The organism is Mesorhizobium sp. M0598 (assembly GCF_040320865.1).
In the GTDB taxonomy this organism is placed as follows: domain Bacteria; phylum Pseudomonadota; class Alphaproteobacteria; order Rhizobiales; family Rhizobiaceae; genus Mesorhizobium.
Window position 1 is genome coordinate 1 of record NZ_JAMYQL010000007.1, and the last position, 112,119, is coordinate 112,119.

Annotated in this window: 119 protein-coding genes, 2 tRNA genes, 5 pseudogenes and 1 riboswitch (1 of these 127 only partly in view); of the genes and pseudogenes, 96 read left to right on the forward strand and 30 right to left on the reverse strand. The window is 61.1% G+C overall.

Features of this window, described 5'->3' with window-relative positions; all coding sequences use genetic code 11:
- From NKI59_RS11435 to NKI59_RS11455, 5 genes and pseudogenes are all read left to right on the forward strand, one after another.
- A pseudogene (locus tag NKI59_RS11435) lies at nt 1–125 on the forward strand (S-(hydroxymethyl)glutathione synthase); the annotation flags it as partial.
- 66 nt (nt 126–191) lie between these two features.
- Nucleotides 192–659, forward strand: coding sequence for a YaiI/YqxD family protein (locus NKI59_RS11440; protein WP_352454435.1), 468 nt, complete (start codon nt 192–194; stop codon nt 657–659).
- 5 nt (nt 660–664) lie between these two features.
- Entirely contained in the window at nt 665–1,342 is a 678-nt protein-coding gene (locus tag NKI59_RS11445; protein WP_352614058.1) for a DUF1345 domain-containing protein, read from the forward strand.
- 104 nt (nt 1,343–1,446) lie between these two features.
- The gene (locus NKI59_RS11450) at nt 1,447–2,328 is read left to right on the forward strand and encodes a cytochrome b/b6 domain-containing protein (RefSeq protein ID WP_352704278.1); all 882 of its coding nucleotides are present in this window, start codon (nt 1,447–1,449) and stop codon (nt 2,326–2,328) included.
- 1 nt (nt 2,329) lies between these two features.
- The gene (locus tag NKI59_RS11455) at nt 2,330–3,139 is read left to right on the forward strand and encodes a molybdopterin-binding protein (protein WP_352704280.1); all 810 of its coding nucleotides are present in this window, start codon (nt 2,330–2,332) and stop codon (nt 3,137–3,139) included.
- Between the two features lie 23 nt (nt 3,140–3,162).
- On the opposite strand, the gene NKI59_RS11460 is transcribed toward NKI59_RS11455, so the two are convergent.
- On the reverse strand, nt 3,163–3,765 hold the full coding sequence (locus tag NKI59_RS11460; RefSeq protein WP_023678860.1) for a DUF3011 domain-containing protein: 603 nt from the start codon (nt 3,763–3,765) through the stop codon (nt 3,163–3,165).
- An 86-nt stretch (nt 3,766–3,851) separates the two neighbouring features.
- Between NKI59_RS11460 and NKI59_RS11465 the strand changes: the two genes are divergently transcribed.
- Together NKI59_RS11465 and NKI59_RS11470 are read left to right on the forward strand one after the other, a co-directional pair.
- On the forward strand, nt 3,852–4,682 hold the full coding sequence (locus NKI59_RS11465; RefSeq protein WP_352704282.1) for a transporter substrate-binding domain-containing protein: 831 nt from the start codon (nt 3,852–3,854) through the stop codon (nt 4,680–4,682).
- 358 nt (nt 4,683–5,040) lie between these two features.
- A complete protein-coding gene (locus NKI59_RS11470; protein WP_352704284.1) occupies nt 5,041–5,616 on the forward strand; it encodes a Fic/DOC family protein in 576 nt (191 codons plus the stop codon).
- A gap of 170 nt (nt 5,617–5,786) precedes the next feature.
- Here NKI59_RS11470 and NKI59_RS11475 read toward each other — a convergent pair whose 3' ends face one another.
- A complete protein-coding gene (locus tag NKI59_RS11475; protein ID WP_352704286.1) occupies nt 5,787–6,785 on the reverse strand; it encodes a hypothetical protein in 999 nt (332 codons plus the stop codon).
- 203 nt (nt 6,786–6,988) lie between these two features.
- A riboswitch (glycine riboswitch) is annotated at nt 6,989–7,075 on the forward strand.
- Nucleotides 7,076–7,223: 148 nt separating this feature from the next.
- On the opposite strand from NKI59_RS11475, the gene gcvT reads away from it, so the two are divergent.
- From gcvT to gcvP, 3 genes are read left to right on the forward strand one after another with little or no spacing between them, the layout of a single operon-like run.
- Complete coding sequence (gcvT, locus tag NKI59_RS11480) at nt 7,224–8,342, forward strand: glycine cleavage system aminomethyltransferase GcvT (protein WP_352704287.1); 1,119 nt, start codon at nt 7,224–7,226, stop codon at nt 8,340–8,342.
- Between the two features lie 5 nt (nt 8,343–8,347).
- Nucleotides 8,348–8,716: a glycine cleavage system protein GcvH gene (gene gcvH / locus NKI59_RS11485; RefSeq protein WP_352704288.1), complete on the forward strand. Its 369-nt coding sequence runs from the start codon at nt 8,348–8,350 to the stop codon at nt 8,714–8,716.
- Between the two features lie 16 nt (nt 8,717–8,732).
- The gene (gene gcvP / locus NKI59_RS11490) at nt 8,733–11,543 is read left to right on the forward strand and encodes an aminomethyl-transferring glycine dehydrogenase (protein WP_352704290.1); all 2,811 of its coding nucleotides are present in this window, start codon (nt 8,733–8,735) and stop codon (nt 11,541–11,543) included.
- A 72-nt stretch (nt 11,544–11,615) separates the two neighbouring features.
- On the opposite strand, the gene NKI59_RS11495 is transcribed toward gcvP, so the two are convergent.
- Nucleotides 11,616–12,785: a GGDEF domain-containing protein gene (locus NKI59_RS11495; protein ID WP_352620530.1), complete on the reverse strand. Its 1,170-nt coding sequence runs from the start codon at nt 12,783–12,785 to the stop codon at nt 11,616–11,618.
- Between the two features lie 274 nt (nt 12,786–13,059).
- Between NKI59_RS11495 and parE the strand changes: the two genes are divergently transcribed.
- Both parE and NKI59_RS11505 read left to right on the forward strand, forming a co-directional pair.
- The gene (parE, locus tag NKI59_RS11500; RefSeq protein ID WP_352704292.1) at nt 13,060–15,111 is read left to right on the forward strand and encodes a DNA topoisomerase IV subunit B; all 2,052 of its coding nucleotides are present in this window, start codon (nt 13,060–13,062) and stop codon (nt 15,109–15,111) included.
- A 42-nt stretch (nt 15,112–15,153) separates the two neighbouring features.
- Nucleotides 15,154–17,220 (forward strand): FUSC family protein, encoded by a 2,067-nt coding sequence (locus NKI59_RS11505; RefSeq protein ID WP_352704294.1) that lies wholly within the window; start codon nt 15,154–15,156, stop codon nt 17,218–17,220.
- Here the strand turns inward: NKI59_RS11505 and NKI59_RS11510 are convergent.
- Entirely contained in the window at nt 17,217–18,338 is a 1,122-nt protein-coding gene (locus NKI59_RS11510) for a DUF2336 domain-containing protein (protein ID WP_352704296.1), read from the reverse strand. The two genes, NKI59_RS11505 and NKI59_RS11510, sit on opposite strands and share 4 nt — an antisense overlap.
- A gap of 110 nt (nt 18,339–18,448) precedes the next feature.
- On the opposite strand from NKI59_RS11510, the gene NKI59_RS11515 reads away from it, so the two are divergent.
- Nucleotides 18,449–18,940: a MaoC family dehydratase gene (locus tag NKI59_RS11515; RefSeq protein WP_502901046.1), complete on the forward strand. Its 492-nt coding sequence runs from the start codon at nt 18,449–18,451 to the stop codon at nt 18,938–18,940.
- A gap of 3 nt (nt 18,941–18,943) precedes the next feature.
- On the forward strand, nt 18,944–19,825 hold the full coding sequence (locus NKI59_RS11520) for an HpcH/HpaI aldolase/citrate lyase family protein (protein WP_352704298.1): 882 nt from the start codon (nt 18,944–18,946) through the stop codon (nt 19,823–19,825).
- Nucleotides 19,826–19,845: 20 nt separating this feature from the next.
- On the opposite strand, the gene NKI59_RS11525 is transcribed toward NKI59_RS11520, so the two are convergent.
- On the reverse strand, nt 19,846–20,430 hold the full coding sequence (locus NKI59_RS11525) for a nitroreductase family protein (protein WP_352473905.1): 585 nt from the start codon (nt 20,428–20,430) through the stop codon (nt 19,846–19,848).
- 156 nt (nt 20,431–20,586) lie between these two features.
- Between NKI59_RS11525 and NKI59_RS11530 the strand changes: the two genes are divergently transcribed.
- Complete coding sequence (locus tag NKI59_RS11530) at nt 20,587–21,552, forward strand: RgsD C-terminal domain-containing protein (RefSeq protein WP_352704586.1); 966 nt, start codon at nt 20,587–20,589, stop codon at nt 21,550–21,552.
- Nucleotides 21,553–21,710: 158 nt separating this feature from the next.
- On the opposite strand, the gene thrS is transcribed toward NKI59_RS11530, so the two are convergent.
- The 4 genes and pseudogenes from thrS to NKI59_RS11550 form a co-directional block, all read right to left on the reverse strand.
- Nucleotides 21,711–23,684 carry a threonine--tRNA ligase gene (thrS, locus tag NKI59_RS11535; RefSeq protein WP_352704300.1) on the reverse strand — a complete coding sequence of 658 codons (1,974 nt, stop codon included), beginning with the start codon at nt 23,682–23,684 and terminating at the stop codon, nt 21,711–21,713.
- Between the two features lie 167 nt (nt 23,685–23,851).
- Nucleotides 23,852–24,666: pseudogene (gene blaOXA / locus NKI59_RS11540) on the reverse strand (class D beta-lactamase).
- Nucleotides 24,667–24,812: 146 nt separating this feature from the next.
- Nucleotides 24,813–25,187: a membrane protein insertion efficiency factor YidD gene (gene yidD / locus NKI59_RS11545; RefSeq protein ID WP_031212323.1), complete on the reverse strand. Its 375-nt coding sequence runs from the start codon at nt 25,185–25,187 to the stop codon at nt 24,813–24,815.
- 79 nt (nt 25,188–25,266) lie between these two features.
- Nucleotides 25,267–25,434, reverse strand: coding sequence for a hypothetical protein (locus tag NKI59_RS11550; RefSeq protein WP_352704302.1), 168 nt, complete (start codon nt 25,432–25,434; stop codon nt 25,267–25,269).
- An 89-nt stretch (nt 25,435–25,523) separates the two neighbouring features.
- Between NKI59_RS11550 and NKI59_RS11555 the strand changes: the two are divergent.
- Nucleotides 25,524–26,434, forward strand: a pseudogene (locus tag NKI59_RS11555) (LysR substrate-binding domain-containing protein).
- Here NKI59_RS11555 and NKI59_RS11560 read toward each other — a convergent pair.
- On the reverse strand, nt 26,431–26,877 hold the full coding sequence (locus NKI59_RS11560; RefSeq protein ID WP_023678879.1) for an iron-sulfur cluster assembly scaffold protein: 447 nt from the start codon (nt 26,875–26,877) through the stop codon (nt 26,431–26,433). The pseudogene NKI59_RS11555 and the gene NKI59_RS11560 sit on opposite strands and share 4 nt — an antisense overlap.
- A gap of 240 nt (nt 26,878–27,117) precedes the next feature.
- On the opposite strand from NKI59_RS11560, the gene folE reads away from it, so the two are divergent.
- The 3 genes from folE (at nt 27,118) to NKI59_RS11575 (ending at nt 29,317) form a co-directional block, all read left to right on the forward strand.
- Nucleotides 27,118–27,780, forward strand: a complete 663-nt coding sequence (gene folE, locus NKI59_RS11565) for a GTP cyclohydrolase I FolE (protein WP_023678880.1) — start codon at nt 27,118–27,120, stop codon at nt 27,778–27,780.
- A gap of 10 nt (nt 27,781–27,790) precedes the next feature.
- On the forward strand, nt 27,791–28,261 hold the full coding sequence (gene hisI, locus NKI59_RS11570) for a phosphoribosyl-AMP cyclohydrolase (RefSeq protein WP_352704304.1): 471 nt from the start codon (nt 27,791–27,793) through the stop codon (nt 28,259–28,261).
- Between the two features lie 84 nt (nt 28,262–28,345).
- Nucleotides 28,346–29,317, forward strand: coding sequence for a patatin family protein (locus NKI59_RS11575; RefSeq protein WP_352704306.1), 972 nt, complete (start codon nt 28,346–28,348; stop codon nt 29,315–29,317).
- Nucleotides 29,318–29,336: 19 nt separating this feature from the next.
- Here the strand turns inward: NKI59_RS11575 and recJ are convergent, their stop codons facing one another.
- The 5 genes from recJ to NKI59_RS11600 form a co-directional block, all read right to left on the reverse strand.
- Nucleotides 29,337–31,121, reverse strand: coding sequence for a single-stranded-DNA-specific exonuclease RecJ (gene recJ / locus NKI59_RS11580; RefSeq protein WP_352704308.1), 1,785 nt, complete (start codon nt 31,119–31,121; stop codon nt 29,337–29,339).
- Nucleotides 31,122–31,181: 60 nt separating this feature from the next.
- Nucleotides 31,182–32,165, reverse strand: coding sequence for a class II fructose-bisphosphatase (gene glpX, locus NKI59_RS11585; RefSeq protein ID WP_352704310.1), 984 nt, complete (start codon nt 32,163–32,165; stop codon nt 31,182–31,184).
- A gap of 202 nt (nt 32,166–32,367) precedes the next feature.
- Nucleotides 32,368–33,681 carry a homoserine dehydrogenase gene (locus NKI59_RS11590; RefSeq protein ID WP_352454459.1) on the reverse strand — a complete coding sequence of 438 codons (1,314 nt, stop codon included), beginning with the start codon at nt 33,679–33,681 and terminating at the stop codon, nt 32,368–32,370.
- A 40-nt stretch (nt 33,682–33,721) separates the two neighbouring features.
- Entirely contained in the window at nt 33,722–34,939 is a 1,218-nt protein-coding gene (locus tag NKI59_RS11595) for an LL-diaminopimelate aminotransferase (protein ID WP_023678886.1), read from the reverse strand.
- A 40-nt stretch (nt 34,940–34,979) separates the two neighbouring features.
- Nucleotides 34,980–35,366 carry a hypothetical protein gene (locus NKI59_RS11600; RefSeq protein WP_023678887.1) on the reverse strand — a complete coding sequence of 129 codons (387 nt, stop codon included), beginning with the start codon at nt 35,364–35,366 and terminating at the stop codon, nt 34,980–34,982.
- A gap of 97 nt (nt 35,367–35,463) precedes the next feature.
- Between NKI59_RS11600 and phaC the strand changes: the two genes are divergently transcribed.
- The 3 genes from phaC (at nt 35,464) to NKI59_RS11615 (ending at nt 38,994) form a co-directional block, all read left to right on the forward strand.
- Nucleotides 35,464–37,299, forward strand: coding sequence for a class I poly(R)-hydroxyalkanoic acid synthase (phaC, locus tag NKI59_RS11605; protein ID WP_352704312.1), 1,836 nt, complete (start codon nt 35,464–35,466; stop codon nt 37,297–37,299).
- 270 nt (nt 37,300–37,569) lie between these two features.
- Nucleotides 37,570–38,745, forward strand: coding sequence for a YcbK family protein (locus NKI59_RS11610; protein ID WP_352704314.1), 1,176 nt, complete (start codon nt 37,570–37,572; stop codon nt 38,743–38,745).
- 174 nt (nt 38,746–38,919) lie between these two features.
- Nucleotides 38,920–38,994, forward strand: a tRNA-Glu gene (locus NKI59_RS11615).
- Nucleotides 38,995–39,119: 125 nt separating this feature from the next.
- On the opposite strand, the gene NKI59_RS11620 is transcribed toward NKI59_RS11615, so the two are convergent.
- On the reverse strand, nt 39,120–39,416 hold the full coding sequence (locus NKI59_RS11620; protein WP_023678889.1) for a DUF982 domain-containing protein: 297 nt from the start codon (nt 39,414–39,416) through the stop codon (nt 39,120–39,122).
- 295 nt (nt 39,417–39,711) lie between these two features.
- Between NKI59_RS11620 and map the strand changes: the two genes are divergently transcribed.
- Nucleotides 39,712–40,539, forward strand: coding sequence for a type I methionyl aminopeptidase (gene map / locus NKI59_RS11625; protein WP_352454462.1), 828 nt, complete (start codon nt 39,712–39,714; stop codon nt 40,537–40,539).
- A gap of 52 nt (nt 40,540–40,591) precedes the next feature.
- Nucleotides 40,592–41,338 (forward strand): RadC family protein, encoded by a 747-nt coding sequence (gene radC, locus NKI59_RS11630; protein WP_023678891.1) that lies wholly within the window; start codon nt 40,592–40,594, stop codon nt 41,336–41,338.
- An 89-nt stretch (nt 41,339–41,427) separates the two neighbouring features.
- Here the strand turns inward: radC and NKI59_RS11635 are convergent, their stop codons facing one another.
- The 3 genes from NKI59_RS11635 to NKI59_RS11645 all read right to left on the reverse strand — a co-directional run bounded on the left by NKI59_RS11635 (nt 41,428) and on the right by NKI59_RS11645 (nt 46,556).
- Nucleotides 41,428–44,007, reverse strand: a complete 2,580-nt coding sequence (locus NKI59_RS11635; RefSeq protein WP_352704588.1) for a bifunctional diguanylate cyclase/phosphodiesterase — start codon at nt 44,005–44,007, stop codon at nt 41,428–41,430.
- Between the two features lie 350 nt (nt 44,008–44,357).
- Nucleotides 44,358–45,224 (reverse strand): class I SAM-dependent methyltransferase, encoded by an 867-nt coding sequence (locus tag NKI59_RS11640; RefSeq protein WP_023678894.1) that lies wholly within the window; start codon nt 45,222–45,224, stop codon nt 44,358–44,360.
- A gap of 237 nt (nt 45,225–45,461) precedes the next feature.
- Nucleotides 45,462–46,556: a glycosyltransferase family 4 protein gene (locus NKI59_RS11645; protein WP_352451365.1), complete on the reverse strand. Its 1,095-nt coding sequence runs from the start codon at nt 46,554–46,556 to the stop codon at nt 45,462–45,464.
- A gap of 493 nt (nt 46,557–47,049) precedes the next feature.
- Here NKI59_RS11645 and NKI59_RS11650 point away from each other — a divergent pair, with 493 nt between their 5' ends.
- The 10 genes and pseudogenes from NKI59_RS11650 (at nt 47,050) to NKI59_RS11695 (ending at nt 54,836) form a co-directional block, all read left to right on the forward strand.
- Nucleotides 47,050–47,406 (forward strand): SPW repeat protein, encoded by a 357-nt coding sequence (locus NKI59_RS11650; RefSeq protein WP_352451366.1) that lies wholly within the window; start codon nt 47,050–47,052, stop codon nt 47,404–47,406.
- 131 nt (nt 47,407–47,537) lie between these two features.
- Complete coding sequence (locus NKI59_RS11655) at nt 47,538–47,987, forward strand: DUF2231 domain-containing protein (RefSeq protein ID WP_352704316.1); 450 nt, start codon at nt 47,538–47,540, stop codon at nt 47,985–47,987.
- On the forward strand, nt 47,987–49,333 hold the full coding sequence (locus tag NKI59_RS11660; RefSeq protein ID WP_352635477.1) for a PQQ-dependent sugar dehydrogenase: 1,347 nt from the start codon (nt 47,987–47,989) through the stop codon (nt 49,331–49,333). Before NKI59_RS11655 ends, NKI59_RS11660 begins: the two co-directional genes overlap by 1 nt.
- Nucleotides 49,334–49,339: 6 nt before the next feature.
- Nucleotides 49,340–49,532, forward strand: a pseudogene (locus NKI59_RS11665) (efflux RND transporter permease subunit); the annotation flags it as partial.
- Nucleotides 49,533–49,689: 157 nt separating this feature from the next.
- Nucleotides 49,690–50,505: a cytochrome c oxidase subunit II gene (gene coxB / locus NKI59_RS11670; protein WP_023678900.1), complete on the forward strand. Its 816-nt coding sequence runs from the start codon at nt 49,690–49,692 to the stop codon at nt 50,503–50,505.
- A gap of 91 nt (nt 50,506–50,596) precedes the next feature.
- Entirely contained in the window at nt 50,597–52,366 is a 1,770-nt protein-coding gene (gene ctaD / locus NKI59_RS11675; protein ID WP_023678901.1) for a cytochrome c oxidase subunit I, read from the forward strand.
- Entirely contained in the window at nt 52,363–53,067 is a 705-nt protein-coding gene (locus tag NKI59_RS11680; protein WP_023678902.1) for a cytochrome c oxidase subunit 3, read from the forward strand. Before ctaD ends, NKI59_RS11680 begins: the two co-directional genes overlap by 4 nt.
- A 13-nt stretch (nt 53,068–53,080) precedes the next feature.
- A complete protein-coding gene (locus NKI59_RS11685) occupies nt 53,081–53,803 on the forward strand; it encodes a heme-copper oxidase subunit III family protein (RefSeq protein WP_023678903.1) in 723 nt (240 codons plus the stop codon).
- Between the two features lie 10 nt (nt 53,804–53,813).
- Nucleotides 53,814–54,218 (forward strand): cytochrome C oxidase subunit IV family protein, encoded by a 405-nt coding sequence (locus NKI59_RS11690; protein ID WP_023678904.1) that lies wholly within the window; start codon nt 53,814–53,816, stop codon nt 54,216–54,218.
- 144 nt (nt 54,219–54,362) lie between these two features.
- Nucleotides 54,363–54,836, forward strand: a complete 474-nt coding sequence (locus NKI59_RS11695) for an aminoacyl-tRNA deacylase (protein ID WP_023678905.1) — start codon at nt 54,363–54,365, stop codon at nt 54,834–54,836.
- A gap of 66 nt (nt 54,837–54,902) precedes the next feature.
- Here the strand turns inward: NKI59_RS11695 and NKI59_RS11700 are convergent, their stop codons facing one another.
- The 5 genes from NKI59_RS11700 to tig all read right to left on the reverse strand — a co-directional run bounded on the left by NKI59_RS11700 (nt 54,903) and on the right by tig (nt 59,834).
- Complete coding sequence (locus NKI59_RS11700; protein WP_023678906.1) at nt 54,903–55,715, reverse strand: DUF2189 domain-containing protein; 813 nt, start codon at nt 55,713–55,715, stop codon at nt 54,903–54,905.
- Between the two features lie 316 nt (nt 55,716–56,031).
- Nucleotides 56,032–56,964: a heme o synthase gene (locus NKI59_RS11705; protein WP_023678907.1), complete on the reverse strand. Its 933-nt coding sequence runs from the start codon at nt 56,962–56,964 to the stop codon at nt 56,032–56,034.
- 146 nt (nt 56,965–57,110) lie between these two features.
- Complete coding sequence (locus NKI59_RS11710; protein ID WP_502894605.1) at nt 57,111–57,464, reverse strand: c-type cytochrome; 354 nt, start codon at nt 57,462–57,464, stop codon at nt 57,111–57,113.
- A 212-nt stretch (nt 57,465–57,676) separates the two neighbouring features.
- A complete protein-coding gene (locus NKI59_RS11715; protein WP_023678909.1) occupies nt 57,677–58,198 on the reverse strand; it encodes a hypothetical protein in 522 nt (173 codons plus the stop codon).
- 160 nt (nt 58,199–58,358) lie between these two features.
- Nucleotides 58,359–59,834 (reverse strand): trigger factor, encoded by a 1,476-nt coding sequence (gene tig, locus NKI59_RS11720; RefSeq protein ID WP_023678910.1) that lies wholly within the window; start codon nt 59,832–59,834, stop codon nt 58,359–58,361.
- 558 nt (nt 59,835–60,392) lie between these two features.
- Here tig and NKI59_RS11725 point away from each other — a divergent pair.
- The 47 genes and pseudogenes from NKI59_RS11725 to terL all read left to right on the forward strand — a co-directional run bounded on the left by NKI59_RS11725 (nt 60,393) and on the right by terL (nt 96,559).
- A complete protein-coding gene (locus tag NKI59_RS11725) occupies nt 60,393–60,713 on the forward strand; it encodes a hypothetical protein (RefSeq protein WP_352704318.1) in 321 nt (106 codons plus the stop codon).
- A gap of 153 nt (nt 60,714–60,866) precedes the next feature.
- A complete protein-coding gene (locus NKI59_RS11730; protein WP_352704320.1) occupies nt 60,867–63,389 on the forward strand; it encodes a DNA-directed RNA polymerase in 2,523 nt (840 codons plus the stop codon).
- Nucleotides 63,390–63,465: 76 nt separating this feature from the next.
- The gene (locus NKI59_RS11735; protein ID WP_352704322.1) at nt 63,466–63,663 is read left to right on the forward strand and encodes a hypothetical protein; all 198 of its coding nucleotides are present in this window, start codon (nt 63,466–63,468) and stop codon (nt 63,661–63,663) included.
- Between the two features lie 69 nt (nt 63,664–63,732).
- Complete coding sequence (locus tag NKI59_RS11740) at nt 63,733–63,999, forward strand: hypothetical protein (RefSeq protein WP_352704324.1); 267 nt, start codon at nt 63,733–63,735, stop codon at nt 63,997–63,999.
- Nucleotides 63,996–64,667, forward strand: a complete 672-nt coding sequence (locus NKI59_RS11745) for a hypothetical protein (RefSeq protein ID WP_352704326.1) — start codon at nt 63,996–63,998, stop codon at nt 64,665–64,667. Before NKI59_RS11740 ends, NKI59_RS11745 begins: the two co-directional genes overlap by 4 nt.
- Before the next feature lie 163 nt (nt 64,668–64,830).
- A complete protein-coding gene (locus tag NKI59_RS11750; protein ID WP_352704328.1) occupies nt 64,831–65,646 on the forward strand; it encodes a hypothetical protein in 816 nt (271 codons plus the stop codon).
- Between the two features lie 30 nt (nt 65,647–65,676).
- Nucleotides 65,677–66,138: a hypothetical protein gene (locus NKI59_RS11755; RefSeq protein ID WP_352704330.1), complete on the forward strand. Its 462-nt coding sequence runs from the start codon at nt 65,677–65,679 to the stop codon at nt 66,136–66,138.
- Nucleotides 66,135–66,368 carry a hypothetical protein gene (locus NKI59_RS11760; protein WP_352704332.1) on the forward strand — a complete coding sequence of 78 codons (234 nt, stop codon included), beginning with the start codon at nt 66,135–66,137 and terminating at the stop codon, nt 66,366–66,368. The genes NKI59_RS11755 and NKI59_RS11760 overlap by 4 nt, the downstream gene beginning before the upstream one ends.
- A 2-nt stretch (nt 66,369–66,370) precedes the next feature.
- A complete protein-coding gene (locus NKI59_RS11765) occupies nt 66,371–66,550 on the forward strand; it encodes a hypothetical protein (RefSeq protein WP_352704334.1) in 180 nt (59 codons plus the stop codon).
- Nucleotides 66,550–66,819, forward strand: a complete 270-nt coding sequence (locus tag NKI59_RS11770) for a hypothetical protein (RefSeq protein WP_352704335.1) — start codon at nt 66,550–66,552, stop codon at nt 66,817–66,819. The genes NKI59_RS11765 and NKI59_RS11770 overlap by 1 nt, the downstream gene beginning before the upstream one ends.
- A gap of 56 nt (nt 66,820–66,875) precedes the next feature.
- Nucleotides 66,876–67,142 (forward strand): hypothetical protein, encoded by a 267-nt coding sequence (locus NKI59_RS11775; RefSeq protein WP_352704337.1) that lies wholly within the window; start codon nt 66,876–66,878, stop codon nt 67,140–67,142.
- Nucleotides 67,142–67,387, forward strand: coding sequence for a hypothetical protein (locus NKI59_RS11780; protein ID WP_352704339.1), 246 nt, complete (start codon nt 67,142–67,144; stop codon nt 67,385–67,387). Before NKI59_RS11775 ends, NKI59_RS11780 begins: the two co-directional genes overlap by 1 nt.
- Nucleotides 67,384–67,533 carry a hypothetical protein gene (locus tag NKI59_RS11785; protein WP_352704341.1) on the forward strand — a complete coding sequence of 50 codons (150 nt, stop codon included), beginning with the start codon at nt 67,384–67,386 and terminating at the stop codon, nt 67,531–67,533. Before NKI59_RS11780 ends, NKI59_RS11785 begins: the two co-directional genes overlap by 4 nt.
- A gap of 9 nt (nt 67,534–67,542) precedes the next feature.
- A complete protein-coding gene (locus NKI59_RS11790) occupies nt 67,543–67,917 on the forward strand; it encodes a DUF7448 domain-containing protein (protein WP_352704343.1) in 375 nt (124 codons plus the stop codon).
- Between the two features lie 134 nt (nt 67,918–68,051).
- The gene (locus tag NKI59_RS11795) at nt 68,052–69,563 is read left to right on the forward strand and encodes a toprim domain-containing protein (RefSeq protein ID WP_352704345.1); all 1,512 of its coding nucleotides are present in this window, start codon (nt 68,052–68,054) and stop codon (nt 69,561–69,563) included.
- A gap of 147 nt (nt 69,564–69,710) precedes the next feature.
- Entirely contained in the window at nt 69,711–69,932 is a 222-nt protein-coding gene (locus NKI59_RS11800; RefSeq protein WP_352704347.1) for a hypothetical protein, read from the forward strand.
- Nucleotides 69,932–70,543 carry a ribonuclease H-like domain-containing protein gene (locus tag NKI59_RS11805; RefSeq protein ID WP_352704349.1) on the forward strand — a complete coding sequence of 204 codons (612 nt, stop codon included), beginning with the start codon at nt 69,932–69,934 and terminating at the stop codon, nt 70,541–70,543. The genes NKI59_RS11800 and NKI59_RS11805 overlap by 1 nt, the downstream gene beginning before the upstream one ends.
- A 328-nt stretch (nt 70,544–70,871) precedes the next feature.
- Nucleotides 70,872–71,708 carry a DNA polymerase gene (locus tag NKI59_RS11810; protein WP_352704590.1) on the forward strand — a complete coding sequence of 279 codons (837 nt, stop codon included), beginning with the start codon at nt 70,872–70,874 and terminating at the stop codon, nt 71,706–71,708.
- Nucleotides 71,705–71,947, forward strand: a complete 243-nt coding sequence (locus NKI59_RS11815; RefSeq protein WP_352704351.1) for a hypothetical protein — start codon at nt 71,705–71,707, stop codon at nt 71,945–71,947. The genes NKI59_RS11810 and NKI59_RS11815 overlap by 4 nt, the downstream gene beginning before the upstream one ends.
- Nucleotides 71,874–72,155: pseudogene (locus NKI59_RS11820) on the forward strand (GIY-YIG nuclease family protein); the annotation flags it as partial. The gene NKI59_RS11815 and the pseudogene NKI59_RS11820, both read left to right, overlap by 74 nt.
- Nucleotides 72,151–72,306: a hypothetical protein gene (locus NKI59_RS11825; RefSeq protein ID WP_352704603.1), complete on the forward strand. Its 156-nt coding sequence runs from the start codon at nt 72,151–72,153 to the stop codon at nt 72,304–72,306. The pseudogene NKI59_RS11820 and the gene NKI59_RS11825, both read left to right, overlap by 5 nt.
- Nucleotides 72,303–72,641 (forward strand): MazG-like family protein, encoded by a 339-nt coding sequence (locus NKI59_RS11830; RefSeq protein WP_352704353.1) that lies wholly within the window; start codon nt 72,303–72,305, stop codon nt 72,639–72,641. Before NKI59_RS11825 ends, NKI59_RS11830 begins: the two co-directional genes overlap by 4 nt.
- Entirely contained in the window at nt 72,641–72,859 is a 219-nt protein-coding gene (locus NKI59_RS11835) for a hypothetical protein (RefSeq protein ID WP_352704355.1), read from the forward strand. The genes NKI59_RS11830 and NKI59_RS11835 overlap by 1 nt, the downstream gene beginning before the upstream one ends.
- Nucleotides 72,856–73,662, forward strand: coding sequence for a hypothetical protein (locus tag NKI59_RS11840; RefSeq protein ID WP_352704357.1), 807 nt, complete (start codon nt 72,856–72,858; stop codon nt 73,660–73,662). Before NKI59_RS11835 ends, NKI59_RS11840 begins: the two co-directional genes overlap by 4 nt.
- Nucleotides 73,650–74,144: a hypothetical protein gene (locus tag NKI59_RS11845; RefSeq protein WP_352704359.1), complete on the forward strand. Its 495-nt coding sequence runs from the start codon at nt 73,650–73,652 to the stop codon at nt 74,142–74,144. Before NKI59_RS11840 ends, NKI59_RS11845 begins: the two co-directional genes overlap by 13 nt.
- A complete protein-coding gene (locus NKI59_RS11850; RefSeq protein ID WP_352704361.1) occupies nt 74,144–74,734 on the forward strand; it encodes a deoxynucleotide monophosphate kinase family protein in 591 nt (196 codons plus the stop codon). The genes NKI59_RS11845 and NKI59_RS11850 overlap by 1 nt, the downstream gene beginning before the upstream one ends.
- 416 nt (nt 74,735–75,150) lie before the next feature.
- Entirely contained in the window at nt 75,151–76,728 is a 1,578-nt protein-coding gene (locus tag NKI59_RS11855; protein ID WP_352704363.1) for a portal protein, read from the forward strand.
- Nucleotides 76,721–76,873: a hypothetical protein gene (locus NKI59_RS11860; RefSeq protein ID WP_352704364.1), complete on the forward strand. Its 153-nt coding sequence runs from the start codon at nt 76,721–76,723 to the stop codon at nt 76,871–76,873. The genes NKI59_RS11855 and NKI59_RS11860 overlap by 8 nt, the downstream gene beginning before the upstream one ends.
- Nucleotides 76,873–77,730 (forward strand): capsid assembly protein, encoded by an 858-nt coding sequence (locus tag NKI59_RS11865; protein ID WP_352704366.1) that lies wholly within the window; start codon nt 76,873–76,875, stop codon nt 77,728–77,730. Before NKI59_RS11860 ends, NKI59_RS11865 begins: the two co-directional genes overlap by 1 nt.
- Before the next feature lie 82 nt (nt 77,731–77,812).
- A complete protein-coding gene (locus NKI59_RS11870) occupies nt 77,813–78,196 on the forward strand; it encodes a M15 family metallopeptidase (RefSeq protein WP_352704368.1) in 384 nt (127 codons plus the stop codon).
- A 204-nt stretch (nt 78,197–78,400) separates the two neighbouring features.
- On the forward strand, nt 78,401–78,727 hold the full coding sequence (locus tag NKI59_RS11875; RefSeq protein WP_352704370.1) for a hypothetical protein: 327 nt from the start codon (nt 78,401–78,403) through the stop codon (nt 78,725–78,727).
- An 85-nt stretch (nt 78,728–78,812) separates the two neighbouring features.
- The gene (locus tag NKI59_RS11880) at nt 78,813–78,935 is read left to right on the forward strand and encodes a hypothetical protein (protein WP_352704372.1); all 123 of its coding nucleotides are present in this window, start codon (nt 78,813–78,815) and stop codon (nt 78,933–78,935) included.
- Nucleotides 78,935–79,420, forward strand: coding sequence for a hypothetical protein (locus tag NKI59_RS11885; protein WP_352704374.1), 486 nt, complete (start codon nt 78,935–78,937; stop codon nt 79,418–79,420). Before NKI59_RS11880 ends, NKI59_RS11885 begins: the two co-directional genes overlap by 1 nt.
- Before the next feature lie 240 nt (nt 79,421–79,660).
- On the forward strand, nt 79,661–80,593 hold the full coding sequence (locus NKI59_RS11890) for a major capsid protein (RefSeq protein WP_352704376.1): 933 nt from the start codon (nt 79,661–79,663) through the stop codon (nt 80,591–80,593).
- 87 nt (nt 80,594–80,680) lie between these two features.
- On the forward strand, nt 80,681–81,265 hold the full coding sequence (locus tag NKI59_RS11895; protein WP_352704378.1) for a phage tail tubular protein A: 585 nt from the start codon (nt 80,681–80,683) through the stop codon (nt 81,263–81,265).
- The gene (locus NKI59_RS11900) at nt 81,266–83,749 is read left to right on the forward strand and encodes a phage nozzle protein (RefSeq protein WP_352704380.1); all 2,484 of its coding nucleotides are present in this window, start codon (nt 81,266–81,268) and stop codon (nt 83,747–83,749) included.
- Nucleotides 83,749–84,207 (forward strand): phage protein Gp13 family protein, encoded by a 459-nt coding sequence (locus NKI59_RS11905; protein WP_352704382.1) that lies wholly within the window; start codon nt 83,749–83,751, stop codon nt 84,205–84,207. Before NKI59_RS11900 ends, NKI59_RS11905 begins: the two co-directional genes overlap by 1 nt.
- Before the next feature lie 5 nt (nt 84,208–84,212).
- Nucleotides 84,213–84,728, forward strand: a complete 516-nt coding sequence (locus NKI59_RS11910) for a virion core protein, T7 gp14 family (RefSeq protein ID WP_352704384.1) — start codon at nt 84,213–84,215, stop codon at nt 84,726–84,728.
- Nucleotides 84,729–84,944: 216 nt separating this feature from the next.
- Nucleotides 84,945–86,891, forward strand: a complete 1,947-nt coding sequence (locus NKI59_RS11915) for a hypothetical protein (RefSeq protein WP_352704386.1) — start codon at nt 84,945–84,947, stop codon at nt 86,889–86,891.
- A 54-nt stretch (nt 86,892–86,945) separates the two neighbouring features.
- Nucleotides 86,946–90,647 (forward strand): phage tail tip lysozyme, encoded by a 3,702-nt coding sequence (locus NKI59_RS11920; RefSeq protein ID WP_352704388.1) that lies wholly within the window; start codon nt 86,946–86,948, stop codon nt 90,645–90,647.
- Nucleotides 90,648–90,717: 70 nt separating this feature from the next.
- A complete protein-coding gene (locus tag NKI59_RS11925) occupies nt 90,718–92,076 on the forward strand; it encodes a phage tail fiber domain-containing protein (RefSeq protein ID WP_352704390.1) in 1,359 nt (452 codons plus the stop codon).
- Entirely contained in the window at nt 92,076–92,501 is a 426-nt protein-coding gene (locus NKI59_RS11930; RefSeq protein ID WP_352704392.1) for a hypothetical protein, read from the forward strand. Before NKI59_RS11925 ends, NKI59_RS11930 begins: the two co-directional genes overlap by 1 nt.
- Nucleotides 92,502–92,536: 35 nt before the next feature.
- Complete coding sequence (locus tag NKI59_RS11935) at nt 92,537–92,713, forward strand: hypothetical protein (RefSeq protein WP_352704394.1); 177 nt, start codon at nt 92,537–92,539, stop codon at nt 92,711–92,713.
- Nucleotides 92,710–92,976 carry a DNA packaging protein gene (locus NKI59_RS11940; RefSeq protein WP_352704396.1) on the forward strand — a complete coding sequence of 89 codons (267 nt, stop codon included), beginning with the start codon at nt 92,710–92,712 and terminating at the stop codon, nt 92,974–92,976. The genes NKI59_RS11935 and NKI59_RS11940 overlap by 4 nt, the downstream gene beginning before the upstream one ends.
- Nucleotides 92,977–93,234, forward strand: coding sequence for a hypothetical protein (locus NKI59_RS11945; protein ID WP_352704398.1), 258 nt, complete (start codon nt 92,977–92,979; stop codon nt 93,232–93,234).
- Between the two features lie 14 nt (nt 93,235–93,248).
- Nucleotides 93,249–94,733 carry an SGNH/GDSL hydrolase family protein gene (locus NKI59_RS11950; RefSeq protein ID WP_352704400.1) on the forward strand — a complete coding sequence of 495 codons (1,485 nt, stop codon included), beginning with the start codon at nt 93,249–93,251 and terminating at the stop codon, nt 94,731–94,733.
- Nucleotides 94,734–94,834: 101 nt separating this feature from the next.
- Nucleotides 94,835–96,559 (forward strand): phage terminase large subunit, encoded by a 1,725-nt coding sequence (terL, locus tag NKI59_RS11955; protein ID WP_352704402.1) that lies wholly within the window; start codon nt 94,835–94,837, stop codon nt 96,557–96,559.
- A gap of 217 nt (nt 96,560–96,776) precedes the next feature.
- Here the strand turns inward: terL and NKI59_RS11960 are convergent, their stop codons facing one another.
- Both NKI59_RS11960 and NKI59_RS11965 read right to left on the reverse strand, forming a co-directional pair.
- Nucleotides 96,777–96,995 carry a DUF982 domain-containing protein gene (locus NKI59_RS11960; RefSeq protein WP_352704404.1) on the reverse strand — a complete coding sequence of 73 codons (219 nt, stop codon included), beginning with the start codon at nt 96,993–96,995 and terminating at the stop codon, nt 96,777–96,779.
- Between the two features lie 26 nt (nt 96,996–97,021).
- Nucleotides 97,022–97,462: a hypothetical protein gene (locus tag NKI59_RS11965; RefSeq protein ID WP_352704406.1), complete on the reverse strand. Its 441-nt coding sequence runs from the start codon at nt 97,460–97,462 to the stop codon at nt 97,022–97,024.
- A 1,184-nt stretch (nt 97,463–98,646) separates the two neighbouring features.
- Between NKI59_RS11965 and NKI59_RS11970 the strand changes: the two genes are divergently transcribed.
- The 11 genes from NKI59_RS11970 to NKI59_RS12020 all read left to right on the forward strand — a co-directional run bounded on the left by NKI59_RS11970 (nt 98,647) and on the right by NKI59_RS12020 (nt 103,877).
- Nucleotides 98,647–99,462 carry a GP88 family protein gene (locus tag NKI59_RS11970; protein WP_352704408.1) on the forward strand — a complete coding sequence of 272 codons (816 nt, stop codon included), beginning with the start codon at nt 98,647–98,649 and terminating at the stop codon, nt 99,460–99,462.
- A gap of 125 nt (nt 99,463–99,587) precedes the next feature.
- Nucleotides 99,588–99,791: a hypothetical protein gene (locus NKI59_RS11975; protein ID WP_352704410.1), complete on the forward strand. Its 204-nt coding sequence runs from the start codon at nt 99,588–99,590 to the stop codon at nt 99,789–99,791.
- A complete protein-coding gene (locus NKI59_RS11980; protein WP_352704412.1) occupies nt 99,788–99,958 on the forward strand; it encodes a hypothetical protein in 171 nt (56 codons plus the stop codon). Before NKI59_RS11975 ends, NKI59_RS11980 begins: the two co-directional genes overlap by 4 nt.
- Before the next feature lie 309 nt (nt 99,959–100,267).
- Complete coding sequence (locus NKI59_RS11985; RefSeq protein WP_352704414.1) at nt 100,268–100,504, forward strand: hypothetical protein; 237 nt, start codon at nt 100,268–100,270, stop codon at nt 100,502–100,504.
- On the forward strand, nt 100,501–100,671 hold the full coding sequence (locus tag NKI59_RS11990; protein WP_352704416.1) for a hypothetical protein: 171 nt from the start codon (nt 100,501–100,503) through the stop codon (nt 100,669–100,671). The genes NKI59_RS11985 and NKI59_RS11990 overlap by 4 nt, the downstream gene beginning before the upstream one ends.
- Complete coding sequence (locus NKI59_RS11995; RefSeq protein ID WP_352704418.1) at nt 100,668–100,829, forward strand: hypothetical protein; 162 nt, start codon at nt 100,668–100,670, stop codon at nt 100,827–100,829. Before NKI59_RS11990 ends, NKI59_RS11995 begins: the two co-directional genes overlap by 4 nt.
- A gap of 90 nt (nt 100,830–100,919) precedes the next feature.
- Nucleotides 100,920–101,333, forward strand: a complete 414-nt coding sequence (locus tag NKI59_RS12000; protein ID WP_352704420.1) for a helix-turn-helix domain-containing protein — start codon at nt 100,920–100,922, stop codon at nt 101,331–101,333.
- 93 nt (nt 101,334–101,426) lie between these two features.
- The gene (locus tag NKI59_RS12005) at nt 101,427–101,834 is read left to right on the forward strand and encodes a helix-turn-helix domain-containing protein (protein ID WP_352704422.1); all 408 of its coding nucleotides are present in this window, start codon (nt 101,427–101,429) and stop codon (nt 101,832–101,834) included.
- A 57-nt stretch (nt 101,835–101,891) separates the two neighbouring features.
- On the forward strand, nt 101,892–102,278 hold the full coding sequence (locus tag NKI59_RS12010; RefSeq protein WP_352704424.1) for a hypothetical protein: 387 nt from the start codon (nt 101,892–101,894) through the stop codon (nt 102,276–102,278).
- A 124-nt stretch (nt 102,279–102,402) separates the two neighbouring features.
- Complete coding sequence (locus tag NKI59_RS12015) at nt 102,403–102,801, forward strand: winged helix DNA-binding protein (RefSeq protein ID WP_352704426.1); 399 nt, start codon at nt 102,403–102,405, stop codon at nt 102,799–102,801.
- Nucleotides 102,802–102,803: 2 nt separating this feature from the next.
- Nucleotides 102,804–103,877 carry a tyrosine-type recombinase/integrase gene (locus NKI59_RS12020; protein ID WP_352704428.1) on the forward strand — a complete coding sequence of 358 codons (1,074 nt, stop codon included), beginning with the start codon at nt 102,804–102,806 and terminating at the stop codon, nt 103,875–103,877.
- A 28-nt stretch (nt 103,878–103,905) separates the two neighbouring features.
- Here NKI59_RS12020 and NKI59_RS12025 read toward each other — a convergent pair whose 3' ends face one another.
- Nucleotides 103,906–104,196 carry a hypothetical protein gene (locus tag NKI59_RS12025; RefSeq protein ID WP_352704430.1) on the reverse strand — a complete coding sequence of 97 codons (291 nt, stop codon included), beginning with the start codon at nt 104,194–104,196 and terminating at the stop codon, nt 103,906–103,908.
- A gap of 469 nt (nt 104,197–104,665) precedes the next feature.
- On the opposite strand from NKI59_RS12025, the gene NKI59_RS12030 reads away from it, so the two are divergent.
- A tRNA-Leu gene (locus NKI59_RS12030) sits at nt 104,666–104,750 on the forward strand.
- A gap of 299 nt (nt 104,751–105,049) precedes the next feature.
- Here NKI59_RS12030 and NKI59_RS12035 read toward each other — a convergent pair.
- The 3 genes from NKI59_RS12035 to NKI59_RS12045 all read right to left on the reverse strand — a co-directional run bounded on the left by NKI59_RS12035 (nt 105,050) and on the right by NKI59_RS12045 (nt 110,218).
- Nucleotides 105,050–108,358: a hypothetical protein gene (locus NKI59_RS12035; protein WP_352704432.1), complete on the reverse strand. Its 3,309-nt coding sequence runs from the start codon at nt 108,356–108,358 to the stop codon at nt 105,050–105,052.
- Between the two features lie 160 nt (nt 108,359–108,518).
- Nucleotides 108,519–109,103, reverse strand: coding sequence for a GDYXXLXY domain-containing protein (locus tag NKI59_RS12040; protein WP_352587907.1), 585 nt, complete (start codon nt 109,101–109,103; stop codon nt 108,519–108,521).
- Nucleotides 109,100–110,218, reverse strand: a complete 1,119-nt coding sequence (locus NKI59_RS12045; protein WP_352568847.1) for a DUF2157 domain-containing protein — start codon at nt 110,216–110,218, stop codon at nt 109,100–109,102. The genes NKI59_RS12040 and NKI59_RS12045 overlap by 4 nt, the downstream gene beginning before the upstream one ends.
- A 222-nt stretch (nt 110,219–110,440) precedes the next feature.
- Here NKI59_RS12045 and NKI59_RS12050 point away from each other — a divergent pair, with 222 nt between their 5' ends.
- The 3 genes from NKI59_RS12050 to trmFO all read left to right on the forward strand — a co-directional run.
- Nucleotides 110,441–110,581 carry a DUF1127 domain-containing protein gene (locus NKI59_RS12050; RefSeq protein WP_023678913.1) on the forward strand — a complete coding sequence of 47 codons (141 nt, stop codon included), beginning with the start codon at nt 110,441–110,443 and terminating at the stop codon, nt 110,579–110,581.
- A gap of 48 nt (nt 110,582–110,629) precedes the next feature.
- On the forward strand, nt 110,630–110,770 hold the full coding sequence (locus NKI59_RS12055) for a DUF1127 domain-containing protein (protein ID WP_023678914.1): 141 nt from the start codon (nt 110,630–110,632) through the stop codon (nt 110,768–110,770).
- Between the two features lie 381 nt (nt 110,771–111,151).
- Nucleotides 111,152–112,119: the 5' portion of a methylenetetrahydrofolate--tRNA-(uracil(54)-C(5))-methyltransferase (FADH(2)-oxidizing) TrmFO gene (gene trmFO, locus NKI59_RS12060; protein WP_352704434.1), read on the forward strand. Its footprint extends 442 nt past the window's final position; 968 of the gene's 1,410 nt are visible here — the first part of the coding sequence; its start codon is at nt 111,152–111,154; its stop codon lies off the right edge, out of view.

Sequence of the window (112,119 nt, forward strand, 5' to 3'; positions counted from 1 at the left end):
GCATGGACGGCATAAGGTCACAGCTGAAGTCGATCGGGCTCGAACCTTATGATTGCCTCAATCCAGGACTGATGGACTATATCGCCACCTGGACGGCCAAGAGATCCGGCGCGTTGCCGGCCTAGTAGCCGCTCGACTATCATCGATCGAGCCGGGCGACGCCGCCCGGCTCTTTCACATTTGGAACAACGATGCCCGCACCTGCTATTCTCGTCGATGCCGACGCCTGCCCGGTGAAGGCCGAGGTCGAAAAAGTCGCCGAGCGGCACGGCATCGTCGTCACCTTCGTCTCCAATGGCGGCTTGCGTCCGTCGCGCGATCCGATGATCCGCAATGTCGTCGTCTCCAAGGGCGCCGATGCCGCCGACGACTGGATCGTCGAAAATGCCCGGTCCAACGATATCGTGGTGACCGCCGATATCCCGCTTGCCGCGCGCGCGGTGGCGCTTGGCGCCCACGTACTTGGTCCGACCGGACGCCCGTTTACGCCCGAAACGATCGGCATGGCGGTGGCAATGCGCGATCTCAAGCAGCATCTGCGCGAGACCGGCGAAAGCAAGGGCTACAATTCGAGTTTCGCGCCGCAGGACCGCTCGCGGTTCCTAGGCGAGCTTGACCGCATCTTGCGGCGAGCGCTGAAATCCGCCTCAGCGGACTGAAGGCCATGGCGACTGGTACCCCGACCAAGATGCCCATGCAACGCCACACGCCGTTCGCGGTGTCGGCCTGCATCGGCGCGGCAGCCTTTGGCGCCGCGCTGGTCTGGCGTGCGCCGCTTGCCTATTCGATCGGCGCCAATGTGTTCTTTGCCGCCTATCTCGTCCTTGTCATCGCCCATATGCCGCGGCTTACCGGCAGCTATCTGCGCAAGAATGCAGGCGACACGGACCTGCCGGTACTGGCCATCTTCGCGGTCACGCTGATTGTCGTCGCTATTGCCATCATGTCGTTGTTTCAATTGATCAACAGGGAGAAGAGCGCGGACACCGTCGAGCTTATGGTGGCGCTGCTGTCTATCCCGCTTGGCTGGTTGACCATCCATGCGATGGCGGCACTTCACTACGCGCATATCTACTGGTTGGATGGCGATGCGATGGATGGCGACACAAAAAAGAAAATTCCGGTCGGCGGCCTTGACTTCCCGGGCGGCAAGCGGCCGGAAGGCTCGGATTTCCTCTATTTCGCTACGGTGATCGGCATGACGGCCCAAACCGCCGACACCAACATCACGACCTCGCAAATGCGCCGTGTCGTGCTTGTGCATTCGATCCTGTCGTTCTTCTTCAACACGGTCATCGTGGCAGCCGCGGTCAACCTCGCCGTCAGCCTCGGCAGTCCGTAATAAATCCGTGATCGGGTGAAACATCGCTTAGGCTGGCGACGTATTGGGAGGAGAAGAGATCTGACAGGCCATGCGGAACCGCTTGGCAGGGAGGCACGGAAAACATGGAATCAGTTGCCAGAGGCGAAGCCAGCACCGAGGCAGATAGCGCTGCTTCGACGGATGCGACGCTGATCTATCGCCAGTCGCGCTGGACGCGGCTGACGCATTGGCTGTGGGCGATCGCGCTGGTCTTCATGCTGCTTTCCGGCCTGCAGATCTTCAACGCCCGCCCACAGCTCTACATCGGCAAGGAGTCGGGTTTTGGCTACAACAACACCGTCTTCGCCATTGGCGCCGAGAATACGGCGACTGGCCCGCGCGGCTATACCGAAATCTTCGGCAAGCGCTTCGATACCACTGGCGTGCTCGGCTGGTCGGGTCCGGCCGGCCAGGAGACCTCCCGTGCCTTCCCGTCCTGGGCGACGATCCCTTCCTATTACGATCTCGGCACCGCGCGCGTTGTTCATTTCTTCTTCGCCTGGGTGCTGACCACCACGCTGCTGGTCTGGCTGGTCGCCAGCCTGATCAACGGCCATTTGCGCCGCGATCTTGCCCCGCGCCTCGATGATTTCAGGCGCCTGCCGCGAGACATTGTCGAGCACGCCAAGCTCAGGTTCCACCACACGCGCGACTACAACACGCTGCAGAAGATGGCCTATGGCGGCGTGCTGTTCGTGCTGCTGCCGCTGATGATCATCACCGGCCTTGCCATGTCGCCGAGCATGGATTCGGTGCTGCCGTTCCTGAATGATCTGCTCGGCGGCCGACAGACGGCGCGCACCATTCATTTCACGGTGATGCTGCTGCTCGTCGCCTTCTTCATTATCCACATCCTGATGATCCTGGCCGCCGGTCCAATCAACGAGCTGCGCTCCATCATCACCGGGTGGTACCGAACCGACCCGCCGGCGCATGGCGACAATGCGCCAGAGAGGAGTGCCTGACATGGCGAAATTCGAGATCAGCTCCAAGCTACAGATAAGCCGAAGAAAGTTCCTGACCTCGGCCAGCCTCGGCGTTTCCGGCATCATGCTGTCGGGCTGCGACGCCTTCGACAGCCAGCTGGGCGTCGGCGACAGCCTGCGCAGCTTCCTCGAAAGCGCCAATGGCCTGACCTGGCGGGCGCAGCGACTGCTTGCCGGCGCTGACGCGCTGGCGCCGGAGTTCACCGAGGCCGACATTCGCCAGCCACAGCGGCCGAACGGTGTCACCGCACCGGACGACGATTTCTACAAGGGCCTGCTCGCCAGCGATTTCGCCGACTGGCGGCTGGAGGTTTCAGGCCTCGTCGAAAAACCGCTGTCGCTGAGCCGCGAGCAGCTGATGAACATGCCGAGCCGCACCCAGATCACCCGTCACGACTGCGTCGAAGGCTGGAGCTGCATTGCCAAATGGACCGGCACGCCGCTGTCGCTGGTGCTCGACCAGGCAGTGGTCAAGCCGCAGGCGCGCTACGTCATGTTCCACTGTCTCGACACGATCGACCGCAGCCTGGCCGGCGATATCAAATATTACGGCTCGATCGACCTGGTCGATGCCCGTCATCCGCAGACGATCCTTGCCTATGGCCTCAACGGCAAGCCGTTGCCGGTCGAAAACGGCGCGCCGCTGCGCGTCCGCGTCGAGCGCCAGCTCGGCTACAAGATGCCGAAATACCTCTACAAGATCGAGCTGGTCGACGGCTTCGCCAATCTCGGCGGCGGCAGAGGCGGTTATTGGGAGGACAATGGCTACGACTGGTACGGCGGCATCTGACCGAAACCTGACCCAAGCTTCATCTAACTGTCGTCGTCGCTGTCGTCGCCGTCGCTGCGCAGGGCCGGATTCAGGTCAGGATTATCGTCAGGGGTGACAAGCTTGCCCAGCCCGTGCGGTCCCTGGTAGTTGCCGTGGGTATCGAAGTTGGGGTTGCCCTGATTGTCGAATTGCGGCGTCGGATCGATCGATTGGTCGTAACGGCGCGGGCGCGGCTTCGGATAGTAATTATCGGAATGATGGCGATGCGAATTGCCGTTGTCGAGAATGGCGCCTACCACGCCGCCGACGATAATGGCTGCGGCGACGTCGCCAGCAGAGGGATTGCGGTTGGGGCCGGCGACTGCGAATTCGGCCGAGCAACCATTGTCGACCCAGATGCCGCCGCCGTCATAGCCCCAGCTTCTACCGTATACGCAACGCGCCTTCGAAAGCCTGGAGGTCAACTGCACGCCGCGGCGCGTATCGACCCCGCAATAGGAATAGCGGTAATCGGCGCTGGAGCAGACCACGCGTTTTGCCCCCGCAGCCTGCGCTGCCGCCGGCAGCAGCGAAAGCTTCGCCGGATTGCCCAGGATGCAAACCAGGAACATCATCGAACCGGTAACCGTCATCCGTGTCGACATCGCAACTCTCCATCAGGGTCCGCTATCGACAGAATGGCACCTCTGTGTAAATCTGACAACCGGACGGGCTCAGCGAGGTTATATTAATGCGCGCTAAGATGATTGCCACAACTATACTTGCCCTTTCTGCCTGGTTGGCTTTGTCGCTGCTGCCAGCCCGGGCGGACGACAGCCTCAAGCGCATCATCGACCAGAAGACACTGACGGTCGGCGTGGCGCTCAACCCGCCATGGATCCTCAAGAAGGCCGACGGGAAGTTCGCCGGCTATGATGTCGACCTGACCAGTGCGCTGGCGTCTGATCTCGGCGTCGACCTGAAGCTGGTCGAGGTGCCCTGGAACGACCTCAAGACAAGACTGCTCAAGGGTGATTTCGACATGATCGCGGCGGGCTACGCCAGCACGCCGGAACGCGCACGCGAGGTGGTGTTCTCCAACCAGACCGGTACCGCCGATATCCGTATGGTTGCGACGATCGCCAGCCTTGGGAAAAAGCCGGGAAAGGCAGTGGCGGCGCCGGGATACAAGATCGCCGTGCTGTCCAATTCCACCGATCAAGCCGCCGCGAAGGAAGCTTTTCCCAAGGCGACCATCCTGTCTTTCGACAATACCTCAGATGTTTTCGCCGCGATCATCGGCGGCGACGCACAGGCGATGGTCGCGACGTCGCCGACGCCGCAGATGGCCGCCAGGCTCTATGACGCGAAGTTGACGATGGTGGGCGGCCCGCTGTTGCGGACGCCGGAAGCGTTTGCGATGCGCCCGGACGATGTCCGCCTCATCCAATACGTCAACAACTGGATCGGCGCGCGCACCGCCGACGGCACCATAGGCGGCGTGCGCCGCTACTGGTTCGGCAGCTTCAAATGGATGTCGCGCTTCGACACCAGTGCCAAGCCGGAGCCCGCCAAACAATAGCGTCCCGCGACTGCTTATGCGACCTTGTCGATCAGCGACCGTATTTCAGCGACAGTGGCGCGCTCGCTCCATGATCGTCGGATTCAGCTGTTTCACGGCCGCAAAATTCGCTTTGGTCCCCTTGGCCGGCATGTGCTAGCGTTGCCAGATGAAAAGTCGTTCCCCCAAATTAGATCGCTCGCCAAAGAGCGGACAGTATGTCCTGACGAGCAGTCGAGGCGCCAAAATCAGCGCCGTCGAAGGTATGAAGCTAAGTCCACGCATGGGGCATATCCTTGAGCAAAGCTCGCAGCGTGGGCTGAGCGGTGATGAGCGACGCAAGCTCATCAAAGAACAGGCGCGCAAGAAGTAGCGGACCTTGGTCTATGCCGCCGAATCCGATCCTCTGTGCTATCCGGGCACGACCGTCCTTCGCAACCTCCTCGACATTCATGATCAGTCCGAGCTCGACGAGTTTGAGCTCGCTCTGTTTCTGACCCGGGCCGATGAGGCTTTTCCAGCTGGTGATCTGGATTATCCGCACTATCTGGCACTGCATCGTCACCTGTTTCAGGACGTCTATGCGTGGGCCGGTGAACCGCGCACCATCCGCATCGGCAAGGGCGGTAACTGGTTTTGCTACCCCGAGTACATCGATGCCGAGATGCAGCGGGTTTTCGGAGAACTCTCAGCCGCCGGCCATTATTCCGGCACATCAGCCAAGGTCTTTGCAGCTGGCGCAGCACACGTTCTCGCTGAGATCAATGCGATACACCCCTTCCGAGAAGGCAACGGCCGCACTCAGCTGGCGTTTCTGGCGATATTAGCCGACAACGCCGGCCATGGTTTCGACGATGACGAACTGGATCGCGATCGGGTCATGAAGGCCATGATCTCAAGCTTTTCCGGCGACGAAGCCCCACTCACGCGCCTGATTCAGGACATTGTCGCTTAAGGGCTGTCTACCGATCCTGGCTGATGTTGCCTATCCTCGGAAAGGTTAATGCGCTGCCGTCGGCTGTAATCAGTCGCTAGAGATGCACTTGAGCCTGTCCAGTTAATTGGCTGCCTGTCCGTTCGCATCGCTTCAGGGTTGGCAGTGACGCTCGGTTGCTCGTGAAAGGCTCACGCAACCTTGTCGATCAGCGGCTTCAGCGCCGGGTGGATTTCCGGCGAGGCGTGCTTGATCAGCGTCAGCAGCGCGCGCTCGTTCTCCTGCAGCGGCCGGTCGCCTATGTGTTCAGCGAGCCATTTGGCCTCGCCGGCATCGACCGTCTCGGCGCGGCGGGCCAGTGCCTCGGCTGCCTTGTTCCTCGATTCCCATTCGGCCTCGACGTCGCCCGGTGAGCGATAGGCTTCCATGATGCCGGACAGGCCGCCCGATACCATGCGGCTGAAGAACCCGCCGATCTCCGGATCGGCCTGTTCGAAAAAAGCATCCCGGCGCAGCGCCACGTCGCGCACCGGCGGTTCGTAGCCGGCCGAACACATGACGAAATTGGCGATCGCCTTGACGAACAGATCGTTCCAGGACGGATCGTTGTCGCCCGCCGCTGTCCGCTCGTTGATCTCGAACAACACCTCAGCCTCGGCGCGGCTGATGGCGATGTTGCCATCGCCGCCGTAGGCGTAAAGAATGCGGCGCAACAGCTCGACCTCAGCCTTGGCAATCGACCCAGGGATAAATTTGCCGCCGGTCATCAGCGGCCCCTTGCCGTCCACGACCGCATGAGCGACCTGCTCCAGCGCATAGCTCGAAAGCGTGCTCGGCGATGATTTGGCAACTTCCAGCACATGCACCAGCAGCTCGAGTTCGGTCTGGCTGTCGACCATGCCGTCGCGCGAAATCGTCCGGATCAGCCAGTCGGCATTGTCCTGCGAAACATAGCCCGCCGGCTTTTCCTGGTGGACGATGAAATCGGTGACGGCCTCGACGAAAAACTCGAGCCATTCCGCGCATTTGTCCCTCGCCGTTGCATCCAGCGCAAACAGCGCCTCGGCCTCGCCGCGCGTTACCACGCCGTCGCCGAACACTTCGCCGCGCAGCATGACCACGTCTTCCGCCGTGATCCGATTTTTCGAGGTCAGCCCGGCCACCGGCGCGCTCATGATCAATTCGCCCATTTTCTTCCCCGCCCGCCGCCGGTAATTGCCGGCCCTTATGCGGTATATCGGCAAGGTCTTGAGAAACCGGCAAGCGGCGTGGTTAGCGAAGGCTTGCCTGTAAAGAAGGCCCGCAGAAGACTTGGCGTAAAAATGTCGCCGGCAGGTGACAAGGTGTCGTCCACGGGCTATGGATGACGAGTCGAGGGCTCCTGACCGAGTCCTACCTGTTTGTGGGAGAGAGCAGCGAGAGCTGCCGCCGAAGGGGAAATCGCCCGAAATCTCTCAGGCAAAAGAACCGTAGACGGGAAAGACACTCTGGAAAGTCGGGGCTTGCCCCCGCGCCGAAGGTGTAAGCGCTGCCGACAGAGTTACGGGGCGCGAGTCTCTCAGGCTTCAGACAGAGGGGCACGGACTGGTCGCCATTCGCGGCCGCTTGCGTGCGACTCTGGAGATGACATGACGGGCGACGACACCAAACACCTTCCCTTCGAAGATCTGCACATGGCAGCCGGTGCGCGTTTCGGCGCCTTCGCCGGCTGGTCGATGCCGCTGACCTATCCGGCCGGCGTGATGAAGGAGCACCTGCACAGCCGCGAGCATGCCGGCCTGTTCGACATCTCGCACATGAAGCTGTTCGAAATCAGCGGCCTGGGCGCAGCACCGCTTCTGAACCGCGCCTGCCCGTTCGATGCCGGCGCGCTTGAGATTTCCCAGTCCAAATACACGTTCTTCCTCAATGAGGCGGCCGGCATTCTGGACGATCTGATCGTAACCAGGCTCGGCGCCGAGCGCTTCATGATGGTCGCCAATGCCGGCAACGCCGCCGCCGACGAAAAGCATCTGCGCGCACTGGCCAAAAATTTCGGTGCAGAGGGCGATTTCGATGTAAAAGTGGATGCGCTCGACCGCGTCTTCCTGGCCATACAGGGCCCCGAGGCGTGGGCTGCCCTTTCCCGCGCCGGCATCGAGACCGGTTCGCTGGTGTTCATGCACGGCATCGAACCGCGCGAAAAATGGTTCATGAGCCGGTCCGGCTATACCGGCGAAGACGGCTTCGAGATCGGCCTGCCGGAAGCGGATGCAAGAAACCTCGTCGCCAGGCTGCTCGAGGACGAGCGGGTGATGTGGGTCGGCCTTGCCGCCCGCGACAGCCTGCGGCTCGAAGCCGGACTGTGCCTGCACGGGCTGGACATCACGCCGGAGATCGATCCGGCCAGCGCCGTGCTGATGTGGGCCATCCCCAAGGAGCTTCGCGCCTCTGGCGCCTTCATCGGCGCCGATGCGCTGCGCGCCATCCTGGAGCGTGGTCCGGCGCAAAAACGCGTCGGCCTGAAGCCGGAAGGCCGCCAGCCGGTGCGCGCCGGTGCTGCCCTTTTCGATGCTGACGGCAACCCTGCCGGCCATGTCACCTCAGGCGGCTTCGGCCCCTCGGCCGGACATCCGGTCGCCATGGGCTACGTCCAGACGCCGCTTGCCAAATCCGGCGCAAAACTGTTCGCCGATGTCCGCGGGACGAAAATCCCGGTCGACATCCACCCCTTGCCCTTCACGCCCCATCGCTACCGCAAAGGATGATTTCAATGGCAAAGACCTATTTCACCGAAGACCACGAATGGCTGCGCGTCGAGGGCGGCATCGCCACGGTCGGCATCACCGACTACGCGCAGCAGCAGCTCGGCGACCTCGTCTTCGTCGAGCTGCCGGAATTGGGCAGAAAACTGGCCAAGGGCGACACCGCCGTGGTGGTCGAATCGGTCAAGGCCGCATCGGATGTCTACGCGCCGGTCGACGGCGAGATCACCGAGGCCAACACCGCGCTGTCATCGGATCCTTCACTCGTCAATTCGGCGGCAACCGGCGACGGCTGGCTATGGAAGATGAAGCTGGCCAATGAGAGCCAGCTCGACGGCCTCCTCGATGAAACCGCTTACAAAGCCCATATTGGTTGATAGCAGGACCAGGAAGATGACCGCAGCACCCTACCCCTTCTCGGCTCGCCATATCGGCCCGGGCCTCCATGACGTCAGAGCCATGCTGGCGACGATCGGCGTTCCTTCGGTCGAGACCCTGATCAGCCAGGCAGTGCCGAAGTCGATCCGGCTCGACCGGCCGCTGGCCCTGCCCGGGCCCGCAAGCGAAGCGGAAGCGCTGGCCGAGCTCGCGGCGACGATGGCAAAGAACACGGTGCTGAAGAGCTTCATCGGTGCCGGCTATCATGGCGTCCACGTGCCGCCGGTGATCCAGCGCAACCTGTTCGAGAACCCGGCCTGGTATACGGCTTACACGCCTTACCAAGCCGAGATCAGTCAGGGCCGGCTGGAAATGCTGTTCAACTTCCAGACGCTGGTGACGGAACTGACCGGCCTGCCGGTGGCATCGGCCTCGCTGCTCGACGAGGCGACGGCGGCGGCCGAAGCGGTTGGCATCGCGCTGCGCCATCATCGCGACAAGCGCACCAAGGTGGCACTGGCCGGCACGCCGCACCCGCAGACGCTGGACGTCGTGCGCACGCGCGCCGAGCCGCTTGGCATCGAGGTCGACGGCGAGGTGATCGACGACAACACCGCCGCCCTGCTGGTTTCCTGGCCCGATACGTTCGGCGTCTACGGCAATCACAAGGCAGCAATCGACAAGGCCCGCGCGGCCGGCGCGCTGGTCGTCTTCATCGCCGACCCGCTTGGCCTGACGCTGACCGATGCGCCGGCCAGGCTTGGCGCCGACATCGCCGTCGGCCCGATGCAGCGTTTTGGCGTGCCGATGGGCTTTGGCGGGCCGCACGCCGCCTATTGCGCCGTCTCCGACAGGCTGACGCGGCTGATGCCCGGCCGGCTCGTTGGCCAGTCGACGGATAGCAAGGGCCGTCCTGGTTATCGCCTCGCTTTGCAGACACGCGAGCAGCATATCCGCCGCGACAAGGCGACCTCCAACATCTGCACCGCACAGGCGCTGCTCGCCAATATGGCGACGGCCTATGCGATCTGGCATGGCCCTGCCGGGCTGCAGGCGATTGCCGGCCGCGTCCACACGCTGGCCAACCGCCTGGCTGCCGGCCTCAAGGCAGCAGGCGTTTCGGTACTCGGCGAAAGCCGCTTCGACACTGTGACCGTGGAAATGAAAGGCAGAGCCGGCGCCATCGCCGCCGCCGCCGAGAAGACCGGTCGGCTGCTGCGCGTCATCGACGCCGACCATGTCGGCATCAGCTTCGACGAGACCTCCACTGAAGGCGATCTGGAGGCACTCGCAGCGCTTTTCGGCGCCAAGGCCGGCGTTGCCGCAGGCAGTTCCATGCCAGGAAAACCGCGCGGCAGGGAGCTCCTCACCCAGCCCGTCTTCCGCGAAAACCACTCGGAAACCGACATGATGCGCTTCCTGCGCCGGCTGGCCGACAAGGACCTGGCGCTCGACCGCGCCATGATCCCGCTCGGCTCCTGCACCATGAAGCTCAACGCCGCCGCCGAAATGATGCCGGTGAGCTGGCCTGATGTCGCCAACCTGCATCCCTTCGCGCCGGCAAACCATTCGACAGGCTATCGCGCCATGATCGAGGAGCTGGAAGGCTGGCTGGCCGAGATCACCGGCTTCGACGCGGTGACCCTGCAGCCCAATGCTGGCAGCCAGGGCGAATATGCCGGGCTGCTCGCCATTCGCGGCTATCATCTGTCGCGCGGCGAAGGCCATCGCACCGTCTGCCTGATCCCGTCCTCGGCGCATGGCACCAATCCGGCAAGTGCGGCCATGGCCGGCATGAGCGTCGTCGTCGTGCGCTGCACCGAGGACGGCAATATCGATACGGCCGACCTGCAGGCCAAGGCGGCCGAGCATGCGCACAACCTTGCGGCGCTGATGTTCACCTATCCTTCGACGCATGGCGTCTTCGAGGAAGGCGCGCGCGACCTTTGTGCCCTCGTCCACAGCCATGGCGGCCAGGTCTATTTCGACGGCGCCAACCTCAACGCGCTGGTCGGCCTCGCCCGTCCCGGCGATATCGGCGCCGATGTCTGCCACATGAACCTGCACAAGACCTTCTGCATCCCGCATGGCGGCGGCGGCCCCGGCGTCGGCCCGATCGGCGTCAAGGCGCACCTGAAGCCATATCTGCCCGGCCACGTCACCGAAGGCTCGGCCCATGCCGTGGCGGCGGCACCGTTCGGCAGTGCCTCCATCCTGCCGATCACCTGGATGTATATCCGCATGATGGGCGCTTCCGGCCTGAAGCAGGCGACCGAGACGGCGATCATCTCCGCCAACTATGTGGCGACGCGGCTCGGCGAGCATTTCCCCCTGCTTTACAAAGGGCGCAACGGACGCGTTGCGCATGAATGCATCCTCGACACCCGCGTGCTCAAAGACAGCGCCGGCATCAGCGTCGACGATATCGCCAAGCGGCTGATCGACTATGGTTTCCATGCACCGACCATGTCTTTCCCGGTGGCCGGCACACTGATGGTGGAGCCGACCGAGTCCGAGCCCAAGCGCGAGCTGGATCGCTTCTGCGAGGCGATGATCGCCATAGCCGGCGAAGCAGCCAAGGTGGCGAAGGGCGAATGGCCGTTGGGCGACAATCCTCTGGTCAACGCGCCACACACCGCCGCCGAGGCGTTGGCCGGCCAGTGGACCCATCCCTATTCGCGCCTGGAGGCGGCCTACCCCGCCGGCGATGCCGACACGGCGGCAAAATACTGGCCGCCGGTGTCGCGCATCGACAATGTCGCCGGCGACCGCAACCTTGTCTGCTCCTGCCCGCCGCTGTCGGAATATCTGGGTGCGGCGGAATAGATCATGATCCCGAAAAGTGGAATCCGGTTTTCGGACAAGATCATGGGTCTAACAAGAAGATAGAAACCTCAATCAGGCAGAACGCAAGGCCGGCCCGTCGGCCTTGCTCGCCCGGTCCCGGACGACGACGCGATTTCGCCCGGCGCGCTTTGCCGCATAGAGTGCTGCGTCGGCTTCGGCCAGCACATCGTCGAGACCGGTGCCGTTTGTTCCGCCAAAGCCGATGCCGCCGCTGACTGTGCTTCGCAACGGACCGAGTTGGGTGGCCACGACTTCCGTGCCGAAGGCGACGCTGATCTTGCTCGCAATGTCATAGGCCTTCTCTTCCGTCATCCGCGACATGACGAGCACGAATTCCTCGCCGCCCAGCCGGAAGGCGTCGACGCCGGTCCGGGCGTATTTCCTGATGACGGCGGCAAAGCGGCACAGAACCTGGTCGCCGACTGGGTGACCGAATACGTCGTTCGTCCTCTTGAAATGGTCAAGGTCGAACATGGCGACGGACATGAACGGACCGAAGACCCGCTCGCCGTAGAGTGCCGTCAACGCCCGCCGATTCATTAGCCCGGTCAATGGATCGGTCATCGTCTCGGCCTTCAATTCGATCTGCGCCTGCAAATGGTGCAGGGAGAGCGTCAATGCGCCGAGCCCGGTCATGCAGGCGACGGCCACCACGGAATTCACCCGCTCGGCCCAATTGTCGGGCGCAACACCCAGCACCCATTGGCCCTTGACCAGCAGGACCGCGCCGCAAAGTCCGAACGACAGGGCACAGACGCCGCTCAGGAACGAGACGACCAGCAATATCCGGCGATCGTGACCACCCTCAATCCAGAACATCGCTCCGATGAGCGAGAGCAGCGCCGTTACCGTTGCGTAGGTGACAATAAAGCCGACACCATCAAATCCGAGATACGTCGCGCCCGCGCAAACAGCCATCGCAACCAAGGTCGGCAAGATGGCTCGCCTGTAGTCGCCTATGCCGAGATATTGCATGGCCGACAGGCAGATGATCAGGAAGCCGAGGCTGAGAAGCACAAGCACGATCTGGCAAAGCCAGGCGCTTGGATCCCTGGTGTAATGCCAGAACAACACGACATGTGCGACCAGCACGAGAATGCCGCAGGCCACCGTCAGCACAAAGCGTGCCTGTGGCGCGGTGAACCAGATCGCAAACATGGTGATGCTAAGGCACGTGCCCGACAGCGCCGCCGCGAGCAGGAGCGAACTGTAATCCAACATGCTTAAGCGACAGCCTCTTGAGGGTTCCGCTGCATTCTAGGTCAGCGACAGTCCGCAAATACCGTTTTTTTAGCCAATCTTGCGGCGTAACCTTCGGACAGGGTTTACAAAGCGTCGATGCTCCAGGCTTCGACCCCATTTCCGCCGCTTGGTTGTCGAATGGTTTTGCAGTAAGAGGCCCTGTCCTCGAACGTAACAGGAACCTCCGTCGCCTGCCCGCAAAAAGCGTGGCAGTATCGGGTGGTGATTCGCAGCATCGGAATCCAGGACCGGCATGGACGACAATAACGATCTTTTCGCCAAATTGGACAAGCAGCCGCAACCGGCTCGCGCCGCCGCGCGCCCGGCCGACCCGCTGGTGCAGGCGGCGAAGCGGCCGGCGCCCCGCGACGCCAGCGAGAGCTACAGTGCCGCCGATATCGAAGTGCTGGAGGGGCTGGAGCCGGTGCGCCGCCGCCCGGGCATGTACATTGGCGGCACCGACGACAAGGCGATGCACCATCTGTTCGCCGAGGTCATCGACAATTCGATGGACGAGGCGGTCGCCGGCCATGCGACCTTCATCGATGTCGAACTTTCCGCCGACGGATACCTGTCCGTAACCGACAACGGCCGCGGCATTCCGGTCGATCCGCACCCGAAATTCAAGAAGCCGGCGCTCGAACTCATCATGACGACGCTGCATTCAGGCGGCAAGTTCGACAGCAAGGTTTACGAGACGTCCGGCGGCCTGCACGGTGTCGGCGTTTCCGTGGTCAACGCGCTGTCCGACCATCTCGAGGTCGAGGTCGCGATTGGGCGCAAGCTCTATCGCCAGCGCTTCTCGCGAGGCGTTCCGGTGACCGCCCTGGAGCAGCTCGGCGAGGTGCACAACCGCCGCGGCACGAAGATCCGCTTCCATCCAGACGAGCAGATTTTCGGCAAGGGTGCTGCTTTCGAGCCGGCGCGGCTCTACCGCATGGCGCGGTCAAAGGCCTACCTGTTCGGCGGTGTCGAAATCCGCTGGACCTGCGATCCCTCGCTGATCAAGGAAAAGGACACGACGCCGGCCAAGGCAGAATTCCATTTTCCGGGCGGCCTCAAGGATTATCTGAAAGCCTCGCTCGGCGACGAATTCCAGGTGACCCGTGAAATGTTTGCCGGTAAGAGCGAGAAGCAGGGTGGCCACGGTTCGCTCGAATGGGCGGTAACCTGGTTCGGCGGCGACGGTTTTATCAATTCCTATTGCAACACCATTCCGACCGCCGAAGGCGGCACGCATGAGGCCGGCTTCCGCAACGTCCTGACGCGCGGCTTGCGCGCTTATGCCGACCTGGTCGGCAACAAGCGCGCCTCGATCGTCACTTCCGAGGATGTGATGATCTCGGCGGCGGGCATGCTGTCGGTGTTCATCCGCGAACCGGAATTCGTCGGCCAGACCAAGGACAGGCTGGCGACGATCGAGGCGATCCGCATCGTCGAAAGCGCCATCCGCGACCCGTTCGACCACTGGCTGGCCGACAATCCGCAGGAGGCTTCGAAACTGCTCGAATGGGTGATCGCGCGCGCCGACGAGCGGGTGCGCCGCCGCCAGGAAAAGGAAGTGTCGCGCAAGAGTGCGGTGCGCAAGCTGCGCCTGCCCGGCAAGCTCGCCGACTGCACGCAGAATGCCGCCGCCGGTGCCGAGTTGTTCATCGTCGAGGGCGATTCGGCCGGCGGTTCGGCAAAGCAGGCGCGCGACCGCGCCAGCCAGGCGGTGCTGCCCCTGCGCGGCAAGATCCTCAACGTCGCCAGCGCCGGCAACGACAAGCTTGCCGCCAACCAGCAGATATCCGACCTCATCCAGGCGCTTGGTTGCGGCACGCGCTCGAGATATCGCGACGAGGACCTGCGTTACGACCGGGTCATCATCATGACAGATGCCGACGTCGACGGCGCCCATATCGCCTCGTTGCTGATCACCTTTTTCTACCAGGAGATGCCGAGCCTGGTCCGCGGCGGCCATCTCTATCTGGCGGTGCCGCCGCTTTATTCGATCCGGCAAGGCGGCAAGGTCGCCTATGCCCGCAACGATGCGCACAAGGACGAACTCCTGCGCACCGAATTCACCGGGCGCGGCAAGGTCGAAATCGGCCGCTTCAAGGGGCTGGGCGAAATGATGGCTGCCCAGCTCAAGGAAACCACCATGGACCCGAAAAAGCGCACGCTGCTCAGGGTCGACGTTATCGATGCCGAGGCGGCGACCAAGGATGCGGTCGACGCATTGATGGGGACCAAGCCCGAGGCCCGTTTCCGCTTCATCCAGGAACGCGCGGAATTCGCCGAGACGGAAGTGCTGGATATCTGAGCTCCCGCCGCTAGCTTGGCCTTCTGAGCTGGAGACGAGCACTTGACCTGGGCGCGGCTGAAGGACGATATCGGCACGCGGATCGCTGGCCTGACGCGGCCGACGCGTTCGGACTGGATCTTTGCCCTGCGCACCGTTTCGGCCGGCCTCATCGCGATATTGGCCGCCTATGCGCTGAAGCTCGACCACCCGCAATGGGCGATGATGACGGTGTTCATCGTCGCACAGCCGGTCGCCGGCATGGTGCTGGCGAAGGGATTTTATCGTCTCCTCGGCACGTTTGCCGGCGCGCTGGCGGCGATCGGCATTACCACTCTTTTCGATGCCAACCCCTGGTTGCTGGTTGCAGTTCTTGCCGTCTGGATCGGCATCTGCTCGCTGGTCTCGTCGCTGCTACGCAATCCGGAAGCCTATGGCGCGGCGCTTGCCGGCTACACCGCGATGATCATCGGCCTGCCGGCTTTCGGCCAGCCGCACCTCGTCATCGATCTCGCCGTGGCGCGCTGCGCGGAAATCGTGCTTGGTATCGTCTGCGCTGCGCTGACCAGCCGGCTGATCCTGCCGAAACTGGCCGCCGACGCCATCATCTCAAGACTGAAACGCAGCATTCTCGACCTGGCGGCCTATGCGGACGGCGCTTTTTCCGGCGGCGATGCGGAAAAGCTTGCCGGTCTGCACCGCAAGCTGATCGGCGATGTCCAGACGCTCGGCGAGATGCGCACCTACGCAAGGCTGGAAGGGCCGAGCCTCGCCACCCGCGCCTATCCGGTCCGGCGTACCATCGGCCAGCTTCTGTCGGCCCTGTCGGCGGCGCGTGCGCTGCATGCTCACGCCGCGCCGAAGAATGCAGCCCTCATCCCCGTTCGCGCCGAGTTGCAGGCCGTTGTCGGCGAACTGGTAGCCAAGCCGGGCGCGCTGGACGATACGGCGCCCTGGGTGGCGCGGCTCGACGCAATCGCCGGCAAGGCACGGCAGATGCCTGGCATCGCGGCCGGGCAAGACATTGACTGGGCTGGCACTGTCACCCGCCTAACCATTGCCGCCGACTTCGCCGAGGCAATGCAGCAAGTGCTGCGCGGCCTGGATGCACTCCGCTCTCCCTCGTCTCGTGCCAGTCGCGAACGGCGGCAGCCAGCGCTGGTGGTGCACCGCGATTATCGTGCGGCATCGCGCAATGCCGTGCGCGCAGCAGTCGCCACGCTCCTGGTCGCCGGCTTCTGGTTGGCGACGAAATGGTCGGACGCGACGGGCACGGTCATTCTGGTCGCGGTCGTCTCCAGCCTGTTCGCGGCTCGCCCCGATCCGATCCGGTCGGCATGGAACTTCTTCGAGGGCACGTTGCTCGCCCTGCCCTTTGCGTTTCTCATCGGCCAGTTGGCGCTTCCGGCTTTGCCAGGCTTCGGATGGTTCATGGTCTTTGTCGTGCCGATCCTGGTACCAGCAGCACTGGGCATGGCCAATCCGCGGTATGTCGGCGTGGCAGCGGCCTTTGCCATCAATTTCCTCGCCTTCCTCAGCCCACATCAGGCGATGACCTACGATCCGTTTCCGTTCCTCGCCAATTCGGCATCGGTCCTGGTCGGCATTCTTCTGGCGATCGGCGTCTTCGCCATCGTGCTGCCCGCCGACCCCTGGGTCACCGTCAACCGCATCCTGCAAGCCATGCGCGAAGATCTTGCCCGCCTTTGTCTGCATGAGCGCATGCCGCGGCGACTGGCTTTCGAGAGCCTTGCCTATGATCGGGTCAATCAGTTGATGCCGCTGCTGCAGAACGCCGGCGAGAAAGGCAACGCCGTTCTCGACGGCGGCATTGCTGCCGTTACTGTCGGCCTCGAAATCCTGCGGCTGCGCAACGCGCAACAGAGTTCCGCGATCCCACCTGAAACAGCACTTTCCATCACCAATTTCCTGCGCGGTCTGGCACGCGAGCTGCTGTTCAGGCGGCCCGGCGAGCCGCAGACGGCGACCGTCGCCGTCGCCAGGCAATATGCAGCTGGCATCGCGGAGCGAAGCGAAGCAGCCGAAATGCTGCAGATCGCCGCCTCGCTGCGCATCATTGCCGCCGCGATCGAGGATTTTCCGGATTTTTTCGCGAAGGACCGGGTTTAAGCAGCGGCGATCGCCAGCGCGTGCCCGCGTGCGTTCTCGCGCAGCGCGTCGAGATGGATCGATTTGACCAGCCCGGCGAGATCGCCTTCTGCGAACTGTCCGCCCAATTCCTTCAGCATCAGCCAACTGACTTCCTGGACGCCGGCGAGGCGTTTGCCATTGGCGACCTCGCGCCAGACCTTCAGCGCGCGCAGAATGATGGCGTGGGTGGCGGCGGCAAGCCCGGCGCTGCGGAACAGTGCCTGCAGAGCCACGTCATGGCCGCCGGCCAGCAGTGCTCTCACCCGTTGTTCGGACTGTTGGCTGAGCGCGACCAGCGCCGAACCAAAGAAGTCGACCTTGCCGTGCGCAATGGTGCGGACGACGAAGCTTGCGGTCAGGTCGCCGCGCAGGCGCAGATGTTCGACAAGTGCGGTATGTTCCTCTGTCCGCGTGCCTTCGATCAGCGTCAGCGAAGCTTTGATGCAAGCATCGCGTGTGACGCGCTCGGCCCTGGCGGCGCCCATCAGCGCCAGCACCAGCGGCGACCCCTTGAGCATCTCCCCGAGCTTGACCAGCAGCATATGCCGGCAGTCGGCGGGCAGCCGGGTGTCGGCGATCAGCGCCTCGCGCACTAGAGGCAGATGGCCGTGCCGCTCGGCCATGCGCCGAAAGCTGACGGATGCGATGTCGGCGCCGCTGTTGGCGAGCAGCGTGGTGCAAGCCTCCGGCTCACCGATCTCGGCGATCGCCGCCGCAACCGACATCGAGACACGCGGCCGGTCGGCGATCACCTTCTGCGTCGCTTTCTGGCCGCCGGCAACCCGATCGATCAGGTCGGCATCGGTGAGCAGCGGCGAGCGCGCCAGTACCAAAGCGGCCACCTCGGGCTGGTCCGACGCCAGCGCGCTGACGATCTGCGGCGGCGCGTGGTGGCTCATGGAAAGCGCGTCGGCGATTGCCAGTCGCACCTTCGACGATGCGTCGTCGAGCAGCAGCGTCAGCGCCGCCTCCGCAGCGCAGCGGTCCTCGAAAGGCAGGTCCGAGTCGACATAGGCGCGAGCCAGCGCGCTTGCCGCCGCAGCACGCTCCGACACCTTCGCCGTATGGATCCATTTCAGGAAATGCGAAACGACCATGTCGCCTGCTTACGCCCCTTGCCAGAACGCTTCTGACCCTGGTGGAGACCGTAGGCACAAATGGTTTACGAACGGTTCACCATGTTCGTTAACTGGCTTGCGAGCGCGATATGCAACGCCTATCAACCCTGAAGCAGCGGAGGAGATCGACCATGGCCGGGCTTTATCTTGAGGAGTTCGCTGTCGGCCAAGTGTTCACGCACACGCTGCGCAAAACCGTGACCGAAAGCGACAACATGTTGTTTTCGGTGATGACGTTGAACCCGCAGCCGCTGCACATCGACTTCGACTTCGCGGCGAAGAGCGAATGGGGCAAGCCGCTGGTCAATTCGCTGTTCACACTGGGCCTGATGATCGGCATTTCAGTCAACGACATCACCGTCGGCACCACCATCGCCAATCTCGGCATGAAGGAGACGGTGTTTCCACATCCCGTCTTCCATGGCGACACCATTCGCGTCGAGACCACGGTGGTTTCGGTGCGTGAATCCAGGTCGAAGCCGGACCGCGGCATCGTCGAGTTCGAGCACCGCGCCTATAACCAGAACGATGTGCTGGTTGCCAAATGCACGAGGCAAGCCATGATGATGAAAAAGGCATAGCCGATGCGTTCTCTGCTCTTCGTTCCCGGCGATTCGGAAAAGAAGCTGGAGAAGGGCTTTGGCGTAGGCGCCGACGTGGTCATCGTCGACCTCGAGGATTCGATTGCCGAGCAGAACAAAGGTCTGGCACGCGACACAGCGGCGCGTTTCATCGCCGCGCACAGGCACCGGACCAGCTCCGCGATCTATGTTCGCGTCAACGATCTTTCGACCGGACTGACCGACGACGATCTGGCGGCGCTCGTGCCGGTGAAACCAGACGGCATCATGCTGCCTAAGTCGAACAGCGGACTGGATGTCCAGCATCTCTCGGCCAAGCTCAGGGTGCACGAAGCCGAAAGCGGCCTGCCGGATGGCGCGATAAGGATCCTGCCGATCATCACCGAAACCGCAGCCGGCGTAATGGCCGCTGCAACCTACGCCAAGGCAAGCGCGCGGCTTGTCGGCCTCACCTGGGGCGCGGAAGATCTGTCGGCGGCGATTGGCGCACGCGCGACGCGCGACGCGAACGGCCGCTACACGGATGTGTTCCGCTTCGCCCGCACCATGACCATGCTTGCCGCAAGTGCCGCGGAAGTCGCGGCAATCGACACCGTCTTTCCGGATTTTCGCGACATGGCCGGCTTCGAGGCCGAATGCGCCGAGGCCGAGCGCGACGGTTTCACCGGCAAGATGGCGATCCATCCGGCGCAGGTGCCGGTCATCAACGCCGCCTTCACGCCTTCGGCGCAAGCGGTGAAAAGCGCCCTGGCGATCGTCGAGGCGTTCGAGGCGGCAGGAAATCCAGGCGTCGTCGGCATCGACGGCAAGATGTACGATCGGCCGCATCTCAAGCTCGCAGAGCGGCTCCTGGCGCGAGCCAAGGCATCGGAGCTTGATCCTTAGGGGTCTGTTCCGCGCCGGAATTATCCCACCCACGGCCCTGAATAGTCGGCATAGAGCTTTGCCGGATCGGGCCGCGGTCGTTCCGGCGCTGGCCCCTGGTAGGAGCCGATATGGACGAAGCCGACGACCCGCTCATGCGGCGCCAGGCCGAGGATCGCCCTGCCCTCGGGCACGTCGGAATACCAGTTGCTGATCATGTTGGTGCCGTAGCCCAGCGCATTGGCGGCAAGCATCAGGTTCATCGCCGCCATGCCGCCGGACAGGAACATCTCCCATTGCGGGATCTTTGGGTTTTCCCTGGGGATAGAAATCACGCCGATGACCAGCGGCGCGCGCGAAAAGCGCGCCAGTTCCTGGTTGCGGCGGCCTTCCGGCAGCGGCCCTTCGCGCTGATCGGCAAGTGCTGCCAGCTTCTTGCCGATCTCGATACGGGCCTCGCCGCGATAAAGGATGAAACGCCAAGGCTCCAGCCGGCCATGGTCCGGCACCCGCGAGGCCGCGGCGATCATCGTCGCGATCTCCGCATCGCCCGGTGCCGGTTCTTTCAAATCCGGGATCGGCGCGGAATTTCGGGTCAGCAGAAGATCGATGATCGGCGACGCCATGGGCGCAAGTCTCCTGGAATTTGAGCTGAAGCGCACCATCGGGACATCGGGCGGCTTGGGCATTGGCGCGGCGCGCCGGACAAAGAGCCCTGTAGCAGAAGCCGACCGGACTCTTAAGCCTTGAAATTGCCACCGCCTTGGGCTTCAACGCAAGGCATGTTTGAGGGGACATTGCGTCTTTTCCTGATATGGCTCGCTGCCGCACTGTTGATGGTGCCGGTTTCGCTTGCCGTCGCCCAGGATGTGGACGGCCTCGGCGAGCTGAAGCTTCCCGGAATTTCGGGCTATGCGCCTCCGAAAAGCGAGACATCGCTGGCATTGGGCAGCAGCGGGGCGATCACGCTGTCGGCGCAATTGACCGACAAGGGCGCCGACATCACGCGCGGCATCGTCTGGCGCGTCTTCAAACCCGAATCGGCCAGCGACGGCAAGCTGCCGATGGTCGCCTCCTCTCATGGCGGCACCGCCATATTCCAGCTCGAGCCGGGTTCGTATCTGGTCCACGCCTCCTACGGGCGGGCCGGCGCCACCAAGCGCATCACCGTCGGCAAGGAAGCCAAGCGCGAGAGCCTCGTGCTCGACGCCGGCGGCCTCAAGCTCGATGCCGTGCTGTCCGGCGGGGTACGCATACCGCCGAAGAAGCTGCGCTTCTCGATCTATGAGAGCCACGCCGCGGCCGATGGCGATCGCGCCCTGATCATACCCGATGTCGAGCCGAACAGCGTCGTGCGGCTCAATGCCGGCACCTACCACGTCGTGTCGACCTATGGCGCGGTGAACGCGGTCATCCGCTCCGACATCCGCGTCGAGGCCGGCAAGCTGACCGAAGCGACCGTCGAGCACCGTGCCGCCGAAATGACCATGAAGCTGGTGCGCGAACCAGGCGGCGAGGCGATCGCCGACACCTCCTGGTCCCTGCTCAACGAATCCGGCGATCCGATCAAGGAAACTGTCGGCGCCTTTGCCTCGATGGTGCTGGCCGAGGGCGACTACACCATCATCGCCAAGAACCGCGACCGCATCTACCAGAAGGATTTTACGGTGGTGGCTGGGCACAACCAGGACATCGAGGTTCTGGCCACCGAGGCTTCGGCCATCGATTCCGAGGAAGGCGCCGACTGAGGCGCGCCCCTCTAAGCTGCCTTGCGCATGCGTCGCGCCAGCGCGTCGCCGACGCGCACGTCGATCGATTTGCCAGATAGGCGCGCGGCGTGACAGGCATATAAAATATAAAAATGGCGGTGGATCGCTCCACCGCCATTCGTTGCTGGTCGGCTGGTTCAGGCCGCGCGGCGCTTGCGGTCGGGTGTCACCGCCTCGTCGGCAAGCAGCTTCACGGCGGCTGCGAGGCCGAGTGATTCCTGGTCGCGCGACCCGAGACGACGGATATTGACCGTTTCTTCCTCGGCCTCGCGCTTGCCGCAGACGAGGATGACCGGCACCTTGCCCAGCGAATGCTCGCGGACCTTGTAGTTGATCTTCTCGTTGCGCAGATCGGCTTCGGCGATCAGCCCCGCCGCCTTCAGCTGCGCGACGACCTTTCGCGCGTAATCGTCGGCATCGGAAGTGATCGTCGCCACCACCACCTGCAGCGGCGCGAACCAGAGCGGGAAATGACCGGAATAATTCTCGATCAGGATGCCGAGAAACCGTTCCATCGAGCCGCAGATGGCGCGATGCACCATCACCGGCTGCTTCTTTTCCGAATCCGAGCCGATGTAGAAGGCGCCGAACCGTTCCGGCAGGTTGAAATCAACCTGCGTGGTGCCGCATTGCCAGTCGCGGCCGATGGCGTCCTTCAGCACATATTCGAACTTCGGCCCGTAGAACGTGCCCTCACCCGGATTGACGCCCGTCTTGATCCGGTTGCCCGACCGCGCTGCGATCTTGTCGAGCACGTCCTGCAGCACGCCCTCAGCATGATCCCACATCGCGTCGGTGCCGACCCGTTTTTCGGGGCGGGTCGCCAGCTTGACGGTGATTTCGTCGAAGCCGAAATCGGCATAGGTCGAGAGGATCAGATCGTTGATCTTGATGCACTCGTCGGCGAGCTGTTCCTCGGTGCAGAAGATGTGCGCATCGTCCTGGGTAAAGCCGCGCACGCGCATCAGCCCGTGCAGCGCGCCGGACGGCTCATAGCGATGCACATTGCCGAATTCCGCAAGTTTTACCGGCAGATCGCGGTAGGATTTCAGCCCGTGCTTGAAGATTTGGACGTGACCGGGGCAGTTCATCGGCTTCAGCGCAAACACCCGGTCGTCGTCGGTGTCGTCGCCAGCAACCGTCACCTTGAACATGTTGTCCCGGTACCAGCCCCAGTGGCCCGACGTCTCCCACAGGCTCTTGTCGAGCACCTGCGGCGCGTTGACCTCCTGATAGCCCTGCTCGTCGAGGCGGCGACGCATGTAATTGACCAGGTTCTGGAACATCCTCCAGCCCTTGGCGTGCCAGAACACGACCCCGGGGCCCTCCTCCTGGAAGTGGAACAGGTCCATCTCACGGCCGAGCTTCCTGTGGTCGCGCTTCTCGGCCTCCTCCAGCATCGTCTGGTAGGCTTCGAGCTGCGCCTGGTCGGCCCAGGCCGTGCCGTAGATGCGCGTCAGCATCGGGTTGTTCGAATCGCCGCGCCAATAGGCGCCGGCGACCTTCATCAGCTTGAAGGCGCTGCCGATCTGGCCGGTCGAGGCCATATGCGGGCCGCGGCAAAGGTCGAACCAGTCGCCCTGTGCATAGATCTTGAGGTCTTGATCCTCGGGGATGGCGTCGATCAGCTCGAGCTTGTAGCGCTCGCCCTTGTCGGCAAAGATCCTTTTCGCCTTTTCGCGCGACCAGACCTCTTTGGTGAACGGCTTGTTGCGCGCAATGATCTCGCGCATCTTCTTCTCGATCACCGGGAAATCGTCGGGCGTGAACGGCTCGTTGCGGGCAAAATCGTAGTAGAATCCGTTTTCGATCACCGGCCCGATGGTCACCTGCGTTCCCGGCCAAAGTTCCTGCACGGCTTCGGCCAGCACATGGGCTGCATCGTGTCTGATGAGTTCCAGCGCACGCGGGTCCTCGCGGGTGATGATCTCGACTTTGCCCGATCTGCCGATCGGGTCGGAAAGATCGCGCAGCGTGCCGTCGATCGAATAGGCAACGGCCTTCTTGGCCAGCGACTTCGAGATCGATTCCGCCAGGCCGGCGCCGGTCATCGCCGCGTCGTAATCGCGAACGGAACCATCGGGAAATGTCAGGGAAACGGAATTCAGCATAAGATTCTCCTATCCAGTCCCGCAAACGAGCGCGGGTGGTAAAATGCATGTCGCCCAAGACTGCTTAGCGGTTTTGGCGCTACGACATGCATCAGTAAGAGCCGGATGCGTCCGGCGGCGAGCGGTCTTTTATGGGCAGTTTTCGGCGCCGTAAAGCCGGATGTAGGTCACCTGAGGAGATTCGGCAGATCTTTCAGGAACATCGCCCGCGTCTTGAGTCCCTTTGGCGTGTCGGAACGTTTCGTATCGACTACCAGGCGGGCAAAGACGACTTGCGAGCATCGGTCTGCGCCCAGCCGACAAACCAGCCAAGCGAGCGCTTGTCGGCGCTGTCGCCGAGCCTGGTCGTTCCGGTCTTGCCCTGCACCGTCCAGCCGCCTGCCCGGAAGGTCGGGACAATCGCGCTGGTCATCGCATGGGCCTTGTCCGAAACCGGCAGTTTTCGCGCCAGCAGCTTGCGCAGGAAATCGACCTGCTCGACCGGCGATATCTTGAGCGAAGAATTCACCCAGGAATGGGTGAGGCCGTCATTCTTGCCGGCAGTGCCGGAGACTTCGGTGTTGCCATAGTCCAATCTGGACACATAGCCGGCAAACTGTTTGCTGCCGAGCCGGCGCGTAATCTCGCGTGAGAACCAAAGGACCGAATCCCTTTCCCAGATCGTCGGGTCGACGGTCTTGCGGTCCCGTTTCGGGGCATTGAACTCTGCCTTGTACTCCCAGCTTGGCGTATGCTCGTCGCTCAGGATTCCAGCATCATAGCCGATCAGCGCCAGCGGAACCTTGAATGTCGAGGCGGGGCTGAAGCGCTGATCACAGGTCCCTTGGCGATACAGCGTCTCGCCGCTTGCGGCGTCGACGATCAGCGTGCATTCGACGTCCCCGAGCGGCGCCGATTGCGCACGGATCGGAAAACCCATCAGCCACGCCAGGGCGTAGAGAACCACGGCGAAAATGAAGGGACGACGATCTATCCGGCGCATTTGGTAATCTCTCCTGAAGGGTGTCAGGAGCGGCTTAGCGAGGTGTCTTGTCTCGATTTTGTCTCAAATGCGCTATGTCAGCGCAAGCTGCGGTTAACCCTACCAGATCGTAAAAAGCGATCCCTTTGTGCACCGCACAGTTGCGGTCAACTGTCCAGGTCGCCACGTTTTTTCCCGATCCGCCAATACCGCCATGGCATGAACCAGAGGTAGCGATCAGCCAGTGCCTCAGGCACCCGGTCGATGCCGTGCGTGCCGAACGGTCCGCAGCGCAGCACCCGGAAAAACCCCATCCAGCCGCCGGCCCACAGCCCGTGGCGGGCGATCGCTTCGTGCGCGTATTCGGAACAGGTCGGCAGATGCCGGCAGGAATTGCCGACGAAGCCGGACAGCGTCAGCTGGTAGAGTCGGACAAGCGACGTGCCGAAGACGCGGCCCGGCGTCTTGCGCCACGGGCCGGGCCAATTGCGTCCTTGTCGAATCGGTCTGGCGCCGTGCGCTTGCCGATGTTGGCCGACCACCGCAGTCTCCGCATCGCGTTTCCCTACGCGATAGATGTGCGCATCGGGCCAGGAACGCAATGCCGTTCCGGCAATCCCGTCATGGCCTGGTACGGCGAACCGGGTAGCGGTCGGGCGTCGGCTTCCGACATACGGCGACGCTGGTCGGCGGCCTCTCCTCGCACCAATCCCTATGCGGTTTCTCGTCGCACCACTGAAACGTCGCGATCCGCACGACATCGCCCAGAATGTTGAGAAACTGGATCATGGCGGCACTCCTTGAGCACCGATTAGAGCGCCGCTGGCCTTGCTCTTCAAACGAGTATAACGTCCACGTCAGATAACTGAGTTATGCGAATGAAGCGCGGACACCTCCCCCTGACGGCTCTCAGAAGCTTCGAAGCAGCCGGTCGTCACCTGAGCTTCAGCCGTGCGGCCGAGGAGCTTTATGTTTCGCAGGCGGCGATCAGCCGACAGATCCGCGAGCTCGAAACCTTCCTGCGCCAACCTTTGTTCTTCCGCCATCATCGCCGCGTCGAGTTGACCGACACCGGCCGGCGGCTGCTCGATCAGTTGGTCAGAAGTTTCGAGGGCATCGACAGGCTGCTTTCGGAATTGACGGCAGCCCCGACGCAGTCCGTGGTACGTGTCAGCGTCGAGCCATCGCTTGCATCCGTATGGCTGGTGCCGCGGCTCAACCGGTTTCGCGAGTTGCGACCCGACATCGACGTTTCCCTTGAGGTCGACCCGAGGTTGATAGAGTTTCGCAGCGATCAGCCCGAACTTGCCCTACGTTTCAGTGCGCACGCCAACTCATGGCCACGCAGCGAAGCCGAACAGCTTGCCGCGGTCGTCGATTCCCCAGTTCTGTCGCCGGCACTTCTTGCATCCGGCCCAGCTCTGGAAAAGCCGACCTTGGTCGCTATACATTGCTGCACGAAGAAAACCGTCAGGCTTGGGCGCGCTGGTTCGAAGCGGCGGGCGTGACGGCTGATGCCGTGCCTGCGCGCGGCCCGATGCTGGCCGATGCTTCGCTTTCGAAGCAGGCAGCCTTGCTTGGACATGGTGTCGCGCTGGGCGATCTTTTGCAGATTGGCGAAGAACTTGCGTCCGGCGCGCTGATCAAGCCTTTCGACATCGACGTCGCGTCGGGCGCCTATTGGCTAGTGGCCAGAAGGCTGACTGACCTTTCCGAGCCAGCCAGGGCTTTTGCCGAGTGGGTCCGGGCGGAATTCGCCGAAAGCCGGCGTTTTCTCGCCAAGGTTTAAGCCGCCTCTTCCGCCCGCTTCTTTTCGATCTGGCCGATCGCGTCGACCACTGCGTCGAAGGTCAGCATGGTCGAGGCGTGGCGCGCCTTATAGTCGCGCACCGGCTCCAGGTATTTCAGGTCGGCGAAGCGGCCTTCGGGCGGCGGGCCATTTTCCTTCAGCATCTTCAGCATCGTCTCGCGCACGCTGCGCAATTCTTCGGCGCTGGCGCCGACGACGTGCTGCGCCATGATCGACGACGACGCCTGGCCAAGCGCACAGGCCTTCACGTCATGCGCGAAATCGCTGACGACGCCATCATCCATCTTCAGATCGACGGTCACCGTCGAGCCGCACAGCTTGGAATGTGCTCGTGCGGTTGCGTCGGGCCGGTCGAGCCGGCCGATCCGTGCGATGTTTCCGGCAAAACCCAGAATTTTCGCATTGTAGACATCGTCGATCATATTTTTCCAATCCGTCGCCGCCCAGCGAACAGCGATTGCCGCTCTGGTGTCTTCCTTTCGCTCGGCACGAACATATATAATGGCGGTAGTCGGGTATCGACAAGGCGACCACAAACCTCGTTATGCCCAATTCTGTTCACGCCACTTACGGGCTGGAAACCGGGCGAGTTTCTGACACCCGAAAGGTCGTGGTCCGTTCAACTCGTTCCTCCTGAGAGAGGAACTACGGGAGACGCCTTTATGGACGCCGTTATCAAGAAACTCATGCCGCAGTCGGCCTATATGGAAAAGCCGGTCACCGACCGGCCAAGCGAGGCCGAAGTCGAAGCCGCGGTGCGCACCTTGCTGCGCTGGACCGGCGACAACCCTGACCGCGAGGGTCTGATCGACACACCGAAGCGCGTCACCAAGGCGTTCCGCGAAATGTTCAACGGTTATGATATGTGCCCAGCCGAGGAACTTGGCCGCACCTTCGAGGAAGTCGCCGGCTATGACGACCTCGTGATCGTCAAGGACATCACGTTCCACTCGCATTGCGAGCACCACATGGTGCCGATCATCGGCAAGGCGCATGTCGGCTATCTGCCGGACGGCAAGGTCGTCGGCCTGTCCAAGATCGCCCGCGTCGTCGACATCTTCGCCCACCGCCTGCAGACCCAGGAAGCGATGACGGCGCAGATTGCCGGGGTCATCCAGGACGTGCTCAATCCGCGCGGCGTCGCCGTCATGCTCGAGGCCGAGCATATGTGCATGGCCATGCGCGGTATTCGCAAGCAGGGCTCCACCACGCTGACCTCGACGTTCACCGGCGTCTTCAAGGATACACCCGAAGAGCAGGTCCGCTTCGTCACCATGGTGCGCGGCGGCGGAACTGATCAGACCCGCCCCACCTTAGTTAAATAAGGACCGGCGAATGTCGGCATTGGAGTTCCCGAAAGCTCCCTCAGACAAGAAGGCGCTTGAGGAAGGCACGGTCCTTTCGCCGCGCTTCGATGCTGGCGGCCTCGTTACCGCCGTCGTCAGCGATGCCGAAGACGGCATGCTGCTGATGGTCGCGCACATGAATGCCGAGGCGCTGGCGCTGACGCTCGAGACCGGCATCGCGCACTACTGGTCGCGTTCGCGCAACGCGCTGTGGAAGAAGGGCGAAACCTCGGGCAATGTCCAGCAGGTTGTCGAGATGCTCACGGATTGTGACCAGGACGCGATATGGTTGCGCGTCAAAGTGCTGGGTCACCAAGCAACTTGTCACACCGGCCGACGTTCATGCTTTTATCGGACGGTGGGGCTGAGCGATGGCAAAGGGACGCTTGCCAGCGACGGCAGCAACCCGCTGTTCGATGCGGAAAAAACGTATCGAAAGCCCAATACACCATCAATATGAACCATTCGCAGCACTTCAGCCACGTATATTCATGATTTCGATACGGCCCGCCTATAGGATGACCGTGGGACAAGGGAGATTGTGATGCTCGACTGGGCGTCATTGCGCAACAGACCTGACGTTCGGGAGGCCAATGGCCTCTCCTCGGCCGCGGGCGCATCCGAAACCAAATCTCCGGGCAAAACAGGGATTTCGCTGGCATTGGGCGGCGGCTGTGCGCGCGGCTGGGCGCATATCGGCGTGCTGCGCGCGCTTGACGAAGCCGGCATCGAAGTGTCGATGATCGCCGGCACCTCGATCGGCGCGCTGGTCGGCGGCTGCTATGTTGCCGGCAAGCTTGACGAGCTGGAAGAATTCGCGCGCAGCCTGACCAGGCGGCGCATTTTTGGCCTTCTCGACCTCAATCTACGCGGCAGCGGCCTGTTCGGTGGCATGAAGCTCGATGCGCGGCTGCGCGAGCACATAGCCGGCATCCGCTTCGAGGACCTGCCAAAACCGTTCGTCTGCGTCGCTTCCGAAATCCGTACCGGCCATGAAATCTGGCTGTCGAGCGGCTCGTTGAGTACCGCCATGCGCGCCTCCTACGCGCTGCCCGGCGTGTTCGAGCCGGTCGCCTGCAATGGGCGCGTGCTGGTTGATGGCGCACTGGTCAATCCGGTGCCGGTCTCGGTCTGCCGCGCCTACGAGCAGCCGCTCGTGGTTGCGGTGAACCTTCACTACGATCTGTTCGGCCGCGCCGCTGTGATCAAGCACAATGCCGGCGAGTTGGTCGTCGAGAAAGACGCGCCGAGGGCCGGCCACGCCGATCCCGAACGTCAGTCGCGCGAGACACGGCTAGGCATCACCGGCGTGATGGTCGAAGCCTTCAACATCATCCAGGACCGCATCTCGCGCGCCAGACTGGCCGGCGATCCGCCGGACATATCGCTGCAGCCGAAGCTCAGCCATATTGGCCTGACCGAATTCCACCGCGCCGACGAAGCGATTCGTATCGGCTACCAGGCAACGATGGCGCAGATCGGCGACCTGACCCGGCTGCAGACCGTCCTCGCTTAGGCAGGGCGGCAGCGAGCTCTCAGGCAAGCGCCGCGTCGACGATACGAAACTGCACCGTGCGGTTGCCGTTCCAGTGGTTGCCCGACAGCGAACCGGCGACATGCACCGGCTTACCCCTGTTCTTGAACAGGAATTCGCCAAGAGCCGTGTCGACGGCGCGAAAGGCGATCGCCTGGATGCGGCCGCCGCTTTCCGACTGCAGGTCGGCGCGGATGTGGTTGCTGCCGACCGCCCGCGCATCGACAAGCCGGTGGCGCGGCAGCGCGAACACCGGCGCAACATGCCCGGCGCCGAACGGCCCTGCCCTCTCAAGCGCGTCGAGCAGCGCAAGCGTGGCGCCCTCGGCGGCAAGCGCGCCGTCGATCGCCAGGCTCTCCTCGCCTTGCAGGCGGAACACGTCCACCGCCGCGCGCTCTTCGAAGAAAGCCCTGAGTTCGCCGAGCTTCGCCCGCTCGACAGTGATGCCGGCCGCCATTCCGTGGCCGCCGCCCTTGACGATAAGTCCGGCATCGGCAGCCTCGCGCACCAGCCGGCCGAGGTCGAAGCCAGACACTGAACGGCCTGAACCGGTACCGACACCATTGGCGTTGAAGGCGATGGCAAACGCGGGCCGGCGCGCATGGTCCTTGAGCCGCGAGGCAAGCAGGCCGACAATGCCCGGGTGCCAGTCGCTGCTGGCTGTGACCACGATGGCCGGACCATTGCCGCCGGCAAGCTCGGCGTCGGCCTCTGAGCGCGCCGCGGCCAGCATCTCCTGCTCCATCGACTGCCGCTCCTGGTTGAGCCGATCCAGCGTCTCGGCGATGGTGCGGGCTTCGACCGGGTCGTCGGTTGCAAGCAGGCGGCTGCCAAGCGCTGCGTCGCCGATGCGCCCGCCGGCGTTGATGCGCGGACCGATCAGAAAGGCCAGATGGAACGTGCTGATCGGCTCGCCTATACGCGAGACCCGCGCCAGTGCCGCCAGCCCTTCGTTTCTCTGCTGCCGCGCCACCTGCAGCCCCTTGACCACGAAGGCGCGGTTGATGCCGGTGAGCGGCACCACGTCGCAGACGGTGCCAAGCGCCACCAGGTCGAGCAGGCCAAGCAGGTCCGGCGGTGCGGCATCCGGCAGGCGGCTGCGCAGGATCTTCGCGGTCTGCACCAGGCAAAGGAAGACGACACCGGCCGCACAAAGATGGCCTTGTCCGGAAAGGTCGTCCTCGCGATTGGGGTTGACGACCGCAGCCGCCGCCGGCAACGGCGCGCCGACCTGATGGTGATCGAGCACCACGACGTCGGCGCCGACGGCCTTCGCCGCGTCGATGGAAGCAGCACTATTGGTGCCGCAATCGACGGTGACGATCAGCGTCGCGCCGCGCGAAACGAGTTCGCGCATCGCTTCCGGATTGGGGCCGTAACCCTCGAAGATGCGGTCCGGTATGTAGATCTCCGACGGCACCGAGAAATGTGCGAGAAAGCGCTTGAGCAGCGCCGATGAGGCGGCGCCGTCGACATCGTAGTCGCCAAAGATCGCCACCTTTTCCCTGGCCATCACCGCCTGGGCGATGCGAGAGGCGGCCTTGTCCATGTCGGTCAGCGATGCCGGGTCGGGCAGCAGGTTGCGGATGGTCGGATCCAGAAACCGCTCGGTCTGCTCGGCGGTGACGCCACGCCCGGCCAGCACGCGTGCCACGATGTCAGGCACGCCATACCCTTGCGCGATGGCGAGCGCGGCCATGTCCTGACGCTCGGTCAGCCGGTGTTCCCAGGAAACGCCGGTGGCCGACTGCCTGACTTCGAGGAAAAAGCGTCTTTCCCCCGTCACGTGACGCGCCGTCTGCAATTTGTCATTGCGCACAGTATGCAACGGCTAACTGAGTCGAAATCAAAACTTTTCCAGATCCTGGTGCCTGGCCTTGATTTCGCGCACGGTCCGCGATGACGATCGCAGGACGATCGTGTGCGTGGTGATGAAATTGCGGCCGAACTTGACGCCGGCCAGCATATTGCCGTCGGTGACGCCGGTCGCGGCAAACAGCACGTCGCCGCGTGCCATGTCTTGCGTGTAGTAGATCCGTTTCGGGTCGGAGACCCCCATCTTGGCCGCGCGCGCCAGCTTTTCCGGCGTATCGAGGATCAGCCTGCCCTGCATCTGGCCGCCGGTGCAGCGCAACGCGGCAGCCGCGAGCACGCCCTCCGGCGCGCCGCCGGTGCCGAGATAAATGTCGATGCCGGTCTCGTCCGGGTCGGTGGTATGGATGACCCCGGCGACATCACCGTCGCCGATCAGCCGGATCGCGGCGCCTGTCGCCCGCACGGCTTCGATCAAGGCGCCATGGCGCGGCCGGTCGAGGATGCAGGCGGTGATCTCCGCCACCGGCACGCCCTTGGCCCTGGCCAGGCTGGCGATGTTTTCGGCCGGCGAGGCATCGATGTCGATGATGCCGTCGGCATAGCCTGGGCCGATCGCGATCTTGTCCATATAGACGTCGGGCGCGAACAGAAGGCTGCCTTTTTCGGCAATGGCGATAACAGCCAATGCATTGGGCAGGTTCTTGGCGCAGATCGTCGTGCCTTCGAGCGGATCGAGCGCGATGTCGACAGCCGGGCCTTTGCCGGTACCGACCTCCTCGCCGATATAGAGCATCGGCGCCTCGTCGCGCTCGCCTTCGCCGATCACCACCGTGCCGTTGATGGCGAGACGGTTAAGCTCCTGCCGCATGGCGTCGACCGCGACCTGGTCGGCCGCCTTCTCGTCGCCGCGCCCGCGCAATCTGGCGGCCGCGACCGCGGCGCGTTCGGTGACGCGCACCAATTCCATGGTCAGTATCCGGTCGAGGCCGGCGACAATGTTCTGGGCCACATTCATCGATGGACAATCCTCGTTGGCACTTTGTTTTTATTATGCATGTCGTTGTCCCAAAACCGCTGCACACTTTTGGGCGACATGCATTAGCCTCCCGCCAGAGACGCGCTTCTTGTGTCAAAGCCCCGTGACAACAGCAAGACCTGCGCTGGACCTTTTTGAAAGCGCAGCAATATCAATCGATTAAACGCAAAATGTGAGACTGCTATCCGGCCCGCTCGATGCGGATGACTTGCGGCTTGTCGGTCAGAAGGCTGTCCCTGGTGATGCCGTCGACGGCCTTGCGCACCGCCGCCTCGGTCGTCTCGTGGGTCACCAGGATGACCGTCTTCTGTGCCTCGGTTTCCGGCCCGGCGGCATGCTGGACGATCGATTCCAGCGAAATGTCGTTGTCGGCCATGCGCTTGGCTATTGCCGCGAAGACGCCGAGGCGGTCGTGCACGGTCAGCCGGATGAAATAGCCGCCGGCATGGCTGCGCATCTGCGCTTTCTTGTAAGGCTTCAATTCCTTCGCCGGCCGGCCGAAGACCGGACCATGCTGGAAGCCAGGCCGGCTCTTGGCGATGTCGGCAATGTCGCCGATCACCGCCGACGCGGTGGCGTTGCCGCCGGCGCCAGGGCCGGAAAGCAGCAATTCGCCGAGGATGTCGGTTTCGATCGCCACTGCATTGGTGACGCCGTGCACCTGCGCGATGACCGAGGCCGTCGGCACCATGGTCGGGTGCACGCGCTGCTCGATGCCGCTTTCGGTGCGTTGGGCGACGCCAAGCAGCTTGATCCGGTAGCCGAGATCGCCGGCCGCGCGGATGTCGGCCTGGCTGATGTTGGAGATGCCTTCCATGTAGATATCGTTGGCGGCGATCTTCGTGCCGAAGGCAAGGCTGGTCAGGATCGACAGCTTGTGCGCGGTGTCGTGGCCCTCGATGTCGAAGGTCGGGTCGGCTTCGGCATAGCCCAGCCGTTGCGCATCCTTCAGGCAGGCATCGAAAGACAGGCCCTCGGCTTCCATGCGCGTCAGAATGTAGTTGCAGGTGCCGTTGAGGATGCCGAAGACGCGGGTCACCGAATTGCCGGCCATCGCCTCGCGCATCGTCTTGATGACCGGAATGCCGCCGGCCACCGCCGCCTCGTAATTGAGCAGCACGCCTTTCCTCTCGGCGATCTCGGCCAATGCCACCCCGTGCTTGGCAAGCAACGCCTTGTTTGCGGTGACGACATGTCGGCCGGCCTCGAGCGCCGCTTTGACAGACGAGCGTGATGGGCCTTCGTCGCCGCCGATCAGCTCGACGAACACGTCGATCTCGGCGGTCTGCGCCATCTTGACGGCGTCGTCGAACCACTGTGCTGTGCCAAGATCAACGCCGCGGTCGCGTTTGGGATCGCGGGCCGAAACCGCCGACACGACGATGTCGCGCCCGCACTGCCGCGTCAGTTCGGCCGCCTTGTCGCGTAGCACGCGGGCCACCGACGCACCGACGGTGCCGAGCCCGGCAATTCCAACACGCAACGCTTCAGCCATGTCCGGCGACGCCCCATTCAGTCGGTTGATGTGTAGAAAATCAGCGATGCGCGGCGAGCGGCACGACGTTATTCGGCTGCTTGGCGCTGGATGCGAGGAAGCGCTTGATATTGCGCGCCGCTTGCCGGATCCGGTGCTCGTTTTCGACCAGCGCGATGCGCACGTGATCGTCGCCATGCTCGCCGAAGCCGACGCCCGGCGCCACCGCGACGTCGGCGTGCTCGATCAGGAGCTTGGAGAATTCAAGCGAGCCCAGGTGCTTGAACGGCTCCGGGATCGGCGCCCAGGCGAACATCGAAGCCGCCGGTGCGGGAATGGTCCAGCCGGCGCGGCTGAAAGCGTCGACCATGACATCGCGGCGTTTGCGGTAGACGTCGCGCACTTCGGCGATGTCGGCGCCGTCGCCGTTGAGTGCATGCGCCGCCGCCACCTGGATTGGCGTGAAGGCGCCGTAGTCGAGATAGGATTTCACTCGCGTCAGCGCCGAGATCAGCCGTTCATTGCCGACCGCAAAACCCATGCGCCAGCCCGGCATCGAAAAGGTCTTCGACATCGAGGTGAACTCGACGGCGACGTCTATGGCGCCCGGCACCTGCAGCACCGAAGGCGGCGGATTGCCGTCGAAATAGATCTCCGAATAGGCAAGATCCGACAGGATGATGATGTCGTTCTTCCTGGCGAAGGCCACCACCTCCTTGTAGAAATCGAGCGAAGCGACCAGTGCCGTCGGGTTGGATGGATAATTGAGGATCAGTGCCAGCGGCTTTGGAATCGAATGGCGGATGCCGCGCTCCAACGCCGGGATGAAGCCGTCGTCCGGCTCGACCTGCAGCGAGCGGATGACGCCGCCCGACATGATGAAACCGAACGCATGGATCGGATAGGTCGGGTTGGGGCACAGGATCACATCGCCGGGGGCGGTGATCGCCTGCGCCATATTGGCAAAGCCCTCCTTCGAGCCGAGCGTCGCCACCACCTGGCTGTCCGGGTCGAGCTTCACACCGAAGCGGCGGGCATAGTAGTTGGCCTGGGCACGACGCAGGCCCGGAATGCCGCGCGACGACGAATAGCGGTGCGTGCGCGGATCGCGTACCACCTCGCAGAGTTTGTCGACGATGGCCTTGGGCGTCGGCAGGTCCGGATTGCCCATGCCAAGGTCGATGATGTCGGCGCCGCGCGAACGGGCGCTGGCCTTCAGCCGGTTGACCTGTTCGAAGACATAGGGCGGAAGCCGGCGGACCTTGTGAAATTCTTCCATGGCAGTTCCAGACAGTGAGGTTGCGGTCGCGCGTATAAGCTTATTTGCAACTAGGGTCGAGAGCGGGGTCGCATTTGCCTTCGATCTGCTTCAGCGCCTCGGCGCCGTGTTTTTTTGCCAGCTGGTCCAGCGCTGCCTGGTCCGCAACCTTGACGCCGCCGCCCTTGGCGGCCTGGCTCTGCTCCTCGGCCTTCAGTTGGGCGAGCTTGGCGTTCTTTTCCTCGTCGGTGAATTGCTCGGCCGCCACCTGCGGCCGGATGTTCAGGTTCGGATAGGAACCGGTGTCCTTCGCGCCGACAAGGCCGGTGGCGGGCGCTGCACCTTCTATGTTGCTGCTCGTGCAACCGGCCATCGCCAACAGGACGAGCGCCATGCGGCAAAAACGACCAGTGCCGGAAAAAACGTTCTTGCCAATATTAATCGTCATATTGTTTTCCTGGCGGCCGGGTTAGAGCACATTGGACCCTGTTCGATATCCCATGGTAATATGTCAACAAAACGCTTCGGGAGGAACCCCGCGAACCATGTCCAAAACACCCGATTCGGGCAAAGCGGAAGATGACCAACCTTCGACCGTCGAGCAATATCTGGTGAAGGACCCGGAACGCTTCGCTCTGAACATGGCCCGCATGATCGAGCAGGCCGGCAAGGCCGCCTCGGCATGGGCCGAGCCGCGGGAAAAGGGCGAGGTGCGCGATCAGGTCGCCGAGCCGGTCGTCGACATGGTGAAGACGTTCTCCAAGCTCACCGAGTACTGGCTCTCCGACCCGCAGCGCGCGCTGGAGGCGCAAACGCGGCTGTTTTCCGGCTACATGACCGTCTGGGCCAACGCCGTCCAGCGCATCGGCACCGGCGCCGAGGACGCCGAGGATGCGGTCAAGCCCGAGCGCGGCGACACGCGTTTCCAGGACCCGGAATGGGGCCGCAACGCCTTCTTCGATTTCCTCAAACAGGCGTATCTGGTCACCTCGCGCTGGGCGGCCGAACTGGTCGAGCACGCCGACGGCCTGGACGAGCACACCCGCCACAAGGCCGGCTTTTATGTCAAGCAGGTGTCCAATGCCATCTCGCCGTCGAATTTCATCCTGACCAATCCGGAATTGTTTCGCGAGACTGTCGCCTCCAACGGCGAAAACCTGGTGCGCGGCATGAAGATGCTGGCCGAGGACATTGCCGCCGGCAAGGGCGACCTGAAGCTGCGGCAGGCCGATTATTCACCCTTCGAGATCGGCAAGAATCTCGCCACCACGCCCGGCAAGGTGGTCGGCCGCAGCGACGTCGCCGAAATCCTGCAATACGAGCCGGCGACCGAGACCGTGCTCAAGCGGCCGCTGCTGATCTGCCCGCCATGGATCAACAAATACTACATCCTCGACCTCAACCCGCAAAAATCCTTCATTCGCTGGGCGGTCGAGCAAGGCCACACCGTCTTCGTCATCTCCTGGATCAACCCGGATGAGCGGCACGGCGCCAAGAGCTGGGAGGCCTATATCAGGGAGGGCCTGCAATACGGCCTCGACACGATCGAGAAGGCCACCGGCGAAAGGCAAGTCAACGCCATCGGCTATTGCGTCGGCGGCACGCTGTTGGCGGCAGCGCTGGCCTTGATGGCGCAGGAAGGCGACCACCGCATCAAATCGGCGACCTTCTTCACCACCCAGGTCGATTTCACCTATGCCGGCGATCTAAAAGTGTTCGTCGACGAGGAACAGGTCGCGGCCGTCGAAAAGGCGATGAACGAAAAAGGCTATCTCGACGGCACCAAGATGGCGACTGCATTCAACATGCTGCGCTCGGGCGACCTGATCTGGCCCTATGTCGTCAACAACTACATGCGTGGCAAGGATCCCCTGCCCTTCGACCTGCTCTACTGGAATGCCGATTCGACCCGCATGGGCGCTGCCAACCATTCTTTCTATTTGCGCAATTGCTATCTCGAGAACAGGCTTTCGCAAGGCATGATGGAACTGGCGGGCCGCACGGTTTCGCTGAAGGACGTTACCATGCCGGTCTACAACCTCGCCTCTAAGGAGGACCATATCGCGCCGGCGCTGTCGGTATTCCTCGGCTCGAAATATTTCGGCGGCGAGGTCGATTACGTCATGGCCGGCTCCGGCCACATCGCCGGGGTCGTCAATCCGCCGGCGGCGCAGAAATATCACTACTGGACCGGCGGCAGGCCGGCCGGCGACTTCGACCAGTGGCTCGCCGGGGCCACCGACCATCCCGGTTCCTGGTGGCCGCACTGGCAACGCTGGATCGAAGCCAAGGACAATACCCGCGTACCGTCCCGCAAACCGGGCGAGCATATGCAAGTTCTAGGCGAAGCCCCCGGCACCTATGTCAAGGTGCGCGTGTAACCATCTGTAATGTGTGGTGAGTTGACGCGCCGCCAAAAGCGGGCGAAATGGTGCCGTCAACCCTGAGCAGCCTTGATTCATCCTCTAGCCGCCAAATTACTTTGAGGCTTGCAGATTTGACACAGGTCTCGTTTCCGGTTCGGGGAACAAGGGTCATTTCGACGAGACGTTTCGACGCCGCGCCAATGACGAACCGGTCGGATATCGAGGGGGAATTTTGTTTTGAGATCAGCAGGATCGCGCCTCGCGAAGGGAGAAAGCCGCGCCATTGTGGCGGCGCTTTTCTCGGTGCTCCTGGCGTCCTGCACCTCGGCCGGCGACCCGACCATGTCGGTCGGCATGCCAGGCTATAATACCTCGGCTACCGAAATCAGCACGGCCGCCGGTGCGCCCCAGGCCAGCACGGCCGCATCATCGTCGCAGATGACGACCGCACAAATGACGATGAATGCCGACGGTGACGCCAACCTTCCCGAGCAGGTGGCCTATGTGCCAGTGGCCAAGCCAGGGGCCAGGCCCGATGCCGGCTTCCCGATCGCCGTTCCCACGGCAGCCGGGACGATCGCGGGACACACGCCGCAGCCGCTGCAACCAAACGCCCAGACGGCCGATCAGGCCGTGGCGCAGAACAGTGCTGATGCATCGAAGCCCGACGCCAAGGCCGCAGCGCCGGCGATGAACAACCCGGTTTATGTGACCGCCGGCGAGATGCCGCAGCCACAGGCCTACGCACCGAAGAAAAACTTCCTGGCCTCGCTGTTCAGCGCCACGCCTGCTTCAGCGGCACCTTCTTCGCCGGCCAACAGCAGATCGGGCGGGCAGCCAACGGTCATGCAGGCCAAGGCGACGCCTGCGGCAAAACCCACCATCACCCTGGCTTCGGCCGATCCGGCTGAAAAGCCGGTGCAGCTGGTGTCGACGGGCGATACCAGCCACTTCACGGCCGATGCGCTGCCCGGCGTGCGCCAGACGGCGCTGTTCGAGATCAAGCGCAAATCCGGCCTCGACGATGAGAGTGACGTCGATCTCAACGAAGACGAAGGTTCGGGTGGCGCCTACCAGGTCGCCTCCGCCGCCGGCCTTGCCCGGCTGGCGCCCAACGGCCTCCTGAAACAGAACGAAAGCGTCGATGTCGCCTGCTTGAAGCCGTCGCTGGTTCGCGTGCTGAAGACGATCGAAGGCCACTACGGCCGCAAGATGACGGTCACCTCCGGCTATCGCGATCCGGCCCGCAACCGCCGCGCCAACGGCGCAAAGAATTCGCTGCACATGTACTGCGCCGCCGCCGATATCCAGGTTCCTGGCGTCTCGAAATGGGAACTGGCGAGCTACATCCGCACCATGCCGGGCCGCGGTGGCGTCGGCACCTACTGCCACACCGAATCCGTTCACGTCGATGTCGGCCCCGAGCGCGACTGGAACTGGCGCTGCCGCAGGCGCGGCTAGGGCGAGGATCTTCCGTCACCGCAAAGGCCCTTCGGCGGCGTTGCATCATGCCGCAAAAACCAGCTTGGCTGTCGGAAAGACGCGGTTTGGAGCCAAAGGAAAAAAGTTGTCGCAGCCGGCGGCAGACGGGTTGCCGGTTTGTCGCGACGCAACTATAAGCGCTCACATCTGAGCGCGCCCATCGTCTAGCGGTCAGGACACCGCCCTTTCACGGCGGTAACAGGGGTTCGATTCCCCTTGGGCGTACCAGCATTTCAACTTGGCATTATGTCTATCGCCAGCGTGATGCTGCGCAAGCTTTGCTGGACCCGCCACTCTGATAGGGATGTCGGCAAGAAGAGGCGAAGACGACTGAGGACTACGTCGAAGGCTGTCTACGCCCGTAGTCCCCTCGCCTCGCCGCCGCGCTTGCGCGGCACCATCATGTCCCTGGCCAGGAGGCCGCTCACCCGGCAAAAGGCCATGAAGGCCCGCCATGCGTCTTCGGTCTCGACGATGTCCACCGTGGCGCCAAAACAGGCATTGAACGCGGCCTGGTAGGTTGGTCCCTTCCGGCGAACCGGCCACGTTTGCAGGAAATCGAGCGCCTGCTCGACACTGTAGATTTCCTCGACCGGCTGGCCGGGCACAGGCGCGATCCGCACCGGCACCTCGAATTGCAGTCTGTCCATTTGATCTCTCCCGAACCGACCCCGCAGCAGCGGCGTTCGTCGCAAAAAGTTGCCGTGGCGGCTAACGCTTGGGCCGACTTCTCGCCTAGAAATGTGTCGTCACTGCGGTAGCCAGATGAACCCGGCGGAAGCATGAGCCGCTGCAGGCAAGGAGAATGCTCCCAGGCATGAATATCGCCGGTCTTCGGCCGTCGCCGGCAGTTCGTCCTTGAACCTTGCGCTTTCCGGTGCCAAATCTGGGGGGATTTCTCTCGCGGGCTCATCCAGGCCTCGCATCCCTGCAAGACGGACAAAAATGGTCACCTATCTCGACGCCGCCACGGCACCGCTCAGAAACACCGGCCAGATCCGTCTTTACGACGAGGAAGGTTTTGTCGGCATGCGCAAGGCTTGCGATCTCACCGCGCGCTGCCTCGACGAACTGGTACCGATTGTGGCGCCCGGCGTCACCACCGAAGCGATTGATCGCTTCGTCTTCGAGTTCGGGATGGATCATGGCGCGCTTCCGGCGACGCTCAACTACCGTGGCTACACGAAATCATCCTGCACCTCGATCAACCACGTCGTCTGTCACGGCATACCCGACAGCAAGCCGTTGAAGGATGGCGACATCGTCAATATCGACGTCACCTATATCCTCGACGGCTGGCATGGCGACTCCTCGCGCATGTATCCGGTGGGCACGATCAAGCGTGCCGCGGAGCGGCTGCTCGAAGTCACGTATGAGTGCCTGATGCGCGGCATCGCGGCAATCAAGCCGGGCGCCCGAACCGGCGCCATCGGCGCCGCCATCCAGACCTATGCCGAAGCCGAGCGTTGCTCGGTGGTGCGCGATTTCTGCGGCCACGGGGTTGGCCGGCTGTTTCACGACGCGCCGAATATCCTGCATTACGGCAGCGCCAGCGAAGGCGTCGAGATGCGGCCGGGCATGATCTTCACCGTCGAGCCGATGATCAATCTCGGCCGGCCGCATGTGAAAGTGCTGTCGGACGGCTGGACCGCGGTGACGCGCGACCGTTCGCTGTCGGCGCAGTACGAGCACACGATCGGCGTCACCGAGACCGGCTGCGAGATCTTCACGCTGTCGCCAAAAAACCTCGACCGCCCCGGCCTGCGGGCCTAGTGTCTGGCAGATCGGGCGTTACCTTGCCCGGCAAATGCTGGGTGGGGCAGCCATGAACGGTGACGACGACGAGCGGGCCTTCTTTCCCGAAAGGCCAGTGCGATCGCCCGCGAAGGCGGTGGCCGCCGACAAGCCGCATTATCTCGGCCATCGCGACCGCCTGCGCGAGCGCTTCGCCGCCGGTACCAACACCCTCCCCGACTACGAACTGCTCGAGCTTTTGTTGTTTCGGCTGATCCCGCGCGCCGACACCAAGCCTGTCGCCAAGGCATTGCTGGCACGCTTCGGTACATTGGCCGAGGTCCTCGGTGCGCCCGTCGAGCGCCTGCAGGAGGTGAAGGGCATCGGCCCGGCGGTGGCGCTCGACCTCAAGGTGGTTGCGGCAACGGCGCAGCGCATGGCGCGCGGCGAGATCGCCGGCCGCGAGCTGTTGTCGACCTGGACGCAGGTTCTCGAATACTGCCGGTCGGTGATGGCTTTCGAGGAGCGCGAGCAATTCCGCATCCTGTTCCTCGACAAGAAAAACGCGCTGATCGCCGACGAAGTCCAGCAGGTCGGCACCGTCGACCACACACCGGTCTATCCGCGCGAGGTGGTCAGGCGCGCCTTGGAGCTCTCCGCCACGGCGATCATTCTGGCGCATAACCATCCGTCGGGAGACCCGACGCCGTCGCGCGCCGACATCGAGATGACCAAGCTGATCATAGAGACGGCCAAACCGCTTGGCATTGCCGTTCACGACCACATCATCATCGGCAGGAAAGGCCACTCCAGCATGAAGGGCCTGCTGCTGATCTGAGGTTTGGCGTTGTTTTCTGCTTTGTCCGCTGTGCGCCTATGGACCGCAACGTCAAGGCGGTCGGCTCGATAAAACTCTGGCGCCGAGGCTCAGCTGGCCGTGCGCAGGCGCCGCGATCGGACAAAGGTCTTAAGTCCCTCGGAGTCGAACGCGTGGCCGAAGGCATAACCCTGCAATATGTCGCAGCCCAGGCCCTTGAGTAGCCGTGCATGCTGCATCGTCTCAACGCCTTCCGCCACGACCTCGATACCCAGCGACTTGCCGATTTCAATGATCGACGAGACAACCTGCCTTCTCTGCGGAGATTTGACGATTGGGGTGACCAGCTGCCGATCAATCTTCAGCCGGCGCGGCTGCAACTTCAGCAAACTGACCATCGAAGCGTAGCCGGTACCAAAATCGTCTATTTCGACGTCAATCCCCAGCTCTTTTATCTGCTCGATATTCCAGGTGACAAGGTCGTCGTTCTCGTCCAGGAAAATCGACTCAACAAGCTCGAACGAAACTGTTCCTTTCTTGATATTTTGTTCTCGCAGGCTCTTGATGAGCTCCTCGTCTTGAAGGCGCCTGGCCGAGACATTGACCGACACCCGCGGAATGTGAAGTTTTGCAGCGGACCACTCTTCGAAATCCGAAAGCGATTGTTTCAATATGGCTTGGTCGATGATCGAGACGACGTTCAGTTCTTCTGCAATCCTCAGGAAGATGTCGGGCGCCAAAATACCCTTTATTGGATGTTTCCACCTCGCCAGCGCCTCAACCCCAACGATTTCGAGCGTCTTTGCGTCAAATTGGGGCTGGTAGAAGGGGATGAACTCGTTGCGCTCGAGGCCGCCGAGAATTTCGTCGGCAATCCGCTTAGTATCGACGATTTCGCTTTGCATCGCGTCGGTGAAGAATTCGTATCGATTGCGGCCCCGCCCCTTTGCTCGGTAAAGCGCGATATCGGCGTTCACCAGCAGGTGTTTGGCTTCGACATCTTTTGCGTTATCGACAGCGATTCCCACGCTGACACCAAAACGGCATCGATGACCCTGATAGTAGACGGGTTCGCGCATCTGGCTGATGATGCGGTCGGCGAGCAGCGCCAGTTGCTTGGTATCGTCGCGCACCACGCACAGAACGATGAATTCGTCTCCCCCGATACGGGCGACGAATCCCTCGTCGCCGACCTTCGACCTGAGCACGGTTGACGCGTGAACCAACATCGCGTCACCGGCGGCGTGGCCCAGCGTATCGTTGATGTGCTTGAACCGATCCAGATCTATGTGAAGCAGTGCCGCGTGCCCGCCTGAGCGCCTGGCGTTTGCCGCGTAATGTTCCAGTACCTGGTCGAGGTAACGCCGGTTGGGCAAGCCGGTCAGCGAATCATGAAGCGCGATGTGCTCTATGCGCGCTTTGGCCGACTCGAGTTCTGCATTTTTCGACTCGGACAGCTGTTTTGCACGAACCAGATCCTTGTTCAGCAGGACGTCCGCAGTCACGTCCCATTCCGCGCCGATCATTTTTGGGGTGTCGTTTGCGACCCGGTAAAGGATCGCCTTGGACCGGACATGACGGATCTCGCCATCCTGACGCACAATTCGGTACTCCGACAAATATGGTCGTCCGCTGGCCACCGCCCTGTCGAAGTCCGCGTTGGCGCCAGCCAAATCATCTGGGTGGATTGCTCCCGCCCAGTCTGGGTAGCCCCGGTGCTCGCCGGCTGGTTTGCCATATATTTCGTTGACGCGATCATCCCACGTAAGCTCGTTGGTCGCGAGATCGTGTTCCCAAACCCCAATAGCCGAAGCTTCCAGAGCGAGTTCCAAGCGTCGTGACAATCGACGCAATTCCGCATAATTGCGCTGTCTTTCGCCAATCAGGCGGCCTGTGACCAGGAAAGGGAACACAACCAAGGCTCCGGCCGTCGCCATGATCGCGCGCAACAACCATGCGTTGCTTGGCGTCGAAGGCCAGCCGTTTTTGGGAATGGCCGCGAGCTGCCACGAGCCGGAAGGAAGCAAAACGTCAGCCGTCACCGGATCGCTTTTGCTGATCTCCTCATTGCCGTAGAATTGACCACCTCGGTGACCGAGGGCGTCCCTGCCGATCAGCGCTACGTCGATCCCGAGATCGTCGTCAAGCAGGCCGCTCGCTTTGTAAAGGCGCTGCACGTCGACAACGGCGGAAATGATACCCCAGAACCTTTCCGTATTGCCAGCGCTCGGCACGAAGACCGGAAAGCGGCCGATGAAGCCTTGTCCTCCCTGTTTCAGGTCGACGGGACCGGCAAGCACCAGCTTGCGTTCGTCTCGCGCCCTTAGCGCAGCCGCACGCTGCCGCTCGTTCTTGCGGTAGTCCAGACCCATCGCCTGCTCGTTACCCTCCATCGGATACATCAGGGAAACGACCAGATCGGGCGCGCCGGCAATATCGTTCAATTGCGAGTCGGCGCCAAATAGATTGCTCGCGAGCGAGGCGAAGCGTTGCTGTCCCATATAGGGCTCGGTCACGACCGCGGCGACCAGTCCACGCACGAGCTGGAGGTTTCCATTGATATTGCCTTCGAGCTTGGCGCGGATGAGATTGACCTTGGTCAGCACGTCCGCACGGACGGCCTGGTCCGAGACGATTTTGTTCTGGTGCTCCGCGAACGCTGCGCTGACAAGGATGACGACAAACGCGATCGCCGCCGGAATATTTGCCGACGAAAAGACGGCCTCCTTGATGCCGTTGAACCTAGCGCGGAAAAAAGCCAATAGGCGATTCCTCAAGTGCCATTTTCAGGTTCTCGGGGTCGACCCGATGAGGAACATTAGCTTTCAATGTTTAATTTGACCTTCATACTCCTGAGAAATTTCATTTTCCGACGGCTGACGCCGGCTGCGATACCGACAGCGATGCTGAAGGCGGGCTGCACGATGCGGACCAATATGAAACGCCAGCTAGATCAGCCTTGCTCGGAAGATCGAGGCGCACGAGCGCCATTGCACATTTCGACGCTCCGACCCGAGTACTCTGGAGCGTTGACCTTGGACTAGTGCCCCTCAATCGCCTTGGGAGACACAAGGTATGGTATCTTGCCGACGCTGCGCTTCGTCGCGCCAATGGAATAGGCCATCGGTATCTTGGGAGAGTTCTCGGGTAGGCCGTACATATCCTTGCCGGCGCGCACGGCAAATGAAAAGTGCTGCCACGAAACCGTATCATGCTCATTGAGAAAATCGAGCGTCAGACCAGCTGAAATCAGCGCATTCACCACGTCACTGATCGGGTGGATCCATTCATAATAGCGAGGATGCTTCAAGATGCGATCATCGCCGGTGTAGGTCAGTTCCTCGTTCCAGGCGAGCGGCCGAGCTATCGGCGTTCGCCAGTCGTGCTTCAATTCCAGGGCCGCGGCCTTTCGATCGCACTGAAACATCAATGGATGGCCCTCGGCCATGTAGAGGCGGCCGCCGGGTCGCAGAAGATCGGCAACCACCCGCGCCCAACGGAACACGTCGTCCAGCCAGTTTACCGAGCCCCAAGTAACGTAAGCGATGTCAAAGGTCCGGCCGAGCGCTTCCACCGCCTCGAACAGTGGCGCTTCCACGAAGCGCACGTCGGTGCCTGCCTTCGCAGCAAAATCCCGCGCCGCCACGATCGCCGTCGGTGAAAAGTCGAGCCCGGTCACGCTGCCTGCGCCGAGATTCTTCAGGCTGATCGTGTCAAGACCGATGTGACACTGCAGGTGGACGATATCCTTGCCGGCGATATCGCCGAGCTCGCGTGTTTCCAGCTCATAGAGATTGGATCCGCCGGCCAGCACATTCTCGATGTGGTAGCTGCCCGTTGTGTCGGTCGAGTGCAGTTCGGCCCGATCATCCCAATTAAGGCGGTTCGCGCCCAGAAAGCGTTCCAAATTCCCCCCACCCCTGACTGACGCATGGTAAACAAGTCGTTAAAGCACCTTTGCAGCGAAAGTAGCGCGCGTCAATCCGGACCGGGCGGCAGTGCGCCGCCGCTCGCGAAAGCATCAGCCCCGGGAAGGCTTGCTGCTGATCAAAGGCTTCTGGCGCGATCGCCGCGCCCGGCGACAGGACCCCGCAGGCGCTCCCGGACTCCGCCGTCGTGGTCTGTATGTGGATTAGTCGGTTCCTCAGCCCGGCACAGCCACCATCGCGATATTTCTGGAGAGCTCGTTTGTGGGGGCAACTGCGTCTGCCGTGCCGCTCGTGAGTGCTCGGTAGAGTGCCACATAATCGCTGCACATGCGCTCGACCGTGAACCGCTTCTCGAACGTCTGCCGCACTCGTGCGCGATCGAGGCTGTCTATGCGCCGGAGCGCGCCCACGGCTTCCTCCACCGTATCCACGATCCATCCGGACACACCGTCATCGATGATCTCCGGGACGGCGCCACGCCGGAACGCAACCACCGGCGTACCGCAGGCCATTGCTTCGATCGTTACGAGCCCGAAGGGTTCCGGCCAGTCGATCGGAAACAAAAGCGCTATCGCATTGCCCAGAAAATCCGCCTTTTGCCGCTCATCGATCTCGCCAATGAACTCCACGTTCGAATGCCGCAGCACTTGCGGCTCGACCCTTTCCTTCCAGAACGACTGGTCCACCTTGTCGATCTTGGCGGCGATCTTCAGGGGAAACCCGGCCCGCGCTGCTATTTCTATGGCCGCTTCCGGCCCCTTTTCCGGCGAGATGCGACCGAGAAACGCAAGATAGCCAGAGGTGTTCGGGTGGAATGGCAGAAGATCGCGGGGCAGGCCGTGATGCACGGTTCCAACCCAATTGACGGGCGGCATGGGCCGGCGCTGGTCGAAGGAGATCGAGACCAGGGGAACGTCATCGAACATCGCATAAAGCTGCGCCAGATCGGGCAGGTCGAGCCTGCCGTGAAGCGTGGTAACCGTTCGTCTGGCAAAATCCCGAATTATGGGGAAGTGCAGGACATCGACGTGGAAATGTAAAACGTCGAATTCATCGGCTCGCCGGCGCACCCGTTCAAGCATCATAACATGGTGCGGACCACCGTCCTGGACCCTGGGGTTCAGGCGCAGCGCGACGTCGCAACACCGCACCAGCTCGGCTGAGGTACGAGAATCGGCGCTGGCGAACAGCGTCACCTCGTGGCCCTGTCGGACAAGTTCTTCGGTCAGATACGAAACAATTCGCTCCGTTCCACCGTAGGTTCGGGGCGGCACGGATTCGGTTAGCGGTGCGATCTGGGCTATTTTCATTTAGAAATCTTTTCGGCGGCGACCGCCGTCTTTCAAACAAGCTTCGGCGGCAACCAAGACAAGCGAGAGCTTCCAGTTGCGAAGTATTCTATGCAGAGCGTATTTATAGTTGTGCCGTCCGTGCTCCTCCCGTGCAATCAGGTTGCCCTTATTCAACTCCTCTGCATCCAAGAACTGCGATCCATGAGAAATGTTTCACCGGCTCGATAAAAAGACAGAATGAGCTACGCGCCGCCGCCCCGCCGCCCCCTGACAGGCAGCTTTGGATCGCTCGATCACCACCAAGTGATCCAGGCGTGCCGGTGCCGAATGGAACATAAAGCCCGGAATTCAGTTAGATAGCCGGATTTGGCTGGAGTACCGCCAGATGCGGAATTCCAGCCGGGCAGGGCACTACCGTGACACGGAGTGAGCGGCTTCGGGCGCATCTCGCCGAACTCAGGCACCACCTTGCCGAACTCGGGAGCCATAAACGCTCCCTATGGAGGATGCCATGAACCAGTGGACAAACGCCAGGCTCTGTGACGTAGCCAACCTGATCCTTGGGGCAATTCTGTTCTTCTCCCCCTGGATCTTCACCTTTGCGGCAGGCCCGCAGACGCAGAACGCCCTCGGCAGCGGAATCTTGATTGTCGTGCTTTCGGTTGCCGCCCTCGCAGCATTTGCCGTGTGGGAAGAGTGGGTGAACCTGGTCGTCGGACTGTGGGTTCTCGCATCGCCCTGGGTGCTTGGATTCCAGGCGACCACGGCGATGACCGTGCATGTCGTGATCGGCATTCTGGTCGCCGTGCTGGCGGCGATCGAGCTCTGGATGATGTATCAGAACCCGCCGACCCAGTCCGCCGCCTAACAGGCGCAGCCAGCCAGCGCCCTTTTTTGGGCCTGACGGATCTATCGGTCGTCTGCCGGTCTCTCGGCAACAGCCGCCGGAGGCCGGGCAGGCGGCGTTTGTTTGGACGAGAATAGGAAGGATGGCGCATTATGGTCGGTCACAATCCGCGTTCGACGGCCAGGATTGCGGGACATCCTATTCATCCGATGCTCGTGCCATTTCCGATCGCCTGCTTCGTCGGCACCCTGCTGACGGATCTAGCCTATTGGCGAACAGCGGAGATGATGTGGGCTGACTTCTCCGCTTGGCTGGTTACCGTCGGCGTGATCATGGGCTGCCTAGCAGCGATCGCGGGGCTGATCGATTTCCTGGCCAATCCGCTGATAAGGGCACAGCCCCCCGCCTGGCCGCACGTGCTCGGCAATCTTCTGGCGCTGGCGTTATCCATCATCAACATGCTCGTGCACACCCGCGATGCATGGACCTCCATCGTGCCTACCGGCTTGATCCTCTCGGCGGTTGTCGTGCTCATCCTCATCTTCACTGGTTGGCTGGGCTGGTCCATGGTGTACCGGCATCACGTCGGAGTGGCGGATTGATGCGCATAGCAAGCTCCATCGGTCAGACCAGGCGCATCGCGGTGTCCGTCCTCATTTGCACTGCGGCGATCACTCTTGCAGCGTGCAGCGGCAACGACCCGGATCCCAGCAGTCAGATAGGGCCGAATCCAAACCTGCCGGAGCCGATCCAATATTTCTTCCCGCCCATGCATCTCGCTTCCGTGGTCGGATGGAAGAACGACGAAAAGCCGACCGTCGCGCAGGGGCTGCAGATCCAGGCTTATGCCCACGGCTTGCAGCATCCGCGGTCGCTTTACGTGCTGCCCAATGGCGACGTCCTGGTGGTCGAGTCCAAGGCGCCGGGTGGCGAACCGATCAAACGGCCCAAGGATTTGGTGATGGGCTGGATCGAATCCTGGGTCACCTCGGGCGGCGACAGCGGCCCAAGCAACCGCATTACGCTGCTGCGCGACACCGATGGCGATGGCAAGCCGGAGCTGACCAGCGTATTCCTCGACCACCTGAGCTCCCCCTTTGGCGTGGCGCTGGTGGGAAGCGATCTCTACGTCGCCAATACCGACTCCATCGTCCGCTATCCCTACAACACCGGTGACACAAAGATCACCGTGCCCGGAACGCCGCTAACCGCCCTGCCCGGCGGCCCGATCGACCACCATTGGACGAAGAGTCTGGTGGCAAGCCCCGACGGCTCGCTGCTCTATGTCGGCATCGGCTCGAACAGCAACGTCGCCGAAAACGGCATCGAGGCAGAGAAGAACCGCGCCGCCATCTGGCAGGTAGACAGGGCCACCGGCCGGTCGCGCATTTTCGCCAGCGGTTTGCGCAATCCAAACGGCCTGAGCTGGGAGCCGCAGACCGGGGCGCTCTGGGCAGTGATCAATGAGCGCGACGAGCTCGGCCCCAATCTCGTGCCGGATTATCTGACCTCGGTAAAGGATGGCGGCTTCTACGGATGGCCATACAGCTATTACGGCCAGCATCTCGATCCCCGCGTCATGCCCCAACGTCCGGACCTGGTCGCAAAAGCGATCGTTCCGGATTATGCACTGAGTTCCCACGTCGCCCCTCTGGGACTGGCCTTCTATACGGCAACCAGCCTTCCCGAGGCATATCGCGGCGGCGCCTTCGTTGGCGAGCATGGCAGCTGGAACCGCACGCGCTTCAATGGCTACAAGGTAGTGTTCGTACCATTCAGCGGCGGCCGTCCGAGCGGCGTCGCTACCGACGTGGTGACTGACTTCCTGGACAAGGACAACAAGGCGCGCGGCCGGCCTGTCGGCCTAGCTGTAGACAAAACCGGGGCCCTGCTCATCGCCGACGACGTCGGCAACACAGTTTGGCGGGTGACATCTGCCGGCCAATAAAGTGGCTCCACTCCCTTCGTCGAGCGTCGAGCAGGTGAACGGACACTGGTCGAAGCAATCGTGCTGACGTTCTTCGTCATGCTGCTGTTCCTGCAGAACCTGCGCGCGACGATCCCCGACGATCGCCGTTCCGGTGACTCTGCCGAGCACATTCGGCGTGCCCGCCCTTGCCGGTTACTCGACGCTGACGATGTTTGCCACGCGCTGCCGCCGAACCGAAGGACCGCCAGCGCCGAAATGGTATTTTTGCCCTTCCCACAGCCGGCTCTAGAATTTTCATCGCAAATCAAGTTATGATGCACTTGGTATTTCCCGGGACGGCTTGCGCCGCTTGGAATACCGGGAGGAACCGGGACATGGCCGTTGCGCTTGTACTCGTTCTGATAGTCGTGGGCTCGGTGTTGTTCCACTTCCTGAGCCCTTGGTGGTGGACGCCGATTGCCTCGAACTGGGACTATATCGACAACACCATCATCATAACTTTCTGGATCACCGGTGTCGTCTTCGCCGCCGTGGTTCTTTTCATGGCCTATTGCGTCTTCCGCTTCCGTCATCGGGAAGGCAATCAGGCGGCATATGAACCTGAGAACAGGCGGCTCGAATCCTGGCTGACGGTCGTCACCGCGGTTGGCGTCACCGCTTTGCTCGTTCCAGGCCTGTTCGTCTGGAGCCGGTTCGTTAACGTTCCAAGCGACGCAACCGAGGTCGAAGTCGTCGGCCAGCAGTGGCAATGGAGTTTCCGCCTCCCCGGCAAGGACGGCAAGCTCGGCACATCCGACACTCGCGACGTCAACGCTGAAAATCCACTCGGCGTCATCGCCACCGATGCCAACGGCCAGGACGATGTCGTAGTGGAAGCGGCCGACCTGCACCTCCCGGTAGGCAAACCGGTCAAGATGCTGCTCCGCTCGGTCGATGTGCTGCACGATTTCTACGTGCCGGAATTCCGCGCCAAGATGGACATGATCCCGGGCTCGGTCACCTATTTCTGGTTCACTCCGACCAAGACGGGGACCTTCCAGGTCCTGTGTGCCGAACTCTGCGGCCAGGGACATCCGATGATGCATGGCGTGGTCATGGTCGATACTCAGGAAGACTATCTGGCGTGGCTTGGCCAGCAGCAGACTTTTGCGCAGCTGTCCGCCCCCCAGCAGATGGGCTCGGCAGAGTAGGAAACCGGAACGACGGCGCGCCGTCGGGATTGAAATTAGTGTGGCAAGCCCGAACTGTCGGGCTGGCCGAAAAGGGCACGGAGGTGTTCCTATGGTCGATATCACACCTGCAGATGCGGTACCGCCGGCCGAAGTCGCGGAAATGGAACTCTACCATCCGCACAGCTGGTGGACGAAATACGTTTTCTCGCAGGACGCCAAGGTCATCGCCATCCAGTATTCGGCGACGGCGACAGCGATCGGCATGGTCGCGCTGGTGCTATCCTGGCTGATGCGGCTGCAACTCGGCTTCCCCGGCACATTCGACTTCATCACCCCGGAAGCCTACTACCAGTTCATCACCATGCACGGCATGATCATGGTGATCTACCTGCTCACGGCACTCTTCCTGGGCGGCTTCGGCAACTATCTGATCCCGTTGATGGTTGGTGCTCGCGACATGGTCTTTCCCTATGTCAACATGCTGAGCTACTGGATCTATCTGCTCGCCGTGCTGGTCCTGGTGTCGAGCTTCTTTGCGCCCGGCGGACCGACGGGTGCCGGCTGGACGCTCTATCCGCCGCAGGCGATCATGACCGGTACGCCAGGCGGCCAGGACTGGGGCATCATCCTGATGCTTGTCTCGCTGATCCTGTTCATCGTCGGCTTTACCATGGGCGGCTTGAACTATGTCGTGACGGTGCTGCAGGGGCGCACGCGCGGCATGACGCTGATGCGCCTTCCGCTTACTGTCTGGGGTATTTTCACCGCCACCATCATGGCGCTGCTCGCCTTCCCGGCGCTGTTCGTCGCCTGCGTGATGATGCTGCTCGACCGGGCGCTCGGCACCAGCTTCTTCATGCCGGCGATCGTCGAGATGGGCGAACAGTTGCAGCACGGCGGCGGCAGCCCGATCCTGTTCCAGCATCTGTTCTGGTTCTTCGGCCATCCGGAGGTCTACATCGTGGCGCTTCCGGCCTTCGGCATCGTATCCGACCTGATCAGCACCCACGCGCGCAAGAACATCTTCGGCTACCGCATGATGGTCTGGGCCATCGTCGGCATCGGCGCGCTGAGCTTCGTGGTCTGGGCGCACCACATGTATGTCAGTGGCATGCATCCCTATTTCGGCTTTTTCTTCGCCACAACGACATTGATCATCGCCGTCCCAACAGCCATCAAGGTCTACAATTGGGTGCTGACGCTGTGGCGCGGCGACATCCACCTCACCATACCGATGCTTTTTGCCTTGGCCTTCATCGTCACCTTCGTCAATGGCGGGTTGACTGGGCTATTTCTTGGCAATGTCGTCGTCGACGTTCCGCTATCGGACACGATGTTCGTCGTCGCCCATTTCCATATGGTCATGGGGGTTGCCCCGATCATCGTAATCTTCGGCGCGATCTATCACTGGTATCCGAAGGTCACCGGCCGGATGCTGAACGAGACACTGGGCCGGTTCCATTTCTGGGTCACCTTCCTCGGCGCCTATCTGATCTTCTTTCCCATGCACTATCTCGGCTTGATGGGCGTGCCGCGGCGGTACAACGAATTGACCGACATGACGATCATGACGGAATCGGCCCATCACCTGAACTCGTTTATCAGCATCATGGCTTTTATAGTCGGTTTTGCTCAGATTGTGTTTCTGTTCAATCTCATCTGGAGCATCCGCCATGGCCGTGAGGCTGGCGGCAATCCGTGGCGGGCAACGACGCTCGAGTGGCAGACGCCCGAAACACCGCCCGCCCACGGCAATTTCGGCAAGGATCTGCCGATCGTCTATCGCTGGGCCTATGACTACAGCGTACCGGGAGCCAAGGAGGACTTCATACCGCAAAACGTTCCGGGCTCCTTCGCGCCCTCCAGGGAGCCGGCATGAGCGTAATCCTGGTCTTCCTGCTCGTGATCGCCGGTATTGCCGGGTGGTGGCTTTCCCATCAGCGGCTAATGACGAAACCGTGGCTCGAGCAAGGTATGATCGGGGATTTTGTCGCTCTGGACCGATCGGCGCTGCCGACCGCAAAGATCGGTCTCGGCGTCTTCCTTGCCGTCGTCGGCTGCCTGTTCGCGCTGTTCACCAGTGCTTACTTCATGCGCATGGCGCTGTCGGATTGGCGGCCGCTGCCCATCCCGCCCCTGCTCTGGCTTAACACCGGCGTACTGGTCTTGAGCAGCATTGCGATACAGTGCGCTTCGCTCGCGGCGCGCAAGGGTCAAGTGGACATGGTCAGGCTTGGCCTCGCCACCGCTGGACTCACGGCGCTCGTCTTCCTGATTGGACAGCTTGTGGCATGGCGGGAACTGAGTGCGGACGGCTATTTTCTGGCATCCAATCCGGCCAACAGCTTCTTCTACCTGCTAACGGGAATGCATGGCCTGCATATACTGGGAGGACTGGTCGGGCTGGGCAGAACGAGCGTCGGCGCCTGGAACGGAGCGCAGCCGCAGCGGCTTCGCCTCAGTGTCGAGCTGTGCGCCATGTACTGGCATTTCCTGCTTTTCGTCTGGCTCGCCATCTTTGCGCTTCTGGCCGGCTGGGCTTCGACTTTAATCGACATTTGCCGAGGGTTGCTGACCTAGGAGGAACGGGCGGATGGCAGAGACGACACTGGCCCACATCGGCCGAACAGAGCCGCGGCCCGCAGGCTGGCAAGGCATCGCCGCCGACTGGTCCTCGGATCAGCGGGCGTTCAAAAACGTGTCCTGGGGCAAGGCCATGATGTGGATCTTCCTGCTCAGCGACACGTTCATCTTCGGCTGCTTCCTGCTCTCCTACATGACCGCGCGTATCTCAACACGCGTGCCGTGGCCCAATCCGAGCGAGGTCTTCGCCCTGCGCATCGGCGGCTCCGACATTCCACTGATCCTTATCGCCATCATGACCTTCGTGCTGATCTCGAGCAGCGGAACGATGGCCATGGCGGTCAATTTCGGCTACCGCCGCGACCGCCGCAAGACGGCAGTGCTGATGCTCTTGACCGCAGCACTCGGCGCGACCTTCGTCGGCATGCAGGCCTTCGAATGGACCAAGCTGATCACCGAGGGCGTGCGGCCTTGGGGCAATCCTTGGGGCGCTGCCCAGTTCGGCGCATCCTTTTTCATGATTACCGGCTTTCACGGCACGCACGTGACGATCGGGGTGATCTTCCTGATCATCGTGGCGCGAAAGGTCTGGCGCGGAGACTACGACGTCGGACGGCCCGGCTTCTTCACCAGCCGGAGGGGCCGCTACGAGAACGTCGAAATCATGGGGCTTTACTGGCATTTCGTCGACCTGGTCTGGGTGTTCATTTTCGCATTTTTCTATCTTTGGTGAGAGGCAGGACATGGCTGAAGCAACCGCAAACGGCCTGGGACAGCATGCGCTGGACAGCGCCCGTACCCATGATGCGACGACGACCGGGTTTACCCCGGCGGAGGTTCATCAAGAGCACCCGATCAAGCTCTATCTGGTGGTCTGGGCCTGGTTGTTCATCCTCAGCACCTGCTCCTATCTGGTCGACTATTTCGGTCTCCACGGCTATCTCAGATGGTCGCTGATCCTGATCTTCATGATCCTCAAGGCAGGGCTGATCGTCGCCATCTTCATGCACATGGCCTGGGAACGGCTGGCGCTGACATATGCAATCATCCTGCCGCCGGTGCTGGTGCTGGTGTTCGTGACGATGATGGTCTTCGAAGCGGACTACACGCTTCTCACCCGAATGGCGTTTTTCGGGGCCGGGCCCTGACATGCAATCCGGATCCAGGCGGTCCGGTCCTGGAGCCTTCGCCTTGAAACAATCCACGGCTGGTCCATTTCTGTTGGTATCGGAAACGACAGGCAATGCCGGCGTTTCCACATGCGTCGCGAACACCAGCAAGGGGCGCCCAAGATGACCATCGCAAACAGACTGAAGGACTTCATCGACAGAAAAGGAATTTCCTACGACACCGTCGAGCATCACCGCACGGCGACAAGCAGACAATCCGCCATTGCGGCACATGTGCCTGGCAGCATAATGGCCAAATCGGTGGTCGTTCACCACGACCGTGGCTACGCGCTCGCCGTGGTTCCAAGCACGCACAGGATAGAACTCGCGACATTGCAGGATGTCATGGACAAGCCTCTTGGACTTGCCTCCGAAGACGAGGTGGTCTCGTTGTTCGGCGATTGCGATGTCGGCGCTGTGCCGCCGATCGGCGCTGCCTATGATGTGCCAGTGGTCCTCGATGAAAGCCTCGGCGACGCTCCCGAAGTCTATTTCGAGGGCGGTGACCATAGGACGCTGGTGCATGTGAGCGGCAAGGATTTCCGCGACCTGACAAAGGACGCGCGCCAGGCCCGTTTCAGCCACCCGGCCTATTGAAAGCTCTGCCCCACCCTGCCCGCGCCGGCACTTTCACCGGTGCGCGCAGGGCAGGTTTTTTTCAGCTCACGGTCTGGTGGCCGGCGGCGATTCCACAACTTTCCGATAGACATGCCAGGTCGCATGACCAAGGATCGGCAGCACGACTGCCAACCCGGCGAACACTGGCAGCGAGCCGACGATCAGGGCGACGGCGACGATAAGGCCCCACACGGCCATCACGATCGGGTTGGCCAGGACAACGCGCACCGAGGTGTGGATGGCTTCGTAGGCGCCGACATCGCGGTCGAGCAACAACGGGAATGCGACGACCGTGGTGCACAACACAACCGCGGCGAACACGAAGCCGATGGCGTGACCCAGGATGATGAGCGTCCAGCCGCGTCCCGTGGCGAATATTTCACTGATGAAGCTGGACAGCGATTGCGGCGGCGCCGGGCCGAACAGGGTCTGGTAGAATATCTGGGCCGTCAAAAGCCAGGCGATAAAGATCGCAAGCAGCATGACGCCGACCGCTGCAATAGCCGGCAGTGCCGGAGAACTCCTGACTTCAAAGGCGTGCCTCCACGAGGCGTCGAGCCCGGCTTCCCGTCGCCGGCTGATCTCATAGAGGCCGATCGCCGCGAACGGACCAATCAGTGCAAAGCCGGATACAAGCGGAAACAGCAATGGCAGCGTGTTGTTACCTGATGTCCAGACAGCAAGCACGACTCCCGCAATCGGATAGATCAGGCAGAGAAAAACGATGTGCGACGGTTTGACCATGAAATCATCGACGCCACGCCTGAGCGCATCAAAAAGATCGGAGACACCGATTTTTCGAATTCTGGTGTGTTCCAGCGTCTCGCTGGCGCCTGCTATCACGTGAAAGCTTGCCATGACCATTCCTCCAGACCAGGTCCGGTAAGGTCGCGTTTTACGGTGCTGCCGTTCTGCATGATTGGCCCACGCAAACCGCGACCTGCACCATGATCAATATACTCTCATGCGGGGGACTTGTCGCGCTTTGTAGGAAGGCCCGGGAGTAGGAGCTCCCGGGTAGCCTGACTAGCTACGGACGCCGTTCTTCGATATGCTCTTCTAGTCGAAGGTGAAGGTCATGGACGGAAGGACAGTTCTCATACTCGGCCTTGGCGTCATTATTCTGCTGTTGCTGGGATTTTGTGCTCTGCCAACGTGATGTTTTGAGCCGGGGTCAATAGTCGGCTGAAGCGATCACTCGCATTACAATGGTGTCGGCAAGCAACGCCGCAAATATTGCGAAAAGATAGACAATCGAATACGCAAACAGTGCCTTTGCCGGCTTCATCTCCTTGTCGGCGACGAGAACCTTCCAGGCCTGCCAAATGAAACCTGCACCCAACGCGGCTGAAACAGTGCCGTAATATCCGCTCGCGAAGCCGAAGCCCCAAGGAAGCACGCCGATTGGCGCCAAGAGCAGCGAATAGGCGAAGATTTGTTTTCTGGTCGAGTGCTGGCCGGCCACATTCGGCATCATCGGGACCCCCGCCGCGGCATAGTCACCGACCTTGAAAAGGGCCAGCGCCCAGAAATGAGGCGGCGTCCAGAGGAAAATGATCAGAAACAGGATGAGACTTTCAATGCCGATTGCGCCGGTTGCAGCAGCCCACCCGATCACCGGAGGAAGGGCGCCTGCCGCGCCGCCTATGACGATATTCTGTGGCGTCGAGCGCTTCAGCCACATCGTGTAGATAACAACATAGAAAAAGATGGTGAACGCCAACAACGATGCGGCGAGCCACCCCACCAGCACGCCGAGCGTCATGACCGACAGTGCGGAAAGCACCAGACCGAAGCTGAGAGCTTCGCCAGGCGTGACGCGACCGGACGGAATTGGTCGCTTGGACGTGCGAGACATCAAGGCGTCTATGTCTGCGTCGTACCACATATTGAGCGCGCCGGCGGCTCCCGCTCCAACCGCGATTGCGCCGATGGCAATTACGGCGATAACTGGATTCATCACGCCGGGCGCCATCATCAGGCCGACGAAGGCAGTAAACACGGCAAGCGCCATGACGCGTGGCTTCAAAAGCGCAAAGAAATCACCCGCCGTCGCCTCCGAGAGGCGGATGCCGGTATCCTTGAGACGGCTTTCTTCAGTCGACATTCAGACGACCACCGATGGGAATGGCAGCCTAGCCGGCCAATGTCTTTTTTGCAACGAGCCGCCCTCCCACCGACACTGCCGGCAGATTGCGGCCGAGGCTATGCCTCGACCTGTTTGCTATGCCAAGATCCGGCGGAAGAGCCGGGCTATTTGGAGAATTGCTTCAGATAAGCAATGACGTTGGCGATGTCCTCGTCTTTCTTGAGGCCGACAAACGCCATCTTGGTTCCTTTGACCATCGCCTTGGGATCGCGAAGGTAGGTCGTCAGCGTGGCTTCGTCCCATTTAACGCCGGATTTTCCGGCCTCGGTCATAGCCTTGGAATAGCTGAACCCTGGATGCGTGCCGGCCGTTCGGCCGATGACGCCGTTCAAGGACGGACCGATCTTGTTCTGATCCTTGTCCGCGATATGGCAGACCTTGCATTTGGCGAAGACCTTCTCACCCGCCGCGGCATCCTGTGCCCGCGAGGGGCCGGCAATGACGGTGGCGACGGACATGATGATGAAAAACACAATGGCACGCATGGCATTTCCTCCCTGATCGCCAATTTGCCCTGGCTGACCTGCACAGGCCGACATTTAGTCCGCTGGCATGCGCTCTTGAATGGCAGAACGGATATCCAATGCCTGGGGTTGCGGCACCTACATACCACAGAACCCGGCCGGCAGGTAGAGTTCGGCCATGCAAAGGTTTAATGCGGACAATCTGCTCAAGGCAATTTGGTGTTGCAGCTGGCGGCGATCCGGCCGATCGCCTCTTCAACTCCGGTGAGGTCAAACTCGGCTTTGCCGCGCCCCGACAGCAGCCCGAACCGCCAGGACAGCAGCAGCCGGTCCGCGGAAATCAGTCGCCTGATGCCGTCGGCACCGTCGCGGACCAGCATTCTGCTGCGCGGGCCGACCGACCAGCTTTCGTTGAGCTTGCCGGATTGGCCGACAGTCACCGACATGGCGATGGTTCGGCTGGCGGAAACGGTGTCGCTCAGTTGCAGCCATTCGCTCCAACGCGGTTCGCCGGCTGTCCGGCAGGCGATCGTCAAAACCGGGCTGTAGCTCAATGCGCCGCCACCGGTGATGAGCTTGTTGGTCGCGTAAAGCGAGGCGGTGACAAGGCCATCGCTGCTCTTGTCGAACCGCCAGTTGTCGAGAACCGTATCAGCCTGGGCAATGCCGCAGACCGACGCAAGCAGGAACGCCGCCGCCACGCTTCCGATACCGAAGAACTGTCTCAACGATGCCTCCAACAACCGCTGCGGTCAGCAACCCAGCGCAGATAATCATCAAAGCTTCATATCGCTACCTCGACCGCCAGATGCGTGAAATCCGTTGCGTCTGCGCCACAACGAAAAAGGCCGCCTCGAGAAGGCGGCCTTTCGGAATTCAGCAGGGACGTTATTCAGCGTCCTTGGCGGCCTTCTTCTTCGGCGCGGCCTTTTTCTTCGGCTCTTCAGCGTCGTCGTCGGCCTTCTTGGTGTCCGCTTTTTTCGCAGCCGCCTTCTTCGCCGGCTTGGCCTTGGTTGTCTCCGTATCCTCGTCGTCGGCCAGCAGCTCTTCCTTGCTGACCTTGACATCGGTGACCGAAATCTGGCCGAGCAGATGGTCAACCACCTTCTCTTCGAACATCGGCGCGCGCAACGTGTTCAGCGCTTCGGGATTATTGCGATAGAATTCGAAGGCTTCCTGCTGCTGGTTGGCCGGATAGCGACGCACCTGCTCGAACAGGCCGCGCTGCAATTCCTCGTCCGTCACGGTGACGCCGGCCTTCTCGCCGATTTCGGCGAGAACCAGGCCGAGACGCACGCGGCGCTCGGCAAGCCGCATGTATTCGGCACGCGCTTCTTCTTCCGTCGTCTCTTCGTCGGCAAAGGTGCGCCCAGCAGCTTCGAGGTCGCGGTTGACCTGGTTCCAGATGTTGTTGAACTCGGCCTCGACGAGCTTGGACGGCGCCTCGAACGAGTAAGCAGCGTCGAGCTGGTCGAGCAACTGCCGCTTGACTTTCTGGCGCGTTATCGAGCCGAACTGGTTCTCGATCTGACCGCGCACCACCTCGCGCAGGCGCTCCAGCGATTCAAGGCCGAGATTTTTGGCCATCTCGTCGTTGATCTCAAGCGCACCGGGCTTCGACACTTCCTTGATCGTCACGTCAAAAGTGGCTTCCTTGCCGGCCAGATGCGCCGCCTGGTAGTTTTCCGGGAAGGTAACCGTGACCTGCTTCTCGTCGCCGGCCTTGCTGCCGACCAGCTGGTCCTCGAAGCCGGGGATGAATTCCTTCGAGCCGAGCACCAGCGGCTGATCGGTGCCGGCGCCGCCGCCGAAGGCTTCGCCGTCGATCTTGCCGACATAATCGATGGTCACGCGATCGCCCTCGGCGGCCTTGCCGGTCTTCGGCTCGTAAGTGCGGGCGGATTCAGCGACACGCTTGACCTGCTCGTCGATCTCTTCATCCGGCACGTCGAACACCTGGCGCGTCACCTTGATGTCGGAGAAATCCTTGATCTCGATCGGCGGAATGACCTCATAGTTCAGGCGGAACTCGAAATCGGCACCGCCTGCCAGGATCTTCTCGGCTTCCTTCTCGTCCTCGGTCATGATCACTTCAGGCTGCATGGCGGCCTTTTCGCCGCGCCCGGTGATGATCGAACGGGTCGAATCATTGAGAATCTCGTTCACCACTTCGGCCATGAATGATTTGCCGTAGACCTTGCGCAGATGCTGAACCGGCACCTTGCCGGGGCGGAAGCCGTTGATGCGGACCTTGTTCCTGGCATCGGAGAGCCGCGCCATCAGCTTGGCTTCCATGTCACCGGCCGGCACGGTGATCTTGATCTCGCGCTTGAGACCGGAGTTGAGCGTTTCGGTGACCTGCATCATAAAACCTTTGTTTCCACCAATGAGGCCGTCAAACGGCCCCTGCCGTTTACAGCCTGCCGGTATGATCTTGCCGGGAATGGCTTTTGGTGCGGGACTTGGCGATCTGTCCGCTCAACGCGGCACAAATCCTCCAGAAATACGCTCCAAAATGTGAATAAGTCTTTGTTTTTCCTACTTCTTATCACATTCTGCAGAAGCGGATCGTCGCGTCCCGTCACATTCGACACGCCTTTTGTCACAGGCGCGGCCGATTTTCAACCATCTTTGCATTCCGGCCAATGATGCCGATGTGGGCTCTGACATTGACAGAATGATGGCTACATGGGATTGGCCGGGCAATGCGGATGTGGCGGAATTGGTAGACGCCCTGGATTTAGGTTCCACCCCTAAGCAAATCCGCTACCGGAGCTACCCCCCAAAACCCTTGTAATTCATGCCGTTCAGCCCTGCTTTCGAGCCCTGAGCCGGTCGTCTCCGTTTGCGGAGTAGATTTGGTGACCCAGCGCTCTTGTGGCACGGAAGTTGTGGCATGGTGACATAGCAGGAGAACAAACCGTGAGCAAAATCAAACACGCCCGTGAGGCCATCGACGTCCTAGCCCGTGACATGAGGGAGTATGGCCTTCACCCAGAATGGTCCCAACGCCTGCGTGGCATCCTGGCTGACTTCCTGACGCCGAACCCAATGCTTCCTCGGGCACCACGCAGCAGGACCAACAACGTGAGGCTGACGCAGGAGCTGGCCACGATGATTAGGTCCCACAAGCAGAACCACCCTGAGGCCCGCCAGCGCGACATGAGCGCCATCTTCAGGATCGATCAAGCTCACGTCTCCCGCGTCCTGCGCGGCGTAGTGTTCCCTGCGGTGGCTGCCTGATGGCCGAGAACAGGAAGGGCGTCCACGTCCTCGCAAAGATCAGCGGCCTGCCCTACCGGGACGTGAAGCTGATCCTCTACCAACTCATGATGGATGCACCCGCCGCCGAGCGGGCTGCCCGAACGTTGGCCGCAGCCATATTAGGAGAAGCTATTGAACGCGCACGTCTCACTGAACCCGTCGATCCGCCAAGCCGAGCTGGAGATCGAAATGACCGGCCTCGGCACAGCGCGCTACCACTCCTACGTTAAGAAGGAAGTGGAGGCTGAGCGTGGCTCCGAGATCAAGACCGGCACCCACCTCATGCAGCAGGTCATCGGCCCTATGTCGACCGCTATCCGCACCTTCGTGGATGACGTCTACGCCGGCCGTCCTGGCCCCAAGGCGGTGGCCGCTAGGCTGATCCGTCACATGGACCCCCAGGTTGTCGCCTACCTCGCCGCCCGGGCAATCCTCAGCCGCCTCATGCACCGCAGCTCGGCCACTCTGATCGGGGTCGCTCGGCTCGTGGCCATCGCGGTCGAGGGCGAGGCCCGGTTCGAGGAGTTCGCCAAGCAGAACCCAAAGCTGTTCGCCAAGATCACCAAGGGACTGTCCGACGACGGAGCTACCGAGCAGCACAAGCGGGTGGTCCTAAACTATTCCATGGGCAAGTACGACATCCCTTGGGACCGCTGGTCGAAGCAGGAAATGATCCTCCTCGGCTCCAAGCTGGTCGAGGTCTTCTGTGAGCAGACCGGCCTCGCCTCCATCGAGCTAACACAGGCCACCTTCAGCGGACCCTACCGCGAGCAGTACCTGGTCTCGATGACGCCCAAGGTCACCGACTGGATCAGCAAGTCCATCATGAAGGGTGAGCTGCTGCAGCCCTACTACATGCCTACCGTGATCCCGCCGAAGGATTGGGACAGCCTCTCAGGTGGCGGCTACCATACCGAGGCAGTGCGCCCGCTCCAGCTCGTTCGTCGGGCTCGACCTGGGCAGATTACCTTGCTCAAGGAAGCACACCTGGGGGCCGTCTACGGTGGCCTGAACGCCATCCAGAAGACGGGCTGGGCAATCAACGACCGCATCCTCGACGTGATGAAGCAGTTCATCGCGGCCGGCTCAGACGTGGCAGGGCTCATCCCCAGGCGCGACATCGACATGCCTGAGCGTCCTGAAGGCATTGACACCGACCCCACCATCCTCCGCGAATGGAAGTGGAAGGCTCGGGACGTCTACAAGGCCAACCTCCAGCGCGCCCAGGATCGGCTCGCCCAAGAACAGCTCATCGAACTGGCCGAGAAGTTCAAGGGTGATCCGCTGTTCTTCCCGCACAACCTCGACTTCCGTGGCCGCGCCTATCCGGTCCCGCTCGGGCTCAACCCACAGGGACCTGATAACGTCAAAGGTCTCATCATGTTCGACGAGGGTCTCCCGCTTGGCGAGGAAGATGGGCCGCGCTGGCTCATGATCCACGGTGCCAACGTCTTCGGCATCGACAAGGTCAAGTTCGACGACCGCGTCAAGTGGGTCAACGACAATGGCAGGGCGATCTGTGACTGTGCCAAAGACCCATTCGCGAACCTGTGGTGGACCGAGGCCGACAAGCCGTGGTGCTTCCTCGCGTTCTGCTTCGAGTATCGGGAGATGCTCACCAACCAGTCGACCTACCGGAACCGCCTGCCCATCGCTCTCGACGGGTCCTGCAACGGGCTCCAGCACTTCTCGGCCATGCTACTCGACAGTGTTGGTGGCGCAGCCGTCAACCTGATCCCATCCGACGAGCCGCAGGACATCTATGCTGTTGTCGCCCAGGAAGCGACAGCCTCACTGCGCCGTATTGCCTCCGCAACCGGAGACCTTCCGATTGAGGAGACACCTGACCCAGACGACAAGAAGAAGCGTGGACCGACCGAGGCTGAGCGCCGACGTTGGGCTCACGAGTGGCTTCACTTCGGGATCGACAGAAGCACCACCAAGCGGCCGGTCATGGTTCTGCCCTACGGTGGAACCCCTAGGTCGTGCGTCAAGTACGTCGAGCTGGAGATCAAGAAGAGGATCGATGCCGGCCAGGAACACAACCTGGGGGACGACCTCCCTCGGGCCATTGGGTTCTTGTCCAGCATCATCTGGTCCAGCATCGGTGACGTTGTCATCGCGGCCAAAGAGGCCATGGCGTGGCTTCAACAGGTCGCGAGGATCATCGCCAAGAAGAACCTCCCGGTCCACTGGACGACACCCTCAGGCTTCGTCGGTTACCAGAGCTACATGGACACCCGTCACCGCCTGATCAAGACGAAGATCAGCGGCTCGATACTCCAGCTCCTCAACCACGAGGAGACGGACGACATCAACCGAGCGAAGCAGGCCACCTCGATCAGCCCCAACTTCGTCCACAGCCTAGACGCCTCGGCCATGATCCTCACGGTCGATGCACTGGCCGGCGATGGCATCAAGTCTTTCGCCATGATCCACGACAGCTACGGCACCCACGCCTGCAACACAACCAAACTGGCGACGAAGCTCCGCGAGGTCTTCGTCCGCATGTATGAGACCAGTCCCCTCACCCACTTTCGTGATGAGCTGGTCGAGAACCTTGGCCCGTCACTAATCGACGAGCTTCCCGAACTTCCACAAACAGGAGACCTAAACCTCTGGCAGATCATGAACAGCGACTTCTTCTTCGCCTAATCGTCTCCGCAAACGGAGCGACTGACAAACCGGAGGTTAGGGTGAACAGTGGCCCTACGAAACCGAAAGGAACATTATGAGCAGGAATATAACCCTAAGGATGGGCGCAGCCGGCCACGACATAAGCGTCGGCTCTGTGACCATCGACCTTGCAGCAGCTTCGAAGACGGAGCGCTACGAGGTTCGCCGAACCCTGATCGAAAGCCTCAAGGCTGACGGCTACTTCGGCAAGAAGGAACAGCGCAAGGCGATCCACCGCGAGCGCCGCGCATGAGCATCACCTCAGCAGTGCTGCTCGCCATCGTCCTCATCCTCATCACCCGAGCCATGACAGGAGGCCCACATGCCCCGGCTTAACCGCGACGTTCTGAACATGGCCGGCCCACGCGAAGTGGCAATGGCCTCCCTCACGGTCCTCGACCGACTGCAGGACTTCCGCCCCGAAATCCAGATCATGGGCGCGGCGGCGGTCTTCCTCGAACTGGCAGCTCATCTCGGCATTCCTGCTCAGGAAGCCTTCGCTGCGACCAAGAACCTCATCAACGGCGATGACGGCAAGCGAGCCGAGTTCCGCGCCATCACCGCATACCTCAAGGGAGAAATCGCATGAAGAAGTTCAACAAAGGCGACCGCGTCCGTCGGATCACGTACGGCAACACCGACGCTGGCCAGAAGATGCTCGTTGGCTCTGAATGGACCGTTGTCCGACAGGTCAGGGACATGATCGAGGTCGAGGGTTTCGCCAAAGGCCAAGCGTCCAGCCTCGTTCAATACTTCACGCTGGTCAAGGCAGCACCAGCCGCTCCCCAGGTCGGCGACAGCATCATGGTCACCGACGTCCCCTCCTACTGGTGGATCAAGACCGGCATGGTCGGCGAGATCACCGGCCACAACTCCGGGACCTACGCCTTCAACATCAAGATCGGCACCCAGCGCTGCTCCCTCAATGCTGACAACTTCGTCGTCGTCCCCAAGCAGTATCTGCGGGATCAGGCAGCGTTCGACCGCGCCAAGAAGGCAGCGTTCGAGGCCCGCCATTCTGGCCCCTTCTATCCCATCACTGGCCGGCGCGCTGACTTCATCATCATGGACGACATCGCACCCACCAAGAAGGTCAACAAGCAGGCTCCCATCAAGTCGGTCAAGGTCGCCCCGGAGGCCATCCTCCAGCTCCTCACCGACTACGTGAAGGGCACCCTCGGCATCGACGCCCAGGTCACCAAGATCACCTCCTCCTTCGAGAAGTCCTTCGATCTGGTCCTGAAGGCGGAAGCATGATCCGCCCGACACCAGCCCTCCACGCCGCCATCCTCACTTGGAGGCGCGGCTACCCCATCCCAGTCGATCTCTGGGCCAAGCTCACCAATCAAGGGTTCGACGTCTCGTCCCTTGAACGCCGTCATCTCGTCTAATTACCTCCCATAAAGGACCTACTCCGCACATGGCAAAAGAAGCACGTACTGAATACCAGAAGTTCACCACCCCTCGCGTCATCTTCGTCTACCCGAAGCTCAGCGAACCGGACTACGGCAACGAGAAGTTCCCGAAGCCGGATGGCGAATACTCGACCAAGGTCATGATGTCCCTGGCTGACGCCGAGACGTTCTGTGACACCAAGTTCGGCGGCAAGCCGTCGCTCAACGAACTGTTCGAGGCTGCCACCCGCAACGCCGAGAAGGCATTCGCCGAGCTGGACAAGGGCACCCGCGAGAAGTTCAAGAAGAAGGGCGTCACCGGCCCTGCGATGAATGCTCTGTTCGAGACGGTCTTCGACAAGGAAACCGAGGAAGACACCGGCAACGTCGCCTTCAAGATGGCCAAGAAGGCCTCGGGCGAAGTCAAGAATGGCCCGCGCGCTGGCAAGCTCTGGTCGTCGCGCCCCGATCTCTATGACGCCAAGGGCCAGAAGATCAAAGGCACCAAGGTCATGCAGAATGGCCATCAGGTGAAGGACAAGGCCGGCAACCCGGTCTTCAAGTTCCCGAACATCTGGGGCGGCACCGAAGGCAAGATTTCGTTCGCAGTCGGCGACGGCTACTTCATCCCTGGCACTGCAGCCGGTGGCCTGAAGCTGATGCTTGAAGGCGTCCAGCTCATCGACCTCGTCTCCAACGGCTCCCGCTCCGGCGCTTCCCACGGCTTCGGCGAGGAAGAAGGCGGCTTCGAGTACGACGAGAGCGAGAACGAAGAGACCTCGGACGACAGCGACGGCGGCACCGAGACTGGCGGTTCGTCGGCCGGCGAAAGCGACTTCTAAGCGTTGGCCAACCCACGCTGGAAGCCCTCTGTGCGGCAAGCCGCCATCGCCAAGGGTTTCCGATCTGGGCTCGAAGACAAGGTGTCGGGGGACCTCAACTCCCTCGGCATCACCTACACCTACGAGGCCCACAAGATCACCTATGAGGTGCCCGCTCGGGAGGCGAAATACACCCCCGACTTCCTCCTCGACAACGGCATCATCGTAGAGACCAAAGGCCAGTTCGTTACGGCCGACCGGCAGAAGCATCTGCACATTAAGAAGCAGCACCCCGGCCTCGACATCCGGCTCGTGTTCTCCCGATCTGCCACCCGCATCTCCAAGCAGTCGTCCACCACCTACGCCATGTGGTGCGACACCCACGGCTTCCAATACGCCGACAAGTCCATCCCCCAATGCTGGATCGACGAAGCCCCGACTCCTGGGCGCTCGGAAGCCAATTCAACCATCCTCAAAACGGCCACTCCAAAGAAAGCGAAAGCCACCAAATGAAGAACCTTCTGAACCTCATCATGGGCGCAGTGCGTCCCTCGACCGCCAAGGCCATTGCCGGCGTCACCAAGGCCATCGACCAGCTCAACGCCGTGGTCGCCTACGAGGACCGCAAGGCCCTTCTGATCGAAGCCCGCATCGAAGTTCTGGAACAGCTCCAGGGCGAGGCCTACGTGGCCCGTGACGAAGCCGCCAAGATCGCGAAGCGCTTCACCAAGCTGGTGGCATGATCATGAAGGCCGCAGCACTCTTCCAGATCGCTCTCATTGTCGCCTTCATCTATGGCTGGGTCGTCAACCTGATCGACGTGATCCACCTGTTCTCGTCCGACGCTCCCCTGACGACGAGCGGCATCATCCGCATCATCGGCATCCCGGTGGGCTTCCTCGGCGCAATCCTGGGCTGGCTCTGATGTCGGGCCGCACCATCGACCAGTTCTTCACCCTGCTCGTAGGCATCGTCGTCGTCGTCGTGGCCATTGCCCTGTCGGCGGCTAACGGCTCGGCCTTCGGTGTGATCGCCGGCCTCATCGCCCTCTCGGTTGCCTACGTGGTCAACATGATGGGCGCTGCCGGGGTCATCCAGTCCGTCCGCACCTTCCGTGTCGCCACGTTCTTCGCGGTCGTCTCATGGTTGGCCTCGGTCGCCTCGATCATCGCTGCCGGCATCAGCTCGCTCTGACGCCTCGGGGGGCTCCTTCGGGGGTCCCCAACCTCCCCTCATTCAAGGAAGACAAGATGCGCGCCTCAATCTCCCTGAGCGATCTCCAGCGGTATGTCGAACGTCTACCCAGCACCAAGCGCAACCCGCGCGACGGCCCGGTCGTTCGCATGGCCATCCAACCTGACCTCGACTACCTCTATCGCCACTCGCCCAACCACCCGATGCACTACGAGATGATGACCGTCTCAACCATCGAGTTCCACTGCCGGCCCACCAAGGTCAACGGCGTGGAATGCACCGCTTGGTACTATCACGACATCCTCGTGAAGGTGTCCGTCTGATGGCCAAAGCGAAGTCCACCTTCGAGCTGGCTGACGAGGCCACTGACGGTCTGATGACCACGATCCGCGAGATGATGGACAAGTCTCTCGCCGACAACATCACTCAGTTCGCCGCCGTCGAGCCCAACGTCCTCAACATCGACGAGCTGGCCAACATGATGCGCTTCATCGGCCATCAGACCCTGCTCGCCAGCACCCGCCTCACCATGATCGCCAACAACATCAAGGTCGAGGAGGTCGGTTGACCTTCGAGCAGCGCTTCATGCGCGACCTCGCCCTCTACGGCAAGGCCTTCATCGTGACCGGGCGGCAGCAGGGCAAGTCCCTGATCTCGCCGCTGATGGTCAAGTTCCAGCTCCAGCAGCACCAGAACACCCCCTTCAACGGATAGGAGGCCCTTGTGGTCAACCGATATGCCAACGTCTCCGACATGCTCGGAGCGACCCTTTCGCGCGTCCATCAGGATGGCGACGAAGAGATCACCTTCGAGACCAACGACGGTCGCCGGTTCGTGATGTTCCACGAGCAGGACTGCTGCGAGAACGTGACCATCGACGATGTCGTGGGCGATCTTCAGAGCCTCGTCGGCAACCCCATTCTGGTTGCTGAGGAAGTGTCCAGTGACGACGAGGAGTTCGAGGCCAAGAACTACGCCGAGAGCTTCACTTGGACCTTCTACAAGTTCGCCACCATCAAGGGCCACGTCGACATCAAATGGTTCGGTAGCTCCAACGGCTACTACAGCGAAGGCGTGAGCTTCCGCCAGACCGCCTGATGCACGAAACCGAGAGCGAGTTCCTTCGCAAAGAGCCGTGCCCAAAGTGCGGCTCGAAGGACAACCTAGCCCGATACACGGACGGCCACGCGTACTGCTTTGGCTGTCGGCACTACGAACCCGGAGAACATGAATTGGAAACACAGACCGAGGCTCCATCGGAGCAGCGGACGACGGACTTTGTTGCTCTCGGGGAACCATCAGATTGGCAGAGCCGTGGCATCAACCTGGAGAGCGCGCAGAAGTGGGGCTTCACCCGCTCGACGCTCAACGGCGACCCCGTCCGTCTGTTCAACTACCGCAACGCCGCACAGCAACTCGTGTGGCAGAAGATCAGGTTCGCCGGCAAGGACTTCAGGTCCAAGGGTCTCAAGGAAGACATGTGCCTGTACGGCATGTGGCTCTGGCGGGACGGTGGCAAGAAAATCGTCATCACCGAAGGCGAGCTGGACGCGATATCAGTCAGCCAGATGCAGGGTCACAAGTGGCCTGTCGTGTCGATCCCCAACGGCTGTGACGGCGCTGCCAGGGCGCTGAAGAAGAACCTCGCGTGGCTGGAGAACTACGAGGAGATCATCCTCATGTTCGATCAGGACGACGCAGGCCAGAAGGCTACGGCCGAGTGCTGCCAGATCGGGTTCACCCCAGGCAAGCTCAAGGTCGCCACACTGCCCCTCAAGGACGCCAATGCGATGCTCATGGAGGGTCGCATCAAGGAAACCATCGACGCGATCTGGGGTGCCAAGGTCTACCGACCGGACGGCATCGTAGGCGTCAGCGACATCATGGGCGACCTGATGAAGCCGGTCGAGTGGGGCCTGAAGTGGTGCATTGAGGAGCTGACCCAGCACACCTACGGGCGGCGCATGGGCGAGGTCTACGGCTTCGGAGCCGGCACGGGCATCGGCAAGACCGACTTCCTGATGCAGCAGATCGCCTTCGACATCACTGACCTCCAGATGAATGTCGGCGCGATCTTCCTCGAACAGAAGCCTGTCGAGACCGCCAAGCGGGTCGCCGGGAAGCTGGCGGGTCGGATGTTCCATGTGCCCGACGCAGGGTGGACCGAGGAAGAACTCGTCCGCGCCGCGACCGAGCTGGATGGCAAGCTGTTCTTCTACGACAACTTCGGCCAGACCGACTGGGACATCGTCAAGGGTCACGTCCGCTACATGGCGGTCACCCTGGGCCTCAAGCTGATCTACATCGACCACCTGACGGCTATGGCCGACACAGGCGACGAGCGTGGCAGCCTGGAGCAGATCATGAAGGAAATGGCCGGGCTCGCCAATGAGCTGGGCATCATCATCCACTTCGTCTCCCACCTGACCACACCAGACGGCAAGCCCCACGAAGAAGGCGGGCGAGTCATGATCAGGCACTTCAAGGGCTCCCGAGCAATCGGCTTCTGGTCCTTCTTCATGTTCGGCCTCGAACGAGACCAGCAGAACGAAGATCCGATTATCGCCACAACCACTGTCTTTCGCATCCTCAAGGATCGCTACACAGGACGATCCACCGGCAAGACCATCAACCTCGGCTTCGACGCTGAGACCGGCCGGCTGTTCGTGCGTGAAGATGATCCGTTCGCCGAGAAGACCGGCTTCGTGGATGAGACGGCGGCAGACGACAGCCTTCCGTTTTGAACGACCACACCAACGATACCTATCCCTCGGACGTGACGATCTCGCGCCGGGGGAACCAACTCACCCTCAAGTTCAGAACTGCCACGGTCCACCTGTTCGCTGACAAGTGGAGGGAGATCGTGTGCGCAATTCAAGAGGTCTGCCACGATGTCCCAATCAATCCTCAACCTGACGACCCTCCTGCTCGCTGAGAAGGAAGAGAAGCGTCAGCTCTACAACCGCCTGAAGGAAGTCGAACGCAGCCGCGATCACTTCGCCTCCAGCGCCATGAACGCCGACAACCTCAGGGACCAGATCAGGGTCCTTCAGGACGAGAACAAGCAGCTCGACAAGGCCCTCGGCACCGCCGTCGCGGCTCTGACTGCCTGATGGGTCTTCAGACCCTCGTCTTCGATATCGAGACGAACGGACTGATCCCAGAGATGACAGTGATCCACTCACTGGTCATCAAAGAGTACGAGACCGGAACCATCTGGTCATGCAGCGACCAGCCGGGTTCGATGTTCCCAGTCGAGTTCGGCCTGCGCCTGCTCATGGATGCCGACACTATCGTCGGACACAACATCCAAGAGTTCGACATCCCAGCCATCCAGAAGCTGCACCCCGACTTCAAACCTCGGGGCACCGTTCGGGACACCCTGATCCTGTCGCGCCTCATCTGGGCCGACCTGACAGATGCCGACTTCCGGCGTTCCGACATGCAGAAGCGCAAGGGTCTCAAGTGGATTGAGCCCTTCATGTTCGGCCGCCACTCCCTCGAAGCCTGGGGCCAACGCCTGGGCAAGTGGAAGGGCGACTACGGGGCGATCAAGAAGGCAGAAGGCAAGGCCCTCGGTCTCGAAGGTGAAGCCCTGGTCGCCCACGTGGGGCACATGGTCCCAGGAAATGCAGGACTACTGCGTTCAGGACGTCGAGGTCACCGCGGAATTTTGGGCTCGCTGCCTGGGCAAAGGCTTCTCGGAAGAGAGCTGGAATCTTGAGCATGACGTTCGCAGGATCGTCAGCCGGCAGGAGAAGTACGGCTTCGCGTTCGACGAGGCAAAGGCCGCTGTCCTCTACGGCATCTTGGCCCAGGCTAAGGCCGACCTTGAGCGTGAGTTAGCTCTGGTCTTCAAGCCCTGGTATCGGAACAAGGGCCAGCGCTCCTCGACCTTCGACCGCACGATGGTCCAGAAGCAGCACCCCATCCTCGGCTACGAGCGGGACAAGAAGGGCGACTTCAAGATCGTCAAGAAGACCGGCGAGAAGAAGCCGATCTACGTCCAGTGCCAGTGGGGAGCCGGCGACCTCTACACCGACGTCAAGCTCATGCCGTTCAACCCCGGCTCGAGAGATGACATCGCTGACCGCCTGAAGCTGCTCTACGGGTGGAAGCCCTCGGAGTTCACCAAGGACGGCAGCCCCAAGGTTGACGACGAGACCCTGCAGGCCCTGCCCTGGCCCGAGGCGAAGCTGCTCACCCGCTACCTGATGGTTCAGAAGCGAATTGGCCAGCTCTCGGACGGCAAGGAAGGCTGGCTCCGTCACGTCCGCAACGGTCGCATCCATGGGCGCATCAGCACCAATGGCGCGGTCACCGGCCGCATGACCCACAGCAAGCCGAACATCGGTCAGGTCCCAGGCATCCACGACAAGAAGACCGGCGAGTTGATGCCCTACGGTCGGGAATGTCGCGAGCTGTTCACCGTGTCCAAGGGCAAGGTGCTGGTCGGCTGTGACGCCGATGCATTGGAGCTGCGAGACCTCGCCGGATACATGGCTGCCTACGATGGTGGCGCGTACATAAAGACCGTCCTCGAAGGCAACAAGGCCAACGGCACAGACATGCACACCCTCAACGCTGCGGCGCTTGGGTGTACGCGTGAGCAAGCCAAGACTTGGTTCTATGCCTTCATCTACGGTTCCGGTGACGCCAACCTGGGTGCCATCCTGGGTGCCGCTCCGTCCAAGCAGATGTCGGTCGGTAAGCTCTCGCGGGCCAAGTTCCTCGCGGCGCTGCCGGCGCTCAACAAGCTGATCTCAGCGGTCAGGCTAAGTGCCTCGCCACCAAGCAGCTCAAGGGTCTCGACGGTCGCATCCTCTCCGTACGGTCACCTCACTCCTGCCTCAACACGCTCCTGCAGTCTGCCGGCGCGATCCAGATGAAGCGGGCTTTGGTGATCCTTGACAACAACCTACAGGCCCTCGGGCTTGTCCCCGGCGTTCACTACGAGTTCGTCGCAAATGTCCATGATGAATGGCAGATCGAGGTCGATGAAGATAAGGCCGAGCTGGTGGGAAAGACTGCTGCTGAAGCAATCCGCCTCGCTGGTGAATATTACAAGTTCCGCTGCCACCTCGCCGGCAACTCTTCGTACGGCCAGAACTGGGCGGAGACACACTAAAGCCAGCCAGAACACTCCCGGTCACGTCTACGTCGCAGTCAATGCAGCGTGGCCGGGGCGGTGCAAGGTCGGCCTCGCGAAGGACCTAAAGAACCGCCTTCAGCAGATGAACACGAACGACCCAGACCGGGCGTATCGCTTCCACGAAACGAGGATATTCAATGATCGCAAGCAAGCTGAGGCAATTCTTCACGAGCTGCTGGATGGCTATCGCATCCCCGGCACCGAATGGTTCGAGCTACATCCTGACGATGCGGCCGGCATGTTACGGGGGCTCCATCGCAGGCAGTCTTCGGGAGATCGACCGGAAGGCGATGGCCAAGCTGATGGCTGACAAGTACGGGATCGTCGGCGAGTGAGCGTCCAAGTTCACCTATCGCTCCGATCTGCCAACGTCGCTCGGAATATCGAGTGGCTCGACGGCACACCACCCCTCAGCCTGTCCTTTCGTGGAAACGAGCTGGCCGGCGAAGTGGGCGAAGCCTGCAACGTCCTCAAGAAGCTGGAGCGCGCCCGCCTCGGCCTAAAGGGTTCCCGAGACACCTTAGAGCATCTGGCTGAGGAGCTGGCTGACGTCATCATCTGCTGCGATCTGATCGCCATGGATGTGGGCATCAACCTCGACAAGGCCGTGGCCGACAAGTTCAACGCCACGTCCGAGAAGGTCGGGCTGAAGACGCGGCTGTTCCTCTGATGCTGTACGCCCTCCGCAACACCGCCACCGGACGCCTAATGGCATTCGTCAGCTCACCCATAGAGACCGACGAGCCGTCCAAGGCTGTCCTGTACACCTCCGAGAAGAACGCTAGGGCCTCCATAAGGCAGCGGCAGAGGCTCGCTGCACAATGGCCGGAACACTTCCCAGCTGACTTCACCATCGTCCCACTCAAGCTCACCGAGGAGACCATTTGAGAACACTTCTGATCGACGGGGACATCCTCGTCGTGTCAACCGGAGCTGCCCTGGAGGTCGAGACCGACTGGGGCGACGACGTCTGGACGCTCACCTGTGACGTGGGTGAAGTCAAAGCAACCATCATGGCGACTGTCGCCCGCATGGAGAAAGACCTGAAGGCCGATGCGTCGGTCATCACCCTGTCGAAGGGCTCGGTCTTCCGTCACGACATCTACCCTGCATACAAGCACGGACGGTCACGCAAGCCGGTCGGAACCAACGAAGTCAAGCGCTGGCTGATCGAAGAGAAGGGCGCGAAGTTCAAGCCCGGGATCGAGGCCGACGATGTCATGGGCATCCTGGCCACCAACCCTCGGCTGATCAAGGGCGAGAAGATCATCTGCTCGGCCGACAAGGACATGAAGACCATCCCAGGCCTGCTCTACCAAAACGGCGAGATCACCAAGATCAGCCGCGAGGAGGCCGACAAGAACTGGCTCTTCCAGACCCTGACCGGTGACACCACGGACGGCTATCCCGGCTGCCCCGGCCTCGGCCCTGTCACTGCCCTGGCTGCCCTGAACGAGAACCTTGGGTGGGAGCAATACACCCATGAGTTCACCACCGGGAAACGCAAAGGCGAGACCGAGCTGAAGTGGCGCACCGTCGAGAAGGCAACCCAATGGGAAGCCGTGGTCAGCCAGTTCGAGAGAGCCGGCCTGACCTTCGACGACGCCCTGCTGCAAGCCCGCCTCGCCCGCATCCTCCGCAACGACGACTACGACCATGTCAAGAAGGAACCGATCTTATGGACGCCGTGAAGCCCACGATCTACCTCGACCTCGACGGCGTTCTCGCTGACTTCGACCAGCGCGCCGGCCGCATCCTCGGCACCGACAACATCTACAAGTGGGAGTTCATCCATGGCGCGAAGGCGTTCTGGGACAAGCTGAACCAGCACAAGAAGTTCTTCGAGTACATGGAACCGAAGGAAGATGCCTACGTCCTGTGGGACGCCGTGGCCAGCACTAAGCCTGTCATCCTGACTGCGCTGCCCAAGAAGGATGCCACCGACGTTGACGAGCAGAAGCGCCTGTGGTGCGCGAAGCACCTCGACCCGGATGTCAAGGTCATCACATGTGAGACCAGCGACAAGCCGCTCTACTGCAAGCCGGGTGACATCCTCGTCGACGACCGCGCTGTCAATCGGGCCGCGTGGCTCAAGGCTGGCGGCACCTACATCCTGCACACGGAAGCCAAGCTCACCGTCGCGGTCCTTAGGGCTCTCGGCGCAATCAACTGATGGCATCTAAAGTCATCGCCTTGTCGGGTCCTGCGGGGTCCGGCAAGTCGGAAGCTGGCCGGTATCTCGTGGAGGCCCACGGCTACCAGACAGTGAAGTTCTCAGGCCCGCTCAAGGCAATGCTCCGAGCATTCTACGTGAGCGTTGGCCTGGATGATCCCGAGCAGATCGAGCGCCGGATCGAGGGTGACCTCAAGGAAGTCCCTGACCCGTACCTAAACGGTGCCACGCCGCGCCACGCAATGCAGACCCTGGGTTCCGAATGGGGCCGTGGACTGATGAGCGACGACTTCTGGATCAGGAGCTGGGAGCGCAAGGTCGACAGCGTCGAGGGGCCGGTGGTCACCGACGATTGCCGGTTCGAGAACGAGGCCGAGGCGGTCATGTCTGCCGGTGGTGAAGTCGTTCGGCTGCACCCCAAGGTCTACAGAAGGGGCACCTCCAGCCACGCCTCGGAGTCCGGCATCAGCAGCGACTGGGTGAACCATGTGGTCACCAATGATGGAAGCATCGCTGACCTGCAGGACAAGATGTTGGAAATCATCGAGCCCATCCACGTCGTCACCTTTGGGGACCTCGAAAGTGAATAGGGTGAACAGTGGCACTACGGAGGGGTTCATCCCCGCTCCTGTAGTCTCTCGGGATGCTATCGATGCGCTAAAGCGTATCTTTCCCAACACCCTCCCGATGAACTTAGAGATTTCCGACCGTGAGCTTGGGGCTTTGATCGGAGAGCAGAGGGTCATTCAATTCCTTCAAGGCTCACTCCAAAATCAGGAAGACGAAGCAATCCCCAATGTGCTTAAGCAAACCTAAGATCGAGAAGCCGGATGTGGTTCAGCCGCCCCCGCCGCTGCTCGCCGTACCCAAGGCTCCGGTCCTGAACGAGACCGCCCGCTCGGCTAACAACGACGCCGGCAAGGCAGCTCGCGCACGGACAGGCCGCTCCTCCCTTACGATCCCCCTGGCTGCTGGTGCCACTGGCGTCAACATCCCGAGGTAATCTTTGCCCGATACGGAAGTCGTTTCCGCGAAGGCTCTATACGAAACACTGGCCACTGAACGAGACCCGTATATCAAGCGGGCCGTCAGGGCTGCTGAACTCACGGTCCCGTACCTGTTCCCCAAAGTCGGGACGACAGGTTCGACCACATTCGTAGAGCCCAACCAAAGTCTTGGCGCTCGTGGACTTAGGCATCTGGCTTCAAAGCTCCAGGTTTCCCTGTTCCCGGTCAACGCCCCATTCTTCAAATATGAGATCGACGACCTGGCACTCGCCAACTTGGCCAAGGCCGATGATAAGCGCGGTGAGATCGAGAAGGCACTAAGCGCTCGCGAACGGGCAGTCCTGTCCGAGATGAACGGCTCGATGTTCCGCCCGGTGTCGTTCGAGGTGTTCCGTCAGCTCTTGCTGGCCGGCAACTGCCTCCTGCACATTCCCAAGAAGGGTAAGCCGAGAGCCCACCGCCTGTCATCCTACGTGGTGCAGCGTGACGCCTCTGGCACCATCCTCGACATCGTTCTCCTAGAGACCATCGCCCGCACTGCTCTTCCGGCCGATATCATGGCCAAGATCAATACCGTCCCCACCGCCGCTGAGGCCAAGCGGGACGCCAAGGTCGACATCTACACGCATATCACCCTCGACGAGACTGGGCAGAAGTACACTGTCACCCAGGAGATCGAGGGCGTCCTGATCGAAGGCGAGGCCTCTGGCTTCTACCCGAAGGACAAGCTCCCCTGGATACCCCTTCGCTTCACCTACATCGAAGGCGAGGACTACGGCCGGGGCTTCATCGACGAGTACATCGGCGACCTCGCCAACCTCGACGCTCTCACCGCAGCCCTGCGTGACGGAACCATCCAAGGGGCCAAGGTCATCTGGCTGGTCGCTCCCAACTCCACGGTCAAGCCTAAGGCCCTCGCAGATGCCGCTAACGGTGGCTTCGTGCAGGCTGAGGCCAACTCTGTAGTCCCGCTTCGGCTGGACAAGCAGTCCGACTTTGCCGTTGCCGAGCGCATGATTGGCTCGATCACCGAACGCCTCCAGCTTGCCTTCCTTCTCCACAGCCAACGTGACGGAGAGCGGGTCACAGCCGAGGAGATCAAGTTCGTTGCCAATGAGCTGGACCAGGGCCTGGGTGGAGTTTACTCGCTGCTCGCCGAAGAGTTCCAGCAGCCCGTCGCGGTCCTCTACTCCGCTCGCATGGAGTTCGTCCGCAAGGTCCCGCCGCTGCCCAAGGAAATCACCAGCACGACCATCGTGACTGGCATTGACGCCCTAGGCCGTGGGTCTGACCTCCAGAAGCTCGACACACTGATCGCCGGCTCCAACCAAGTCGTTGGTCCCGAACAGGTTGGCCGATACCTCAACGTTGGGGAATACTTCAAGCGCCGTGGTGCCGCCATTGGCATCGACATGGGTGGCCTGATCAAGTCCGACGAAGAGATTGCTCAGGCTGACCAACAGGCTCAGCTCCAGGCCCTCGCACAGAACCTCGGACCCCAGGCTATCTCCCAGATGGGCGGCTTGGCGAAAGAGAACATGAAACAAACCGCCACTGAAGGAGAACCCAATGGCTGACGAAACAGAAGTGGCCGAAGTGGCCGAAGTGGTCGAAGTGATCGCTGAGGCGAAAGCCGAACCCAAGGCCAAGGTGGCGAAAGCCCCAAAGCTATCCAACAAGCAGACGCTGCTCGATAGCGGCTCGATCTACACGGCTCATTAATGGCGGGAGAACAGACTATCGTTCAAGTCCAGGCCCCTGAGCGATCCGTAGAGGAAGACGCGGCGGCTCTGGCCCTCGCAGCAGCTTCTGCCCCGACCACCGAAGAAGAAGCTCGTGCCCAGATCGCGGCGAAGAAGGCGGCTGATGAAGCTGCCAAGGCCGCACCTGTTGTCGTAGCTGAGCGCCCTGAGGGTGTCCCGGAGAAGTTCTGGGATGCTGCCAAGGGTGCCGTGAACCACGAAGCTCTGCTCGCATCCTATGCCGAGCTGGAGAAGAAGGTTGGCGCTCCCAAGGTTGACGACGATGCCGATCTCGATGACCTCGACCCTGCCCTGCAGGAGACCGAGGAAGCCGAAGACGCCGAACCGTTCAGCCTTGCCACGTTCGATGCTGAGTATGCTGAAGCCGGCGCTCTGTCGGAAGCCAGCTACGAGACGCTCGCCGCCAAGGGCTTCGACAAGGCAACCGTTGACGGCTACATCGCCGGCCAGGAAGCTCTTGGTCAGATCGCCACTCAGCGCATCACCGAAGCTGCCGGTGGCAAGGACGGTATGGACCGTATCTTCGCGTGGGCAACCACCGGAGTTTCGCCCGCTGAGATCGATGCCTTCAACGAGAAGTTCCAGCATGCCGACGTCAACGCTGGCGTCATCGCGATGGAACAGCTCAAGGCGAAGTACGAAGCCGCCAACGGCAAGGACCCTGTCCTGCTAGGCGGAAAGCCCGCAGGCAATCCCGTCGACACGTTCGATAGCTGGGCTCAGGTCACTGCCGCAATGGCTGACCCCAAGTACAAGTCTGATCCTGCCTACCGTGCCGCCATCTCGGCCAAGCTCGGTCGCTCCAACAAGATCTGATCTATCGGGGTTCCAGGGGCCACGCCCTGGGTGATTGTGGGACTAAACGGGTTCCCACACCCTCATCAAATTCAAGGACATCATGACCTTCAAGCTAAGTGCGCTGTCTCTCGCGCACCTCAAGGGCGTTCATCCCGACCTAGTGAAGGTTGTCATGCGCGCCATCGAAATCACCCCGGTCGACTTCGTGGTCGGCGAGGGTCTACGCTCCAAAGAACAGCAAGCCAAGAACGTCGCCAAGGGCGTCTCGACCACCATGCGCTCCCGTCACCTCGACGGCCATGCGGTTGACGTCCTACCCATCGCGAACGGCAAGCCGACCTACGACTGGAAGTTCTACTACCCGCTGGCCAAGGTCTTCAAACAGGCCGCGCTCGACGTCAAAATCCCTGTTGAATGGGGTGGCGACTGGAAGACATTCAAGGACGGCCCGCACTGGCAGTTGCCGTGGGCAAAGTATCCGTAAACCGCAGCAAGCGCAGGACCTCTAAGTTCTGGCTTGCCGTCACCCTGGCTCTGTCCTTCATCGCCCTATTCAGTTGCATCTGGAGGGGCCTTGAGACGGCTGCTGTAGGGATCACAGTGATGATTCCGGCAGTCTACGGAGCCTACGTTGGTGTCGGACACATGGACCTCAGGCAGGCCATGCTCGACACCTCAGAGGAGCCTCATGATACCTAAGGTCTACGGCTGGCTTGCCGGTCTGGCAGCCCTCCTGATCCTCATCGGCGTGATCTACGGCAAAGGCCGCATCGACGCCAACCACAAGCAGGAACTCGCTCAGCTCACCGAGACATTGGAGCTGACGAAGTCGACATTGGCCACCGAGAAAGTGGCCCGACAGAACGACACCATCCTCGCCACCGAAGCTGCCAAACGGCAGAACGTCCTCAAGCTCAAGATAGGCAACCTCAACGACTATGTGGAAACGCTCGAAGTCACTGGTGCTGTGTGCCTTGATGGCACTGACACTGAGCGGCTGCGCGACCTCTGGTAGGTTCGCCGCCCCTAACTACCCGGAACTCCCGGCCGATCTCCGCATCTGCTTCAACACCATTGTCGCCCCGCCTGCGGTTGGTCCCATGCCGAAGAAGCGCGTCATGCTTCTGATCGGGGCCTTCAAGGCCTCAGAGACCGAGAAGACCGACTGTGGCAAGCGCCTCATCGCCTTCTACGACAACCTCGCAACTCGATCAGGAACGTAATGTCCGCATTCAAATCCGCCTTCGCTGCCGCTCGCAAGTCAGGCAAGAAGGTCTTCACATGGGAAGGCAAGCGCTACACCACTAAGCTGGCCGCATCGACCCCCAAGACAGCCCCGAGGCCGACGCCTAAGCCGGCCCAGGCTGCCCCTGCTGCTGCCGCTGTGAAGAGGCCCCGGCCTCTCGCCGCCGCCAAGACTGCTGCCCCCGCAGCGGCAGCCGCATCACCATCCCCGCAGTATCGGGGAACCTCAAAGGTCGCAGCCCCGGCAGCCCCAGCGGCAGCCCCTAGTGCTCCCGCTAAGAAGTCCCTTGGCATCGTCCCGACGGGCACCACCAAGTCGACGGGTCTGATCAAGGCCGTCCGCTCTGCCCTCGGCACTGACCGCAATGCTGGCATCAACGCCCAGCTCGACCGGATTGAGGCGAGCAAGAAGAAGAGCATTGGCGGCAATGTCCGCTCGGGTCTCCGCATCACCGCCCGATAACCTAAAGTGTCCGAAGTTTGTAGCATTCTTCGGACACCTCTCTCCCGTTCCAAGTTCTGTGAATGTCACACCGCTCTTTAGCCGGTGACAACAAGGAACCAAGGAAGTCTCACCAGACGATTACTTGGCGACCCTCCAACAGTGACTGAGGTCATTGAAGCAGGATAATCCCCAACAGTCATCCAGTGCTGCTCCGAGGCCCACACAAACCTCAGAACAAACACGGGAAATACCTATACTATGGCAAACGGCGTAGTCTCTAACCTCGGTCAGGCCAATGGCGCTGGCGCTCTTGACGCTAACTTCGTCAAGGTCGCAACCGGGGAAATCCTCACCGCCTTCACTCAGACGGTCGAGTTCGCGGACAAGCACATGGTTCGCAACATCTCCAACGGCAAGTCCGCTTCGTTCCCGGTCACGGGTCGCACGAGCGGCGCTCGCTATCACACCCCGGGCACGGAAGTCCTCGGCACGGTCGCCAAGTTCAACGAGCGCGTCATCACCATCGACGATCTGCTCCTGACCGACTACTTCACCGCCAACATCTACGAGGCGATGAACCACTTCGACACGCGTTCGGAGATGACCAAGCAGCTCGGCGAAGAGCTTGCCCAGGCCTACGACCGCAACGTCGCTCGTACCGCTATCCTGACCTCGCGCGGCGCTGCCGTTCTCGACGGTCTGCCGGGTGGTGGTTCGGTCACCAACGCGGCGATGCTGACGGACAGCAACGTCATGGCTGCCTCGTTCTTCGACGCGGCTGCAATCCTCGACGGCAAGTACATCCCTGCCGGCGACCGCTACGGCTTCCTGAAGCCCGTCCAGTATTATGCCCTGGCTCAGAACACCAAGGTCATCAATAAGGACTGGGACGGCAAGGGTTCCTATTCGGACGGCACGGTCATCAAGATCGCCGACATCCCGCTGATCAAGTCGATCAACCTCCCGAACGGCACGACCGTCGCGGACGGCCCGACCAAGTACCAGGGCGTGTTCACGAACACCGCTGGCCTGATCATGCACAAGGGCCTGATGGGCACCGTGAAGCTGCTCGATGTCGCAATCGAGAGCGAATACATGGTCTCCCGTCAGGGCACCCTGATCGTCGCCAAGTATGCAGTCGGCCACGGCGGCCTGCGTCCTGAGTGCGGTCTCGAACTGAAGACGGCGTAATCGTCCAAACCACCAAAGAACCGGGGTCCTTAACAGGGCTCCGGTTTTTTTCGTTTAGCAACTCCCACCCCGACCTCTGGAGACCTGATGGCCACTGGCCTAACCCCATTCACAGAGCTTGAGGCGATCAACGAAATCCTGGCGACCGGCAGCGAAAGCCCCGTGTCCACGCTGGATGATAACACCGTGATCGACGCCTCGCTCGCCATGAACACCCTCCGAGCTACCTCAGTCGAGGTCCAGACGCGCGGGTGGAACTTCAACACCGAGAACAACCTCGTCATCGCCCCCGACCAAGACGGCACAGTCGTCCTCCCCAGGAACACCCTCGGGGTCGATACAGTCGGCGAAACGGCCAGCATCAACGCAGTCCAGCGTGGCCTCAGGCTCTACAACGAGACCGACAAGACCTATGTCTGGACGGCTGCCCCCACGGTGACCCTTGTGGTTGCCCTGGCGTTCGAAGAGCTGCCCTCCACGGCCCGCCTGTACATCACCATCAGGGCCGCTCGGAAGTACCAAGACCGCTACTTCGGGGACACCGCCTCACACTCCTATTCTGCCGCCGACGAGGCTGAAGCTCGCTCCACGATGATGGACGAAGAGCTGCGCTCGACCGGCCCGAACATGCTCAACAGCCAGTTCGCTCGGGACCTTCAAAGCCGCGTCTAAATGGCTAAGATTTCCGGGACTATCCCCAACTTCGCGAATGGGGTCAGCCAGCAAGCTGTTGCCCTTCGCCTCGCCTCACAGGGCGATTTCCAGCTCAACGCCTACTCGACCGTCGTCGACGGCCTGAAGAAGCGCCCGCCGACGCAGCGACGTGCCTCCCTGGGTGGTGGCTTCACCGGCCCCATCCACACCCACATGATCAACCGTGACGCCACCGAGCGCTACGAGGTCATCATGTCCTCGGCCGGCATCCGGGTGTTCGGGCTCAAGGATGGCGTGGAGCGAACGGTCAACGCCCCAGACGGCATCGGCTATCTCAGCTACGCCCCAGGTCCCCTCAAGCCGCCCTACAGGACGGTCACGAACGGCGACTTCACGTTCATCACGAACAGCACCAAGGTAACCTCCAAGGACCCAGCCATCATCGAGCCAGTCTCGCCCAGCGAGGCCCTGGTACACGTCATGGCCGGCAACTACGGCAAGAACTACAAGATCATGATCAATGGTGCTGTGGTCGCTTGGTATCGCACTCCTGATGGCACGAACTCCCACCAGTCCCCCGCTGTCGACACCGCCTTCATAGCCCGCAGGCTCGCCACCGGCGAAACCGTGGCGCTGGAGAGGACTGACGCCGACCAAGAGAATGGCGGCTGGGAATGGAAGGCAACTGACACCAACCTAGCTGCGAACGGCATCAACGCCGCTGGCGGCTGGACCGTGAAGGTCACCCGAGGGACCCTCTACATCAAGAAGGACGACGGCACCGCGTTCTCCATCGGGATCGAGGACGGCTACAACGGCTTCGCCATGAAGGCTGTCCAGAACACCGTGCAGGACTTCACCGATCTGCCGGCCTTCTGCGAGAGCGGTATGGCGATCAACGTCACAGGCTCCGTGGGAACCCAGTACGACGACTACTTCGTCAGGTTCGGCAAGCAGTCTCCGAGTGACCCTGTAAGCACCCCCGGCGTCTGGCGCGAGATTGCCAAGCCGGGCATGTCGATTGCCTTCGACGCGTCAACCATGCCCCACGTCCTCGTTCGTGAGGCCGATGGCACCTTCACCTTCCGCAAGTCGGTGTGGGATCAGCGAAAGGCCGGCGACGAGAACACCTGCCCGTCCCCATCCTTCGTCGGCAAGACGATCAACGATGTCTTCTTCTTCAAGAACCGCCTTGGTTTCCTGTCGGAAGAGAACGTCATTCTGTCCCGCCACGGCAGCTACTACAACTACTGGCGCGCCACGGCCACGGCTCTGCTCGACGACGATCCGATTGACGTCGCTGCGGTCGAGAGCGGCGTGTCGATCCTACGCTCGGCACTGAGCTACGCCGACATGCTCGTCATGTTCGCCGACCAGATGCAGTTCACGCTCAAGGGCAATGAGCTGCTGACCCCGAAGACAGCATCGATCCGTCCGGTCACCTCTTACTCGGCATCCTCCACAGCCCGACCGGTGCAAGCCGGCGATGTAGTGTTCTTCCCTGTCGACCGTGGCCAGTTCTCTATGGTCCGCGAGTTCAACGTCGATCAGAACACCGGAGCAGCCACCGCAGAGGACATCACGGGCCATGTGCCCCAATACCTCCCAGGTGCGGTGACCAAGCTCATAGCCTCGACCCACGAGGATATACTTGTGGCTCAGTGCGATGGACAGTTGGATACTCTGTACGTCTACAAATACTACTGGAACGAGAACAAGAAGCTCCAGGCTTCGTGGTCTCAGTGGACGTTCCCTGGCGTGGACAAGGTCCTCGATATGGGCTTCATCGGCTCCCAGCTCATCCTCGTCCTCCTTCGGGGCGAAGAGGCGTTCCTTGAGGTGATGGATGTTCAGCCCGGTGGGGTGGACGATTTCGCCACCTTCGTCTGTCACCTCGACCGACGCTTCAAGGTGGAAGCAGACCGGCTCTATGACTCCTTCGATGCGTATGCCAACACGACGACAGTGTTCGTGCCCTTCGACGTGGCCAACGACCACATCTGCGTGACAGCCGGCTCCTCGGCCTCGGTCCTGAACCCCGGCCTGCAGATTGCCATCCTCGCCACCTCACCAACCTCGGTCACCCTAAGCGGCGATCTGAGGGGCATACCGCTGTACTTCGGCGTCCTCTACTCCATGCGCTACGACCTCTCGACGATCTACCTTCGTCAGCAGAGTGCGCAGGGCGGAACGAGCGTCATCACCGAGGGCCGGCTACAGCTCCTCCAGCTCCTGATCCTGTTCTCCAAGACCGCCTACTTCAAGGTCGAGGTGACAACCATGTCTGGGGATGTCCGCACCTATGTCACCAACGGTCGCCTTATGGGTGACCCTGAGAACCGTGTTGACCGGGTCCACCTCAGCGACGGGAACATCCGCGTCCCGATCCTGAGCAAGAACGACCGGGTGAAGATCAGCGTCGTCAACGACAGCTACCTCCCCTGCTCCCTCCTCTCCGCTGAGTGGGTCGCCAACTACGTCCCGAAATCGAAGAGGATTTGATGATCACAATACGCAGGGCCAAGGTGTCCGACGCTATATCCTTGGCCCCGCGTTTGCGGTCAGCAGACAGAGACGAATGCAGGGCAGCCCTGGGCATGGAGCCTAGGATCGTTCTGCCACTCCTCGTTCAGGGCGACTGCGTATGGGCTGGGGTCGACCAGCACAGTGAGGTCTTTGGCCTCTTCGGGATCGACCCAGTCAAGGGCATGGACCATCTAGGCATCGTCTGGATGGTCACGAGCCCCGACATCTTCAAGCACCGCCGAGACCTCCTGAAGCTGGCCCCTGAGTGGCTCGATAGGCTTCACCATGTCCGGCCGCTGCTTGGCAACCACATTGACGCGCGAAACACCACGCACATCCGCTGGCTCAAACGAATGGGGTTCTCCTTCCTGAGGACCCATCCTGAGTACGGCGTGGAGAAGCGTCCCTTCCACGAATTTGCAAGACTGAGATAAAGCCCATGTGCCCAGCTATCCTGAGCGTGGCTGTCTCTGCGTTCGGATCGATCCTCGGATACGCCGGCCAGCAGCAGCAGTACGAAGCTCAGCAGGAAATGTACCACAATAACCGCGATGCCGCGAACAAGGCAGCCGCGAATAGCTTCGCCTCGATCCAGAACCGCCAGCTCCAAGATGATGCTGCCTCGGGCCAGGAGCTTCAGAACCTAAACATCGAAGCGATGAAGGGTCGGGCAACTGCCTCCGTCGCGGCCGGTGAAGCCGGCGTTATGGGTCTCTCCGTCGACGGCCTGATCGCCGACTACTATGGCCAGCAGGGTCGATACGAGCGAACCCTAGCCAACAACGCTCAGATGAACGCCAGTGCCCTAAGGGACCAGATGGACAGCACCAGGGCGACAGCCGAGGGGCGCATCAACTCCGTCGACCAGGGCCAGAGGCCGTCATTCGCCGACGCGGCAATCCGCATCCTCGGCTCGGGCGTAGACGCCTGGACCCAATTCAAATCCAAAGGATAACCAATGGCTCAAGGCCGCGTACAAGTTGACGAGCTGCGGTCTGACATCCGGCTCCAGCCTGCCCAGAATATAACCGACACATACGTCGCCCCACCTCGCCCACCGGAGGATCAGAACCTAGCCCGCCTAGTGGACGCGCTGGGTTCCTTCTCGGGCTCCCTCGGCCGCTACGCTGCGGTCACTCAGGACAAGTCAAAGTCCAATGAGTTGGAACTGATGGCAGCCCAGAAGAAGTTCTCGGGCATGACCATCGAGGAGCAGCGCAAGGCTGTTGAGGGTGGCCAGATGCCGGCCTACGCCAACGACTTCGTCCAGAAGGGCATGGGTTCCCTATGGGGCTCGTCCTATGGCCAGAGCCGAGCGGCTGAGCTGCAGAACACCCTCAACACGACGCACGACTGGACTGGCGATCCCGACCAGCTGTACGCCGAGGCCATCAAGGCCGACATGGAGAAGTATGGCAACGATCCCAACTTCGTCGCCCAGTACCTCCGTCAGATGGACCAGGGTCGCAATCAGGCCCAGAACGTGGTCGAGGGCCGCAAGGTCGACAACTTCAACAAGGACCAGCTCGGTGCGGCCTTCGCAGGCTTCGACACCGTCATCAACGCTGGCATCCAGAACGGCCGAGACCCTGACGACATCGCCAAGGATGTCATGGGCAGCTATGCCTCACTTGGCAAGGATGGTGTCCTTGGTGTCGACTTCGACAAGCTCGATCAGGAACGCCTGAACGCAGCCGCACGTCGTGCCGAGACGCAGCCTGAGGTGGCCCTAGCGCTCATCTCTGCGACCCGTAAGGGCCGTGGCGGCGCAACTACCTCGCTCGCCCAAGATCCAGCCCAGCGCGACCGCATCCTGCAAATCCAGGAAGTTGCCCGCAAGGCGATTGGCAAGAAGGCAGAGGGAGTCTTCCTCGACGGAGTGGCAGCCCAGAACGCTGAACTCATGGCAACGGGAAATCTTGATGGCATTGAGGAACGGCGCTACACCTCACCGATCACTGGCGAGGAGAAGGTCATCACGGCCGACAGCCAGCGCGACGATGTCATCTACCGCTACATGAAGACCAGTGCCCAGATCGCCGAGAAGAACCGGGAGACCGGGACTGAACGGATGTCTCGTGAGCTTCGCGTCTTCCGAATGGGCACCAAGAACGACCCCGAGCTGGAGAAGCAAGTCTCTGGCATCTTCCAGATGGCGAACGCCGGCATCAGCCAGGACCCCGAAGCTGAGAAGAAGCTGGTCAGCAAGCTCGAAGCCTACAAGTGGCTCCGCAACGAAAGCACCCAGTCCCTTCTGTCCCACGCTAAGGACGAGAAGGACCGCGATTTCGCAGAGACCTATCTGGCCGGTCAGCAGTACCTCGGCATGGACAGCTCGGAAGCCATCAACTTCGCCACAAGGGCCACCAAGATCAGCTCTGAGGGACTGCCAGGCATATCGCCTAAGCAGCACGAACAGGTCCGCGCGGCGGTCAACGGCCTGGGCTCCAAGCCGGGGTGGTTCTGGGGCACCAACGACACCAAGCCCGCCAATTCCGCGGTGGCCGAGCAGCGGGTCACACAGCTCGCTCTGGGCATCATGAACGCCAACGGCGTCCCGATGGACAAGGCGATCACCATGGCGTCTGAGGCGGTCAAGGCGACCTCTACAACGTACAACGGTGTCCTGCTCGATCTGCAGGGCATGCATGTCCCTGACAACTTCTCTGAGGTCTTGGACGAGCAGCTCGGCGACTACGCCAAGAACCGTCCCCTCGTGATGCAGCGCAACGGCCTCTCCCAGAGCGACCTTGCAGTTCTTCCCGCAGGCGGCGGCACCAGTGGACCCTCAGGGGGCCGCTTCATCGTCGTCGAGAAGGACACTCTCAGCCCGGTCCTCGACGACCAGGGCAACATGTCGTTCGTCACCACGGGTCAGGTCCGCCAGCGCGGCGCGGTCAAGGAGAACGAGCGTAAGACCAAGGTGCTGCGAGACAGCGCCGTGGAGAGTGGTGCGGCCTCCAAGGGCTACACCAGACTGCCAGCTGTATCCGGCGAGACCGGGTGGCTGAATAGCAAGACCGGCGAGATCATGAAGTTCGACTTCCCTGACGGGGCGTCAGCTCCAGTGTGGAAGCCGACCGGCAGACGCATCTCTTCCCCACTCTCCAATCGATAAACCCAAGACCCTCAGGCTAACCCCTGGGGGTCCCCAATTCACCAAAGGAGCCCCATGAGGCTGACAGAAGCTCAAGTCGTCGCTGGCCTTATCAAGCGCGGCGTACCTACCCACGTCGCCCAGGGCGTTGCGATGAACTTCCGCGACGAGAGCGGCTTTGATACGGGCATAGTTGGCGACAACGGCAACGCTATCGGGCTCGCCCAGTGGAATGGTCAGAGGAAGGCCAACCTAGAGAGCTTCGCTGCCTCTCAGGGCAAGTCTGTCGACGACGGAAACACGCAGCTCGACTTCTTCATGAAGGAGAACGCAGGCCCCGAGGCAGCAGCATGGGCGAAAGTCATGGCGGCACCCTCGGCTCAGACCGCTGCGGTCGCCTTCGTGAACCACTGGGAGCGCCCTCGGGCTGACCTCGGGGCTGCACGTGCGGCCAAGTATAACAGCGGCTCCGCTCCTGATCTCAGCTCGGCAGCCATGGAGATTCCTGAGGGTCCCGCTAAGCAGGTCCAGCTCCCCGACCCGGTCGCTCCTTCGCTCTGGCAGACCACCAAGGACGCGGTGGCGACCAACGTCACCAACCCCTTCGCCGGCCGTACGGACACCAAGGAAGACCCAGGCTTCGTCCTGACACCCGACCGTATCAAGGCTGACTTCGAAGCTCGTGGCCTCCCGGTCGACGAGACCAATCAGGACTACATCAGCACCAGCCACTCCGAGGCCCACTATCAGGAGAACCTCAACGCAGCCTCAGTGAACAACGATAGGCTCGTTCGGCTGAGCCAAGCTGGCATGACCGGGGCTGCCCTGCAAATCACCGCTCAGATGCTCGATCCCATCGCCCTAGGCACGGACATCGTGGTTGGTTCAGTCCTTCCCGAGCTGGTCCTGGCCAAGCGTGGCTACCGCATTGGACGTGTCCTGGCGGGTGCCGTTGGTGGTGGCTTGGGTGCCGTGGCGTCGGAAGGCGTCAAGGAAGAGTTCAACCCGAACCACCACAAGGCTGACGTCTTCTATGGCGCAGTCATGGGCATTGGCGTCGGCGGTCTGGCCGGTGGCCTCATGCGCAACGCTGACACTATCGCTGAAGGTGCCATGATCCAGCGCGCCGCGCAGCGTCAGGTCGCCTCCTACGAGGACAGCGTGTCAGGCTCTGCAATCAACGCCGGCTCCGTCGGTGCAGCCAAGAACCCACTCAACGACACCTTCCTCAAGGATGAAGCGTTCGAGTTTCTCGACATCAAGGACATGCAGGAGACTGCCTTCGGGAAAGCCCGAGTGTCCCTTTCGGCATACCTGAACACCTCCAAGAATGTCGTGACGCGTGGCCTAGCTGGTCTCGTGCAGGACGGCGTGGGCAAGAAGGGTGGCATGGTCAACGCCATCGCCGCGTCCGAGGACAAGGACCGTCTGGTCACCTACTTCTCGACCAACCTGGGCCGCGTGGCTCACCCCCAGCTCAAGGCTTGGATCAAGGAGAAGGGCATCGGAGCCAAGGCACGGCTGTCTGGCCGCGCTGAGCATGACTTTGGTGTCGAGATCAACAAGTACCTGTTCGACAAGGGAACCGACCGAGCGACCCGCTATCCCAAGTCTGTGGTCATCACAGCCAAGCGTATGCAGGAGCTTTATCACGAAACCCTCGGGCTCATGAAGAACCCGTTCGAGCGTGAAGGCATGGTTGGTCGGCCAGTAGCCGGCGCTCTTGACATCAAGGCTGACGCCAACTGGTCTGGTCCCCGATACTGGGACGATCAGCGCCTCATCCTGGCCCACAGCGACTACGCTGACGGGACCATCGAGCGGCTCATTGAGGGTTCCATCAAGTCGGCCCAGGCTGACATTGAACCGGGCCTAGCGACCCGCCTCGCGGCTGGCTTCACCAAGGCCATCATCGGCCGTGCCCACGGTCTCGAAGCAATGGCACACGGCAACGTCGGTCTCGAAGACATGGAAGAGCTGGTCCAGACCCTCATGAACCACGGCGGTCTCGACCGTGCTGACGCCGACGCACTGCTCAAGTCCTTCAAGACACCCAAGAGCGATGCCGGCCGCGATGCACCTTTGAAGCGCCGCATGCTCCTCGACGAGACCTACAAGCTGGAAGGTGCCAACGCGCCGATGACCAAGCTGGGCACCGTAGACGAGAAGGGCCTGAGCGTCATGGACCTCCTATCGCAGGACGCAATCGGCAACTTCAACCGCTACATCAGGCCGACCTCGGGTCGCGTGGCGCTGTCCCGATACCGCTTCAAGGACCCTGTGTCCGGCGAGCTGCTGGTCAACGGCATCACCAGCGATGGTGAGTGGCGTCAGCTCATCGACAAGACGATGCAGAAGAACGCCGACCTCATCAAGGCTGGGCAGATCACCGAGGCCGAGGGTAAGGCCGACATCAAGCGCCTCAACTTCGCCTACAGCTCGATCATGGGCCGGCCGGTCAATGACGTCGAGAACACCGCCTTCGGGCACTGGGGCCGACTGATCCGCAAGTTCAACTTCGCGCGCATCATGAACCAAGTGGGCTTTGCTCAGGTCTCTGAGGTCGGGATGCCAATCGCTCACCTCGGCGTGAAGGCTTCCTTCTCCCAGATGCCAGCCTTCAGGCGCGTCGTTAACATGGACGGTGAGAGCATTCTCAGGTCTGGCTTGGCCGACGACATCGAAGTCTGGTCAGGGTTTGGTGGCGAGCGCCTGACGGCAGCCGCTGAGTACCGCTTCGACGACCTGACGGGCATCCACGATGCACCCTCGGGCACTTGGAGAGACAAGGCTGAGCATGCCCTGAACGTGGCCGGAAGGTTCACTTCGGAGACCTCAGGTTTGACCACTGCCAACGTCGCCCTCAACAGGTGGACGGCAGCCTCCATCGTCCAGCGCTTCGCTGACATGGCGCATGGTGGCAAGACCTTCAGCGCCAAGCGGTTCGCCGACCTCGGTGTCGATACCGTGACCAAAGCCACGGAGGGTACATATAAGGGCCTGACGATGTCTGAGCGCATTCTCAAGTCGTTCAAGGACCCCGGCAACTTCGAGTACACGACTGGCCTTCTCACAAAGAAGAAGGTCGCCCGCGCGCACTTCGCTAAGTGGCAGGACAAAGAGGCAGCCGAAGCCTTCCGTCAGGCAGCCTATCGCCTGGGCACGACGGTGATCCAGAAGAACGACATCGGCAACATGGCTATGTGGATGTCTCATCCCGCCGCCAAGCTGCTCATGCAGTTCCGCTCGTTCATGGTCGGTGCCTACGAGAAGAACACCCTCAAGTCGATGCACATGCGTGATCCGGTTGCCGCTAAGGCTCTCGCCGCGTCCATGGGCTTCGCCGGCCTCTCCTACGTCGTCCAATCCAAGATCGCCTCAATCGGGCGTTCGGACAGGGAGGCCTACCTTGAAGAGAGGCTGGGCTGGGACAAGATCGGCGAGGCCGCGTTCGCAAGGGCCGGCGCGTCGTCCATCATTCCTATGCTCATCGACACCGGAGCCTACTTCACCGGGCAGAACGCACTGTTCAGCCACACCCGCACCACCGGTCAGGCAAGCAACATGATGTTCGGCAACCCTACGACGGGTGGCTTGGACGACATAGCGCAGGCCTTCCGTGGCATTGCCGGTTTGGCCGAGGATCGCGCATGGTCGCAGGAGGAAGCTCGGGCGCTCGCTCGTGTCCTTCCATTCGGCAACTCGCTGCCCGTCACCACTGCCGTCAGCGCCATGGTTGGGAACCTCCCACGGTTCGCTCCACGCGACAGCAAATAGCTCCACAAACGGTCACCTAAGCAGGCCCTCAGACTAACCCCTGGGGGCCATTTTCTATTCAAGGATCACAATGACCTCACCAATCAAGTCCTTCGTTTTCTATGATGCCGATGGCGTCACGAGGGACTTCACCTTCAGCTTCCCGTACCTCTCCAGAGACCACGTCAAAGTCTATGTCGATGGTGTCGGATATGGCGACTTCGCGTGGGTTGGGCCTTTCTCCATCCGTACCAACACCACCCTTCCGACGCTCGCTGGTAAGATCAAGATCGCCCGCGAGACACCCGGCGACAGCCCCCTGGTCACCATTGGCGACGGCACATCTCTCCGCTCGGTGGACCTCAATCGTCAGTCCCTCCAAGCCATGTATGTGGCGCAGGAAGCGGCCGACGCAGCTCTCCTAGTGAAGTCCAGCGCTCTCGTGCCTCCAGACAGTGACGCAGGCCGGGTGGCGCTGGAGTTCCCATCCATCGAAAGCCGCAGGAACAACGCACTCGGCTTCGACGCAGACGGCCAGTTCCGCGCCTACTCCCCAGCGGACATGCCCAAGGGTGAGACCGGTGACAAGGGCGATGTAGGTGCCCCGGGACCAGTGGGTCCTCAGGGTACGCAGGGCCTTCAAGGTCCACAAGGTCCAGCCGGCGACAACTACTCCCCGGACGGCAAAGGTCTGACCGCAGGCCGATCTGCGTTCAACGCTCAGGCTCTTGGCTTCTCTTACCTCGATATCCAAACCGGCACTCTCTACTGGAAGCTCAGCGCAACCTCAGGAGATTGGTCCGCAGGGATCGCCTTTGGTGCCGGCGCTCAGGGCATCCAAGGCATTCAAGGCCCAGTTGGTGCGCAGGGCGCGGCGGGTGCAACCGGAGCGGCTGGCACCCCAGGGATGATCTGGCGTGGCGCTTACGCAGGCCCGACGGCCTACACCCCGAAGGATGTCGTCGCCTACAATGGCGCGGCCTACATCAACATCCTGGCCTCGACTGGTAACCTCCCGACCAATGCGACCTACTGGAACCTCGTGTCATCTAAGGGCGACCAAGGTATCCAGGGTGTGCAGGGTCCCGTTGGTCCGACTGGCCCGCAGGGTCCACAAGGAACAGCCGGCACAGACGCTACAATAACCTCAGCCGCAGTCGGCTCAGCCATCGCTGGCATTGCCTACGGCGCTGTTGGCTCGTCCGTGTTTGGCTACATCTACAACACCGGAATTACTGAAGGTGGGACCTACGCGGGCTCCTCCATCCAGCCTGCTGGTCTGCAACTGAGTTCTTTCACCGCCATGACGGATGATAATGCTCCTTCGGGCGACCGTACCGTGACGAAGGGTGGGTCCGCTCTGTCTGGCACATGGCGCGCACTGGGTCGGTCTTCCTACAGCACTGGAACCAACTACGCCCGGTTCACTCAATTCGTGAGGATCGCCTAATGGAATACCGCCACCCAAAGTTCAACGCAGCAGGCTCCATCGACGTGGAGGTCAATCACCCAGTCCATGGGTGGGTGCCCTTCACTGCATCCCCGAGTGACCCTGAGGCTCTTGGCAGGCAGCTCTACGCCTCCACCAGGGCCATCGCAGCTCCGTATGCTTCGCCCCCTGAGCCGACGATTGAGGAGCGCCGCGCGGCGATGCCGTCGATCACCCCAAGGCAGCTTAGGCTGACCCTCCAGTCCATTGGGATCACCGAGGATGCCATCGAAGCTGTCCTCGTCAACGACCCTGAGGGCAAGATCGAGTGGAAGTGGGCAACCACATTCTCTCGCAAGCACCCACTCATCAACACCATGGGAGCCGTCTTCTCGATCACCCCCGAGCAGATCGACGACCTCTGGGTGTTCGCTAAGGCCATCTAATGGCTGCCCTCTCTCTAATCACAGGAACCACTACCTTGGACAACACCACAGCAGGCGTGGCGATCTCTGCTGTCGCGAGCCCTGTCTGGCTTCCCATGCTCCAGTCCGTATCTGACGGGGCCGCGATCATCGCCCCAATCCTGGGTACTATCTGGCTCGTTGTTCAGATCATCGGCCGCACCAAAGACATCCTCCACAAGGACCGCAAATGAAGACTGACAACAAGGCCCTCGCGGACCTGTTCGACGCTTTCGCTGGTGAGCTGAACAAGCTCATCACCGAGGGCAAGACCGTCATGGACAAGGAAGGCGAGATCGTTCGGCTAAGCCCCGACGCCGCCTCCCTGAACGTGATCCGACAGTTCCTCAAGGACACCAATACGACCGTCGTTCCGGGCACCAACAAGGTTCTCAACGACATCGCCGCGAGCCTCCCGTTCGACGGCTCTGAACATGACGAGCAAGCGAGACACTAAGTGAACATCACCGCACAGAACACCTTCACCCCCGCTGTCCTGATCCAGTCCGGCAACATCTTTGACGTCTCGATCAGCGGCACATTCGTCGCAACAGTGACCGTCCAGCGGTCCAAGGACGCCGCTACATGGTTCGACATCGACAAGTTTACGGCTGCCGCTGAGAAGACGGGCGTGTCCGGCTCGGCTTGGTACTTCCGCGTTGGCGTGAAGACCGGAGAGTTCACGTCGGGCACCATCGTGGCTGCAATCTACTAATGGGCGTCCCTTATATGTTCTTCAGGGGCGTCCTAAGCGACGTCCTGTGGTCCTCTACCTCGGTCGCAGCTCCGTCCGAGCCACCTCCGGTCGTTGTCGATCCGACCTATCTGCCGGTCCTCTCGACAGCCCCAGCAGTCGTCTATGGAACGACGAGGCTTCTCGCCGCCTACTCAGGCCCAGCGATCCGGGTTCAGCGCGCCGTCGATGACGTTGAGCAGGACATCAGCTTCGGCTCGAAGTATTTCGACACCGCAGCCGCCACATCGTTCCGTGGTGCCAGCGCTCTTGGGCTTCGCAAGTGGTACGATCAGACTGGAAATGGCTTCCATCAGGAGCAGGCCACCAAGGCCAACCAGCCGGGCGTCTTCCCTGAGGTCCTCTACAACGGCGCACCGTCGATCTCGTTCGACAGCTCAGCACTGGTCCAGAACCAAAGCTCGAAGTTCACGGCCTGCACCACCGGCCCGACCGTCGCCAAAGAGAACTTCACCGAGTTCTACCTGCTCTCGCCGAACTTCTCTCTCAACGACAACTACTTCGGCTCGATGCCGGCAGATGCGACGACCCTTTCGCTGTTCACCACGACGGCAAACGTCGGCCTGAGGGGCAACAACACCACGCCCTTCAACGACACTCGTACGGGTCCCCGGAAGGTGCCGCCTCTGAACCAGCATGTTCTCCGCTGGAGAGGTGGTCCGACCGGCAAACAGTTCGGCGTCAACGGTTCTCTGTTCCTCGTGGGCACGGCCCCTGTGGCAGGCAACGTGACCGGCAAGGGCTTCGGCCGGTGGAATGCCACCACGCCGTCCAGCTACGATGGCGAGTTCGACATCATCGCCTACGTTGCCTATCCGGCAGCCCTGTCCGATGCCGAATGCCTGGCTGTCGAAGCCGCACTCAAGGCCCAGTGCAACGTTGTCACCTCCTCCACTGTCAAGGTCGTCTTCGACGGCGACAGCAGGACCGAGGGCTCTGGCCACTCCAAGAACCAGACGTGGACGAAGAAACTGATCCAGTCGGTGTCGACGCCAATCTACGCGGTCAATATGGCCGTTGGCGGTCAGTACCTCAGCAACATGGTGACGAATGTCGCCGGTCGCGTGACCAACCAGTACGATGCTGCGTTCACCAAGAACATCGTCTGCATGGGTGGCCCAGGCATCAACGACATCACCAACGGTAGGACGGACGCGCAGCTCATCGCTGACTTCCAGAGCTACGCGAACGGCATCCACGCCAGCCAGCTCCTCATCGCGGCAACGATCCCTTACCGGGACACCGCGACCACGCAGCAGGAGACCTATCGGACCTCGTACAACACTTGGCTCCGCGCCAACTACGCGACGTATGCGGAGCGCCTCGTGGAACTCGACATCCCGCAGTTCGCCTACTGGTCCGCGAACTACTACATCGACATCGTCCACTTCAACGATGCCGGCCAGCAGCTTTGGGCAGACGCCTTCAAGCCTGCAATCGAGTCGCTCATAGCGGCTTAACGGACGCCTCAGGACGAGCGCTAGGTCGCTCAGCAACCCCACAGCCCCCAAGCTCACAACGCTCGTCCTGAGTGCTCCCTACCCCCTTTCCGAAAGGTTTGATGACCAAGAAATCCCTTGGTTCCTCGACGCATTTGTCGACGGAACGAGATCCAATTCGCGACGACTTCCGGAACTTCCTGTTCCTCGTGTGGAAGCACGTCCTGCCCAACGCGAAGCCCACGAAGCTTCAATACGACATTGCCTCATTCCTTCAGCACGGCCCGAAGCGCCTCATCATTGAAGCCTTCCGTGGCGTCGGCAAATCCTGGGTCACCTCGGCCTTCGTCTGCTGGATACTCTACTGCGACCCCCAGGCCAAAGTCCTCGTGATCTCGGCCTCGAAGCAGCGCTCGGACGACTTCTCAACCTTCACCCTCCGTCTCATCTTCGAGATGGAATTGCTGGCCCACCTGAGGCCACAGGGCGACGATCGGATGTCCAAGGTGGCATTCGACGTCCACCCGGCTGCTGCCTCCCACGCCCCCTCTGTGAAGTCCCTGGGCATCACCTCCCAGATCGCCGGATCACGCGCAAACTACATCATCGCCGACGACATCGAAGTCCCGAACAATTCCGACACCCAGCTCAAGCGCGACAAGCTCGCCGAGCAGATCAAGGAGTTCGACGCGGTTCTGTCTCCAGGCGGGCGCATCATCTTCCTTGGCACCCCTCAGACCGAGCAGTCGATCTACAACAAGCTGCCCGAACGTGGCTATGTCGTCCGCATCTGGCCGGCCCGCTATCCCGACGAGGAGCGCCGCGCCAAGTACGGCTCGAGACTTGCCCCGATCATCGGCCGCGAGCTGGACCTCGACAGTGGCCGCGTGGGTGACCCCAGCGACCCTGAGCGGTTCAATGACGTCGACCTGAGTGAACGTGAGCTGTCCTATGGGCGCTCGGGCTTCTCCCTGCAGTTCATGCTGGATACCAGCCTCTCCGACGAGGACAAGTTCCCGCTGAAGCTGTCCGACCTGATCGTCATGGGGCTCAACCCCAAGAAGGCTCCCCGGTCTGTGGTCTGGGGCTCGGGCCCTGAACAGGTCCACGAGAAGCTCCCCAACGTGGGGCTACCCGGTGACCGCTACAACCGCCCGATCTTCATCGAGAAGGACTACCTAGATTACGAGGGCTCAGCCATGTTCGTCGATCCCTCGGGACGCGGCAAGGACGAGACCGCCTGGGCCGTCGTCAAGATGCTCCACGGCACCCTCTACCTGACAGCCATGGGCGCTGTGCGCTCGGCCGGCTACGGCGATGACACCCTGACCAAGATACTGACCACGGCCCGCGACCAGGGCGTCAACATCATCAAGGTCGAGCCCAACTTCGGTGACGGCATGTTCGCCCAGCTCCTGAGGGCCAAATCCGCGGTGTTCTACCCGGTCCTCATTGAGGATGCTGAGTGGTCGAAGACCCAGAAGGAGGCCAGGATCATCGACACCCTGGAGCCGATCATGAACCAGCACAGGCTCGTGGTGTGTGAGACGGTCATCGAGAAGGACTACCTCAGCACAGAGAACCTACCAGCTGACGAGGTCAACAAGACCCGGTTGTTCTACCAGATGACCCGGATCACCAGAGCCCGTGGTGCCCTGGCACATGACGACAGGCTCGATGCCCTGGCAGGCTGTGTCGCCTACTGGCTGGAATGGATGTCTCGGAACACGACCGTGGCTGCTGACACCCGTAAGCAGGAACTGCTGGACCTGGAGCTTGCTAGGTTCATGGAGAATGCCTTGGGTGGGTCTGCTATGTCTGGTCCCAACTGGATGGGGCAGCGGTGAGGCTCGGCTAAAGCCTCGCTGTACCCCCTCAGATACCCCTAGATTGAATAGGGTGAACAGTGGCACTACCCTAAGGGTTCTCCCCCTTAAGGTTACCCTTAAGTGGAACCTGAGAGGGACCCTTAAGGTGACCCTTCAGTGCCACCTGATGCCGACCTGAGCCTGCCTTGGAGTTCTCCCCAGGGTGGGCTTAGGGGGCAGAGGGACCCAGTAGACCCTAATCAACAGTACGGAGAACCCCCTCCTCTTTGGCAGCAGCCTCGAAGCCCTTGCGGGCCTCCTCAGGGGTCACCCGATCCTCCATTGCGTCGATGCACAGTTGCACAGCCTTCCTCCACTTAGGTCCCATCTTGGTCCACTTCAGGAGTTCCTCGGCGGCACCCTCGACATTGTTGCACCCGTAGGTGACCCCAGGGCGGTCGGTCTTGACGTACACCGGAGGGGAGAACCAATGGGTTGCCATCAGACAAGGAAAACCAGCCATAGCCCGAGTTTGGCGAGTTGATACAGTCCGGCAAACAGCACAAAAACCAGCGGAATTGTCACGAACGCAAAGAAAACCTTGATCCAGAATAAGCCAGTGGTTTGGGTAGGTGGAAGGTGGAAAACTTCCTCTGCCATCTGGTCGTACCATGGGGTTTGTGACCACGCAAAAAAGCTTAGCGTGAACATGGTAAAGATGCAGTAGACGAAGCCGATACCAACAAAGCCGGCAAGCGTGTAGATGGTTAGATTTTGTTGGAGCAGTATGTCACCCCAAATCTTCACATTTTCACGTCCCGTGTGGGCTAATATCGTTCCTGGCATGTGGTCAAGAATACGAGTTTTGAAGGCCGCAATAAGCCAAATGATGGCACCAGTGCCAAAGGCGTCCCGACCAGTTTGCGCGAGTGATATAACCATTCGAACCGCTCATCGTCGCCAGCTACCACTACGAAGCCGGAGTAGAGCAACGAACCCATCCCAAGAGTGGCGCTGGAACATCTTGGCAGATGAGAGCCCGTTGACGGCTGGGGCACATATTACGGCTAAGTAATGGAAGATCAATGTGCAATTCCTGTGGAATGATGGGGCAGGAATGTTTGGTAGAAATTTCTGAGCGGGGGATCGGATAACTGGCTCGCGCGACTTCCCCCCGTGCCCCCTTCGGTTCCCCTCGATTTGGCCTTGTGTCGCACCCTAGGTCACAGCCTGTGCCACAGCATGCATCTAACCCATTGATTTCATAGGTATTCGGACTGGATCATAGGACCATAGCAAGGCCTAGGGCGGGGCTAATGGGGCTCTAAACAGGCACCAAATGGGCATGTGAAGGGCATAGGAACAAATGCCTAGGCGTTCCCTCGCCAATCGGTGCTTTTGCCTAACGTTCACCTAACGCAACCATCAGCACAACCTAAGCCCACCTTTACAACCCTGCAGTTGCACCAATGCCGGCCCATATACAGCACGCGCGGGCAGGCATGCGGTTTCCACCTAAGCAAGGCACATCGGCAACGCACATCGGCAAGCGGCGCACCAAATCAAGGCCTTAGCACCTCGGCTATGTGCCTAATATCATTACATAATCCATGCGATTTGGGCTCTCAAATAGGGCTCGAAACAGGGTCATTTTGACCAGCTGGGAGCGGTGCCTAGCGATTATTCGAAGATTTCTTCAAACTTTCTTTCGCAGCAATATCAACGGTTTAGCTGATAATAGGCAGCATATCGACGTGTTTCTCCGCATCTATCGTTTTCTCCCCTTGTGCAGATATCTCCGCTATGGGAGAAAGAGACACCGGAGCGGATGGCGCTTCGGCCGGGGCCACGGGCCAGAAGGGAAACGCCGACACTGCCCACCAAGGGCTTACCTGAGGTTTGTCGCCTCGGACGCCGGGAAAGACCGGGGTTTACCGAATGGCACCTAAGACCATGAGGGATTGCATCTAGGCCTGTAAATGCTGGCCCGTGCGCTGAATAGTCCTTGAATTGGACACAGCCGAAGCAATCGGAAAGCATATAGAGGCCACCACGTTAGGCCAGCAACAAACACCTAAGGGGAACGCAAGTTTCCCTAATGGTGTTTCTTGGCTTGTCCTAAGGACATGCTTGGAAACATCTTAAGGATCAATCAAATGAAGCCTTTCCACAGTGCAACGGTTCGCTCCGGTGGCAACGCAAAGACTATCAAGGGCGATAAAGCTGGCGAGTTTGTAACCGCCATTATGTACTTGGCACCGGCCCGCATGGCTGGCGGCGCTAATCTCTGCAGCATGGCCACGCTGGCCGGCTGTGATCCGAACCATGGCGGCGGCTGCCTAGTGAAGGCTGGCCGCGCTTCCTACACGCCAAACATCAATCTGGCGCGCATTGCTAAGACGCAACGATACCTTGCCAGCCGCGAAGCCTTCATGGCTGAATTGGTGCGGGATATCGGTCGCTTTGCCCGCAAGGCTGCCAAGCATGGTCTTAAGCCGGCCGTGCGCCTTAACGGCACGTCGGACATCCTTTGGGAAACCGCGCATCCTTGCTACCGCGACGGCCAGCGCTTCGCGTCCATCTTTGAGGCGTTCCCTGAGGTGCAATTCTACGATTACACCAAGGTCTACAAGCGCGTCTCTAAGGCGCTGCCGGCCAACTACTCGCTCACGCTGTCCTATAGCGAGGCAAGCCGCGCCTATGCCGACGCCGTCAAGATGGCCGCGACATGGTCTAAGGTGAACGTCGCCGTCGTGTTCCGCACCAAGGCAATCCGCGACAGCTACATGGCCGCTGCAGATGGCTTTGAGGGTGTCGAGGTGATTGACGGCGACGAAACCGACATGCGCTTCCTTGACCCTAAGGGCGCAACGCACGTCGTGGGCCTCTACGCCAAGGGCAATGACGCTAAGCGCGACAGCTCCGGCTTTGTTATCGACTAACGTCTCCGCTAAGGGACACTCTCCCGTCAACAGAAAGGCTCCGCTATGGAATACGCAATCGCTGCCGGCCTCTGGTCCCTGATCGCTGGCTTCTGTGTCGCCGCGTTCATCGCTGAGGTGCGGTCATGATGAACCGTCACCTATTCCACAAGGATGGTCGCCCGGTCGCTGTTGGCGACGAGGTCACGTCATTCCGCGACGAGAAGTACATCGTGACGGGCTGGGAGAAGACCGGCCGCAACAGGGTCTACGTCAAGGCCGTGGGCGACAAGTACGAGGCCGAGTTCTTCGTCAGCGTGTTCGATCTCTCGTGGGATCAGCCGGCATGAAGAACTGGCGCAACGGGGCTGACGACATCGCCCCACCACTCGCTCACCGCGACCTGAGGCCTTGCTACACGGTCCTGAGGTTCGGCCGGCAAGCCACCATCATCGGGCCGGACACGCTGATCCACGTCACCCAAGCCATGGAAGAGGCTCGCCGTGAGCGACCTTAAGCGAGGAGATCGGGTCTCATGTCTGGGCAAGCTCGGCACAGTTCACCGCGTCCTAACCCATACCGTAAGGGTCGATTTCGATGGTGGTCCTCACGAGGTCGACTGCCAGCCGCTCACCCTGAAGAAGATCGAGTGACCACGGTCGACTACGCCGGCCGCACCTTCCTGAAGATCACGCCGCCTTGGATCAAGGGCAGGCGTCCAACCGTCACCTATCGCGAGGTCACACCATGATCGACCTAATCATCGCCGGGATCGCGGCCTTCGCCATCCTGATCCCCCTCTACTTCATCATCAAGTGAGATCACCATGACAGGCATCCCACGTCCCACCTACGTCATCCAGAAGATGGCCGAGCGCTCCGAGCGGGGCAACAAATGGCACCTCTTCACGGAGTATCCGGGTGGTGGCCAAGTCACCCTCGGGTTCCACGCCAAGAAGGCAGCAGCCATCATCGTCGCCCGTGTCCTGGCCGGTCGCGGCGGCAAGATTGAAGTCCGCAAGATGAAGGTCGAGCGCATCACCGCATGGAAGGTGGCGGCATGACCCAGGCACCAGACGAGAGAATGATTGTCGGCGAGACCGGCCCTGATTGGGAGCCGACGCCAGCCATCAAATACTACGCGCAGATCGAAGGCATCTATGCGTTTGGCCCAACCCCTGAGGCAGCCATCGCGGCCCTCGAAGCGATCATGAACGGAGACCCCGAGTGACCCACATCAGCGAACAGTTCTTCAACGAGGGCAAGGCGATCACCTTCCTCCGTGGCTACCTCGACGAGTTCCGGCCGGCCACCTACGGCACCAAGCTGACCAAGCGGCGCACCCGCTGCGGCCAATATTGGGAAGTCGTCGGCTCCCGCTTCAACTGAAGTGGCCCCTTTCTTGCGTTTAGTCGTCGGCCCGGTTCGGATGGTCTCTCCGGGTCCAAATATGCAGCAACTCTCAAAGGCAACAGCACAATGTTCAAGCTCAATAATGAATTCTTCAAAGGCCAGCACATCCGCATCATCGAGCCGGCGTGGGCCAACCACACCGATGGCTTCTCCACGGGAAGCACCGTGACCATCACCGAGCCAGACCTTCATGGGCTGGTTGAAGCCGTCAGCTCCACGGGCACCACCGCCAATCTCTACCCCGACGAGTTCGAGGTGATCGACGCCAAGGAACCGACCGCACCCATGACAAAGTCGGTCCTCGCTCTCCTGCGCCGCAAGGGTGCCATCACGTCGCTTGAAGCCCAGGGGGTGCTGCGGTGTCGCCAGTTGCCGGCCCGCGTCCTCGAACTGAAGCGCCTCGGGCACAAGATCATCACCGAGCTGAAGCTGGACCACACCGGGCAGAAGTACGCTCGATACCACCTTCAAGTGGCATAGTTAGGACCGGCGCGAGACCCTACGAAGGTAACCTCGCGCCTCCTACATCCGTGCATTACGTCCTTCTAAAGGACCAGTGCAGGGATCACGCCAATGCCGAACATAACAGCCAAGGAAAAATTGAGGCGGGTGGCCGTTATCGAGTTGGTTCTCGGCCTTGTCGCCGAACTTGATAAGCTAGGCACCAGCCGGGACATGCACATCGTCCTGATGGCAATCCGACTTGGGAACTACCAACGGCGACCTATGGATGTGACTGCTCTCGCTGTGGCAACCAGCCTGCCGCGTACCACCGTGATCCGCCACATTCATGCCCTTGAGGAGCTTGGCAGGGTAAAGGTGGTCACAAACGGCCGGCGAGCGATTCCACTCCTAATCGGAAGTGATCTGCCGCTTGTCAAAGGCTTCTATGGGAAGCTTGAGCAGCTCGTTATTCAAGCATCTTCTAACCTGTCCAAAGTGGACAGTTCACTCGTAGACACAAATGTTAACGATCGGTAATGAGCCGGCATGAGCCCCCGCTCTGGGTCGCTCGCACCCTCAGGAAAGCAGAATAGCATGATGACCGCAGTGCATGCAGTACAGATCATCCATCACCTCTCGCAGATCGCGGAGGCTCTTACGGTTATGAGCGGAGGTTCCTTCAAGCCCGCCGCACCCCCCGTTCAGGCTGAGATACCCGCTTCGCCATGGGACAGCCCGAACGTTCCTAACGAGTATGATACGGTCCTCGGCTATTTCTCCAAGATGCTGCCAAGCGCCTTCGACATGATGTCTGAGCCCGTCGCGGACACCCAGCGCGATGGTTTCTGGCTTACCCATCAGGCAGCCCGACGCGGCATTAAGGTCGTCAAGGTTGCCGCTCCTGAGGCCCTGATCGACAGCGGCATCACCGAGCTGAACGCCTACCCTGTGAGCCTCCTGGCGGAACGGATCGCAGCGTAGTTTGATAGCCTAGTTAGGACGTAACAGCGGAGATTACGGGGGCTTATATCTCCGCTGTTGCAGAAGATGCGGTACTGGGATAAGCCTACATAAGCCATGACTATGGCAGGGAGAGGACAAGACCATGACCAAGACAATATCTACGCCTGTGGAGAACAAGACAGCTCGGAAGTTCATCGCGTTTATCGAAGAGTTCCGGAAGCTCAATAAGGAGATGCAGGCCAACCAGATTGCGCTGTTTCTCCACGTTGCGGCCCAGCCTGACCTCACCATCAGGGAATACAGCCAGCGCGCCGACCTTGGCGATGGTGGCACCATCACTCGCAACCTCGACGCACTTAGCCCGACCCGTAAGGTTCTCCAGAAGGACCCCCAAACGGGCAAGCAGGTGCCAGCTCTTGTCGACGGCTACGGCCTCATCGAGCTGTACGAAGACGCCATGGATAGGCGCTTCAAGCGGGTCAAGCTGACCCCACGAGGCGTCCGCGTCTACAACACCCTCATCCAAATCCTAGGGAGCTGAGCATGTCAGTCAATCCACGCGGCAAGGGCTTCCAAGTCGACGTCAAGCTGTCCGGTGTCCGTCACCGGCCCTTCTTCGAGACCGAGGCCAAGGCCAAGGCGTGGGAGGCTGACGCTCGCCATGCGGACAAAATGGGTCGCCCGCTGCCTGAGGCCACCAACTCCACGGTGCAGGGCGGCGGGCGGATCGAGACGCTGGGCGATCTCTTCGACGAGGTCACCAAGACCCGGTGGTCGGCCAAGAACGCCAAGGCTTCGAGCTTCCTCGTGCGCAACGGCAAGCTGTTCACCGACTTCCTAGGCCGCGCCCGCCTGATCACCTCGATCAAGTCGGCCGATTTCTACAGCTACGTCGACCACTGCCGCTCGCTCGGCAATGAGAACGCCACGATCAACCGGAAGGTCTCGGCCGGCCGCACCATGATGCGTGTCGCCGTGCAGCGCGAGATCATCCCCGGCGTCCCGTATTGCGAGAAGTTCAGGGAGAGCGCCGGCTCGGTCAACTACTTCGAGTTTGGCGAGGAGGACCCGATCCTCACCCACCTAAAGCACCGTGGTCTCGACCAGCTCTATGACCTCGTCATCTTCCTCGTCGACACCGGGGCGCGCATTGAGGAGGCCCTGACGGTCGACTGGAAGACCATCCACGGTGGCCGACTGCGGCTGGAGAACAGGAAGAACGGATCGTTCGGCGTCATCCCGCTCACCAAGCGCGCCACCCTGGCCCTGGAGCGCCGCCGCATCCACAGCACGAACGTCGACCGGCCTTTCGGCGACTTCAAATACAAGTGGGCTGTGGCCCAGCTCACCAAGGTCTACGAACACCTCGGCGGGCGATACCTCGACGTGACCCAGCCACTCCACGTCTTCCGTCACTCCTGCGCCAGCCGCTTGGCCATCGCCGGGATCGACGCGAACCGCATCAAGGAATGGATGGATCACTCCAGCCTTCTGGTCACCCAGCGGTACGTCAAGCTGAGCCCGAAGAACCTTGAGATCGGGGCCGATGCGCTTGACCGCATGACGACGCCGAAGACGAAGCTTAAGCTGGTCAAACAGGGAGGAAAGAGAGCATGAAGTCCGCTCCGATTTTGAACGAGCTGGTTCATGCAGTCGACCTTTGCTTGAGGATGGCCCGCCGCTCAGGGGTGAGCCTCGCATAGGCTGGGCGCCAGTTTATGGGCTGGGCATTCAATCCCATCGATTTGGGCGGATCGATCCGAAACCAAACGCGGTCACTGTCCAGGAAATATTGACTGCCATCGGTCGCAAACTCGCCGGCCAAGTCGTTGAACAGCAATTCGCAAATCAAGCCATCCGGCTTTGCCGTGTTCATCGGGCGCCAAGGATTTTCGCGGTCCATTTGCTCCCGAGCCTTCCGTTCCGCTATCGTCATCAAATTTCCCTTTCAAACCGAGTAGTTTTCCGCCCGCAGGAGCATTGTCGGATCAAAGAAGCGACGCTTTAGATAGGGATACCCTACAGCGGCTAACACAAAGCCCAGTATGGTCAGAGCGAAGCCGATTATCTGCGCCGTCGTCAAATCTTCCATTGGTCAATGCCCGGCCCATAGCGCCACGGCCGCGACAATATACGAGACAGCGAGCATTGCGTAGGCAATTTGGAGCAGGGTCATCGGTGCGAATCCTTTCGCGGATTTCAGATGGCCAACTACATATGCCCACCGGGCCGAGAACAAACCAAGAAAATTAAGAAAGGTACCTTCATGCCCGCGATTCACAGGTAAGATTTTTCGGAGGAAATCTCGCACTCGCCGCTAAAGTGGGGCCTAAGAAACCTCACAAATCTTAGGCCTTGAACTTGTGACATGGCTTGTGGCATGGACGTGGCACAGGTCACAACCAGCGGGTATGGCGGAACTGGTAGACGCACTTGGTTTAGGTCCAAGCGTTGAGAAACATGGGGGTTCGAGTCCCTCTACCCGCACCATCGACCACCCCGACAGTGGATTTAGGTTCCAGTGCCGAAAGGCGTGGGGGTTCGAGTCCCTTCATCCGCACCAATATGGCGATCTACGAACTCTCTCCGACAATAAAGCCTTACCTGAACAGGTTTGGCGACGTCGAGAATCGTATCCGTGCGCATGGCCAAGTATTTTCTCCGGTGGCAAGCCTAGGAGCTTTGACGGTGAGCAGCATCGACACCTAACGTCTGGTGGTCACGGGCTACCGGAACGATGGCTATCTCGGGGCTGACAAAGTCGAGCAGTTTCTCTCCCAAGTTTGGGACTAACGCTTGCCACGAAACGAAGCCAACAGCTCCATCGCCCTGATTGCAGGAGGATCGGCTTCATCGACCGGGACAAATGGTGGATCGTCCAGATCGAGAACAGACGCATCGTCGTCACCGGGGCCGATTGTCCAGGCATCCTTCACGTGAAGGTTGTACTTGCCGATACCTAGATCAAGAACAGGGTCCGGCGGCTTGCCCGGCTCGCTGAGGTGTGCTGGCGCCAGCAGATAGCGGCCATGCTCCTTATAGGCCGCAAGGAAACGCTCAAGATTTTCCGAACTGGTGGGCGTCATGAGGTTGTGTCGAGACATGAGCCCGACGATATCGCCTTTCTTGAATTTGATTTTGTTGCGATTGGGACCGACTTTAACGGCGTATGCGTGCGAGTTTGAAATCCGCACGCCTTGAATGATGGCAACACGCAACGCGTCGTCAGGATCGTCGAACCCAAACCGTCCCCTCAAGCCTCTGAAAATGGCTTCGCCCGCCTCTCCGTTACCAAATATGAGTCCCAAGACCGGAGGAAAATGGGGATTGCCGGGGCTGGTCATAAAGAATGCACCGCTCCAATCGGCCCCATCCCACTTACGCACATCGATTGGGCTGATAACCCGGACATTTGTGTGCTTGCCTTCCTCAGGATTGAACATGCCTTCGGGGGCCCTGACGCCTGAAAACCTAGGCTCAGTTTCCTTTACCTCTTCGGACTCTGCTTCATTGCTGGGTATCCACGGAGTAGAACGACCTAACTCATAATCAGCGTCGGCCTCTTCTATCCAATCAACGATGCTGAGACGCTCCTTGTTGCCGTAGATGATCGAGTAGGTACTGGGGAGGTTAGCAAAGGTGATGGCACGGTCGAAACCACTCTCGTCCTTGAGAACTGTATCGGCCCAGCTCTGAAAATCATGCGGCACGGCAAATGTCATGAATACCTTGATCACCGCTTCATGAAGCCATTGGGGAAAGCTGGCCGCTTCCTTTCTGTCCCTGAAGATCAATTGCGCCCTGTGGCGGATGACCCCGACCGTTTGGCCGTTCTCCTCTACAAACTCCAGCGTGGGAGCGATGCCTGCCGCTGTATCCGGCTCAATTCGGAGGTCCAGCCGGTCCAATATCGGAAAGATCGGATGTTTGAGACTAGTGGCGAGAAGCGCCTCAAGCGCACCGAGGAGGGAACCCGCAATCGCAAGCGACGTGAGATTGTTCGGGCAGTCTACTAAGACGTCACATCCAACGACATGTGATGTGAGCTGGGTGCGGTCGGCAAGCATATAGTCCGGGTGACTAGGGAGCTCCATTTTGCGTCCGAAGAAGTAAAACTCCTGAAAATACGCCTCTACGTCCTCGTCGGTCTCTTCGGCCGGGATTGAACCCTCTTCGCGGAGAACGTCCTGGCGCCCCATCAGGTAAAGTAAGGCCATCCTCGCCTCATCCAATCCCACGCGATCGAGGCTGTCCGGAAAATTCTTGACTTGAGCCAGATCAGAAAATCGACTGCGCAACAAAAATGCGCCGAACCACATCGTAAAATCGAGTCTACGCTGCTCAAGATTCTCTCGTTGCTTGTCGGTAGTTGCGCGTCGGTGTCTCACCATCATGGTGAGTTCGAAGGCGGACAGCGCGAAGGGCAATCTGCCCAAGGTCAATTCGAGAACCATCCAGCGGGTGAGGTTGGCCGGATTGACCTCATCAAGCGATCCAGATTTCTTGAAGCGTGCTAGCTCATGAGCGACTGCTGACGAAGCATAGAGATATGCGGCCCAAAGCAATCCGGCCCTTTCATAGGCGAAGCTCGATCCCACCAGGGCTTCGACTAGTTCATCGCGATACTCATCCTTGACAAGGAGGCTAACGGCACGGCCAAACCAGCGAATAGCTTCGTACGGCAAATTCTTGTCGAGTTTTTGGAAGCCGCGTTGTGAGTTTCGCTTGGCCGCCTCACCTTCTGAGCGACGCTTGGCTAGGGCATCCGTGAGAACTTCATATAGCTCGTCAAATGCTGGGCTCTCCGGGACAAATCCACCTAACTCAGTAAGGATGTCGGCAACTGATTCGAAGGGAAAGAACCCGAGGCCTTCTGCGGCAATAATGAGGTCGCGGAACTCATTCCAGATCGGCGTGAGATCATCCGAATTTCCCTCATGCGCCATTTCGGTGACCTGCAACATCAGGAGCATCGCGTGCGCGTGATGCGAGTTGTTGGGACGAGACGTCTCCTCCTTCAAGCGGGTCAGGGCTTGCCGAAGTCTATCAGTCCGCGAATCCAGCTTTGCCAACTCTGGCTGCAGGTGCCCCACCGCGACGGCAGTCGTTAAGGGGCCGAGTAGGTTGCAGAGGCGCTCGACGTCGTCCACCGTGTCGCTATCGATCGCAAGTCGCTCAACCTCGTCGTAGAGCCGCGAGAACTCCGCGAAATCGTCAAACCAGAAGTTGGTCGTCCACGCCTGGTCATAGATCGCGCCCAATTCGAGATGGGGCAGATTGTGTTGCCTGGCCAACCGTATGGCGCGCTGAAACCTGCCGTCAGTTTCATGCCGCGGATTCTCGAGCCCTCGCGACAGGATTGCTGCTCGATGGGCATCTTCAATAAGCTGGTGCGACGCCCCTGCGTAGTTGGTGGCGTCCGCAAGGCGATCCTCGATTGCATTGAGCTTTTGGAGACGTTCGTAGTCCTTCGGCCCTAAGACACGTATGACGCGCCGGCTACCATCGCCCAATCCCAACGTATCGATCGCGATGTCCATGCTCTTGTCCTCGAAAACGCGGTCCAAAAGCCAGTTGCGGTCTAGAATGATAGTCGGGATACCGTGTTCTTTCTCAAGCGCGTCCTGAACTGCTGCGCTGTCTTTGGCCGGGACGTATTGATTGGTGATGAAATAGATCCGCCTATAGTCGCGTCTCGTTCCGGCGATTTCCTTGACGTCGTCTTTGACCTTCGGCCGCCACTTCTCCTTAGCGCTGAATGCAAAGGCCATGCGTCCATCGGCGTTTGCAGGGTCGGCGATGTACCACCTGGCTGCCACGACAGCGCTCACCGGATAGCTTTCGGCATCTGTCTTGCCATCGCCACCGCCGGACGGACCCGTTTGCGGACGCATATTTGGCGCGATAAATTTCTGTGCGAGACGGCGAGCGAACTGCTCGAAGGGAACTTCATCCTTCTGTTTCGTAAGCGTTTCAAGATGATAGGCGAGAACCTCCCGCGACACTGCCCCCTCTTCGATCTCGGTAGAGTCGGAAAAGAGGTACGCTCGCCTTCCGCGCATGAACTCAGAAGGTAGACGCTTCCCATTGTCTTCCACGCTTTTGTCCATACTCAGAATGATAGATCTATGGGGATTATTTTCCTACCTCTCCTAGCTCTTCCTGGACTTGGAACAAAAATAGGAACATTCGAAAGCAGAGCGTGTTCCCTGCGAAGCGAGTTGCTAAGTTCATCGCCGTTCCCTTTCCTGCCGCGATCTAATAAAGCGGCTCCTCGAACAGTGTCTTGTCGCCATCCACCAGCGCCTTGATCTGCGCGGTGCCGTTGGCCGCGATCGCCACGCGGATGCCGAACGGCCGCACCCGCATGTCGTTCTGGATCGCCATCCCCTCGCCTTCCGGCAGATAGAAGCGCTCGATGCCGTAATCCGGCGCGATCGTCGTTGCTCCCTGGCTGATATTCCAGCCCTCGGAGACATGTCCGACGATATCGGCTTCATCGGATGCTGCCGGCGCCGGCGCTTGCCCGAACCAAGCCGCGGTCGGCCCCCAATAGCCGTCGGCGCCCTGCTTCAGCCTGACTACGATCGACGTTTCCTCGCTGGAAAGCTTGCCGGCCGGAATGTTGCCGATCAGTTTCACCGGTATGCGCGAAATATCGTAGCCGAGCAGAATGTAGTCACCGCGCAAGAGATCGCGCGGATCGATCGGCTCGACCCTGAGCAGGACCTGCTTGCCATCGCGCAGGATCGCCGCGCGTCCGGCGATGATCCAGCTCAGAAAGCCGATCTGGACGAGCGCCAGGACCAGCGCCGAGATGATCAGTCTTTTGCCGGTCATCATGCCGCCGCTCCTGTCATGTTCGAGGCGTTCATGCGCTTTTCTATGCGGATGATAATGAAAGCAAGAACGGCGAGAAGCACCGCCGCCGCAAGGAAGAAGCCTGCCGTGTCGAGCATTGATTGCAGCATCACCACATAGATGATGGCGAGTTCGAAGGCGAAGCCCGCATAGGCAACCCAGCGCAGTCCCCGGCTCTCGCGGCCGCCCAGCACGATCGCCGCGACGATGCCGGCCAGCGCAACAGCCGAGGCAATGGCGAAGCCGCTATTGTAGCTGCTTTCATCCGCCAGTTCGAATTGGATCATCGCCAGGCCGGTGAGAAAGCCGATCAGCGCGTGCAAGGGCAACCTGCCGCCGAGTTGCAAAACCCTCTCGACCGGCCCGGCAGCAAAGATCGCAGCGGTAAAAAGCAGCACCGACGCGGCAACGAGCGGGATGGCGACTTGCAGCGTGTCGTATTCCATGGCCAACAGCACGAGGTAGAAAAGCACCGACAGGATGATCAGGTGGCGCGCCGCCTGGCTGCGCGTCCAGAACGAAACGGCGAACAGAATTAGCGCCATGACCACGAAGAGATGCGGAAATTCCGTGCGCCGGAAGTAGTCGAACCCTCTCAGGAACAGCCAGGCATCGGCGATGCCGACGGCAGCGACGGTCAGCGGGTTTGAGCGCAGCGCCACCGCCGCCAGCGCCGTGCCGGCGCCCCAGGTGATCAAGGCCGAGGCCTCGTCGCCCGACAAATGATACATCTGGCCGATCAGCGCGATCGAACCGCCGAATGCCGCCGCCGCGACGATCCACAGCGCCTCGCCGATCGCCGCATGGTCGCGCATCTTCAGCACCGCGCCGCCGACATAGCCGGCAAGGATAACGGCAAAAAGTGCCGCGACCCGCACCAGCCGCGGGATGACTTCCCAGTTGGCGGCGATAAAGATCAGGATAGCCGCGCCGAACAGCAGCGCCGCCATCATCGCCAGGATCGAGCCGAAACTCAGCGATTTGCGTTCGTTTGCCTCGACGTCGCGCGTCAGCGCATCGGCTGTCGGCGCGTCGATCAGGCCAGCCTGCTGCCATCGCGCGATATCCGACCTGACCCGTGACGAATAGCTCGCCATGCCCCTCCCCCTTTGCTTGGTCCTTTTAGCTCGTCCGGCCAAGCGTTTGACCTAACGGCATTTTCCGATCTGGGCGGAAAACCGGACGCGCGTTAATGCTGCATTGCACAATTTGCATTGCTGCCATGCACCAATAGCGCTTTTAAATCGATATGACCCCACCTATTTTCACGGTGCACTCAAAGACGGAATGATCCGAAAGAAAGACGAAACGAGACTACCATGAACCTGATCCGCAACTATCGCAACTGGCGCCGCTATAGGGACACCGTGTCCGAGCTGAACCGCCTGAGCACCCGTGAACTGACCGACCTCGGCATCAGCCGCAGCGACATTCACTACGTCGCCCGCAAGGCGGTCTAATCCTTCGGGCCGCAAATGGTCCGAACCAGTTTTGAAAAGAGAACGACAATGAACCTGATCCGCAACTATCGTAACTGGCGCGTCTACCGCGAGACGGTTACCGAGCTGGGTCGCCTGTCGAATCGCCAGCTCAACGATCTCGGCATCGTCCGCGACGAGATCAAGATGGTCGCTCGCAGGGCGATCTAACCACAAGAATTTCGCCAGGGTCGACCTCCTCCCCGACCCTGACGGATACGGTTAGCCTTCACCTCCTCCCGAGGGTTGACCACAAAAACGGCGCCCGCCGGACCTCCTCCCCCGGCGGGCGCTGTTTCCAGGTTGTTTCTAAAAAGGGTTTCGCGCCCTTTCAAATGGCGAAAAGAATTTCGTCAAAGCCGACCTCCTCCCCGGCGATGGCGAATACGGTCGATCTTCACCTCCTCCCGAGGATCGGCCAACAAAACGACACCCGCCGGATCTCCTCCCTCGGCGGGTGTTGTTGTTTTGGGCGGTCTTTCCTAGGCAGCCCACTTGCGGTGCGATCCCTGGCAATTGCAATCCTTGCGCCAAGCGACTATTTCGGCGCTCATGGACAAGAACCCCATTCACGTTATCGGCGGCGGACTTGCCGGCTCCGAAGCCGCCTGGCAGGCGGCCGAAGCCGGCGTTTCCGTTGTCCTGCATGAAATGCGTCCCGTCCGCGGTACCGACGCGCACAAGACCGACGGTCTGGCCGAGCTCGTCTGTTCCAATTCCTTCCGCTCCGACGATGCGCAAACCAATGCCGTCGGCCTGCTGCACGCCGAAATGCGGCTGGCCGGTTCGCTGATCATGAGCGCCGGCGACGCGCATCAGGTGCCGGCCGGCGGTGCGCTCGCCGTCGACCGCGACGGATTTTCCGAAGCGGTAACCAGAAAGCTCGAAGCCCACCCGCTCATCACCATTCGGCGCGAGGAAATGCCGGGCCTGCCGCCGGCGGACTGGGACCAGGCAATCGTTGCCACCGGACCGTTGACAGCGCCTTCGCTCGCTCAGTCGATCGCGGAAGCAACCGGCGCCGACGCGCTCGCCTTCTTCGACGCCATCGCGCCGATCGTCCATTTCGACACGATCGACATGGACATCTGCTGGTTCCAGTCGCGCTACGACAAGGTCGGCCCCGGCGGCACCGGCAAGGATTACATCAACTGCCCGATGGATAAGGAGCAGTACCTTGCCTTCGTGCAGGCGCTGGTCGACGGCCAGAAAACCGAATTCAAGCAGTGGGAAGGCACGCCCTATTTCGACGGCTGCCTGCCGATCGAGGTGATGGCCGAGCGTGGCATCGAGACATTGCGCTACGGGCCGATGAAGCCGATGGGACTGACCAATGCGCACAATCCGTCCGTAAAGGCGTATGCCGTCGTTCAGCTTCGCCAGGACAATGCGCTGGGCACGCTCTACAACATGGTCGGCTTCCAGACCAAGCTGAAGCACGCCGAGCAGGTGCGCATATTCCGCACCATCCCCGGGCTGGAAAACGCCGAATTCGCCCGCCTCGGTGGCCTGCACCGCAA

Bases quoted from the DNA above. Each gene is read 5' to 3' on its own strand.
- NKI59_RS11775 (WP_352704337.1), top strand. From the start codon at position 66,876: ATGCGCGCCTCAATCTCCCTGAGCGATCTCCAGCGGTATGTCGAACGT.
- NKI59_RS11920 (WP_352704388.1), top strand. From the start codon at position 86,946: ATGAGGCTGACAGAAGCTCAAGTCGTCGCTGGCCTTATCAAGCGCGGC.
- NKI59_RS11445 (WP_352614058.1), top strand. From the start codon at position 665: ATGGCGACTGGTACCCCGACCAAGATGCCCATGCAACGCCACACGCCG.
- NKI59_RS11660 (WP_352635477.1), top strand. From the start codon at position 47,987: ATGCGCATAGCAAGCTCCATCGGTCAGACCAGGCGCATCGCGGTGTCC.
- NKI59_RS11595 (WP_023678886.1), bottom strand. From the start codon at position 34,939: ATGGAAGAATTTCACAAGGTCCGCCGGCTTCCGCCCTATGTCTTCGAA.
- NKI59_RS11885 (WP_352704374.1), top strand. From the start codon at position 78,935: ATGTCCGCATTCAAATCCGCCTTCGCTGCCGCTCGCAAGTCAGGCAAG.
- gcvT (WP_352704287.1), top strand. From the start codon at position 7,224: ATGACGGGCGACGACACCAAACACCTTCCCTTCGAAGATCTGCACATG.
- parE (WP_352704292.1), top strand. From the start codon at position 13,060: ATGGACGACAATAACGATCTTTTCGCCAAATTGGACAAGCAGCCGCAA.
- coxB (WP_023678900.1), top strand. From the start codon at position 49,690: ATGGCCGTTGCGCTTGTACTCGTTCTGATAGTCGTGGGCTCGGTGTTG.
- NKI59_RS11915 (WP_352704386.1), top strand. From the start codon at position 84,945: ATGGCAGCCCAGAAGAAGTTCTCGGGCATGACCATCGAGGAGCAGCGC.
- NKI59_RS11460 (WP_023678860.1), bottom strand. From the start codon at position 3,765: ATGTCGACACGGATGACGGTTACCGGTTCGATGATGTTCCTGGTTTGC.
- gcvP (WP_352704290.1), top strand. From the start codon at position 8,733: ATGACCGCAGCACCCTACCCCTTCTCGGCTCGCCATATCGGCCCGGGC.
- NKI59_RS11690 (WP_023678904.1), top strand. From the start codon at position 53,814: ATGGCTGAAGCAACCGCAAACGGCCTGGGACAGCATGCGCTGGACAGC.
- NKI59_RS11765 (WP_352704334.1), top strand. From the start codon at position 66,371: ATGAAGGCCGCAGCACTCTTCCAGATCGCTCTCATTGTCGCCTTCATC.
- NKI59_RS12040 (WP_352587907.1), bottom strand. From the start codon at position 109,103: ATGATGACCGGCAAAAGACTGATCATCTCGGCGCTGGTCCTGGCGCTC.
- folE (WP_023678880.1), top strand. From the start codon at position 27,118: ATGGACGCCGTTATCAAGAAACTCATGCCGCAGTCGGCCTATATGGAA.
- NKI59_RS11925 (WP_352704390.1), top strand. From the start codon at position 90,718: ATGACCTCACCAATCAAGTCCTTCGTTTTCTATGATGCCGATGGCGTC.
- NKI59_RS11940 (WP_352704396.1), top strand. From the start codon at position 92,710: ATGAAGACTGACAACAAGGCCCTCGCGGACCTGTTCGACGCTTTCGCT.
- NKI59_RS11760 (WP_352704332.1), top strand. From the start codon at position 66,135: ATGAAGAACCTTCTGAACCTCATCATGGGCGCAGTGCGTCCCTCGACC.
- gcvH (WP_352704288.1), top strand. From the start codon at position 8,348: ATGGCAAAGACCTATTTCACCGAAGACCACGAATGGCTGCGCGTCGAG.
- NKI59_RS11515 (WP_502901046.1), top strand. From the start codon at position 18,449: ATGCAACGCCTATCAACCCTGAAGCAGCGGAGGAGATCGACCATGGCC.
- NKI59_RS11825 (WP_352704603.1), top strand. From the start codon at position 72,151: ATGGCTATCGCATCCCCGGCACCGAATGGTTCGAGCTACATCCTGACG.
- NKI59_RS11520 (WP_352704298.1), top strand. From the start codon at position 18,944: ATGCGTTCTCTGCTCTTCGTTCCCGGCGATTCGGAAAAGAAGCTGGAG.
- NKI59_RS12000 (WP_352704420.1), top strand. From the start codon at position 100,920: ATGTTCAAGCTCAATAATGAATTCTTCAAAGGCCAGCACATCCGCATC.
- NKI59_RS11600 (WP_023678887.1), bottom strand. From the start codon at position 35,366: ATGACGATTAATATTGGCAAGAACGTTTTTTCCGGCACTGGTCGTTTT.
- NKI59_RS11560 (WP_023678879.1), bottom strand. From the start codon at position 26,877: ATGATCGACGATGTCTACAATGCGAAAATTCTGGGTTTTGCCGGAAAC.
- NKI59_RS11475 (WP_352704286.1), bottom strand. From the start codon at position 6,785: ATGGGCGAATTGATCATGAGCGCGCCGGTGGCCGGGCTGACCTCGAAA.
- NKI59_RS12045 (WP_352568847.1), bottom strand. From the start codon at position 110,218: ATGGCGAGCTATTCGTCACGGGTCAGGTCGGATATCGCGCGATGGCAG.
- radC (WP_023678891.1), top strand. From the start codon at position 40,592: ATGAACGGTGACGACGACGAGCGGGCCTTCTTTCCCGAAAGGCCAGTG.
- NKI59_RS11465 (WP_352704282.1), top strand. From the start codon at position 3,852: ATGCGCGCTAAGATGATTGCCACAACTATACTTGCCCTTTCTGCCTGG.
- tig (WP_023678910.1), bottom strand. From the start codon at position 59,834: ATGCAGGTCACCGAAACGCTCAACTCCGGTCTCAAGCGCGAGATCAAG.
- NKI59_RS11805 (WP_352704349.1), top strand. From the start codon at position 69,932: ATGGGTCTTCAGACCCTCGTCTTCGATATCGAGACGAACGGACTGATC.
- NKI59_RS11735 (WP_352704322.1), top strand. From the start codon at position 63,466: ATGAGCAGGAATATAACCCTAAGGATGGGCGCAGCCGGCCACGACATA.
- NKI59_RS11865 (WP_352704366.1), top strand. From the start codon at position 76,873: ATGGCGGGAGAACAGACTATCGTTCAAGTCCAGGCCCCTGAGCGATCC.
- NKI59_RS11950 (WP_352704400.1), top strand. From the start codon at position 93,249: ATGTTCTTCAGGGGCGTCCTAAGCGACGTCCTGTGGTCCTCTACCTCG.
- phaC (WP_352704312.1), top strand. From the start codon at position 35,464: ATGTCCAAAACACCCGATTCGGGCAAAGCGGAAGATGACCAACCTTCG.
- NKI59_RS11695 (WP_023678905.1), top strand. From the start codon at position 54,363: ATGACCATCGCAAACAGACTGAAGGACTTCATCGACAGAAAAGGAATT.
- NKI59_RS11890 (WP_352704376.1), top strand. From the start codon at position 79,661: ATGGCAAACGGCGTAGTCTCTAACCTCGGTCAGGCCAATGGCGCTGGC.
- NKI59_RS11440 (WP_352454435.1), top strand. From the start codon at position 192: ATGCCCGCACCTGCTATTCTCGTCGATGCCGACGCCTGCCCGGTGAAG.
- NKI59_RS11860 (WP_352704364.1), top strand. From the start codon at position 76,721: ATGGCTGACGAAACAGAAGTGGCCGAAGTGGCCGAAGTGGTCGAAGTG.
- NKI59_RS12020 (WP_352704428.1), top strand. From the start codon at position 102,804: ATGTCAGTCAATCCACGCGGCAAGGGCTTCCAAGTCGACGTCAAGCTG.
- NKI59_RS12010 (WP_352704424.1), top strand. From the start codon at position 101,892: ATGATGACCGCAGTGCATGCAGTACAGATCATCCATCACCTCTCGCAG.
- NKI59_RS11970 (WP_352704408.1), top strand. From the start codon at position 98,647: ATGCTTGGAAACATCTTAAGGATCAATCAAATGAAGCCTTTCCACAGT.
- NKI59_RS11710 (WP_502894605.1), bottom strand. From the start codon at position 57,464: ATGTCCGTCGCCACCGTCATTGCCGGCCCCTCGCGGGCACAGGATGCC.
- NKI59_RS11655 (WP_352704316.1), top strand. From the start codon at position 47,538: ATGGTCGGTCACAATCCGCGTTCGACGGCCAGGATTGCGGGACATCCT.
- NKI59_RS11700 (WP_023678906.1), bottom strand. From the start codon at position 55,715: ATGGCAAGCTTTCACGTGATAGCAGGCGCCAGCGAGACGCTGGAACAC.
- NKI59_RS11880 (WP_352704372.1), top strand. From the start codon at position 78,813: ATGCCGAAGAAGCGCGTCATGCTTCTGATCGGGGCCTTCAAGGCCTCA.
- NKI59_RS11495 (WP_352620530.1), bottom strand. From the start codon at position 12,785: ATGTTGGATTACAGTTCGCTCCTGCTCGCGGCGGCGCTGTCGGGCACG.
- NKI59_RS11745 (WP_352704326.1), top strand. From the start codon at position 63,996: ATGAAGAAGTTCAACAAAGGCGACCGCGTCCGTCGGATCACGTACGGC.
- NKI59_RS11845 (WP_352704359.1), top strand. From the start codon at position 73,650: ATGGACGCCGTGAAGCCCACGATCTACCTCGACCTCGACGGCGTTCTC.
- NKI59_RS11910 (WP_352704384.1), top strand. From the start codon at position 84,213: ATGTGCCCAGCTATCCTGAGCGTGGCTGTCTCTGCGTTCGGATCGATC.
- NKI59_RS11525 (WP_352473905.1), bottom strand. From the start codon at position 20,430: ATGGCGTCGCCGATCATCGATCTTCTGCTGACCCGAAATTCCGCGCCG.
- map (WP_352454462.1), top strand. From the start codon at position 39,712: ATGGTCACCTATCTCGACGCCGCCACGGCACCGCTCAGAAACACCGGC.
- NKI59_RS11705 (WP_023678907.1), bottom strand. From the start codon at position 56,964: ATGTCGACTGAAGAAAGCCGTCTCAAGGATACCGGCATCCGCCTCTCG.
- NKI59_RS11975 (WP_352704410.1), top strand. From the start codon at position 99,588: ATGATGAACCGTCACCTATTCCACAAGGATGGTCGCCCGGTCGCTGTT.
- NKI59_RS11905 (WP_352704382.1), top strand. From the start codon at position 83,749: ATGATCACAATACGCAGGGCCAAGGTGTCCGACGCTATATCCTTGGCC.
- NKI59_RS12050 (WP_023678913.1), top strand. From the start codon at position 110,441: ATGAACCTGATCCGCAACTATCGCAACTGGCGCCGCTATAGGGACACC.
- NKI59_RS11850 (WP_352704361.1), top strand. From the start codon at position 74,144: ATGGCATCTAAAGTCATCGCCTTGTCGGGTCCTGCGGGGTCCGGCAAG.
- NKI59_RS11780 (WP_352704339.1), top strand. From the start codon at position 67,142: ATGGCCAAAGCGAAGTCCACCTTCGAGCTGGCTGACGAGGCCACTGAC.
- NKI59_RS11990 (WP_352704416.1), top strand. From the start codon at position 100,501: ATGACCCAGGCACCAGACGAGAGAATGATTGTCGGCGAGACCGGCCCT.
- NKI59_RS11835 (WP_352704355.1), top strand. From the start codon at position 72,641: ATGCTGTACGCCCTCCGCAACACCGCCACCGGACGCCTAATGGCATTC.
- NKI59_RS11650 (WP_352451366.1), top strand. From the start codon at position 47,050: ATGAACCAGTGGACAAACGCCAGGCTCTGTGACGTAGCCAACCTGATC.
- NKI59_RS11645 (WP_352451365.1), bottom strand. From the start codon at position 46,556: ATGAAAATAGCCCAGATCGCACCGCTAACCGAATCCGTGCCGCCCCGA.
- NKI59_RS11510 (WP_352704296.1), bottom strand. From the start codon at position 18,338: ATGGTCGTTTCGCATTTCCTGAAATGGATCCATACGGCGAAGGTGTCG.
- NKI59_RS11575 (WP_352704306.1), top strand. From the start codon at position 28,346: ATGCTCGACTGGGCGTCATTGCGCAACAGACCTGACGTTCGGGAGGCC.
- NKI59_RS11455 (WP_352704280.1), top strand. From the start codon at position 2,330: ATGGCGAAATTCGAGATCAGCTCCAAGCTACAGATAAGCCGAAGAAAG.
- NKI59_RS11620 (WP_023678889.1), bottom strand. From the start codon at position 39,416: ATGGACAGACTGCAATTCGAGGTGCCGGTGCGGATCGCGCCTGTGCCC.
- NKI59_RS11875 (WP_352704370.1), top strand. From the start codon at position 78,401: ATGATACCTAAGGTCTACGGCTGGCTTGCCGGTCTGGCAGCCCTCCTG.
- NKI59_RS11895 (WP_352704378.1), top strand. From the start codon at position 80,681: ATGGCCACTGGCCTAACCCCATTCACAGAGCTTGAGGCGATCAACGAA.
- NKI59_RS12015 (WP_352704426.1), top strand. From the start codon at position 102,403: ATGACCAAGACAATATCTACGCCTGTGGAGAACAAGACAGCTCGGAAG.
- NKI59_RS11870 (WP_352704368.1), top strand. From the start codon at position 77,813: ATGACCTTCAAGCTAAGTGCGCTGTCTCTCGCGCACCTCAAGGGCGTT.
- NKI59_RS11685 (WP_023678903.1), top strand. From the start codon at position 53,081: ATGGCAGAGACGACACTGGCCCACATCGGCCGAACAGAGCCGCGGCCC.
- NKI59_RS11985 (WP_352704414.1), top strand. From the start codon at position 100,268: ATGACAGGCATCCCACGTCCCACCTACGTCATCCAGAAGATGGCCGAG.
- NKI59_RS11740 (WP_352704324.1), top strand. From the start codon at position 63,733: ATGCCCCGGCTTAACCGCGACGTTCTGAACATGGCCGGCCCACGCGAA.
- NKI59_RS11530 (WP_352704586.1), top strand. From the start codon at position 20,587: ATGTTTGAGGGGACATTGCGTCTTTTCCTGATATGGCTCGCTGCCGCA.
- NKI59_RS12025 (WP_352704430.1), bottom strand. From the start codon at position 104,196: ATGACGATAGCGGAACGGAAGGCTCGGGAGCAAATGGACCGCGAAAAT.
- NKI59_RS11815 (WP_352704351.1), top strand. From the start codon at position 71,705: ATGAAGCGGGCTTTGGTGATCCTTGACAACAACCTACAGGCCCTCGGG.
- NKI59_RS11750 (WP_352704328.1), top strand. From the start codon at position 64,831: ATGGCAAAAGAAGCACGTACTGAATACCAGAAGTTCACCACCCCTCGC.
- hisI (WP_352704304.1), top strand. From the start codon at position 27,791: ATGTCGGCATTGGAGTTCCCGAAAGCTCCCTCAGACAAGAAGGCGCTT.
- NKI59_RS11770 (WP_352704335.1), top strand. From the start codon at position 66,550: ATGTCGGGCCGCACCATCGACCAGTTCTTCACCCTGCTCGTAGGCATC.
- glpX (WP_352704310.1), bottom strand. From the start codon at position 32,165: ATGAATGTGGCCCAGAACATTGTCGCCGGCCTCGACCGGATACTGACC.
- ctaD (WP_023678901.1), top strand. From the start codon at position 50,597: ATGGTCGATATCACACCTGCAGATGCGGTACCGCCGGCCGAAGTCGCG.
- NKI59_RS11450 (WP_352704278.1), top strand. From the start codon at position 1,447: ATGGAATCAGTTGCCAGAGGCGAAGCCAGCACCGAGGCAGATAGCGCT.
- NKI59_RS11590 (WP_352454459.1), bottom strand. From the start codon at position 33,681: ATGGCTGAAGCGTTGCGTGTTGGAATTGCCGGGCTCGGCACCGTCGGT.
- NKI59_RS11550 (WP_352704302.1), bottom strand. From the start codon at position 25,434: ATGATCCAGTTTCTCAACATTCTGGGCGATGTCGTGCGGATCGCGACG.
- NKI59_RS11900 (WP_352704380.1), top strand. From the start codon at position 81,266: ATGGCTAAGATTTCCGGGACTATCCCCAACTTCGCGAATGGGGTCAGC.
- NKI59_RS11965 (WP_352704406.1), bottom strand. From the start codon at position 97,462: ATGGTTATATCACTCGCGCAAACTGGTCGGGACGCCTTTGGCACTGGT.
- NKI59_RS11930 (WP_352704392.1), top strand. From the start codon at position 92,076: ATGGAATACCGCCACCCAAAGTTCAACGCAGCAGGCTCCATCGACGTG.
- NKI59_RS11800 (WP_352704347.1), top strand. From the start codon at position 69,711: ATGTCCCAATCAATCCTCAACCTGACGACCCTCCTGCTCGCTGAGAAG.
- terL (WP_352704402.1), top strand. From the start codon at position 94,835: ATGACCAAGAAATCCCTTGGTTCCTCGACGCATTTGTCGACGGAACGA.
- NKI59_RS11680 (WP_023678902.1), top strand. From the start codon at position 52,363: ATGAGCGTAATCCTGGTCTTCCTGCTCGTGATCGCCGGTATTGCCGGG.
- NKI59_RS11980 (WP_352704412.1), top strand. From the start codon at position 99,788: ATGAAGAACTGGCGCAACGGGGCTGACGACATCGCCCCACCACTCGCT.
- NKI59_RS11810 (WP_352704590.1), top strand. From the start codon at position 70,872: ATGCCGTTCAACCCCGGCTCGAGAGATGACATCGCTGACCGCCTGAAG.
- thrS (WP_352704300.1), bottom strand. From the start codon at position 23,684: ATGCTGAATTCCGTTTCCCTGACATTTCCCGATGGTTCCGTTCGCGAT.
- NKI59_RS12055 (WP_023678914.1), top strand. From the start codon at position 110,630: ATGAACCTGATCCGCAACTATCGTAACTGGCGCGTCTACCGCGAGACG.
- NKI59_RS12005 (WP_352704422.1), top strand. From the start codon at position 101,427: ATGCCGAACATAACAGCCAAGGAAAAATTGAGGCGGGTGGCCGTTATC.